General features: G+C 68.4%; 112 protein-coding genes and 1 pseudogene (1 of these 113 running past the window's edge). 69 read left to right on the top strand and 44 right to left on the bottom strand.

The window, feature by feature from the left end:
• The 3 genes from RHOOR92_RS0105860 to RHOOR92_RS0105850 form a co-directional block, all read left to right on the top strand.
• Window positions 1-2,172, top strand: partial view of an NAD-glutamate dehydrogenase domain-containing protein gene (locus RHOOR92_RS0105860; protein ID WP_027489845.1) — the end only. The gene continues 2,757 nt to the left of window position 1, outside the view; 2,172 of the gene's 4,929 nt are visible here — the last part of the coding sequence; the start codon falls outside the window, past its left edge; the stop codon is at window positions 2,170-2,172.
• 105 nt (window positions 2,173-2,277) lie between these two features.
• On the top strand, window positions 2,278-3,039 hold the full coding sequence (locus tag RHOOR92_RS0105855; RefSeq protein WP_007512824.1) for an NAD kinase: 762 nt from the start codon (window positions 2,278-2,280) through the stop codon (window positions 3,037-3,039).
• 95 nt (window positions 3,040-3,134) lie between these two features.
• A complete protein-coding gene (locus RHOOR92_RS0105850) occupies window positions 3,135-4,058 on the top strand; it encodes a 5'-nucleotidase (protein WP_007512826.1) in 924 nt (307 codons plus the stop codon).
• A gap of 140 nt (window positions 4,059-4,198) precedes the next feature.
• Here RHOOR92_RS0105850 and RHOOR92_RS0105845 read toward each other — a convergent pair whose 3' ends face one another.
• Window positions 4,199-5,074, bottom strand: a complete 876-nt coding sequence (locus tag RHOOR92_RS0105845; RefSeq protein ID WP_027489844.1) for a DMT family transporter — start codon at window positions 5,072-5,074, stop codon at window positions 4,199-4,201.
• Between the two features lie 150 nt (window positions 5,075-5,224).
• Between RHOOR92_RS0105845 and RHOOR92_RS0105840 the strand changes: the two genes are divergently transcribed.
• From RHOOR92_RS0105840 to RHOOR92_RS0105820, 5 genes are all read left to right on the top strand, one after another.
• A complete protein-coding gene (locus RHOOR92_RS0105840) occupies window positions 5,225-6,394 on the top strand; it encodes an acyl-CoA dehydrogenase family protein (RefSeq protein ID WP_027489843.1) in 1,170 nt (389 codons plus the stop codon).
• Between the two features lie 11 nt (window positions 6,395-6,405).
• On the top strand, window positions 6,406-6,948 hold the full coding sequence (locus tag RHOOR92_RS0105835) for a GNAT family N-acetyltransferase (RefSeq protein WP_007512833.1): 543 nt from the start codon (window positions 6,406-6,408) through the stop codon (window positions 6,946-6,948).
• Entirely contained in the window at window positions 6,945-7,427 is a 483-nt protein-coding gene (locus RHOOR92_RS0105830; protein ID WP_231378340.1) for a hypothetical protein, read from the top strand. The genes RHOOR92_RS0105835 and RHOOR92_RS0105830 overlap by 4 nt, the downstream gene beginning before the upstream one ends.
• Window positions 7,424-8,050: a glutathione S-transferase family protein gene (locus RHOOR92_RS0105825; RefSeq protein WP_007512837.1), complete on the top strand. Its 627-nt coding sequence runs from the start codon at window positions 7,424-7,426 to the stop codon at window positions 8,048-8,050. Before RHOOR92_RS0105830 ends, RHOOR92_RS0105825 begins: the two co-directional genes overlap by 4 nt.
• 88 nt (window positions 8,051-8,138) lie before the next feature.
• Window positions 8,139-10,409 (top strand): thiamine pyrophosphate-dependent enzyme, encoded by a 2,271-nt coding sequence (locus tag RHOOR92_RS0105820; RefSeq protein ID WP_027489841.1) that lies wholly within the window; start codon window positions 8,139-8,141, stop codon window positions 10,407-10,409.
• Window positions 10,410-10,422: 13 nt separating this feature from the next.
• On the opposite strand, the gene RHOOR92_RS0105815 is transcribed toward RHOOR92_RS0105820, so the two are convergent.
• From RHOOR92_RS0105815 to RHOOR92_RS20065, 3 genes are all read right to left on the bottom strand, one after another.
• Complete coding sequence (locus RHOOR92_RS0105815; protein ID WP_231378339.1) at window positions 10,423-12,108, bottom strand: diguanylate cyclase; 1,686 nt, start codon at window positions 12,106-12,108, stop codon at window positions 10,423-10,425.
• Window positions 12,109-12,584: 476 nt separating this feature from the next.
• Window positions 12,585-16,043: a transcription-repair coupling factor gene (gene mfd / locus RHOOR92_RS0105810; RefSeq protein WP_027489840.1), complete on the bottom strand. Its 3,459-nt coding sequence runs from the start codon at window positions 16,041-16,043 to the stop codon at window positions 12,585-12,587.
• Window positions 16,044-16,088: 45 nt separating this feature from the next.
• A complete protein-coding gene (locus RHOOR92_RS20065; RefSeq protein ID WP_027489839.1) occupies window positions 16,089-16,694 on the bottom strand; it encodes a GNAT family N-acetyltransferase in 606 nt (201 codons plus the stop codon).
• Between the two features lie 197 nt (window positions 16,695-16,891).
• On the opposite strand from RHOOR92_RS20065, the gene RHOOR92_RS0105800 reads away from it, so the two are divergent.
• Together RHOOR92_RS0105800 and RHOOR92_RS0105795 are read left to right on the top strand one after the other, a co-directional pair.
• Entirely contained in the window at window positions 16,892-17,290 is a 399-nt protein-coding gene (locus RHOOR92_RS0105800) for an MmcQ/YjbR family DNA-binding protein (protein ID WP_027489838.1), read from the top strand.
• Window positions 17,287-17,679 (top strand): VOC family protein, encoded by a 393-nt coding sequence (locus RHOOR92_RS0105795; RefSeq protein ID WP_007512854.1) that lies wholly within the window; start codon window positions 17,287-17,289, stop codon window positions 17,677-17,679. Before RHOOR92_RS0105800 ends, RHOOR92_RS0105795 begins: the two co-directional genes overlap by 4 nt.
• A 4-nt stretch (window positions 17,680-17,683) precedes the next feature.
• Here the strand turns inward: RHOOR92_RS0105795 and RHOOR92_RS0105790 are convergent, their stop codons facing one another.
• The 4 genes from RHOOR92_RS0105790 to rlmJ form a co-directional block, all read right to left on the bottom strand.
• Window positions 17,684-18,223, bottom strand: coding sequence for a DUF2058 domain-containing protein (locus RHOOR92_RS0105790; protein WP_027489837.1), 540 nt, complete (start codon window positions 18,221-18,223; stop codon window positions 17,684-17,686).
• 53 nt (window positions 18,224-18,276) lie between these two features.
• Window positions 18,277-19,179 carry a cation diffusion facilitator family transporter gene (locus RHOOR92_RS0105785; RefSeq protein ID WP_027489836.1) on the bottom strand — a complete coding sequence of 301 codons (903 nt, stop codon included), beginning with the start codon at window positions 19,177-19,179 and terminating at the stop codon, window positions 18,277-18,279.
• Window positions 19,180-19,344: 165 nt separating this feature from the next.
• Entirely contained in the window at window positions 19,345-19,860 is a 516-nt protein-coding gene (locus tag RHOOR92_RS0105780; protein ID WP_027489835.1) for a Slp family lipoprotein, read from the bottom strand.
• A gap of 39 nt (window positions 19,861-19,899) precedes the next feature.
• A complete protein-coding gene (gene rlmJ / locus RHOOR92_RS0105775) occupies window positions 19,900-20,814 on the bottom strand; it encodes a 23S rRNA (adenine(2030)-N(6))-methyltransferase RlmJ (protein WP_027489834.1) in 915 nt (304 codons plus the stop codon).
• Window positions 20,815-20,978: 164 nt separating this feature from the next.
• Between rlmJ and RHOOR92_RS0105770 the strand changes: the two genes are divergently transcribed.
• The 7 genes from RHOOR92_RS0105770 (at window position 20,979) to RHOOR92_RS0105740 (ending at window position 27,772) form a co-directional block, all read left to right on the top strand.
• Entirely contained in the window at window positions 20,979-21,314 is a 336-nt protein-coding gene (locus RHOOR92_RS0105770; protein WP_015447277.1) for a hypothetical protein, read from the top strand.
• 147 nt (window positions 21,315-21,461) lie between these two features.
• The gene (locus tag RHOOR92_RS0105765) at window positions 21,462-21,809 is read left to right on the top strand and encodes a hypothetical protein (protein WP_007512871.1); all 348 of its coding nucleotides are present in this window, start codon (window positions 21,462-21,464) and stop codon (window positions 21,807-21,809) included.
• 102 nt (window positions 21,810-21,911) lie between these two features.
• On the top strand, window positions 21,912-23,663 hold the full coding sequence (locus tag RHOOR92_RS0105760; protein WP_027489833.1) for a copper resistance system multicopper oxidase: 1,752 nt from the start codon (window positions 21,912-21,914) through the stop codon (window positions 23,661-23,663).
• Window positions 23,660-24,793: a copper resistance protein B gene (locus tag RHOOR92_RS0105755; RefSeq protein WP_027489832.1), complete on the top strand. Its 1,134-nt coding sequence runs from the start codon at window positions 23,660-23,662 to the stop codon at window positions 24,791-24,793. Before RHOOR92_RS0105760 ends, RHOOR92_RS0105755 begins: the two co-directional genes overlap by 4 nt.
• A gap of 9 nt (window positions 24,794-24,802) precedes the next feature.
• Entirely contained in the window at window positions 24,803-25,876 is a 1,074-nt protein-coding gene (locus RHOOR92_RS0105750; RefSeq protein ID WP_027489831.1) for a c-type cytochrome, read from the top strand.
• A gap of 14 nt (window positions 25,877-25,890) precedes the next feature.
• Entirely contained in the window at window positions 25,891-26,343 is a 453-nt protein-coding gene (locus tag RHOOR92_RS0105745; RefSeq protein ID WP_027485391.1) for a DUF411 domain-containing protein, read from the top strand.
• A gap of 121 nt (window positions 26,344-26,464) precedes the next feature.
• Complete coding sequence (locus tag RHOOR92_RS0105740) at window positions 26,465-27,772, top strand: hypothetical protein (RefSeq protein ID WP_196802005.1); 1,308 nt, start codon at window positions 26,465-26,467, stop codon at window positions 27,770-27,772.
• A gap of 87 nt (window positions 27,773-27,859) precedes the next feature.
• On the opposite strand, the gene RHOOR92_RS0105735 is transcribed toward RHOOR92_RS0105740, so the two are convergent.
• From RHOOR92_RS0105735 to RHOOR92_RS20085, 7 genes are all read right to left on the bottom strand, one after another.
• Window positions 27,860-28,303 (bottom strand): acetate/propionate family kinase, encoded by a 444-nt coding sequence (locus RHOOR92_RS0105735; RefSeq protein ID WP_027485392.1) that lies wholly within the window; start codon window positions 28,301-28,303, stop codon window positions 27,860-27,862.
• A gap of 132 nt (window positions 28,304-28,435) precedes the next feature.
• Window positions 28,436-29,347, bottom strand: a complete 912-nt coding sequence (locus RHOOR92_RS0105730; RefSeq protein WP_027485393.1) for a ribose-phosphate pyrophosphokinase — start codon at window positions 29,345-29,347, stop codon at window positions 28,436-28,438.
• The gene (locus RHOOR92_RS0105725; protein WP_027485394.1) at window positions 29,344-30,855 is read right to left on the bottom strand and encodes a thymidine phosphorylase family protein; all 1,512 of its coding nucleotides are present in this window, start codon (window positions 30,853-30,855) and stop codon (window positions 29,344-29,346) included. Before RHOOR92_RS0105725 ends, RHOOR92_RS0105730 begins: the two co-directional genes overlap by 4 nt.
• Window positions 30,852-32,237: an MBL fold metallo-hydrolase gene (locus RHOOR92_RS0105720; protein ID WP_027485395.1), complete on the bottom strand. Its 1,386-nt coding sequence runs from the start codon at window positions 32,235-32,237 to the stop codon at window positions 30,852-30,854. The genes RHOOR92_RS0105725 and RHOOR92_RS0105720 overlap by 4 nt, the downstream gene beginning before the upstream one ends.
• Window positions 32,238-32,277: 40 nt before the next feature.
• Window positions 32,278-34,692, bottom strand: coding sequence for a heavy metal translocating P-type ATPase (locus tag RHOOR92_RS18560; RefSeq protein ID WP_231378338.1), 2,415 nt, complete (start codon window positions 34,690-34,692; stop codon window positions 32,278-32,280).
• A complete protein-coding gene (locus RHOOR92_RS0105710; RefSeq protein WP_027485397.1) occupies window positions 34,689-35,351 on the bottom strand; it encodes an isoprenylcysteine carboxylmethyltransferase family protein in 663 nt (220 codons plus the stop codon). Before RHOOR92_RS0105710 ends, RHOOR92_RS18560 begins: the two co-directional genes overlap by 4 nt.
• The gene (locus RHOOR92_RS20085; RefSeq protein ID WP_081660221.1) at window positions 35,348-35,713 is read right to left on the bottom strand and encodes a DUF2933 domain-containing protein; all 366 of its coding nucleotides are present in this window, start codon (window positions 35,711-35,713) and stop codon (window positions 35,348-35,350) included. The genes RHOOR92_RS0105710 and RHOOR92_RS20085 overlap by 4 nt, the downstream gene beginning before the upstream one ends.
• A 620-nt stretch (window positions 35,714-36,333) precedes the next feature.
• Between RHOOR92_RS20085 and RHOOR92_RS0105705 the strand changes: the two genes are divergently transcribed.
• From RHOOR92_RS0105705 to RHOOR92_RS0105685, 5 genes are all read left to right on the top strand, one after another.
• Window positions 36,334-36,747 (top strand): hypothetical protein, encoded by a 414-nt coding sequence (locus RHOOR92_RS0105705; RefSeq protein WP_027485398.1) that lies wholly within the window; start codon window positions 36,334-36,336, stop codon window positions 36,745-36,747.
• Window positions 36,748-36,829: 82 nt separating this feature from the next.
• Window positions 36,830-38,089 carry a TolC family protein gene (locus RHOOR92_RS0105700; RefSeq protein WP_027489829.1) on the top strand — a complete coding sequence of 420 codons (1,260 nt, stop codon included), beginning with the start codon at window positions 36,830-36,832 and terminating at the stop codon, window positions 38,087-38,089.
• Window positions 38,086-39,387 carry an efflux RND transporter periplasmic adaptor subunit gene (locus tag RHOOR92_RS0105695; RefSeq protein WP_027485400.1) on the top strand — a complete coding sequence of 434 codons (1,302 nt, stop codon included), beginning with the start codon at window positions 38,086-38,088 and terminating at the stop codon, window positions 39,385-39,387. The genes RHOOR92_RS0105700 and RHOOR92_RS0105695 overlap by 4 nt, the downstream gene beginning before the upstream one ends.
• The gene (locus RHOOR92_RS0105690; protein ID WP_027489828.1) at window positions 39,384-42,557 is read left to right on the top strand and encodes a CusA/CzcA family heavy metal efflux RND transporter; all 3,174 of its coding nucleotides are present in this window, start codon (window positions 39,384-39,386) and stop codon (window positions 42,555-42,557) included. Before RHOOR92_RS0105695 ends, RHOOR92_RS0105690 begins: the two co-directional genes overlap by 4 nt.
• Window positions 42,558-42,563: 6 nt before the next feature.
• Window positions 42,564-42,779: a GDCCVxC domain-containing (seleno)protein gene (locus RHOOR92_RS0105685; RefSeq protein WP_007512887.1), complete on the top strand. Its 216-nt coding sequence runs from the start codon at window positions 42,564-42,566 to the stop codon at window positions 42,777-42,779.
• Window positions 42,780-42,840: 61 nt separating this feature from the next.
• On the opposite strand, the gene RHOOR92_RS0105680 is transcribed toward RHOOR92_RS0105685, so the two are convergent.
• The 8 genes from RHOOR92_RS0105680 to RHOOR92_RS0105645 all read right to left on the bottom strand — a co-directional run bounded on the left by RHOOR92_RS0105680 (window position 42,841) and on the right by RHOOR92_RS0105645 (window position 50,674).
• On the bottom strand, window positions 42,841-43,485 hold the full coding sequence (locus tag RHOOR92_RS0105680) for a class I SAM-dependent methyltransferase (RefSeq protein WP_027489827.1): 645 nt from the start codon (window positions 43,483-43,485) through the stop codon (window positions 42,841-42,843).
• 33 nt (window positions 43,486-43,518) lie between these two features.
• Entirely contained in the window at window positions 43,519-44,448 is a 930-nt protein-coding gene (locus RHOOR92_RS0105675; protein ID WP_007512891.1) for a DMT family transporter, read from the bottom strand.
• 65 nt (window positions 44,449-44,513) lie between these two features.
• A complete protein-coding gene (locus RHOOR92_RS0105670) occupies window positions 44,514-46,661 on the bottom strand; it encodes an AsmA family protein (RefSeq protein WP_027489826.1) in 2,148 nt (715 codons plus the stop codon).
• Window positions 46,662-46,814: 153 nt separating this feature from the next.
• Entirely contained in the window at window positions 46,815-47,408 is a 594-nt protein-coding gene (locus RHOOR92_RS0105665) for a hypothetical protein (RefSeq protein ID WP_007512896.1), read from the bottom strand.
• A gap of 78 nt (window positions 47,409-47,486) precedes the next feature.
• Complete coding sequence (locus tag RHOOR92_RS0105660) at window positions 47,487-48,425, bottom strand: peptidylprolyl isomerase (protein WP_015447296.1); 939 nt, start codon at window positions 48,423-48,425, stop codon at window positions 47,487-47,489.
• Between the two features lie 269 nt (window positions 48,426-48,694).
• A complete protein-coding gene (locus tag RHOOR92_RS0105655; protein ID WP_015447297.1) occupies window positions 48,695-49,186 on the bottom strand; it encodes a group 1 truncated hemoglobin in 492 nt (163 codons plus the stop codon).
• 32 nt (window positions 49,187-49,218) lie between these two features.
• Complete coding sequence (locus RHOOR92_RS0105650; RefSeq protein ID WP_015447298.1) at window positions 49,219-50,130, bottom strand: DUF3034 family protein; 912 nt, start codon at window positions 50,128-50,130, stop codon at window positions 49,219-49,221.
• An 85-nt stretch (window positions 50,131-50,215) separates the two neighbouring features.
• A complete protein-coding gene (locus RHOOR92_RS0105645) occupies window positions 50,216-50,674 on the bottom strand; it encodes a hypothetical protein (protein ID WP_231378337.1) in 459 nt (152 codons plus the stop codon).
• A gap of 279 nt (window positions 50,675-50,953) precedes the next feature.
• Here RHOOR92_RS0105645 and RHOOR92_RS0105635 point away from each other — a divergent pair, with 279 nt between their 5' ends.
• Genes RHOOR92_RS0105635 through RHOOR92_RS0105625 form a run of 3 tightly spaced genes read left to right on the top strand, consistent with a single transcriptional unit; the run spans window position 50,954 to window position 52,885 of the window.
• The gene (locus tag RHOOR92_RS0105635; RefSeq protein WP_027489825.1) at window positions 50,954-51,316 is read left to right on the top strand and encodes a PadR family transcriptional regulator; all 363 of its coding nucleotides are present in this window, start codon (window positions 50,954-50,956) and stop codon (window positions 51,314-51,316) included.
• Window positions 51,316-52,233, top strand: a complete 918-nt coding sequence (locus RHOOR92_RS0105630; protein ID WP_015447300.1) for a sensor domain-containing protein — start codon at window positions 51,316-51,318, stop codon at window positions 52,231-52,233. Before RHOOR92_RS0105635 ends, RHOOR92_RS0105630 begins: the two co-directional genes overlap by 1 nt.
• 43 nt (window positions 52,234-52,276) lie before the next feature.
• The gene (locus RHOOR92_RS0105625; RefSeq protein ID WP_015447301.1) at window positions 52,277-52,885 is read left to right on the top strand and encodes a class I SAM-dependent methyltransferase; all 609 of its coding nucleotides are present in this window, start codon (window positions 52,277-52,279) and stop codon (window positions 52,883-52,885) included.
• A 52-nt stretch (window positions 52,886-52,937) separates the two neighbouring features.
• Here RHOOR92_RS0105625 and nth read toward each other — a convergent pair whose 3' ends face one another.
• The 4 genes from nth to metG are packed head-to-tail and all read right to left on the bottom strand — an operon-like array spanning window position 52,938 to window position 56,749.
• Complete coding sequence (gene nth, locus RHOOR92_RS0105620; RefSeq protein WP_007512910.1) at window positions 52,938-53,573, bottom strand: endonuclease III; 636 nt, start codon at window positions 53,571-53,573, stop codon at window positions 52,938-52,940.
• Complete coding sequence (locus RHOOR92_RS0105615) at window positions 53,570-54,184, bottom strand: RnfABCDGE type electron transport complex subunit B (RefSeq protein WP_007512911.1); 615 nt, start codon at window positions 54,182-54,184, stop codon at window positions 53,570-53,572. Before RHOOR92_RS0105615 ends, nth begins: the two co-directional genes overlap by 4 nt.
• Complete coding sequence (locus RHOOR92_RS0105610; protein WP_015447303.1) at window positions 54,177-54,632, bottom strand: DUF2007 domain-containing protein; 456 nt, start codon at window positions 54,630-54,632, stop codon at window positions 54,177-54,179. The genes RHOOR92_RS0105615 and RHOOR92_RS0105610 overlap by 8 nt, the downstream gene beginning before the upstream one ends.
• A 14-nt stretch (window positions 54,633-54,646) precedes the next feature.
• The gene (gene metG / locus RHOOR92_RS0105605) at window positions 54,647-56,749 is read right to left on the bottom strand and encodes a methionine--tRNA ligase (protein WP_027489824.1); all 2,103 of its coding nucleotides are present in this window, start codon (window positions 56,747-56,749) and stop codon (window positions 54,647-54,649) included.
• Window positions 56,750-56,925: 176 nt separating this feature from the next.
• Here metG and RHOOR92_RS0105600 point away from each other — a divergent pair, with 176 nt between their 5' ends.
• Genes RHOOR92_RS0105600 through RHOOR92_RS0105590 form a run of 3 tightly spaced genes read left to right on the top strand, consistent with a single transcriptional unit; the run spans window position 56,926 to window position 59,505 of the window.
• Window positions 56,926-58,089 carry an MFS transporter gene (locus tag RHOOR92_RS0105600; protein WP_015447305.1) on the top strand — a complete coding sequence of 388 codons (1,164 nt, stop codon included), beginning with the start codon at window positions 56,926-56,928 and terminating at the stop codon, window positions 58,087-58,089.
• Window positions 58,086-58,715 carry an HAD family phosphatase gene (locus tag RHOOR92_RS0105595; protein ID WP_027489823.1) on the top strand — a complete coding sequence of 210 codons (630 nt, stop codon included), beginning with the start codon at window positions 58,086-58,088 and terminating at the stop codon, window positions 58,713-58,715. The genes RHOOR92_RS0105600 and RHOOR92_RS0105595 overlap by 4 nt, the downstream gene beginning before the upstream one ends.
• On the top strand, window positions 58,708-59,505 hold the full coding sequence (locus tag RHOOR92_RS0105590; protein WP_027489822.1) for a DeoR/GlpR family DNA-binding transcription regulator: 798 nt from the start codon (window positions 58,708-58,710) through the stop codon (window positions 59,503-59,505). Before RHOOR92_RS0105595 ends, RHOOR92_RS0105590 begins: the two co-directional genes overlap by 8 nt.
• Window positions 59,506-59,576: 71 nt before the next feature.
• On the opposite strand, the gene RHOOR92_RS0105585 is transcribed toward RHOOR92_RS0105590, so the two are convergent.
• Window positions 59,577-60,041 carry a DUF2147 domain-containing protein gene (locus RHOOR92_RS0105585; RefSeq protein WP_027489821.1) on the bottom strand — a complete coding sequence of 155 codons (465 nt, stop codon included), beginning with the start codon at window positions 60,039-60,041 and terminating at the stop codon, window positions 59,577-59,579.
• A 156-nt stretch (window positions 60,042-60,197) separates the two neighbouring features.
• On the opposite strand from RHOOR92_RS0105585, the gene apbC reads away from it, so the two are divergent.
• From apbC to RHOOR92_RS0105565, 4 genes are all read left to right on the top strand, one after another.
• The gene (apbC, locus tag RHOOR92_RS0105580) at window positions 60,198-61,292 is read left to right on the top strand and encodes an iron-sulfur cluster carrier protein ApbC (RefSeq protein ID WP_027489820.1); all 1,095 of its coding nucleotides are present in this window, start codon (window positions 60,198-60,200) and stop codon (window positions 61,290-61,292) included.
• Window positions 61,289-61,834: an NADPH-dependent FMN reductase gene (locus tag RHOOR92_RS0105575; protein ID WP_027489819.1), complete on the top strand. Its 546-nt coding sequence runs from the start codon at window positions 61,289-61,291 to the stop codon at window positions 61,832-61,834. The genes apbC and RHOOR92_RS0105575 overlap by 4 nt, the downstream gene beginning before the upstream one ends.
• 193 nt (window positions 61,835-62,027) lie before the next feature.
• Window positions 62,028-62,594: a dCTP deaminase gene (gene dcd, locus RHOOR92_RS0105570; protein ID WP_007512923.1), complete on the top strand. Its 567-nt coding sequence runs from the start codon at window positions 62,028-62,030 to the stop codon at window positions 62,592-62,594.
• 95 nt (window positions 62,595-62,689) lie between these two features.
• The gene (locus RHOOR92_RS0105565) at window positions 62,690-63,184 is read left to right on the top strand and encodes a hypothetical protein (RefSeq protein ID WP_007512925.1); all 495 of its coding nucleotides are present in this window, start codon (window positions 62,690-62,692) and stop codon (window positions 63,182-63,184) included.
• 68 nt (window positions 63,185-63,252) lie between these two features.
• Here RHOOR92_RS0105565 and RHOOR92_RS0105560 read toward each other — a convergent pair whose 3' ends face one another.
• Window positions 63,253-63,669, bottom strand: a complete 417-nt coding sequence (locus RHOOR92_RS0105560; RefSeq protein ID WP_027489818.1) for an HIT family protein — start codon at window positions 63,667-63,669, stop codon at window positions 63,253-63,255.
• Window positions 63,666-64,334 carry a dienelactone hydrolase family protein gene (locus RHOOR92_RS0105555; RefSeq protein WP_027489817.1) on the bottom strand — a complete coding sequence of 223 codons (669 nt, stop codon included), beginning with the start codon at window positions 64,332-64,334 and terminating at the stop codon, window positions 63,666-63,668. Before RHOOR92_RS0105555 ends, RHOOR92_RS0105560 begins: the two co-directional genes overlap by 4 nt.
• A 105-nt stretch (window positions 64,335-64,439) precedes the next feature.
• Between RHOOR92_RS0105555 and rimO the strand changes: the two genes are divergently transcribed.
• The 3 genes from rimO to phnD all read left to right on the top strand — a co-directional run bounded on the left by rimO (window position 64,440) and on the right by phnD (window position 67,715).
• The gene (rimO, locus tag RHOOR92_RS0105550; RefSeq protein ID WP_027489816.1) at window positions 64,440-65,777 is read left to right on the top strand and encodes a 30S ribosomal protein S12 methylthiotransferase RimO; all 1,338 of its coding nucleotides are present in this window, start codon (window positions 64,440-64,442) and stop codon (window positions 65,775-65,777) included.
• 6 nt (window positions 65,778-65,783) lie between these two features.
• Window positions 65,784-66,587, top strand: a complete 804-nt coding sequence (locus RHOOR92_RS0105545; protein ID WP_027489815.1) for a DUF3025 domain-containing protein — start codon at window positions 65,784-65,786, stop codon at window positions 66,585-66,587.
• Between the two features lie 78 nt (window positions 66,588-66,665).
• Window positions 66,666-67,715, top strand: coding sequence for a phosphate/phosphite/phosphonate ABC transporter substrate-binding protein (phnD, locus tag RHOOR92_RS0105540; RefSeq protein WP_027489814.1), 1,050 nt, complete (start codon window positions 66,666-66,668; stop codon window positions 67,713-67,715).
• 29 nt (window positions 67,716-67,744) lie between these two features.
• Here the strand turns inward: phnD and greB are convergent, their stop codons facing one another.
• The 3 genes from greB to RHOOR92_RS0105525 are packed head-to-tail and all read right to left on the bottom strand — an operon-like array spanning window position 67,745 to window position 70,996.
• Complete coding sequence (gene greB / locus RHOOR92_RS0105535) at window positions 67,745-68,245, bottom strand: transcription elongation factor GreB (protein WP_027485668.1); 501 nt, start codon at window positions 68,243-68,245, stop codon at window positions 67,745-67,747.
• Entirely contained in the window at window positions 68,242-69,492 is a 1,251-nt protein-coding gene (locus tag RHOOR92_RS0105530; RefSeq protein WP_027485667.1) for a hypothetical protein, read from the bottom strand. The genes greB and RHOOR92_RS0105530 overlap by 4 nt, the downstream gene beginning before the upstream one ends.
• Window positions 69,493-69,502: 10 nt before the next feature.
• Window positions 69,503-70,996: a helicase HerA-like domain-containing protein gene (locus RHOOR92_RS0105525; protein ID WP_015447315.1), complete on the bottom strand. Its 1,494-nt coding sequence runs from the start codon at window positions 70,994-70,996 to the stop codon at window positions 69,503-69,505.
• 118 nt (window positions 70,997-71,114) lie between these two features.
• Here RHOOR92_RS0105525 and RHOOR92_RS0105520 point away from each other — a divergent pair, with 118 nt between their 5' ends.
• Window positions 71,115-72,593: a transglycosylase SLT domain-containing protein gene (locus RHOOR92_RS0105520; RefSeq protein WP_027489813.1), complete on the top strand. Its 1,479-nt coding sequence runs from the start codon at window positions 71,115-71,117 to the stop codon at window positions 72,591-72,593.
• Between the two features lie 22 nt (window positions 72,594-72,615).
• Here the strand turns inward: RHOOR92_RS0105520 and RHOOR92_RS0105515 are convergent, their stop codons facing one another.
• Together RHOOR92_RS0105515 and asd are read right to left on the bottom strand one after the other, a co-directional pair.
• Entirely contained in the window at window positions 72,616-73,065 is a 450-nt protein-coding gene (locus RHOOR92_RS0105515) for a hypothetical protein (protein WP_027489812.1), read from the bottom strand.
• A 131-nt stretch (window positions 73,066-73,196) separates the two neighbouring features.
• A complete protein-coding gene (asd, locus tag RHOOR92_RS0105510) occupies window positions 73,197-74,048 on the bottom strand; it encodes an archaetidylserine decarboxylase (protein ID WP_007512948.1) in 852 nt (283 codons plus the stop codon).
• 40 nt (window positions 74,049-74,088) lie between these two features.
• Here asd and prmB point away from each other — a divergent pair, with 40 nt between their 5' ends.
• The 13 genes and pseudogenes from prmB to accD all read left to right on the top strand — a co-directional run bounded on the left by prmB (window position 74,089) and on the right by accD (window position 86,639).
• Window positions 74,089-75,048: a 50S ribosomal protein L3 N(5)-glutamine methyltransferase gene (gene prmB / locus RHOOR92_RS0105505; protein ID WP_196802004.1), complete on the top strand. Its 960-nt coding sequence runs from the start codon at window positions 74,089-74,091 to the stop codon at window positions 75,046-75,048.
• A gap of 3 nt (window positions 75,049-75,051) precedes the next feature.
• Entirely contained in the window at window positions 75,052-75,588 is a 537-nt protein-coding gene (locus RHOOR92_RS0105500; protein ID WP_027489810.1) for a GNAT family protein, read from the top strand.
• Window positions 75,589-75,716: 128 nt separating this feature from the next.
• Window positions 75,717-76,805, top strand: a complete 1,089-nt coding sequence (gene aroC, locus RHOOR92_RS0105495) for a chorismate synthase (protein WP_027489809.1) — start codon at window positions 75,717-75,719, stop codon at window positions 76,803-76,805.
• A 154-nt stretch (window positions 76,806-76,959) separates the two neighbouring features.
• Window positions 76,960-77,175, top strand: a pseudogene (locus tag RHOOR92_RS19945) (NAD(P)-dependent oxidoreductase); the annotation flags it as partial.
• Window positions 77,176-77,216: 41 nt separating this feature from the next.
• Window positions 77,217-78,248, top strand: a complete 1,032-nt coding sequence (locus tag RHOOR92_RS0105485) for an aspartate-semialdehyde dehydrogenase (protein ID WP_027489807.1) — start codon at window positions 77,217-77,219, stop codon at window positions 78,246-78,248.
• Window position 78,249: 1 nt separating this feature from the next.
• Complete coding sequence (locus tag RHOOR92_RS0105480; RefSeq protein WP_007512963.1) at window positions 78,250-78,546, top strand: hypothetical protein; 297 nt, start codon at window positions 78,250-78,252, stop codon at window positions 78,544-78,546.
• 175 nt (window positions 78,547-78,721) lie between these two features.
• Window positions 78,722-81,121 carry a FimV/HubP family polar landmark protein gene (locus tag RHOOR92_RS0105475; protein WP_027489806.1) on the top strand — a complete coding sequence of 800 codons (2,400 nt, stop codon included), beginning with the start codon at window positions 78,722-78,724 and terminating at the stop codon, window positions 81,119-81,121.
• A gap of 104 nt (window positions 81,122-81,225) precedes the next feature.
• Window positions 81,226-82,008, top strand: a complete 783-nt coding sequence (gene truA, locus RHOOR92_RS0105470; RefSeq protein WP_015447326.1) for a tRNA pseudouridine(38-40) synthase TruA — start codon at window positions 81,226-81,228, stop codon at window positions 82,006-82,008.
• The gene (locus RHOOR92_RS0105465; protein ID WP_015447327.1) at window positions 82,005-82,628 is read left to right on the top strand and encodes a phosphoribosylanthranilate isomerase; all 624 of its coding nucleotides are present in this window, start codon (window positions 82,005-82,007) and stop codon (window positions 82,626-82,628) included. Before truA ends, RHOOR92_RS0105465 begins: the two co-directional genes overlap by 4 nt.
• Entirely contained in the window at window positions 82,625-83,638 is a 1,014-nt protein-coding gene (locus tag RHOOR92_RS0105460; RefSeq protein WP_015447328.1) for a cupin-like domain-containing protein, read from the top strand. The genes RHOOR92_RS0105465 and RHOOR92_RS0105460 overlap by 4 nt, the downstream gene beginning before the upstream one ends.
• Window positions 83,639-83,709: 71 nt before the next feature.
• Complete coding sequence (gene trpB, locus RHOOR92_RS0105455; protein ID WP_027489805.1) at window positions 83,710-84,921, top strand: tryptophan synthase subunit beta; 1,212 nt, start codon at window positions 83,710-83,712, stop codon at window positions 84,919-84,921.
• Entirely contained in the window at window positions 84,918-85,718 is an 801-nt protein-coding gene (trpA, locus tag RHOOR92_RS0105450) for a tryptophan synthase subunit alpha (protein WP_027489804.1), read from the top strand. The genes trpB and trpA overlap by 4 nt, the downstream gene beginning before the upstream one ends.
• 51 nt (window positions 85,719-85,769) lie before the next feature.
• Window positions 85,770-86,639, top strand: a complete 870-nt coding sequence (gene accD, locus RHOOR92_RS0105445; RefSeq protein WP_027489803.1) for an acetyl-CoA carboxylase, carboxyltransferase subunit beta — start codon at window positions 85,770-85,772, stop codon at window positions 86,637-86,639.
• Between the two features lie 304 nt (window positions 86,640-86,943).
• Here accD and RHOOR92_RS0105440 read toward each other — a convergent pair whose 3' ends face one another.
• Together RHOOR92_RS0105440 and RHOOR92_RS0105435 are read right to left on the bottom strand one after the other, a co-directional pair.
• Complete coding sequence (locus tag RHOOR92_RS0105440; protein ID WP_027489802.1) at window positions 86,944-87,507, bottom strand: phosphatase PAP2 family protein; 564 nt, start codon at window positions 87,505-87,507, stop codon at window positions 86,944-86,946.
• On the bottom strand, window positions 87,476-88,636 hold the full coding sequence (locus RHOOR92_RS0105435) for a glycosyltransferase family 1 protein (RefSeq protein ID WP_037115037.1): 1,161 nt from the start codon (window positions 88,634-88,636) through the stop codon (window positions 87,476-87,478). Before RHOOR92_RS0105435 ends, RHOOR92_RS0105440 begins: the two co-directional genes overlap by 32 nt.
• 146 nt (window positions 88,637-88,782) lie before the next feature.
• Between RHOOR92_RS0105435 and RHOOR92_RS0105430 the strand changes: the two genes are divergently transcribed.
• Window positions 88,783-89,220, top strand: coding sequence for a DUF4399 domain-containing protein (locus RHOOR92_RS0105430; RefSeq protein ID WP_015447332.1), 438 nt, complete (start codon window positions 88,783-88,785; stop codon window positions 89,218-89,220).
• Window positions 89,221-89,251: 31 nt separating this feature from the next.
• Here the strand turns inward: RHOOR92_RS0105430 and RHOOR92_RS0105425 are convergent, their stop codons facing one another.
• Window positions 89,252-89,980, bottom strand: coding sequence for a transporter (locus tag RHOOR92_RS0105425; RefSeq protein WP_037114962.1), 729 nt, complete (start codon window positions 89,978-89,980; stop codon window positions 89,252-89,254).
• Window positions 89,981-90,095: 115 nt separating this feature from the next.
• Here RHOOR92_RS0105425 and gltX point away from each other — a divergent pair, with 115 nt between their 5' ends.
• From gltX to RHOOR92_RS19235, 6 genes are all read left to right on the top strand, one after another.
• A complete protein-coding gene (gltX, locus tag RHOOR92_RS0105420) occupies window positions 90,096-91,496 on the top strand; it encodes a glutamate--tRNA ligase (RefSeq protein WP_027489799.1) in 1,401 nt (466 codons plus the stop codon).
• A gap of 34 nt (window positions 91,497-91,530) precedes the next feature.
• Window positions 91,531-91,809, top strand: coding sequence for a hypothetical protein (locus RHOOR92_RS0105415; RefSeq protein WP_007512982.1), 279 nt, complete (start codon window positions 91,531-91,533; stop codon window positions 91,807-91,809).
• Window positions 91,810-91,840: 31 nt separating this feature from the next.
• Window positions 91,841-92,350, top strand: coding sequence for a transcriptional repressor (locus RHOOR92_RS0105410; protein WP_015447335.1), 510 nt, complete (start codon window positions 91,841-91,843; stop codon window positions 92,348-92,350).
• A 96-nt stretch (window positions 92,351-92,446) separates the two neighbouring features.
• Entirely contained in the window at window positions 92,447-92,881 is a 435-nt protein-coding gene (locus tag RHOOR92_RS0105405; RefSeq protein ID WP_007512987.1) for a MerC domain-containing protein, read from the top strand.
• A 45-nt stretch (window positions 92,882-92,926) separates the two neighbouring features.
• Entirely contained in the window at window positions 92,927-93,889 is a 963-nt protein-coding gene (locus RHOOR92_RS0105400; RefSeq protein WP_027489798.1) for a cation diffusion facilitator family transporter, read from the top strand.
• 68 nt (window positions 93,890-93,957) lie between these two features.
• Window positions 93,958-94,119, top strand: a complete 162-nt coding sequence (locus RHOOR92_RS19235) for a 30S ribosomal protein THX (RefSeq protein ID WP_015447337.1) — start codon at window positions 93,958-93,960, stop codon at window positions 94,117-94,119.
• 79 nt (window positions 94,120-94,198) lie between these two features.
• Here the strand turns inward: RHOOR92_RS19235 and RHOOR92_RS0105390 are convergent, their stop codons facing one another.
• Window positions 94,199-95,212 carry a hypothetical protein gene (locus tag RHOOR92_RS0105390; protein ID WP_027489797.1) on the bottom strand — a complete coding sequence of 338 codons (1,014 nt, stop codon included), beginning with the start codon at window positions 95,210-95,212 and terminating at the stop codon, window positions 94,199-94,201.
• A 315-nt stretch (window positions 95,213-95,527) separates the two neighbouring features.
• Here RHOOR92_RS0105390 and RHOOR92_RS0105385 point away from each other — a divergent pair, with 315 nt between their 5' ends.
• The 9 genes from RHOOR92_RS0105385 to hisIE all read left to right on the top strand — a co-directional run bounded on the left by RHOOR92_RS0105385 (window position 95,528) and on the right by hisIE (window position 103,234).
• Window positions 95,528-95,863, top strand: a complete 336-nt coding sequence (locus RHOOR92_RS0105385; protein ID WP_007512995.1) for a YerC/YecD family TrpR-related protein — start codon at window positions 95,528-95,530, stop codon at window positions 95,861-95,863.
• Window positions 95,860-96,753, top strand: a complete 894-nt coding sequence (gene hisG / locus RHOOR92_RS0105380) for an ATP phosphoribosyltransferase (protein WP_027489796.1) — start codon at window positions 95,860-95,862, stop codon at window positions 96,751-96,753. Before RHOOR92_RS0105385 ends, hisG begins: the two co-directional genes overlap by 4 nt.
• A gap of 28 nt (window positions 96,754-96,781) precedes the next feature.
• Complete coding sequence (hisD, locus tag RHOOR92_RS0105375) at window positions 96,782-98,080, top strand: histidinol dehydrogenase (protein ID WP_027489795.1); 1,299 nt, start codon at window positions 96,782-96,784, stop codon at window positions 98,078-98,080.
• Window positions 98,077-99,138 carry a histidinol-phosphate transaminase gene (gene hisC / locus RHOOR92_RS0105370; protein ID WP_027489794.1) on the top strand — a complete coding sequence of 354 codons (1,062 nt, stop codon included), beginning with the start codon at window positions 98,077-98,079 and terminating at the stop codon, window positions 99,136-99,138. The genes hisD and hisC overlap by 4 nt, the downstream gene beginning before the upstream one ends.
• A complete protein-coding gene (gene hisB / locus RHOOR92_RS0105365) occupies window positions 99,135-100,199 on the top strand; it encodes a bifunctional histidinol-phosphatase/imidazoleglycerol-phosphate dehydratase HisB (protein WP_027485647.1) in 1,065 nt (354 codons plus the stop codon). Before hisC ends, hisB begins: the two co-directional genes overlap by 4 nt.
• A gap of 109 nt (window positions 100,200-100,308) precedes the next feature.
• Window positions 100,309-100,899: an imidazole glycerol phosphate synthase subunit HisH gene (gene hisH, locus RHOOR92_RS0105360; RefSeq protein WP_027485646.1), complete on the top strand. Its 591-nt coding sequence runs from the start codon at window positions 100,309-100,311 to the stop codon at window positions 100,897-100,899.
• Window positions 100,896-101,624 carry a 1-(5-phosphoribosyl)-5-[(5-phosphoribosylamino)methylideneamino]imidazole-4-carboxamide isomerase gene (gene hisA, locus RHOOR92_RS0105355; RefSeq protein ID WP_007513006.1) on the top strand — a complete coding sequence of 243 codons (729 nt, stop codon included), beginning with the start codon at window positions 100,896-100,898 and terminating at the stop codon, window positions 101,622-101,624. The genes hisH and hisA overlap by 4 nt, the downstream gene beginning before the upstream one ends.
• Window positions 101,618-102,391, top strand: coding sequence for an imidazole glycerol phosphate synthase subunit HisF (gene hisF / locus RHOOR92_RS0105350; RefSeq protein ID WP_027489793.1), 774 nt, complete (start codon window positions 101,618-101,620; stop codon window positions 102,389-102,391). Before hisA ends, hisF begins: the two co-directional genes overlap by 7 nt.
• Window positions 102,392-102,604: 213 nt before the next feature.
• Window positions 102,605-103,234 (top strand): bifunctional phosphoribosyl-AMP cyclohydrolase/phosphoribosyl-ATP diphosphatase HisIE, encoded by a 630-nt coding sequence (hisIE, locus tag RHOOR92_RS0105345; protein ID WP_007513010.1) that lies wholly within the window; start codon window positions 102,605-102,607, stop codon window positions 103,232-103,234.
• Between the two features lie 24 nt (window positions 103,235-103,258).
• Here hisIE and RHOOR92_RS0105340 read toward each other — a convergent pair whose 3' ends face one another.
• On the bottom strand, window positions 103,259-104,110 hold the full coding sequence (locus RHOOR92_RS0105340) for a LysR family transcriptional regulator (protein ID WP_027489792.1): 852 nt from the start codon (window positions 104,108-104,110) through the stop codon (window positions 103,259-103,261).
• Between the two features lie 152 nt (window positions 104,111-104,262).
• Here RHOOR92_RS0105340 and RHOOR92_RS0105335 point away from each other — a divergent pair, with 152 nt between their 5' ends.
• Together RHOOR92_RS0105335 and RHOOR92_RS0105330 are read left to right on the top strand one after the other, a co-directional pair.
• Window positions 104,263-105,264, top strand: coding sequence for a zinc-dependent alcohol dehydrogenase family protein (locus tag RHOOR92_RS0105335; RefSeq protein WP_027489791.1), 1,002 nt, complete (start codon window positions 104,263-104,265; stop codon window positions 105,262-105,264).
• A 106-nt stretch (window positions 105,265-105,370) separates the two neighbouring features.
• A complete protein-coding gene (locus tag RHOOR92_RS0105330) occupies window positions 105,371-105,724 on the top strand; it encodes a carboxymuconolactone decarboxylase family protein (RefSeq protein ID WP_027489790.1) in 354 nt (117 codons plus the stop codon).
• 79 nt (window positions 105,725-105,803) lie between these two features.
• Here the strand turns inward: RHOOR92_RS0105330 and RHOOR92_RS0105325 are convergent, their stop codons facing one another.
• The 4 genes from RHOOR92_RS0105325 to RHOOR92_RS0105310 are packed head-to-tail and all read right to left on the bottom strand — an operon-like array spanning window position 105,804 to window position 108,757.
• Complete coding sequence (locus RHOOR92_RS0105325; protein ID WP_037115035.1) at window positions 105,804-106,802, bottom strand: C13 family peptidase; 999 nt, start codon at window positions 106,800-106,802, stop codon at window positions 105,804-105,806.
• A 20-nt stretch (window positions 106,803-106,822) separates the two neighbouring features.
• The gene (gene mtnC, locus RHOOR92_RS0105320; protein WP_027489788.1) at window positions 106,823-107,509 is read right to left on the bottom strand and encodes an acireductone synthase; all 687 of its coding nucleotides are present in this window, start codon (window positions 107,507-107,509) and stop codon (window positions 106,823-106,825) included.
• A gap of 49 nt (window positions 107,510-107,558) precedes the next feature.
• A complete protein-coding gene (locus RHOOR92_RS0105315; RefSeq protein ID WP_027489787.1) occupies window positions 107,559-108,110 on the bottom strand; it encodes an acireductone dioxygenase in 552 nt (183 codons plus the stop codon).
• Complete coding sequence (locus RHOOR92_RS0105310; protein WP_027489786.1) at window positions 108,107-108,757, bottom strand: methylthioribulose 1-phosphate dehydratase; 651 nt, start codon at window positions 108,755-108,757, stop codon at window positions 108,107-108,109. Before RHOOR92_RS0105310 ends, RHOOR92_RS0105315 begins: the two co-directional genes overlap by 4 nt.
• 165 nt (window positions 108,758-108,922) lie before the next feature.
• Here RHOOR92_RS0105310 and RHOOR92_RS0105305 point away from each other — a divergent pair, with 165 nt between their 5' ends.
• Window positions 108,923-109,255: a high-potential iron-sulfur protein gene (locus RHOOR92_RS0105305; protein WP_007513026.1), complete on the top strand. Its 333-nt coding sequence runs from the start codon at window positions 108,923-108,925 to the stop codon at window positions 109,253-109,255.
• A 95-nt stretch (window positions 109,256-109,350) separates the two neighbouring features.
• Window positions 109,351-109,589: transposase domain-containing protein (locus tag RHOOR92_RS18555; RefSeq protein ID WP_037114954.1), on the top strand; the 239-nt coding region annotated here is incomplete at its 3' end.

Below are 109,589 nucleotides of genomic sequence, written 5' to 3'. Positions count from 1 at the left end.
GGCAAGGTGGTGAACCCGCACGACGTGGTGCGCCACGACGCGGACGACCCCTACCTGGTGGTGGCCGCGGACAAGGGCACCGCCAAGTTCTCCGACATCGCCAACGCGATCTCGATCGAGCACAACTATTGGCTCGGCGACGCGTTCGCCTCCGGCGGCTCGCACGGCTACGACCACAAGGGCATGGGCATCACCGCCAAGGGTGCATGGGAGTCGGTCAAGCGCCACTTCCGCGCGCTCGGCCGCGATTGCCAGAGCGAGGACTTCACCTGCGTCGGCATCGGCGACATGTCCGGCGACGTGTTCGGCAACGGCATGCTGCTGTCCGAACACACCCTGCTGCTGGCCGCGTTCGACCATCGCCACGTGTTCCTCGATCCGAACCCGGACGCGGCCCGTTCGTTCGTCGAGCGCCAGCGCATGTTCGAGGTGCCGCGCTCAAGCTGGGACGACTACGACAAGTCGTTGATCTCCGCTGGCGGCGGCGTGTATCCGCGCAGCGCCAAGTCGATCCCGATCTCGCCGGAAGTGCGTGCAGTGCTGGGGCTCAAGCCCGACGTCGAGCATCTGGCGCCGAGCGACCTGCTCAGCGCGATCCTGAAGGCGCCGGTGGACCTGTTGTGGAACGGCGGCATCGGCACCTACATCAAGTCCTCCGGCGAAACGCATGCCGAGGTGAGCGACCGCGCCAACAACGCGCTGCGCATCAACGGCGCCGACGTGCGCGCGAAGATCATCGGCGAGGGCGGCAACCTGGGCATGACCCAGAAGGGCCGTATCGAGGCGGCGCAGAAGGGCGTGCTGCTGAATACCGACTTCATCGACAACTCCGCCGGCGTGGACACCTCCGACCACGAGGTGAACATCAAGATCCTGCTCAACGACGCCGTGCAGCGCGGCGAGCTGGGTTTCGATGCGCGCAACGCACAGCTCGCCGCGATGACCGACGAGGTGGGCCAGCTGGTGCTGTGGGACAACTACCGGCAGAACCAGGCGATCACCCTGATGGAGCACCAGTCGATCGGCCGCATCGGCTCGATGGCGCACTTCATCCGCACGCTGGAGGCCGAGGGCACGCTGGACCGCCAGGTCGAGAACCTGCCGTCGGAGGCCGAACTGACCGAGCGCAAGAGCCGCGGCCTGGGCCTGACCCGGCCGGAGCTGGCGGTGCTGCTGTCGTACGACAAGATCCGCCTGTTCCAGCAGCTGCTGGACTCGGACGTGCCGGAAGACCCGTACCTGTCGAAGGAACTGGTGCGCTACTTCCCGCTGCCGCTGCACGAGAAGTACGCCGCGCACATGCAGCGGCATCGGCTGAAGCGCGAGATCATCGCCACTGCGGTGACCAACTCGACGATCAACCGCATGGGCGCCACCTTCATGATGCGCATGCAGGAAGACACCGGGCAGGGCCCGGCGGCGATCGCCAAGGCGTATACCGCGGCGCGCGAGATCCTCGAGGCGCGCGAACTGTGGGCGCAGATCGAGGCGCTGGACGCCAAGGTGGCCGAGGACACCCAGATCGACGCGATCAAGCAGATCTGGTCGCTGCTGCGGCACATGACGCGGTGGCTGCTGAACCGTCCCGGCGGCTCGCTCGACATCGCCGCCAACGTCGTGCGCTACCAGGCCGGCGTGTCGACCCTGCGCAAGGCCCTACCAGACGTGCTGACGCCGACCGGCAAGGGTGATTTCTCCTCCAGCCAGGAGAAGTGGGAAGGCCTGGGCCTGCCGGCCGAGCTGGCGCTGCGGATGGCCCGCATGCCGGAGCTGCGCGCCGCGCTGGACATGGTCGAGGTGAGCCAGCTGAGCGGCCAGCCGATCGGGAAGGTGGCCGGCGTGTTCTACGAGCTGGGCGAGGCGCTGGACCTGGAGTGGCTGCGCGACCAGATCGAGGCGCTGCCGGTGGAAGGTCACTGGCACGCCCAGGCGCGCGGCTCGCTGCTGGACGAGCTCAACCACCAGCATCGGGCGTTGTCGCTGCAGGTGCTCAATCTCGGCGGCGGCAGCCAGCACGTCTCGCCGGTGCAGGCGTGGCTGCAGCGCGACGACGCCACGCTGCAGTACACCCGCGGCATGCTGGCCGAGATCCTCACCCAGAACGCGGACTACCCGATCGCCTCGGTCGCCGTCCGCCGCCTGGCGCAGCTGGCGCAGGTGCCGGTGGTCTGAGCCGGCCCGGGTTGAGCGAGTGACGAATGAAGGCGCAGGATCAGCCATGGTCTTGCGCCTTCATGCTGTGTAATCTCGGCTGACTTTCGCACCAGGTTTTTGCGCATGCGCCTAGCCTTCGTCGCCAGTGATACCAGCGTCGCCCAGCAGGCGTGGCGCAAGCTGGTGGAGCGCTACGGCACCGTGCCGCCGGAGCAGGCCGAGCTGATCGTGGCGCTGGGCGGCGACGGCTTCATGCTGCGCACCCTGCACGCGTACCACGCGCTGGAACTGCCGGTCTACGGCATGAAGCTGGGCCGGGTCGGTTTCCTGATGAACAAGCACCGGCTCGACAGCCTGCCGGAGCGGATCGCGCGCGCGCACGCGGCGTCGCTGTTCCCGCTGCAGATGGCGGTCACCGATGCGGCCGGCAACGAACACACCGCGCTGGCCTTCAACGAAGTCTCGCTGCTGCGCCAGAGCAACCAGGCCGCGCACCTGGAAGTGCAGCTCAACGATACGGTGAAGCTGGCGAGCCTGGTCTGCGACGGCATCATGGTCGCCACCCCGGCCGGTTCCACCGCCTACAACCTGTCCGCGCACGGGCCGATCCTGCCGCTGGATGCGAACGTGCTGGCGCTCACCCCGATCAGCCCGTTCCGCCCGCGCCGCTGGCGCGGCGCGATCCTGCCGCACCGCACCGAGGTGATCCTGCGCGTGCTCGACCCGGGCAAGCGCCCGGTCAGCGCCACCGCCGATTTCCACGAGGTGCGCGACGTGCGCACCGTGGCGATCCGTCAGTCCGGCGGGCAGGGCGTGCGGCTGCTGTTCGACCCCGAGCACAACCTGGAGCAGCGCATCCTGGACGAACAGTTCGCCGCGGAATGAGGAGTGAGTGGAGAGGAGCGAGCAGTGAGAGGGCCGACTCCGCTGTTGCTCGCTCCTCCCCACTCACTCCCCGCTCTTTGCGGTAGATTCGCGGCATGAGCCAGCCAACCGCCCACGATCCGACATCCACCACCGACAATCGCCTGGTGGTGGCGATTTCCTCGCGCGCGCTGTTCGACCTCGGCGACAGCCACGCGCTGTTCGAGCGCGAAGGCCTCGACGCCTACCGCGCGTTCCAGATCGACCACGAGAACGAGATCCTCAAGCCCGGCGTGGCGTTTCCGCTGGTGCAGAAACTGCTGGGGTTGAACAAGCTGGCCGGCGACGTGCCGCCGGTGGAGGTGATCCTGCTGTCGCGCAATTCCGGCGACACCGGGCTGCGCATCTTCAACGCGATCCAGCACTACGACCTGGAAATCAGCCGCGCCGCGTTCACCAGCGGCGCACCCACCTCCGACTACATCGCGCCGTTCCGGGCCGACCTGTTCCTCTCCGCCAACGCCGAGGACGTCGGCCGCGCGCTGGCCGCCGGCGTGGCGGCGGCCACCATCCTGCCCAGCGTCGCGCCACCGCGCATGAGCGAGCAGTTGCGCATCGCCTTCGACGGCGACGCCGTGATCTTCGGCGACGAGGGCGAGCGCGTCTCGCGCGAGGAAGGCCTGGAGGCCTTCCACCGCAACGAGCGCGAGCACGCCGCCGAGCCGCTGTCGGTGGGGCCGTTCCGCGGCTTCCTCGCCGCGTTGCACCGCCTGCAGACCGCGTTCCCGGCCGAGGACTCGCCGATCCGCACCGCGCTGGTCACTGCCCGTTCCGCCCCCGCGCACAAGCGCGTGATCCTCACCCTGCGCAAGTGGGGCGTGCGCATCGACGAGGCGCTGTTCCTCGGCGGCCGCGACAAGGGCCCGTTCCTCGACGCGTTCGGCGCCGACATCTTCTTCGACGACTCGCCGGCCAACGTGGAGTCCGCGCGCAAGCACGTGGCGACCGGGCACGTGCCGCACGGCGTGAGCAACCGTTAGCGAAGGCCTGGGCAAGCCGCCATCCTGGCGAAAGTCGAGAGCCTGGGCCTCGGCAACTGTCTGAAGGCACGGGGTTCCGGCTTTCGCTGGAACGACGAGTCGACGCCTGGCCCATCCCAAGGCGTTGCACGGCCGGGAAATCAGAGCATGCGGATCCGCTGCCACCAGCGCGTCACCTGTTCCTCGCGCACGAAGGTGAACAAGCCGGCGCCGAGGATGATCGCGATGCCGATCGCCATCGGCCAGTCCAGCCGGTCGTGGAACAGCACGTAGCCGAGCAGCACCGCCCACAGCATCTGGCTGTACTGGGTCGGCGCGACGTGGTTGGCCGGCGCCTTCTGCGTGGCCAGCATCAGCAACACCGAGGCCAGCGCGGCGAGCAGGCCGTAGCCGAGCAGCAGCCCCCACTGGACGAGGTCCGGCCAGCGGAAATCGGCCAGCATCAGCAAGCCGGCCACCAGCAACGAGCCGATCATGCCGGCGCTGTACAGGGTGATGCGCTTCTCGTGCGGGCCGGACAGGCGCAGCGCGATCATCGAGACGGCGCCGGAAAGCCCGCACACGATCGCCGCCAGGTGGCCGATGCCGAGCGCGCGGAAGCCCGGCCGCAGCACCACCAGCACGCCGACGAAGCCGGCCACCACCGCCGACCAGCGGCGCCAGCCCACGGCTTCCTTCAGCACCAGCACCGACAGCACGGTGACGAAGATCGGCAGCAGGAAGATCAGCGCGAACGCCTCGGCCATCGGCAGTGCGGTGAACGCCACCACCGCCGCGATGCTGCCGACCGCGCTGGCGAGCGCGCGCACCAGCCACAGGCCCGGGCGTTGCGCGCGCAGCGCCTCGTGCCAGCGGTCATCGGCGCCCTTGATGAACGGCAACGCGGTCAGGCCCAGCGCGGCGCCGAAGAACACCGCCTCGTACGCCGGCAGCGAGCCGCGCAACGATTTCACGAACGCGTCGCTGATGGCGTACGCGGCAAAGGCCATGAAGCCGAGCAAGACACCTTTGAACATGGGTTTCCGTGGGCGAGCGTGCAGTGGAGGGCGGGATCGGGCCAGGCGGGGCGGGCGTGCTCCATACGCATCCGTCGGGCGCGTCCGGCCTGTGCGGGCGCATAGGTCGCGCTACAATACCGGCTTTTACGCGCCCTCTCTGGAGCTTCCATGGCTGTCCGTCTGAATCCGCTCGATCTGTACGACGTCCGTTCGCTGCTCAGCGACGAGGAGCGCATGGTGCAGGACACCGTCGGCCGCTTCGTCGACGAACGCGTGCTGCCGATCATCGGCGACTGTTTCGACCAGGGCCGCTTCCCGAAGGAATTGATCCCGGAGATCGCCGGCCTCGGCCTGCTCGGCGCGACGATCCCGGAGAAGTACGGCTGCGCCGGCATGAACGGCGTGAGCTACGGCCTGATCTGCCAGGAGCTGGAGCGTGGCGACTCGGGCCTGCGCAGCTTCGCCTCGGTGCAGAGTTCGCTGGTGATGTACCCGATCTACGCCTACGGCAGCGAAGCGCAGAAGATGGAGTACCTGCCGAAGATGGCGGCGGGCGAGGTGATCGGCTGCTTCGGCCTGACCGAGCCGCACGGCGGCTCCGATCCGGCCAACATGAAGACCCACGCCAAGCAGGACGGCGGCGACTGGGTCATCAACGGCGCCAAGATGTGGATCACCAACGGCAACCTGGCGCATATCGCGATCGTCTGGGCGCAGACCGATGACGGCATCCAGGGCTTCGTGGTGCCGACCGACACGGCCGGCTTCAAGGCGCAGGAAATCCACAAGAAGATGAGCCTGCGCGCCTCGGTCACCAGCGCGCTGTTCTTCGACAACGTGCGCGTGCCGGACAGCGCGCGGCTGCCCAACGTGAAGGGCTTGAAGGGGCCGCTGGGCTGCCTGACCCAGGCGCGCTACGGCATCACCTGGGGGCCGATCGGCGCGGCACAGGCCTGCCTGAAGGAAGTGCTCGACTACACCGCCGAGCGCATGCTGTTCGGCAAGCCGCTCGCCTCCAACCAGGCGATCCAGCTGAAGCTGGCCGACATGGCCCGGCGCATCACCACCGCACAGTTGCTGTCGTTGCAGCTGGGGCGCCTGAAGGACGCCGGCAAGATGCAGCCGACCCAGGTCTCGCTGGCCAAGTGGAACAACTGCCGCATGGCGATCGACATCGCGCGCCAGTGCCGCGACATCCTCGGCGGCGCCGGCATCACCACCGAGCACTCGGCCATCCGCCATGCGCTGAACCTGGAATCGGTGATCACCTACGAGGGCACCGAGACCGTGCACGAGCTGGTGGTGGGTCGCGAGCTGACTGGCATCAACGCGTTCTGAAGCGGGGTCGCATGGACCTGGATTCGTTGCGCATCGAAACCGAGCGGCTGATCCTGCGCCCGCCGCGGATGCAGGATTTCGACGCCTACGCGGCGAACATGGCCGATGCCGAGGCTGCGCGCTTCATCGGCGGCCAGCAGGCGCGCGCCGCCGCGTGGCGCGGCTTCCTGTCGCTGGCCGGTGCGTGGATGATCCAGGGTTTTTCCATGTTCTCGGTGATCGAGAAGCGCAGCGGCCAATGGATCGGCCGGCTCGGCCCGTGGCATCCGGCCGACTGGCCCGGCACCGAAGTGGGCTGGGGCCTGGCGCGCAGCGCCTGGGGCAAGGGCTATGCACTGGAAGGCTGCGTCGCCGCGATCGACTGGACCTTCGACCAGCTGGGCTGGAGCGAGATGATCCATTCCATCCATCCCGACAACCGCGCCTCGCAGGCGCTGGCGCAGCGGCTGGGTTCGAGCTGCCGCGGCCCGGGCAAGCTGCCCGCGCCGTACGAGGATTCGCCCACCGAAATCTGGGTGCAGACGCGCGAGCAATGGCGCCGGCGCCGCGCATGAGCCACCTCTCGCCCGCGCTTTACGCCACCCTGGCCGAGATCGTGCCCGAGCTGCACGTGCATTGCGTCGATCCGTGGTGCCTGATCGGGAGCGCCGCGGCGCTGCTGCTCGGCGCGCAGACCGGCGCCGCGGATGTGGACGTGCTGACCTCGCGCGCCGACGCCGAGGCGTTGATGGCGCATTGGGCGTCGCGGCGCGAGCCCGCGTTCACGCCGCCGGAGGCCGACCGGTTCCGTTCGCACTTCGCCCGCTTCCGCTTTCCCGGCGCGCCGGTCGAGGTGATGGGCGCGCTCGAGCTTCATGCCGACGATCGCTGGCGGCCGGTGCTGCCGGGGAAGCTCGTGCTGGCCGGCGTGAACGGCTTGGCCGTGCCGGTGCCGTCGGTCGAAGACCAGATCCGGCTTTGCGAAAGCTTCGGCCGTCCCAAGGACCTGCAGCGCGCCGCGCTGCTGAAACAGCTGGGAGGGGAAAGGCCATGATCACCATCTACGGCATGCGCGCTTCCGGCAACTGCTACAAGCTGCAACTGCTGCTGGACCAGTTGGGCCGCGACTACCGCTGGGTCGACGTGGACAGCGCCGGTGGCGAGACGCGCACGCCGGCCTACCTGGCGAAGAACCCGAACGGCAAGGTGCCGCTGCTGGAACTGGAGGATGGGCGCCGGCTGGCCGAGTCCGACGCCATCCTGTGCTACCTCGCCGAAGGCACCGCCTATTGGCCGAATGGATCGGGGCCCGAGGATGCCTGGTTACGCGCGCAGACGCTGCAGTGGCTGTTCTTCGAGCAGTACAGCCATGAGCCGTGCATCGCGGTGGCGCGCTTCATCCGCGGCTGGCTGCCGCCCGACCACCCGCGCCAGGCCGAGCTGCCCGCGCTGCTGCACAAGGGCACGCAGGTGCTGGCGGTGATGGAACAGCACCTGGCCGGGCGCGACTGGTTCGTCGGCGAACGCTACGGCATCGCCGACATCGCGCTGTACGCGTACACCCATTGTGCCGGCGACGGCGGGTTCGAACTGTCCGCATTTCCGAACATTCGTGCGTGGCTCGGTCGCGTGCAGGCGCAGCCCGGCCACACCCCGATGCAACATCTACCGCTGTAGGAGCCCGCTTGCGGGCGATGCCCTTGAAGAGCATCGCCGCGCAAGCGGGCTTCTGCAGAACATTCCCCCACCTCACCGACGACACGCCATGCCCATTCCGTTCAACCTCAGCGCCCGCCACAAGGGCTTCAACCGCGCCGAAGTCGTCGACCAGAACTTCATCGAGTTCGTGCAGCTGTGGCAGGGCGAGGCGCGCGCCGCGCCGCACGACGGCGAGGCAGTGCTGCCGGGCAGCGCGCTGGACGCACGCGGCTTTCGCGAGCTGCTGGAATCCCAATTGATCTCGCGCCACCTCGACCTGATGGCGCGCGTGCTGCGCGTGCAGAACAAGGTGTTCTACACGATCGGTTCGTCCGGCCACGAAGGCAACGCGATGGTGGCGCGGCTGACCCGGCACACCGATCCGGCGTTCCTGCATTACCGCTCCGGCGGCTTCATGGCCGAGCGCTTCCGCAAGATCCCGGGCATGGACCCGGTGATGGATTCGGCGCTGTCCTTCGCCGCCAGCAAGGACGATCCGGCCTCCGGCGGCCGCCACAAGGTGTGGGGCAGCAAGCCGCTGTGGGTGCTGCCGCAGACCTCCACCATCGCCTCGCACCTGCCCAAGGCGCTCGGCACCGCGGTGGCGATCGAGCAGGCGCGCCGCATCGGCCACCAGCTGCCGATCCCCGACGACAGCATCGCGATCTGCTCGTTCGGCGACGCCTCCAGCAACCACGCCAGCGCGCAGACCTCGTTCAACGCCGCGGCATGGACGGCGTACCAGAAGCTGCCGGCGCCGGTGCTGTTCGTGTGCGAGGACAACGGCATCGGTATCTCGGTGAAGACGCCGACCGGCTGGGTCGCGGCCAACTACCAGCATCGCGCCAACCTCGATTATTTCTTCGCCGACGGCCTCGACCTGGCCGAGGGCTATGCCCAGGTGCAGCGTGCGGTGGAGCATTGCCGCACGACCCGCCGGCCGACCTTCCTGCATCTCAAGACCACCCGCGTGATGGGCCACGCCGGCACCGACTTCGAGATCGAGTGGCGCAGCATCGAGGAACTCTTTGCGGTCGAATGCTCCGACCCGCTGCTGCGTTCGGCCGACATCGCGCTGGCGTCCGGCCTGTATTCAAAGGACGCACTGCTGGATCTGTACGAAGCCACCCGCAAGCGCTGCTTCGCCGCTGCCGAGGATGCGGATTCGCGCCATCGACTGACCTCGCTGGAAGACGTGATGGCCCCGCTGGCGCCGTACACGCCGGCCGCGGTGAAAGCCGAGGCCACGCGCGCCGACTATGCGGAGAAGCGGCTGGCCGTGTTCGGCGGCGAGGCGAAGCTGCCGGAGAAGCTGCCGCCGCGGCACCTGGCGATCCAGATCGGCCAGGCGCTGCACGATCTCTTGGCGAAGTACCCGGAGGCGCTGCTGTTCGGCGAGGACGTGGCGCAGAAGGGCGGCGTGTACACCGTCACCAAGGGGCTGAACAAGACCTTCAAGGGCAGCCGCGTGTTCAACACGCTGCTCGATGAAACCATGATCCTGGGTCTGGCCCAGGGCTACGCCAACATGGGCATGCTGCCGATCCCGGAGATCCAGTACCTGGCGTACTTCCACAACGCCTGCGACCAGATCCGCGGCGAGGCGGCGTCGCTGCAGTTCTTCTCCAACGGCCAGTACCGCAACCCGATGGTGATGCGGGTGGCCTCGCTGGGCTACCAGAAGGGTTTCGGCGGCCACTTCCACAACGACAACTCGATCACCGCGCTGCGCGACATTCCCGGCCTGGTGGTGGGCTGCCCCAGCCGCGGCGACGACGCGGCATTGATGCTGCGCACGCTGATGGCGCTGGCGAAGGTGAACGGCCGCGTGTGCGCCTTCCTCGAGCCGATCGCGCTGTACATGACCAAGGACCTGTACGAAGCCGGCGACGGCCAGTGGCAGTTCGACTATCCGGCACCGGACCAGGCGATGACGCTGGGCGAGGGCCGCCTCTACCACGAGGCGGCGAACGACCTGGTGGTGTTCACCTTCGGCAACGGCGTGCCGATGGCGTTGCGTGCCGCGCGCACGATCGAAAAGGAACTGGGCTGGCAGGTGCGCGTGGTCGACCTGCGCTGGCTGGCGCCGCTCAACGACGCCTTCATCGCGGCACAGGCGAAGACGGCCAGGCGCATCATCGTGCTGGACGAGGGGCGCAAGAGCGCCGGCGTGGGCGAGGGCGTGATCACCGCGATCGTCGAGGGCGGCTGCGGTGCCACACCGATGAAGCGCGTGGTCGGCGCCGACACCTTCACCCCGCTGGCCGGTGCGGCGCTACTGGTGCTGCCGGGCGAGGCCGACGTGGTGGCGGCGGCACGCGGGCTGGCGGCAGGCTGACCGCGGCCGGCTTTCAGCGCTCGCGTTTCTCCACCACGTGCAGGTGGGGGCTGGTGCGGGGCGTCAGGCTGTCGGCGTGCAGGCAGACCCGGTTGCGGCCGCCGAGCTTGGCGTCATACATGGCCTGGTCGGCGCGATCGACCAGGGATTCCACGTCGTCGCCTTCCCGGCGTACGGCGATGCCGATGCTGACGCTGAGCAGCAACGAGTCCTCACTGACAGGTATCTCCAGCCGATGCACGCGCCGGCACAGGCGGGTTGCCACCTGCATGGCCTGCTGCGCCGGGATGCCGTCGAGCAGGGCGACGAACTCCTCGCCGCCGTAGCGCCCGAGCAGGTCGGTGGGGCGCAGCTCGGCGGCCAGTGCCTTGGCCACCGCGACCAGCGCACGGTCGCCGGCGTTGTGGCCGTGGCGATCGTTCAGCAGCTTGAAATGATCCAGGTCGAGGAACAGCAGCGCAATCGGCCGCGGCGGTCCGCCGGACAGCAGGGTGCTGGCGCGCTCGGTCCAGGCGCGGCGGTTGAGCACGTTGGTGAGCGCGTCGTGGTCGGCCAGCACCCGCACGATGTCGCGGTCGTGGCGCAGCCTGAGCGCACGGTCGGCCAGGCCGATCGACAGCACCACCGCCTCGAACGCGCCGCCGGCCAGGCTGGCGTCGTTGAGCCAGTCCAGTCGCGGCAGCGCGCCGCCGACCTGGGCGCTGGTCAGCGCGGTGAGCAGCAGCAGCGGCGTCCAGCCGGCCAGGAAGAACCACGCCTGGCGCGAACCGCGTGCCGCGGCGACGATGGCGGCCACCAGCAGCAGCACCGCACCGATCATCAGCAACGGGTTGAGCAGCAGTTGCGCCACGTCGACCAGCAGCGGGATCCGGCTGCTGCGCATCAGCACCAGCTGGATCATGCCGACGGCCAGCGCCGTGACCGGCACCCGCAGCAGCGGTGCGTAACGCTGCAGTTCGCAGAAGCGCATCATGAACAGCGAGGCGAACGCGACCGACAGCGCCACCGCGGCCGAACCGGCCAGCAAGGCCATGCCCGACAGCCACTGCCATTCCATCGGATGGAACACGAAGCCGGTCTGGATGCCCTGGATCAGCGCGTAGCAGAGCACGTAGCCGGCGTACCACGCATAGGTGACGTCACGCAGCATCAGCGCGAAGCTCAGCGCCATCAGCACCATCGTCAGCATCACCGCGAAGCAGGCGCTGGCCAGCACCAGCCAGCGCGCGTCGTTGCGCGCGTACTCGCCCGCGGTTTCCAGGTGGAAGCGGACCGGTGCGCTGAGCGTCTGCGATGGTTCGAACTTCAACAGGATCGGCGCCGACGCGGCCAGGCCGGCCGGCAGCTGCCAGGCCAGCCGGCCGTGGCCATGCAGCGATTCGCTGAAGTCGTCCAGCGCCAGCGTCTGTGGCTGGGCGCCGCCGAACACCGTGACCGTGCCCAGCGTGGCCGGGTAGATCGTCAGCACCCGCGCGCTGTCGTCCCAGGGCGGCTGCGCCGTGATCACCACCCAGTTGCCGGCATCGCCCTGCGGAAACCGTTGCAGCAGGGACGGGTCGAAACTTTTCAGCAGGCCGGCGTGGTACTCGCTCAGCACTGTCTGCGGGGTATCGCGGGGATGCGCCTCGCGCCAGGCGCCGTTCAGCGGGGTGGCGGCCTGGGCCGTGCCCAGCCCGAACCAGCAGAGCAGGCCGAGCACGAGGCCGCACCACGACCGCCTGCGGCGGGCCGTTGTCGGCGTTGTGGTCAGCCTCTCCATGTCTTCCCCCCGCTGTGCGAGCGTCTTGCAGGACTGCCGGTGGATGATGCGTTTGCCGGCCGTCCCATGGCCTCCACGTCCCGGCATCAGGTGGGGGCATTCCCCGCCATGCTGGCCCTTTCCGTGCCGGACGCGCGACGGCGCGAGCGACAACCGTTGAACGTGCATCATCCTTCGTTTTTGTATCAAGCACGGGCCGTGCCACGGCGCTGCGCCTGGCGAATCCCCCGGCCATGCCCCGGTGGCCGGTGCTCCGGGCGAGCGTGGCATGGCCGGCGGCAGCCGAGGTGGTTCAATCCGGACGCGGAGGGTCATCCGTGGCGGCATCGAGGCATTGTGCAAAGCGCGGGACTCGACGGCCAGTGACTATCGTCAGCCCCGGCGCCGGAAACCGCCGGCGCGGCGGTGGCTCGGACTCAGGCCGGCCGGCGCGCGCCCAGCATCACCAGCAGTTCCTGCGCGCTGCGGATGCGCTCGCTGGCGCCGGGGAGCTCCAGGATCACCTTCAGCTTGTCCTGGCCGTCCAGCTTGTACACGCGCGGCTGGCGCTGGATCAGCTGGATGATGGTCATCGGGTTCACCTCGGGCTTCTCGCGGAACACGATGCGACCGCCGTTGGCGCCGAAGTCGAGCTTGCGGATGCCGAGCGGGGTCGCCATCAGTTTCAGGCTGGCCACGGCGAACAGCTGCCGGGTCGGCTCCGGCAGCAGGCCGAAGCGGTCGATCATCTCCACCTGCAGGTCGCGCAGCTCGTCCTCGCTGCGTGCGCTGGCGATGCGCTTGTACAAGGTGAGGCGGTGGTGCACGTCGGGCAGGTAATCGTCGGGGATCAGCGCAGGCAGGTGCAGCTCGACCTCGGTTTCGTGTTCGCTGCTCAGGTCGAAATCCGGCACCTTGCCCGACTTCAGCGCGCGCACCGCGCGGTCCAGCAATTCGGTGTACAGGCCGAAGCCGATCTCCTGGATCTGGCCGGATTGCTCGTCGCCGAGCAGCTCGCCGGCGCCGCGGATCTCCAGGTCGTGGGTGGCCAGGGTGAAACCGGCACCGAGTTCTTCCAGCGAAGCCAGCGCCTCCAGCCGCTTCTGCGCATCGGCGGTGATCGAGCGGCGGTCGGGCACCACGAGATAGGCATACGCGCGGTGGTGCGAACGCCCGACGCGGCCGCGCAACTGATGCAGCTGGGCCAGGCCGAAGCGGTCGGCGCGGTCGATGATGATGGTGTTCGCGGTGGGGATGTCGATGCCGGTTTCGATGATGGTGGTGCACACCAGCACGTTGAAGCGCTGGCGGTGGAAATCCGCCATCACGCCTTCCAGTTCGCGCTCGGGCATCTGGCCGTGGGCGATGCGGATGCGCGCGTCGGGCACCAGTTCCTCCAGCTCGCGCACGGTGCGCTCGATGCTCTGCACCTCGTTGTGCAGGAAGTACACCTGGCCGCCGCGCGACAGCTCGCGCTGCAGCGCCTCGCGGATCGTCGCCGGGTCCCACGCCGAGATGAAGGTGCGCACGGCGGTGCGGTGCGCCGGCGGCGTGGCGATCAGCGACAGGTCGCGCAGGCCGGCCATCGCCATGTTCAGCGTGCGCGGGATCGGCGTGGCAGTCATCGTCAGCAGGTCGACCTCAGCGCGCAGCTTCTTCAGCTGTTCCTTCTGGCGCACGCCGAAGCGCTGTTCCTCGTCGACGATGACCAGGCCGAGATTCTTGAACTTGACGTCTGGCTGCAGCAGCTTGTGCGTGCCCACGATCACGTCGATCTGGCCGTCGGCCAGACGCTTCAGCGCCTCGTTCACTTCCTTGGCGGACTTGAAGCGCGACAGCACGTCGACGCGCACCGGCCAGTCGGCGAAGCGGTCGGCGAAGTTGCGGTAGTGCTGCTGGGCGAGCAGGGTGGTCGGCACCAGCACGGCGACCTGCCTGCCGGCGGTGGCGGTGGCGAACGCGGCGCGCAGCGCCACCTCGGTCTTGCCGAAACCGACGTCGCCGCAGATCACCCGGTCCATCGCACGCGGCGCGGCCAGGTCATCCAGCACCGCCTCGATGGCGCTTTCCTGGTCGGGAGTTTCCTCAAACGGAAAGCTGCTGCCGAACTCTTCCACCAGCTGGCGATCGATCGGCAGCGACTCGCCGCCGCGGGCCTGGCGCTGCGCGTAGATCGCCAGCAGCTCGGCGGCCACGTCGCGCACTTTCTCTGCCGCCTTCCTGCGTGCGCGTTCCCACGCATCGCCGCCCAGCGAGTGCAGCGGCGCCAGCTCCGGCGCGGTGCCGGAGTAGCGGCTGACCAGGCCGAGCTGCGCCACCGGCACGTACAGCTTGTCGCCCCTGGCGTACTCGATGGTGAGGAACTCGCCGTCCATGCCGCCCACGTCCATCGAGACCAGGCCCTGGTAGCGGCCCACGCCATGGTCGACGTGCACGATCGGTGCACCCGGAGTGAGCTCGGTGAGGTCGCGGATGATCGCTTCGGGGTCGCGTGCAGTGCCGCGGCGGCGCTTGCGCTCGCGCTCGCTGCGCACCCGCTCGCCGTACAGCTCGCGCTCGGTAAGTACGGTGATCGCGGGTTTGGTCAGCGCGAAGCCCTGTTCCAGGCTCGCGATGGTGATGGCAAAACGTTGTGCATCTTCAGCAAGGAAGGACGTCCAGCCGTCCACGTTGTCCGGTTTCATCCCGGCGCCGGCCAGCGTCTCGACCAGCGCCTCGCGCCGCCCCGCCGAATCCGCGGCGATCAGTACCCGGCCCGGATAGCTGGCCAGGAAATGCCGCAGCGACGTGCCCGGCTCCTCGCCCTTGCGATTCAGCGGCAGCTCCGGCGCCGGCTGGGTGCCGGTGTCGACGGCGTGCTCGTGGCCGGGCTCGACCACCTCCACGCGCAGGCGCTTGTTGAGTCGCTCGCGCAACTGTTCCGGCGGCAGGTAGAGTTCGGCCGGCGGCAGTACCGGGCGTTCGATGTCGTGCGCGCGCTGGTCGTAGCGTTCGGCGGTCTGCGCCCAGAACTGGTCGGCGGCTTCGCCGGCGCCTTCGCCGAGCACGAACAGCGCATCGTCGGCGAGGTAGTCGAACAGCGTGGCGGTTTGTTGGAAAAAAAGTGGCAGGTAATACTCGATGCCGCCGGGCGTGACGCCTTCCTTCATGTCCTGGTACAGCGGACAGCGGCGCACGTCGATCGGGAAGCGCTCGCGCAGGTTGCCGCGGAACTCCTTCGCCGCTTCCTCGGTGAGCGGAAACTCGCGCGCGGGCAGCAGCTCGACCCGGTCCACCGGCTGCTGCGAACGCTGGGTTTCCGGATCGAAGCTGCGGATCGACTCCACCTCGTCGTCGAACAGCTCGATGCGGTACGGCTCGGCGGTGCCCATCGGGAAGATGTCGAGCAGCGCGCCGCGCACCGCGAAGTCGCCCGGCTCGGCCACCTGCGGCACATGGCGGTAGCCGGACGCTTCCAGCCGGCGTTGCTCGCCGGCGAGATCCAGCTTCTGGCCCTTCGCCAGCACCAGCCCGGAGCCGGTGATGTGCGAGTGCGGCGCGATCCGCTGCATCAGCGTGGCCACCGGCACCACCAGCACGCCGCGCTTCACGCTCGGCAGTCGATACAGCGTGGCGACGCGTTGCGAGACGATCTCCGGGTGCGGGCTGAACACGTCGTACGGCAGCGTTTCCCAGTCCGGGAAGTGCAGCACCGGCAGCCCACCGGCGAAAATCTTCAGTTCCGCTTCCAGCGCCTGCGCGCGCTGGGTGTCGCGCGCCACCACCACCAGCAGGCCGTCGTGCGCGCGCGCCGCCTCGGCCAGCAGCAGTGCCCGCGCGGAGCCGTGCGGCGGCGTCCAGTGGCGGCACTGTTTCGGGCTGGTGGGCAGGGGCGGGTGCTTGATCGGGCTGGGCATAGCCGACAAGTGTAACGCGGCGGCCCGTGCAGGCCGGCTGCGTTTCTACAGCTTCAGCGTGATCTGTGCGGTGCCCGGCTCGTCCGGCAGCATCCGCTGGGCGAAGCCCAGCTCCTTGCACAGCTGCAGCATCGGCCGGTTCTCCAGCAGCACGTAACCCCACAGCTCGGCCAGGCCGCGGCGGCGGCAGTCTTCGACCAGGTGCCGCATCAGCAGGGCACCCAAGCCGCGGCGGCTCCAGTCGTGCTCCACCAGTACCGAGAACTCGGCGCTGTCGGTGGCCTCGTCCACGTAGATCCGGCCCACGCCGCGCATCTCGGCCGGCTTGATGGATTCGTCCATCAGCACGTAGGCGGTCTCGAGCTTGGAATCGATGCGGCACAGCCGCTGCGCCATCGGCGTCGGCAACTCGGACATCGCATGCAGGAAACGGCGGCGGATATCCTCCGGCGACAGCCGGGTGAAGCAGCGCTGCATTGCCGCCACGTCGCCCGGCTCGATCATGCGCAGCACCAGTTCGCGGCCGTCCTCGGTGCGCACCTGTTCGCCGCGCGGCGCGGGCCGCACGTGCGGACGCGCGAAGCGCTCGCTGGCGCGTGGCGGCAGCGAGGCGTAGCGGGTGGGAGCGGCGAAGTCGATGGCGGGGATCATGGCAGGTCCGTACTTTTGCGTATTGTGTGCAATGCAACATGAATTTGCAATGACGGGGCTCGTGGCGAACCGCCGTGGATGCATGGCAACGGCGCCCACGCCGGCGAACCGATGTTGCGGCACGGAAGGTGGCTACGCGGGCAGACAGGCGCCGCACCGCCCCGCACAATGCCGGCTGGATTTTCCCGGAGCACCGCATGACCCGCCAAGCGAAGCACGGTCTCAGCGCCGCCCAGCTGGATGCATTGTGCGGCCACTGGCCTGGCGTCAGCCGCGATACCAAGTGGGGCGTCGACAGGGTGTTCAGCGTGGGCGGCAAGATGTTCGCGGTGATGCCGTCGGACGGCAGCGAAGGCGGCCGGCTGTCATGCAAGGTGGCCGACCAGCGGTTCCTCGAACTCACCGACCAGCCTGGCATCATCCCCGCGCCGTACCTGGCGCGCGCGCACTGGATCTCGATGGTCGAACCGCAGCGCTTCGCCACGGCGGAGCTGGAGGCATTCGTGCTCGATGCCTATACGCTGGTGCGCGCGAAGCTGACGAAAAAACTGCAGGCGGCACTGGGGCCGCTGCCGACCGTCAAGGCAAGGAAATGAAACAGCATCTCGGCGCCCTGGCGCTGCTGGTCGCCGATTACGACGAGGCGATCGCCTGGTACACCCGCGCGCTCGGCTTCGAACTGGTCGAGGACACCGACCTGGGCGGCGGCAAACGCTGGGTGCTGCTGGCGCCGCCCGGTTCCAGCGAAACGCGTTTGCTGCTGGCCAAGGCGAATAGCGACGAGCAGGCCTCGCGCATCGGCAACCAGACCGGCGGCCGCGTGTTCCTGCTGCTGCACACCGACGACTTCCAGCGTGACTGGCAGCGCATGCGCGCCCAAGGCGTGCATTTCCGCGAGGAGCCGCGGCACGAAGCCTACGGCACGGTGGCGGTGTTCGAGGACCTGTACGGCAACGGCTGGGATCTGCTGGAAGCGAAGCGCTGAGGCGTCACCAGATCAGGTCGTCCGGCACTTCGAACTGCCGGTAATACTCGTCGTCCGCGCCGCTGCTGCTGCCGGCTTCGGTGCGGCCGTGGTCGAGCACGATCATCGTCGCATCGCGTTCGCGGATCTTGTCGGCCGCCACGCGCGGCAACAGCTCGTAACCTTCGCCGTGGCGCACGATCACCAGCGTGCCGGCGGCCAGCTGCGCGCGCAGCGGTTCGTTCACCAGCACGTTTTTGATCCTGTCGCCGTCAGTGAAGCGATAGGCAATCTCGCCCTCGCGCTTCACCTTGTGCGCCTCGACGATCTGGCGAACCTGCGCCCGCGCCTCGTTCGCGCGCGCCTGCGCATTGCGTTCGGCAGCAATCGCGCGATCGCGCTCGGCCTTCTCCGCCTGCAGCCGCCGCGCTTCCAGTTCCTCGGCACTCGGCGCCACCGGTGCCTTGCCCTGGTGCTTCTTCGCCTGCTCGCGCACGACCTGCGCCGCCTTGGCCTTGTTGACGAGACCGGCTTTGAGGAGTTGTTCCTGGAGAGGGTTGCGCATGGGACTTGCCGGGAATGCCTTGCGGGGGAACGGGAGAAGTATGCCGCGGCGGCTCAGTCCGCGTTGTCCGGCTCGAAGAAGCTCCAGCGCACATCGCCAAACTCGGCCTTCATCGCCGCCTCGACAGTGTTGATCGCGTCGATCAGGCTGGCGGTGGGCTGCATGCGCGCCTTCACTGCGACCATCACGTCGGCACCCATCTGCAGGGTGATCAGGTTCAGCACTTCGGCGACTTCCGCGCGCGCGTTGAGGAAGGCCAGCAATTCCTTGCGGCGGCGCGGTTCCACGCCCTGGCCGATCAGCAAGGCCTTGACCTCGATCGCCACCAGCACCGCGACCACGATCAGCAGCGCGCCGATGGCGATGGTGCCGGCGGCGTCGAACATCAGGTTGCCGGTGAGCATGGTGGCGCCCACCGCGAGCGCGGCCAGGCACAGGCCGACCAGGGCGGCCAGGTCTTCGCCGAAGATCACCAGCAGTTCGCTGGAGCGGGTTTCGCGGAACCAGGTCCACAGGTCCTGCGTGCCGCGGGCCTTGTTTACTTCCTGCAGGCAGCCGCGCATCGAGATGCCCTCCACCACGATGCCGAACATGAGCACGCCCAGCGCCAGCCACGGCCATTTCAGCGGCTCGGGATTGGTGAGCTTGTGCACGCCCTCGTAGATCGAGAACATGCCGCCCACGCTGAACAGCAGTATCGCCACCAGGAACGACCAGAAATACAGCGCGCGGCCCCAGCCCAGCGGAAACTCGTCCGACGGCGGCCGCTTCGCCTGGCGGATGCCGAGCAGCAGCAGGCCCTGGTTGCCGCAGTCGGCCAGCGAGTGCACCGCCTCGGCCATCATCGCGCCGGAGCCGGTCACGAAAGCGGCGACCAGCTTGGCCACGAAGATGGCGAAGTTGGCGCCAAGCGCGAGGAAGATGGCCTTGACCGGGTTGGCGGCGTGACCTGACATGTGCAGTTCCTTCGACGATGGCCGTGAAGTGTAAGCCACCCGATGCGATGAGGATTCGCCGTAGGAGCGCACCCTGTGCGCGATGCTCTTCGTCACGTGACGAAAGGCATCGCGCACAGGGTGCGCTCCTACGGGAGGCGAGGGCGTTCCGGGTTCGGGGGGAGGTCAGCGGATGCCGACGCCCAGGCCCACGCCGAAGTGCACGTTGTTGCGCCCCTTGTTCATTTCCTCGGCGGTCCAGACATGCGACTGCGCCACGCTGACCAGCGGGAACACGTAGTCGGCTTCGCCGACCTTGCCGGCACGGCTGCCGTTGAGCTTGCCGTTGACCGTCATCAGCGCGCCGGCGGGGTAGTCCAGCGGCTCCACGTAGCCGGGCATCACGGCGATGAAGCGGCCGTTGCCGCTGTCGTTCGCCTTCGGGCGTTGCGAGGCGTCCAACGGGTAGGCCAGCAGTTCGATCTCGCTGTGGTCGGCGAATACCTTGACCTGCACGATACGCCCGCCCCAGATCACCTCGCTGTTGCTGAATTTCTCCGGCGATTGCGCGACCTGGAACGGTGCGGCGGTCACCGTGGCTGCGCCGGCCTTGTAGATCGGTGCGGGAGCGCAGGCCGCCAGCATCAGCACGGCGGCCGGCACGGCGAGGCGGATCAGCAGGGAGGTGGGGCGGCTGCGCATGGTCGTGCTCCTGGAGGAACGCTGGCGGGTGCGTCGAGCTTAGCGGCGACCCGGCGACCGCGGTAGTCGCGAGGCGGGCAGCGGGCTGGGCGTGTTCAGCTGGCTGCCGGCTTCGTCCAGCAGCCAGTCCAGCTTCCATTCGGCCGGGCGATCCTGCGAGAGCAGGCCGGCCAGCACGCGCAGCGGTTCGCGCAGGGTGTCGTCGAGGTTCCATGGTGCGTTGAGGATGACCATGCCCGAGCCGTTGAGGCGCAGCGGCGAATCGTCCGGATGCACCAGCAGCTCGGCGCGCAGGATGCGTTTCACCCCGCTGTGCTGCAGCTTGCGCAGGAACGGCTGCACCTGGCTGCGCAGCTTGATCGGGTACCACACCGCGTAGACGCCGGTGGGCCAGCGCAGCAGGGCCGACTTCAATGCCTGCTCGATCAGCTTGTACTCGGCCTCCTGCGCCTCGTACGGCGGGTCGATCAGCACCAGGCCGCGCTTTTCCTTCGGCGGCAGCAGCGCCTTCAGCGCCTCGTAGCCGTCGCGCTGGTGCACGTGCACCTGTGGATTGCCGCGGAACAGCTCGTGCAATTTCGCCGCTTCCTCGACGTGCAGTTCGCACAGCTGGGCGCTGTCGCCGGGGCGCAACAGTCGGGCGACCTGCAGCGGCGAGCCGGGGTAGTGCTTCAGGCCCTGTTCGTTGCCCTCGCCGCCGAGGATGCCGTCGCGCCAGCGCCTGAGCAGCGGCGGCACCTTTTCGGCCGGGTGCAGGCGCGCGATGCCGTCCCTGTGCTCGCCGGTCTTCTTCGCCTCGAAGCCTTCCAGCGGATAGCTGCCGCTGCCGGCGTGGGTGTCGATGTAGCAGAACGGCGCGGGCTTGGCCTGCAGCGCCTCGACCAGCGCGAGCAGCACGACGTGCTTGAGGACATCGGCGAAGTTGCCGGCGTGATAGGCGTGGCGGTAATTCATGGCGGTCACGGCGGGCGGGGGAGCCCAGTATAGAGGCCGGCAGCGGGCTCCCCGTCGCAGCACGTAACCTTTCCTGCACATCGACCGGCGCAGGCTTTGCCTGTTGCAGTGTTGCAACCGGCCAGGCACGCCGCTTCGGCCGTCCATCTGCGCGGAGAATCATCATGACGTTCTCGCCGAAAATCATCGTTTCGACGGCCACCCTCGGCCTTTGCCTGGCGTTCGGCACAGCCAGTGCCCAGGACAGCGGAAGCATGGCGCCGGCGCCGGCGTCGAGCAGCATGGGCCAGATGGGAGGCATGCATCACAAGATGATGCGCCACAACAAGAACGGCAGCATGCACATGATGCCCGCCACGGTCAGCTCGGTCGACAGCAAGACCGGTATCGTCGAGGTGAGCTCGGCCGGCATGTCGCTGCGCGTGCACTTCCCGCCGGCGTCGGTGGCGAACCTGAAGGCCGGCGACAAGATCACCCTGCACATGGGCTATACCCAGTAGTTCGCCCGGTGGCGGACGAACCGCGGCGGGCTTCGGTCGTCTCGCGATGGAGCCACGTCCAGGGTTGAGGCCCATCGGCACGCCCCCTATGCTGTGCCGATGAGCCGCTCGCCACGTCACGCCGCATGCTTGCCGTCCTTCCGGGCGATGGCCTGGCTGGCGTGGCTGATCCTCGCGCTGGCGCCGGTGCACGGCATGCCGCGCGGGGCGGCTGGTGGCACGCTTCAAGCCGCGCCCGCGTCGACCGTCGCCCAGCTCGCCGGCCATGGCGACCACGCCATGGCCGATCAGTCCGGTTGTTGCGACGACCGGGGCCACGACGCGCATGGCTCGATGGGTTCGGCCTACTGTGCGGCGGCGTGCGGCAGCATCCTGCCGGCGTTCGCCTTGGCCGGGCTGGTGCCGGTGGCACCGGAACCCTGGCATGTTTCGCCATCCTTCGCGTCGGCGCCCAGCGTTGCGCAGGCGCCGCCGCTGCGGCCGCCCGCCGGCTGATTCCGCGCACTGCGACCACGCCTTCACGCTCGCCCGACGGTGAACGTGAAGGCGGCCCATGACCGGCGTCGACTGCCGATGCCTCCACCGAAGGATGCCCACGTGAATCCCTTTTCCCCACCGCCCGCGACCGATCTGTCGCGGCGGCGCTTCGTGCAGGGCCTGGCCCTGGGCGGCGCGGCGGCCGGCCTCGGCCTGCTGCGTCCGCCCAATGTCTGGGCGCTGACCAGCCCCGGCCAGCCCAGCGTGCTCGGCGGCACCGAGTTCGTACTCGACATCGTCGAGGCCACGGTCAACTTCACCGGTGCGGCGCGGCCGGCGGCCACCGTCAACGGCGGCGTGCCCGGTCCGCTGCTGCGCATGCGCGAGGGCACCACGGTGAACCTGCGCGTCAGCAACCGCTTGCGCGTGCCGACCTCGATCCACTGGCACGGCATCATCCTGCCGTTCCGGATGGATGGCGTGCCCGGCCTCAGTTTCGACGGCATCGCGCCGGGCGAAAGCTTTGTCTACCGTTTCCAGCTGCGCCAGAGCGGCACCTACTGGTACCACTCGCATTCGGGTTTCCAGGAGCAGAACGCGCTGTACGGCCCGCTGGTGATCGAGCCGGCCGGCCGCGAGCGCTACCCCGCGGACCGCGACTACGTGGTGATGCTCAACGACTGGACCGACGAGGATCCCGCGCGCATCTACGCCAGACTGAAAAAGCAGAGCGACTACTACAACTTCGCCCAGCCGACCGTGCCGGATTTCTTCCGCGATGTGCGCGAAAAGGGGCTGCGCCAGGCGCTGGCGATGCGCCGGATGTGGAACGCCATGCGCATGAACCCGACCGACCTGGGCGACGTCTCCGGCTACACCTACACCTACTTGATGAACGGCACGACGCCGGCCGGCAACTGGACCGGCATCTTCAGGCCCGGCGAGAAGATCCGGCTGCGCTTCATCAACGGTTCGTCGTCCAGCATCTTCGACGTGCGCATTCCCGGCCTGAAGATGACGGTGATCGCCGCCGACGGCCAGGACGTGCAGCCGGTGGCGGTCGACGAATTCCGCATCTCGGCAGCCGAAACCTACGACGTCATCGTCGAGCCGCAGGAGGAGCGCGCGTACACCCTGTTCGCGCAATCCATCGACCGCAGCGGCTACGCACGCGGCACCCTGGCGCCGCGTGCCGGCATGGAAGCCGAGGTGCCGGCGCTGGACCGGCGCCTGTGGCTGGGCATGCAGGACATGATGGGCGCGATGTCGCATGCGGACCACGGCGGCGGCCACGCCGCGATGCCCGGCATGGAGCATGGCGGCGTGGCGGGCATGGCGACCAGTCCCGCACCGGTGGTGCGTCATGCCCGCACCGAATACGGCCCCGGCGTGGACATGCGTGTCGACACGCCGCGCAGCAACCTCGACGACCCGGGCATCGGCCTGCGCGACAACGGCCGCCGCGCGCTGACCTACGCCGACCTGCACACCGTCGGCGGCCCGCTCGACGCGCGCGAACCCGGTCGCGAGATCGAGCTGCATCTGACCGGCAACATGGAGCGCTTCATGTGGTCGTTCGACGGCATCAAGTTCCCCGACGCCAAGCCCATCCATTTCAACACCGGCGAGCGCCTGCGCATCGTGCTGGTCAACGACACCATGATGAACCACCCGATCCACCTGCACGGCATGTGGAGCGAGCTGGAGAATCCGCACGGGCAGTTCCAGGTGCGCAAGCACACCATCAACGTGCAGCCGGTGCAGCGCATCACCTATGCGGTCACGGCCGATGCGCCGGGCCGCTGGGCCTACCACTGCCACCTGCTGTACCACATGGAGGCGGGCATGTTCCGCGAGGTGGTGGTGGCATGAAGACGCCTCGTCGCGACACCTCGATCGTTCCGCTCCGTTCGGCGCTGCTGGCCGCGCTGCTGCTGGCGTTGCCGCTGGCGGCAGCGGCGCAGAGCGCGCCGGCTTCGGCGGGCAGCACCGCACCGGTGGACATGGGCGCGATGCCAGGCATGGATCACGCCGGCATGCACGGCATGGCGATGCCGGCCAGCGCCGGCAGCAGTGCGCCACCGGCGGCGAAGACGCTGGTCAAGAAGGCGAGGAAGCGACACGTCCCCGCCCCGCCGGCTGCTGCGCCCGCCGGCGCGCACCCCATGCACGGCATGGACCATGGCGCGATGCCGCCGATGGACCACGGCTCGATGCAAGGGATGGACCATGGCGCGGCATACGACACGGGAGCGATGCCGGACAGGGCCATGGAGCCGATGCCGGGCGGCCGTGCGCCGGCGGACGCACGCAGCGGCGATTATTCCGACGGCATCGCCGCCAGTCCCGCGCACGCGCTGCACATGCACGGCAGCGCGCCGGCCGGCATGCTGCTGGTCGATCAGCTCGAAGCGTTTCACGGCCGCGACGGCAACGGCCAGTCGTGGGAAGGCGCAGGCTGGTACGGCAGCGACGCGGACAAGCTGTGGCTGCGCAGCGAGGGCGAGCGCACTGGCGGCAGGCTTGACGATGGCGAGGTCGAGGCGTTGTGGGACCACGCCGTCGCCGCGTTCTGGAGTACACAACTGGGTGTGCGCCACGACTTCGGCGCCGGCCCGCGGCGCAGCTGGGCCGCGTTCGGCGTGCAGGGCCTGGCGCCGTACTGGTTCGAAATCCAGGCCACCGCCTATGCCGGGCCTGCCGGCCGCAGCGCGGCGCGCCTGCGTGCCGACTACGAACTGCTGTTCACCCAGCGGCTGATCCTGCAGCCGGAGCTGGAGGTCAACCTGCACGGCAAGTCCGACCCGGCACGCGGCATCGGCAGCGGCATCTCGGACGCGAAGCTGGGCTTGCGCTTGCGCTACGAGATCCGGCGTGAATTCGCGCCATACATCGGCGTAGTCTGGACGCGCCGCTTCGGCGCCACGGCCGATTTCGCCCGTGCCGATCATCAAGCAGTTTTCGACCGCCAATGGGTCGCCGGCCTGCGCATCTGGTTCTGAGGAACGCCCATGAAACGAGCCATCATCACCGTCGTGATTCTCTGCGTCGTCGTCATCGCCGGCGTCGGTGCCTTCGTCGGGTCCGGCGTCTACAACATCGGTGCCGACGCCCACCACACGAAACCGGTCTACGCGCTGATGCAGGCGCTGCGCCAACGTTCGATCGCGCACCACGCGAAGGACATCGTCGTGCCCAAGCTTGACGACCCGCTGCTGATCCTCAAGGGCGCCGGCCAGTACGCGGCGATGTGCACCGGCTGCCACCTGGCGCCAGGCATGGCCGAAAACGAAATGCGCCCCGGCCTGTACCCGAAGCCGCCCGAGCTGGCGAAATTCCGGCCCGACCCGCGCGCGGCGTTCTGGGTGATCAAGCACGGCATCAAGATGAGCGCGATGCCGGCGTGGGGCGCCAGTCACGACGACGCCACCATCTGGAGCATGGTGGCGTTCCTGCAGAAGCTGCCCGGCATGACACCCGCACAGTACAAGGACATGGTGGCGAAGGCGCCGCCGGACGAGGACATGCACAGCCATGGCGACGCCGACGAGGACGCGCATGGCGGCGGCACCATGGCGGGCATGGACATGGGCGAGGATGGCGGCCACAGTCATGGGGCATCGGCGCAGGGCGACCACGGGCATGCGACGCCCGCCAGCTCCGCGGCGGCCGCGCCGTTGTCGCTTGCGGGAATGCAGCCCAAGGCGGCGCCGGCCGCCGAGGCCGCGGCGCAGGCCTTCCACGCGGCCCTGCAGCACGGCGACCGTGCGGCGGTGCTCGCCCTGCTGGCGCCCGACGCCAGCATCAGCGAGGGCGGCCGCACGGAGTCCCGCGATGAATACGCGGGCGGCCATCTGGGCGAGGACATCGCCTTCCTGAAAACGGCGCGGATCACGCCGGTCTCGCTGGGCTCGATGCCGATGGGCGACACCGCGATGGTCGGCAGCGAAAGCGACCTGCAGGCCACGATCAAGGGCAAGCCGGCCATGCTGCGCAGCCGCGAGATGCTCAACCTCAGGAAGGATGGCGCCGGCTGGAAGATCGTGTCCGTCCAGTGGGAAACCGCCCCCGTGCCAGCACAATGACCAGGAGAATGACGATGAAGCGTTGGCTTTCCCGCGCGGGCATCAGCCTGCTGTTTGCGATGTTGTTCGCGCCGGTGGCGCTGGCGGCGAACGCGTTCGATGTCTACAGTGACCCGTCCTGCGGCTGCTGCGGCGCATGGGTCGAGTACATGCGCGCGCACGGCTACACCGTCAGCGTGCACCAGGATCAGCCGATGGCGGCGGTGAAAGCGCGCTTCGGCGTGCCGGCCCGTGCCCTGTCCTGCCACACCGCGCTGATCGACGGCTACGTGGTCGAGGGGCATGTGCCGGTGGAGGACATCCGCCGCCTGCTGGCCGAGCGGCCGAACGCGCGCGGCCTGGCCGCGCCCGGCATGCCGATGGGTTCGCCCGGTATGGAAGTGGGCGCGCCCGAGCGCTATGACGTGGTGTTGATCGGTCGCGACGGCTCGACCCGGGTGTATGTGACCCACGGCCCAAAGGCGTGATCGCCGTGGCCGGTGTGCGAAGGCCAGGCCAGACCATGCCATCGCCTGGGCGCATCATCGGTGAGGCTTATACTCCATCAGGCGGGCGGCGAAAGATGCATGATCAAGGCGAGCCAGTCACGTGAACGAGCATCAATCATCTGTGGCGGCGAACGCGTGTGCCGGTATCTGCACGTCTGCCCCGTCGATCGAGGCGCTCAACAGCGAGTGTTTTTGCCTCGGTGTGGACGCCCAGGCACTTCATGCAAGCCTCGACGGCGTTCTTGGCGCGCATGGGTTGCCCGAGGCACTGGCAGTCTCTCACCCTCATTTGTTTTCCGTGCTGCCGATCTATGTTTCGCGTCGTCGCCTTGAACAAGCGGCAAAGGTGGTCGCCGCCATCGAGGAAGTGACCGCCTTGCCGACCTACCGGTTGGCAGTGATGGCATGGGCCCCCGACATAGCCCGCTTCGAGCCAGGATCACCGGGTGGATTGCTGGGGCTGGATTTCCATATGGGAAGGAACGGACCTCAACTCATAGAGATCAATACCAATCCGGGCGGCGTATTGCTCAATGCGGTTCTCGGGCAGGCACAGCGCGCGTGCATGTCCGAAGTGACCAAGCCGCCCACAGCAATCGATGGCGTGGACGTCGCCGTTCTGGAAGTCATGCTGACGGAGTGGCGTCTGCAACGCGGTTCCACGCCACTGGGGCTCGTGGTCATCGTCGACGAGTCGCCGCAACAGCAGTACCTCTATCCGGAGTTCGTGTTGTTTCGCGAACTCTTTCGGCGGCATGGCTATCGCGCCGAAATTTGCGGCCCCGAAGACCTGGTCCTGAAGCAGGATCGCCTTTGGCTGGGCGAAAACGCCGTCGACATGATCTACAACCGTCTGACCGACTTCGCGTTCGAGCAACCTGCCCACGCCGCCATACGGATCGCCTACCTGGCCGGCACCGTGGCCGTAAGCCCGCATCCGCGGGCGCACGCGCTGTACTCGGACAAACGCAACTTGAGCTTGCTGGGCAACCGCGACTTCCTGGAATCGATCGGTGCCAGCCAAGTCGCGGTGGACACCTTGTGCGCAGGAGTCCCGAAGACCGAATTGCTGACGCCGCAGAATCGCGACGCGATGTGGGCAGGACGGCGTCATCTTTTCTTCAAACCGTCCGCCGGATTCGGCAGCAAGGCCACATACCGCGGCGACAAGCTCACGCGTCGGGTATGGGACGAAATCGCCAGTGCCAGCTACATCGCCCAGGAAATCGTGGCGCCCAGCGAGCGCCTCGCTGACCTACATGCGGCTCCGTTCAAAGTCGATTTCCGTTGCTATGCCTATCGCGGCAAGGTGCTGCTCTACGCCGCCCGGATGTATCGGGGGCAAACCACCAACTTCCGGACTCCCGGTGGTGGATTTGCCCCCGTGTTGACGGGCATGGACCGTTGACGCCGCTGCCCATGCTTCTGAATGTCGGCGGGCGTAGTCAACTCGGATCATTGCAGGCGTTCCCAAGCTCCGAGTCTGGCAATTCCGTCAGCCATCTCCCTTTCCTCGTCTACGTGCGGTGCGAACGTACGGACTCGTGCGGCTTCGCGGGAAAAATTCTCCGAAAAAAAGCTCGTTCAAGTCGCTGTCGATCGCCAGGCCAATTCGCTCAGGAACATCCACTACGTTCGCACGGATGGCGGGCGCGTGCATGTCGGCGCCATCCGGGAAGGCAAGGATGTCGATGCCGCTGATAGAGGCGACCATGGCGGCGACGTCCTGAACGATGCCATCCACATAAACTGCAGTGGCGCGTTGCGCCTGTTCCGATGGGGACGTCAATGATTCGTGCATGTCGCCGGACTCGCCCGATGGCCCCTTCAGGCCGCTTTCCTTCCACAGCATCCGCTCCAGGTTCGCCGGCGAAATGCCGAGGTTGCGCTGAAGATGGAGTATGCCCGCAGGGGCGAGCGAACCAAACCGGGTGGACATTGCGGCCGCCGCGGCCGCTCACCCACTGTGCAAGCCCGAGGTCGTCCACGCGATGATCCGTGGCCGGCCGATAGGTCAGCTACCGCTCGTCTGAACTGAGTTCGATGGCCGTGCAGCAAGTCAGTGAAGGATTCATCGGGTCCCCCGTGGGCGAGTGCGCCCGAACAAGTCGTTGCAGGCTCCAGCCAGCAGTCCGGCGATCGACATGGCGTTGGAAGCGTGCGGAATGGAATCCGTGCTCACGACACGGGCTGCGCCGGCCTTGAGCAACTGGTCGTAGGCATCCTCGGCGAACACGGCGTGGATGGCGACGCACACCGCGGCAGGCAGGCCGATTCGGCGCAGGTGTCCAAGGGTTTCGATCACCGTGCACCCGGAGGAAACGATGTCGTCGACGATCACCGGTGTGCGTCCGCGAGCAGCCCCGGCATCGGGCAGGCTGACCTCGACATCGCGATCGCCGTGCCGCTGCTTCTGCAGTACTTGCCAGGGCAGGCCGACTTTCTGTGCGATGTCGGATACCCACTGTTCGCTTTCGCTGTCGGGTCCGATGAGCATGGCGTGGGGGACATTGTCACGGATCCACTCGGCCACGACCGGCGCCGCTGCCATGCGCGCCGCTGGAATGCGATACAGCCCGGAAAGCTCCGGGTTGCGGTGCAGGTGTGGATCGACCGTTACCAGCCAGTCGAAACTTTCCTCCAGAAATCGCGCGTACAACGGCGCGCTGATCGCCTCGCCGCGATGGAATCGCGTGTCCTGTCGCATGTAGGCGAGGTAGGGTGCCACCAGGCCGACCGAGCGGGCACCGAATTCGCGCGCGGTCGCCGCCGCGAAGCGCAGTGCGATCGACAGCTCGTCGGGGTGATGCAGGCTGGCAACGATCGCAACGTCCGCCCCTGACAATGCATCGTCGATGGCGACCAGCGACTCGCCGTCCGGGAATCGGCGCCAGTCCACGCAACCGACCCGCGCCTCCAGCGTGGGGGCCATGTTCTCAGCGATGCCGCGCTGCGATGGGAATGGAAGCAGAACCCGTGTCATGCGCCGGTCCCGATGGTGAAGACATCCCGCTGCGAAGCTGCATACTCGAGCGCGTAGGCCAGTTCACCCGGCGTCCGTGCGTGCACATGGAAAATCGGTTCCCCGGCACGCAGGGTATCGCCGATGCGTATGTGGCAATCAATGCCCGCGCTTTGACTGGCCGGTGCGCCGGCCAGTTTGGCGATCTTCGCGAGGCGGCGATTGTCGACGCCTTCGACAACACCGCTTCGCGACGCGAGGACCGGCCGCACGTGCGGTGCGAGAACAGGTTCGTGGAAGCCGCCTTGCGCCTCGCAAATCGCGAGGAACTTCCGCAGGGCTGCACCGTTTTGCAGCAGAGCCTCGGCCTGCGCGCGGCCCGTGTCTGACCTGGTGCCAGGCGCGATGTCGAGCAAGGCGCCGGCCAGATCGATGGCCCGTTCGCGCAAATCGCGGGGCGCATCCGGGATGCCACGCAGGACAGACAGGACGTCGCGCGCCTCCAGTACCGGCCCGATCCCGTAGCCCACGGGCTGACGGCCGTCGGTTCGCGCGATTGCCAGCGAAAGGCCCATGGCTCTCGCGGTGACTTTCAATCGCCCTTCCAGTGCATCGGCGGCGTCAGCGGTTCGCACCTTGGCGGTCGATCCGATCGGAATGTCGATCAGCACGTGCGAGGAGCCAGCGGCAACCTTCTTCGACAGCACGCTCGCCACAAGTTGCCCATCACTGTCGAAATCCAGTGGTCGTTCGATCCCGATCAGTACATCGTCGGCTGGACTCAGGCCCACGTTGCCGCCCCAGACGATGCAGCCGTTTTCGCGCTCGACCACGCGACGCATCGCGGCGAGATCCAGGGCCACTGCCGCCATGACTTCCATCGTATCGGCGGTCCCCGCCGGGGACGTGATCGCTCGCGAAGACGTCTTCGGGATCCGGTGCCCGGCCGCGGCGACGATGGCGACCACGAGGGGCGTCGTCCGGTTGCCGGGAAGGCCGCCCACGCAATGCTTGTCGAGTACCGTGTCGCTACCCCAGTCGATCCGTTGTCCTACCGAAACCATGGCACGCGTCAGGCCGATGGTCTCCTGGTGATCGAGCCGTTCGCCGGTACAAGCAGTCACGAATGCCGCCAATTCGATGTCGGACAGGCGGTTGTCCACGGTGTCACGCATCAGACCCAGGAAATCCTTTTCGTCCAGGCGCTGACCGAACACCTTGGCCCGCAGCGCCGGTGCCGAAGCCGGGGGAGACGGATGGCTGAACGTGGCCCAAGCGTCGGGACCCGGGTCGAGCGCTTTCCAGGCGGCCTCCGACAATGCGGCGACATCCAGGGCAAGCCGGTCATCCGTGACCACGTTGAGGGTGGCGACCACTTCGCGATGTCCGCTGCGGACAAGCACGCGGGTCAGTGCCGCGAACCCCTCCGCCCGGCACACGGTGCAATCGCGGTGCATGTAGACGACGGGCTGCCGATAGGTGTCGATGCCGGCCCGCTCCATTCGCAACCGGTTGTGGGTGCCATTCATTGGCGGGCATCCACTACAACGCGCTCCAGGTGTTCGGGTACGCGGGCGTCCCAGCCGAGCTCGCGCTGGATGCGCGCCCGCAGGGTGTCGGCTGCATCCGGATCGCCGTGGGTGACGTAGGTCATCCCGGGCACACGGGTTGCCCCGCCCATCCACGCCAGGAGCTCGTCGGCATCGGCGTGGCCCGAGAAGCTTTGCAGCGGGACGACCTCGGCACGAATCGGTACGTCCCGACCGAACATACGCAGACGGTCCGCACCACCGATCAGCGACGCCCCACGCGTGCCGCCCGCTTGGTAACCGGACAGCACGATTGCGTTGCGCGAGTCCGGAGCGAACGCCTCCAGATGGTGCAGTACGCGCCCGCCGGTGAGCATGCCGCTGGCGGAGATGATGATCATCGGGCCGCGGCGCTGGTTCAGCGCCTTCGACTCGTCCACGGTACGGACCATGGTCGCCAGCTCATACATGGCCTGGCATTCGGCATCCGTGACGTGGTGTTCGCCGTGATAGCGGTGGTAGATGTCCGTCGCATTGATCGCCATCGGACTATTGAGGAAAACCGGAATCCCGGGAATCTCGCCACGCTGGCGCAAGCGGGCGATATGCAGCATCAGGCCTTGTGCTCGGCCAACAGCGAAGGCGGGGATGACAATGACGCCGCCACGGGCCGCCACGCGGCGAATAACCGGAGCGAGCTCCGCTTCGGAGTCCATGCGAGCATGTTGACGATTGCCATAGGTCGATTCGCACACCAGCACGTCAGCCTGTTGCAGTGGCTGTGGCGGACGCATCATCGGGTCCTGGGTGCGACCGAGATCTCCGCTGAAATGCACAATCGTCCCGTTGATGTCGAGACTGATCTGCGCTGCCCCCAGCAAGTGGCCTGCAGGGTGGAAGCGGGCGCGCAGCCCGCGACCGATCTCCAACTCACGGTCGAAATCATGGGTGACGAAGCGCTCCAGCGCCGTGTCCGCATCCTCGGCCGTGTACAGCGGCGTGGGATGGGCATGTTTTGAGTAACCCTTCTTTCGCGCGTACTTGGCTTCCTCTTCCAGCAGGTGCCCGCTGTCGGATAGCAGCAGCGAACATAGGTCCCGGGTGGCCGGAGTGCAGATCACCTTGCCGCGAAAACCGTTGCGCACCAGCGCGGGAATGTAACCGGAATGATCCAGATGCGCGTGGGTCAGCAGTACGGTGTCGATGGTGTCTGGCGGTACCGGGAAATCGGCGCGGTTGCGATCGCGCAGCTGCTTGTAGCCTTGGAACAGACCGCAATCGACGAGAACCCGTTGTCCCGACGATTCGATCAGGTAGCGCGAACCGGTCACCGTGCCGGTGGCGCCCAGGAAATGCAGCAAGGTACGTGCGGGATCGCTCATGGGTTGGCCTGTTGTGGATGAGGAAGCGTCCGGCACATGCTCATGGCGTGGCCACGGTTGGCGCGGTCGAGGTGGGGTTGTACTCGGCGGCCCGGCCCAGTTTCATGCGGCGCAACAGCAATGCATTGGCCGCGACGATGACCGAGCTGCCGGACATCGACAGCGCGGCAATCTCGGGCGACAGCACGAACGGATAAAGTACGCCGGCAGCCAGCGGGAAAGCGATCACGTTGTAACCCACCGCCCACCACAAGTTCTGGTGCATCTTGCGCAGCGTGCCGCGGGCGATGGTAATTGCACGCACCACGTCGTACGGATCGCTGCGCATCAGCACAATGTCCGCGCTGTCGATGGCGACGTCGGTGCCTGCGCCGATGGCGAATCCGACGTCGGCCTGGGTCAGGGCCGGTGCGTCGTTGATGCCGTCACCGACCATGCCCACACGCCGGCCCTGGGCCTGGAGCTTCTTCACCTCGTCGGCCTTCTCGCCCGGAAGCACGTCCGCCAGCACGATGTCGATGTTGAGCTCGGCCGCGACGCGCTCTGCGGTCGGGCGGTTGTCGCCGGTGATCATGGCGACCTTGACCCCGCGGCGGTGGAGCTCGGCGATGGTGTCGCGCGACGTCGGGCGGACTGCATCGGCGATCGCGATCAATCCGATCAAGGCCCGTTCGCGGCCCACGTAGATCACGGTCCGGCCACCGCTTTGCAATCTTTCCGCCTGCGTCTGCAATGGCTCCAGTGCGACGCCCCCGTCGATCATCAGCAGGCGGTTTCCGAGCAACAGCTTCGCGCCCTCGACGGTGCCAGTGGTACCCCGGCCATCGACGTTGCTGAAGGCTGCTGCTTTCATGGAGACAGGCGCTGCGCGCTTGAGGATCGCTTGTGCCAGCGGATGTTCCGAGTGGGACTCCACTGATGCGGCCAGCGCCAGCATCCGTTCCTCCGTCCAGCCATCCGCCACGGCGACTTCGACCACTTCGGGCTGCCCCACGGTCAGGGTGCCGGTCTTGTCGAAAATCACCACATCCAGCCGAGCACTTTGTTCGATTGCCTCGGCATGCTTGAACAGGATGCCCTGTTTCGCCCCCAGTCCCGTGCCGATCATGATGGCCATCGGAGTGGCCAGACCCAACGCATCCGGACAGGCGATCACGAACACCGTGATAGTAAGCGTGAGCGCGAACAGCAACGACTGGCCGATCCACCAGAACCAGACGGAAAACGTGAGCAGGCCGATGATGATCGCGGCCAGCACCAGCCACTGCGAGGCCCTGTCGGCAAGCAGTTGGGCGGGTGCCTTGGAGTTCTGGGCTTCCTGCACCAGCGCGATGATCTGGGCGAGGGCGGTCTCCGAGCCAACCTTGGTGGCGCGGTAGGCAAAGGCACCGCTCTTGTTGATCGCGCCACCCACCACCAAGCTGCCCGGGTCCTTGCGTACAGGCATCGATTCGCCGGTCAGCATCGACTCGTCCACTTGCGAGCTGCCTTCGATGACCTCGCCGTCCACGGGAATCTTGGCGCCGGGACGAACCACCACGGTGTCGCCGATCACGACCTCGGCGGTGGGAACGTCGACTTCGGTGTGGCCCCGTCGCACCACCGCGCGTGGCGGCGAGAGCTTGAGCAGTGCCCGCATCGCGTCGGATGCGCCGGCCCGGGCGCGCATCTCCAGCCAGTGCCCCAGCAGGACGAAGGTCAGCAACACCGCGGAGGCCTCGTAGAAGTTCGGCCCTTCGAAGAAGAACGTGGTGCCGATGCTGAAGCCGTAGCCGGTACCGACGCTCAGCAGAACCAATACGGCCATGTCGAGTACGCCATGGCGCAGCGACCGGATGGCGGCAGTGAAGAATGGCCAGCCCGGGTAGATCACCGCGCCGGAGCCGAGCAGGAACAGCCAGAGATCCTTGTCCAGCCCGAACGGCACCGGTGGCGGCTGCATCAGCCCCATCGGTGACCACAGGAATACGGGAATGGCGAAGATCAGCGCGACAACAAAACGCCGTTGCATGTCCCGAGCGGCAGCGTGGAGGTCGCCTCCGTGATGCATGCCTTCATGGGCATCGTGCAGGGCTTCGGACTTTTTGCCGGCGGCGGCGGTGCCATGCCCGGCATGATGATCGGCATGGGCGGCCGCCGTACTGGGGGCGGCTGTCGGCGTCGGCACGTGCGCTGCGTGCGCGCCGTGGTCCGCATGCGCGTGGGATGTGGTCACGCCGGGAGTGCCCTGGTTGCAGGAGAATCCTGCGCCCCGGATCACGGCGGCAATCTGTCCGGGCGACAGCCGATCCGGGTCGTAATCGACTTTCAGCGTGCCGGACGGGAAATTCGCGTTCGCCGCCGATACACCCGGGATGGCTAAGACGCTGCGCTCCAACGTGGTGGCGCATCCGGCGGTGCACATCCGGCCGACGGGCCACACGTGGGTTCTCATCTTCGATGCGATTTTGTTCAAGGCGCAGCTCCGGAAGTACTGCCCATTCGCCGACGACGTGGAATGAAGCGAGGTACCTCGGTCATGTAGCTGGCATAGGCCTCGCCGAACCGCTTGAGGCTATCGCGCTCCTCGGCAATCGAGAGACGGGCGTAGACCCAGATCAGGACTGGATACATGGCTAGCGTCAGCAGTGTGGGCCATTGCAGCAGGAATCCGGTCATGATCATGAAGAACCCGACATATTGGGGATGTCGGATACGGGCATAGATTCCTTCGTGGGCGATCCGTCCATCGCGCTGGGCGCGGTAGAGCACCGGCCATGCTACCGACAGCAACCAGAAGCCCAAGCCGATGAGCACGAAGCTCGCGATATGGAACGGGCCAAGGTGAGGGTGCAGTCTCCAGCCAAACATCATTTCGAACACATGGCCGGCGTCGTGGCTCAGCCAGTGCACCCCCGGAAACTTCGACGACAGCCATCCCGACAGCAGGAACAACGACAGCGGGAAGCCGTACATTTCGGCGAACAGCGCTACAACAAAGGCGGAGAACAGGCCGAAACTGCGCCAGTCACGGGCGTTCAAGGGCATGTAGAAGCTCCAGGCGAAGAAGATGAAGAAGGCAGCATTGGCGGCGGCGAGTCCCCACATGCCGTAGCCGGGAATGGTCGTGTTCATGGCCGATCCTCTTCTCGCCGATGGGTGCCATTGGTCCTGTGTTCAGTGGCACCCGAACGGGCGTCACTCGACGGGGAAGGGCTGTCGCCGGACCGATGCTGCCGTGAGTGCCGATGGCCGTCGTACCCGCCATGGCCACCGTGGCCGAACATATGTAGCAGCGGACAGGCTGCCAACAATAGAAAGGGTAGATACGGCAAACCGAGTGCGAGGTGAGCCCGGTGCTCGGTAAACAAGTAGAACGCGGCAATCGCGAGCAGAAGCCAGAACGCGACGCGCCATTGCCACCGACGCTCAGGATAGTCGTTGGTGTGCCCTCGTAACTGTGGGCGTGGGTCGCCAAGGGATGGGTCATTCTTCATCGCTGGGTCCCCCTGGTGAAACCAAACGGGTGGTCGATAGCACTCATCCGTGAGCGCTTTGCTGTGGCTCAACTCTGCGCGTTCAGAAGAACGGGAACTTGGCCTCGGTCAAATGGATGGCATGGATTCAAGTCTGGAGTTTCGCAGGGACTGGAGCGAAGTATGGGCGGCTACAAAAAGGGGTGGATTGATCGTGGTCAAGAGGGTGCCGCGGGATTTGCAATCGCGGTCTTGTGAATGTGGCCTTCTGGGCGGCCAGACGGCCATATGACTGGATCTGCTGTGGATGAAAGGCAATGCTGCAGCACAACGTCGCGACTGGGCCTCAAGCCAGAGGCGCCCGCCCTCGATCGGTGTCTGCTGCCAAGGTGCCCCCATACAACATCAGATGCAGATGGGATGATGCCGTGTGCGCCCGTACGCCAGGATCATCATGAAAGTGTGGGGTATCCGCTGTCCTGAGTTGTCCTTAGTTGGGCGCTGCGCGTTTCCGCAAGGTCACGTTGCCCGCTCTGGATGACCGCGTGACTCGCGCATGCGAGCACATTGAACATGGCCGGTGAACTTGAAGTTGATTCAAGTCAAAGCAACCTTGTATTCATCGAGATATATAGCTATTCATGGTCCGTCCGTTCCACATGCATCCCGCCACACGCCGCCGCCTTGCCTGGCTGGTGACGGTGCTGCTGCTCTGGCAGCAGGTGGCGCTGGCTGCCTACGTCTGTCCAACGCTGCCGAAGGCAACGGGCCAGTCGACGGCGATGACCTCAATGCCGGCGGTGGACCAGACCTGCGCGCAGATGCAGGGGGCTCCTACCGACCCGCTCTGCGACAAGCATTGCTTGCCCGATCACGCCACCCAGGTCGATGTCCGCACCGCCTCGGTGCCACTCAACGTGCTGACTGCGCTGCCGCCGATGCTGTTGTCCGTGGCGGCCGTGACGTTGCCGTCGAACCGCACCCTGGCACGGCTCGACCGTTTGCGCGCGCCGCCACCCGCGCCCATGTTGTTGTACTGCACACTCCTGATTTGATCTGACCCGTCGCGGTATCCACCGACGTGGCGTCATGCCCGCTTTGGCAAGACGCAAATGCAGATCGACGGAGTGTTCACTCATGTTGTCCATTTATTTCGCCCGACACCTGATGGTGGCGGGCCTGGTTCTGCTCCCGTGGGCGGCGGCGCATGCCGCCGAACCGCCACTGACCCTGGAAACAGCTGTCCGGCAAGGCCTGGCGCGCGCGCCGCAACTTGAAGCGCGCGCCGCCGACATCGCGGCGACGCGCGAGGAGGCGGCGCGTGCCGGCCAACTGCCGGATCCCACGCTGACGTTCGGGCTTTCCAACTACCCGGTCACAAGCCCGGGCGCTTTCAGTCTGCGTTCGGACGAGATGACCGCGCGTACGGTCGGCGTGATGCAGGCCATTCCATCGCGCACAGCGCGTCGCGCGGAGCGTGCGCTGGCCAGCGCACGGGTCGATGCGGCGCAGGCCGACAGCGTGGTCGCCGCGCAGGGCGTGCGCGAGCGCATCGCCGATGCGTGGATCGACGTATGGGCGGCCGAGCAGCAGCACGCGCTGCTGCTCGGCCTGCATGACGAAGCGGCATTGGCCTGGCGGATCGCGCAGGCGCGCCTGCGCGGCGGCGAGGGCAGCGCGGTCGATGCACTGGCGGCGCGGGCCGAGATGGCCACGCTGGACAATCGGATCGAGGCGGCCGAGGTGGATCTGGCGGCCGCACAGGCGGGCCTGCAGCGCTGGCTGGGAACGTCGCCCGGCGCGCTTGCCGCGACGCAGGATTTCAGCCGGTTGCCGGTGGACGCCGACCGTCTGGTGTCCACCGTCGACCGGCAGGCACCGCTGCAGGCGTGGGCCGCGCGCGAGCAGGTGGCGCAGGCGGCGCTCGAGCAGGCGCGCGCGGCGCGCCACCCGGACTGGAGCGTGAGCGCCAGCTACGGCCGGCGCGCGCCGGGCCTGTCGGACATGGTGATGCTGGAGGTCGGCGTCAGCCTGCCGCTGTTCACCCGCAACCGGCAGGACCGCGGGATCAGCGCCCGGCAGGCGCAGTGGGACGCCGTGCAGGCCGATCGCGAGGACGCGCGCCGCGCCCAGCGCGAGGTGGTGACGCGGGCGCTGGCGGCGTGGCAGGGCTGGGGGCGGCAGATCGCACGCTACCAACAAACCCTGCTGCCGCTGGCGCGTGACCGCGCACAAACCGCGCTGGCCGGTTACCGCGGCAGCGGTTCGCTGCAGCCGTGGCTGGATGCCCGCCGCGCCGAGATCGAGCTGCGCCTGGGCTACGCCGATGCGCTGGCGGCACGCGCACGGCTGTGGGCGTCGCTTGCCTACCTGCTGCCTTCGGAGACAACGCCATGAAGCGCCTGTTGATCATTCTTGCCGCCATCGTCGCGGCTGCTGGCCTGCTCGTCGCCGGCTATCTCGGCGGTCGTCACCGGGCCCCCACCGCGCCCGCGCAGGTGCATCCGTCGCCGGCTGCGCCGGAGCCTGCTGGCAAGGTGCTGTACTGGTACGACCCGATGGCGCCGGAGCAGCATTTCGACCGCCCCGGCCTGTCGCCGATGGGCATGCAAATGGTGCCGCGGTATGCCGACGCCAATGCGGCCGGGGCGTTCGTGCGGATCGATCCGGCCACCGTGCAGAACCTGGGCGTGCGCACCGCACCGGTCGAGCGCCGCGTGCTGTCGACCACGCTGCGCGTGCCCGGCACGGTGGCGTGGAATCCGCGCGAGGCCACCACGGTCAGCGCCCGCGTCGATGCGGTGATCGCCAGGCTGCAGGTGCGTGCGCCGTACGCGCAGGTGGCGGCGGGCCAGCCGCTGGCCGAACTGCTGGCGCCGCAGTGGAGCAGCGCGCTGGCCGAGTACGACGCGCTGCAGGGCGCGCGGTCGGCCGACGCGAAGGCCTTGCGCGGCGCCGCGCGCGAGCGCCTGCAGGTACTCGGCCTGACCGCTGTGGACATCCGCGCTGTGCGCCGCGGCGCGGGTGCGGCGATCGCGCTGTATGCGCCGCAGGCCGGCGTAGTCACCACGCTGGAGGTGCGCGAAGGGCAGCGGGTCAGCGCCGGGCAGACCCTGCTGACCTTGAACGGCCTGGCCACGGTGTGGGTCGAGGCGGCGGTGCCGCAGGCGCTCGCCGGTGCGGTGCGCGGCGGTACGCCCGTCACCGTCACGGTCGATGCGCTGCCGGGCCAGGTGTTTCATGGCAGCGTGGAGGCGCTGTTGCCGGATATCGACAGCGCCACGCGCACCCGGCGCGCGCGCATCGTGCTGGCCAACCCGGGCGATCGGCTGAGCCCGGGCATGTTCGTCACCGTGCAACTGCATCCGGCCGATGGCGTGGCGGTGCCGGTGGTGCCGGACGACGCGCTGATCGCGACCGGCCAGCAGACGCGGGTAATCGTGGCCGAAGCGGGCGGCCGTTTCCGCCCGCTCGCCGTGCGCACCGGACGCTCGGCCGACGGCTACACGGAGATCCTGGCCGGTCTGCACGGCGGCGAGAAGATCGTCGTGTCCGGCCAGTTCCTGATCGATTCGGAGGCCAGCCTGTCCGGTGCGCTGGAGCGCTTGGGCGATGGCCGGGAGGCGCCCGCAGCGGCTACCAGCGCGGCGAACCATGCCATGTCCCACCCGATGCCGACGGGAGACAAGCGATGATTGCCGCGCTGATTCGGGCCGCGATCGCGAACCGCATGTTGGTCTTGCTGGCCGCGCTGGCGCTGGCCGCGGCCGGCGTGTTCTCGCTCATGCGTACGCCGCTGGACGCCTTGCCGGACCTCTCCGATACCCAGGTGATCATCCGCACCAGCTGGGCCGGGCAATCACCGCAGGTAGTCGAGGATCAGGTCACCTATCCGCTGGCCACCACCATGCTGTCGGTGCCTGGCACCCGCACGGTGCGTGCGTATTCGTTCTTCGGTGACTCCTACGTCTACGTGCTGTTCGACGACGGCACCGACCTGTACTGGGCCCGCTCGCGCGTGCTGGAGTACCTGAGCCAGGTGCGTGACCGGCTGCCGGCCGGGGTGAATCCGTCGCTGGGCCCCGACGCCACCGGCCTGGGCTGGGTCTACGAGTACGCGCTGGTCGACCGCAGCGGCAAGCACGACCTCGGCGAACTGCGCGCGCTGCAGGACTGGTTTTTGCGCTACCAGCTGAAGACCGTGCCGGACGTGGCCGAAGTGGCCAGCCTGGGCGGCATGGAACGCGCCTGGCAGATCGTGCCGGACCCGCCGGCGCTGGCCGCGCGCGGCATCACCGTGGCGCAGCTGACGGACGCGGTGCGCGCGGCCAACGGCGCCGGCGGCGGCTCGGTGATCGAGCAGGGCGAGGCGGAGTTGATGGTGCGCAGTGAAGGCTATCTGCGCAGCCGCGAGGATTTCGAGCGCGTGCCGGTCGACACCAACGCGGCTGGCGTGCCGGTGCTGCTTGGCGAGGTCGCCACGGTGCGGCGCGGGCCGAGCTTCCGGCGCGGCATCGCCGAGCTGGATGGCCAGGGTGAGGTGGCCGGCGGCATCATCGTGCTGCGTTCGGGCAAGAACGCGAAGGCCGCGATCGAGGCGGTCAAGGCCAAGCTCGCCGAGCTCCAGCACAGCCTGCCGGCCGGCGTCGAGATCGTGCCGACCTACGACCGCGCGCAGCTGATCGATGCGGCAGTGAGCAACCTGTGGGGCAAGCTGCTGGAGGAATTCCTGGTGGTCGCGCTGGTCTGCGCGCTGTTCCTCGGCCACCTGCGCTCGGCGCTGGTCGCGGTGGTCAGCCTGCCGCTGGGCGTGCTCGTCGCGTTCATCGCGCTGCACCTGCAAGGCGTGACGGCGAACCTGATGTCGCTCGGCGGCATCGCCATCGCGATCGGCGCGATGGTCGATGCGGCGGTGGTGATGATCGAGAACGCGCACAAGCACCTGGAACACTGGCGCGATGCGCACGACGGCAAGGAGCCGCAAGGCACGGCGCGCTGGTCGCTGATCGCCGACGCGGCGGCGGAAGTCGGCCCGGCGCTGTTCGTCAGCCTGCTGATCATCGCGCTGTCGTTCATCCCGGTGTTCGCGCTGCAGGGGCAGGAGGGCAAGCTGTTCAAGCCGCTGGCGTTCACCAAGACCTACGCGATGGCGGCGGCGGCCGGGCTGGCGGTGACGCTGGTGCCGGTGCTGATGGGTTACCTGATCCGCGGGCGCATCCGCCCGGAACACGCCAATCCGCTCAACCGCGGCCTGATCGCGCTGTACCGGCCGATCCTGGAAGCGGTGCTGCGCTCCCCGAAAACGACCCTGGCGCTGGCCGGGCTGTTGCTGCTCACCGCGCTACTGCCGCTCGGCCGGCTCGGCAGCGAATTCATGCCGGCGATGGACGAAGGCACGCTGCTGTACATGCCCACCGCGTTGCCCGGATTGTCCGCGGGCAAGGCGGCGCAGCTGCTGCAGCTCACCGACCGCATGATCAAGAGCGTGCCCGAGGTCGACCACGTATTCGGCAAGGCCGGCCGTGCCGACACCGCCACCGATCCGGCGCCGATGGAGATGTTCGAGACCACCATCACCTTCAAACCGAAGGCGCAGTGGCGCCCGGGCATGACGATGGACAAGATCAAGGCGGAGCTGGACCGGGCGGTGCGCGTGCCGGGCCTGACCAACCTGTTCGTGCCGCCGCTGCGCAACCGCATCGACATGCTGGCTACCGGCATCAAGAGCCCGATCGGCATCAAGGTGCTGGGCTCCGATCCATCGACATTGCAGGAGGTGGCCGATCGCATCGAGACAGTGGCTCGGCAGGTGCCTGGCGTCGGTTCGGCCATTGCCGAGCGGGCGGCCAGCGGTCGCTATGTCGACGTGCGCATCCGCCGGGTCGATGCCGCGCGCTATGGCCTGACCCAGCAGCAGCTGCAGCAGCTGATTGCCACCGTAGTCGGCGGCGAGCCGGTTGGCGAGGTCGTCGCCGGACGCGAGCGCTATCCGATCGTGCTGCGCTACCCGCGGGCCGAGCGCGATTCACTCGCAGCATTGAAGGCATTGCCGATCGTCGCGGCGAACGGCGTGCAGCTGACCCTGGGGCAGGTGGCCGAGATCGAGGTAGTCGCCGGGCCGCCGATGCTGAAAAGCGAGAACGGCCAACTGGCGACCTACGTCTACGTCGATACCGCCGGCCGCGACCTCGGCGCGGTGGTGGCGGATCTGCAACGTGTGGTGGCGCGCGAGGTGCGCCTGCCGCCGGGCATCACGCTGGCGTGGTCGGGCCAGTTCGAATACCTGGCGCAGGCGACGCAGCGGCTGACCCTGGTGGTGCCGGTGGTGCTGCTGATCGTGTTCGTGCTGATCTACGCCGTGTTCCGCCGGATCAGCGAGGCGACGCTGATCATGGCCAGCGTGCCGCTGGCGCTGGTCGGCGGGCTGTGGCTGGTCTGGCTGCTGGGGCATGCGGTGTCGGTGGCGACGATGATCGGCTTCATCGCGCTGGCCGGCGTCGCCGCCGAGTTCGGCGTGGTGATGATGCTGTACCTGCACCACGCGTGGGACCGCCAGCTGGCAGCCGATCCGCACTCGGGTGCGGCCGAGCTGGACGAGGCGATCCGCGAAGGCGCGGTGCAGCGCGTGCGGCCGAAGGCGATGACGGTGGCGGTGATCCTCGCCGGCCTGCTGCCGATCCTGCTCGGCCACGGTGCCGGCTCCGAAGTGATGCAGCGCATCGCCGCGCCGATGATCGGCGGCATGCTCACCGCGCCGTTGCTGTCCATGCTGGTCATCCCCGCCGCGTTCCGCCTGCTGGTGCTGCGCCGGCTGCGTCGGGCCGGTGATGACAGCGATCAAGCAGGTGCAAGCGGAGTAGGGTAAAGACCCATGACGAGCGAACCCATCCTGCGCAGCACGCTGACCTGTCCGCATTGCGGCCACCAGGCCACCGAGACCATGCCGACCGACGCCTGCCAGTTCTTCTACGACTGTCCGGGTTGCGGCGAACTGCTGCGGCCCAAACCGGGCGACTGCTGCGTGTTCTGTTTCTGGGGCAGCGTGCCGTGCCCGCCGATCCAGCAGCAGAAGGGCTGCTGCGGCTAGCGGCCCGACGATGGCTGCGGGTTGCGCGGCCGGGCGCCGCGTCGTGCATTGCCCTTCGCGTTCAGCGCATCGCAGCGGCGCTGCCGACGGGCGTCCGCCGGAACAGCGCATAAAGGAACTGCTGGGTGGTGCCGAACGGAGTCGCGTGGAACTCCAGCGTGCTGTCGAGCAGCGCGAAGCCGTCGCCGAGCGCGCGGGCAAGCCCCTCGGCATCGTAGCGGACCGTATCCAGACCGCTGCACTTCAGCGGGCCCTGCGGCCCGAAGGTGGCCAGTACCGCGTGGCCGCCCGGCTTCAGGGCACGGGCCAGCTGCTGCAGATAGCGCGCGCGTTGCTCCGCCTCGGTCAGGAAGTGGAACACGGCGCGGTCGTGCCACAGGTCGTAGCGGGCCTGCGGCAGCGGCGCGTCGAGCAGGTCGGCCGCCAGCCAGGTCACCGCGTCCGCCGACTTGCCCAGGCGTTCGCGGGCGACATTCAGGGCCTCGGCGGAAATGTCGAGCACGCTGAGGTCGCGGTAGCCGCGCGCAAGCAGGTCGTCGACCAGGGTCGATGCGCCGCCGCCTACGTCGAGCACGGCGGCGCCGTGGTCGGGCGCGGCGCGCTCGATCAGCGCCAGCGAGGTATCCAGATGTGGGCGGTACCAGCTGACCGCATCCGGTGCCTTGCTCCGGTACACCGTTTCCCAGTGCTGCTGCTTGTCGGTCATGGGCTGCTCCTCGGGAATGCCGCTGACGATGGATCAGTCGACCATGCCGTGGCTTTCGGCGGTGCCGAGCAGTTCGGGCTGCGTGGTGCCGCGTGCCCGCCGGTTCAGCAGCGGGTGCATGAACACCGCGGCCAGGATCACCGCCACGCCGGCGTAGAACCAGCCGTCCAGCTCATGCTGCTCGCCCAGCAGCACGATCGCCAGCACGATCGCGTAGACCGGCTCCAGGTTGGTGACCATCTGCGTGCCGAACGCGCTCATGTGGCGCAGCGCCACCAGCGCCAGCGTGAACGGCAGCAGGGTGCAGCCGAACGACAGCGCCAGCAGCAACAGCGCATCGTGCATGCCCGGCAGCATGAACGCCGGGCCGGCATGCGGAATGAACGGCGCGAGCAGGGTGAGGAAGACGGTGCCGGTGCCCAGCTCGATGAAGGTCACCGTGAGCGGGTCGCCGTGCTCGACCAGCCGCTTGTTGAGCGAGCCGAAGAACGCCACGAACAGCGCCGACAGCACGCCCACCGCGATCCCCGCGCGCATGTCGTGCGGCACGCCGCCCACTACCATGACTACACCCGGCACCACCGCCACGCCGATCAGCAGCTCGCGCGGGTCGAACTTGCGCTTGGCGATCCACGGTTCGATGAAAGCCAGGAACACCGGCCCCAGCGCGATGCAGGTGGCGCCGACCGAGGCGTTCGACAGCTTGATCGCGGCATAGAAGCTCAGCCAGTGCAGCGACACCAGCACGCCGATGCCGGCATACGCCCAGATCAGCCGCGCCGGCATCGCGCGCAAGCCGCGCCAGACCCGCGGCATCAGCAGCAGCGCCGCCACCACCAGCAGCATGCGCCACCACACCAGCGGCAACGCGGGCAGCGTGATCAACTTGCCGAGGATCGCGGTGAAGCCCCACAGCAACACGCAGAAATGAATCTGCAGACGGGCCTGGTTGACGGGTTGCATGGGGGTCGCACGAGGAGGAGTGCCGTCATTCTAGCGCCGGTCATCGTTGGCGACGTGCCTGATGCTTACTTCTTCGCCGCCGGTTTGCTCGCCGGTATCACCTTGCCGGAGCTGCGCAACTGCTGCAGCACGGCACGACAGGTGTTGTCGCCGTCGTCGCCGTGGCTGGGTGCGACCAGGGCGAGCAGGGCGGCCGGCGCGGCGACCGTACCGAGAGCGACGGCGCCGGCGCCGCGCGCCAGCAGCGGGCCGGCGTGCACGCCGACGTCCGGGTTCTTCAGCGTGCCGCGCACGTACAGCGGCGAGCGCAGCGAGAACACACGGAAGCCTTTGGTGTGCGGTTTCACGTCCAGGTCGAGCTTTTCGTTGGCGAAGTTCACCGTGCCGGTGACGTTGATCAGTGCGTCGTCGGTGTCGAACACGAACAGGCGCATGTCGAACAGGCCGTTGCTGGCGGCCATGTCGGCGGCCGCGCAGTTGATCTGCACGGTCTTGTCGCCGAACAGCTTGCCGATGACGATGTTGCCGACGTTGAGGCCGGCGGTTTCCAGCAGGGTCTTGCTGATCGCACCGTCGTTCATCAGCAGCTTCAGCTCGCCGTTCGCGCTGCCGAGCAGGGCGGCGATGGAATTGCCCTGCGCATCGAGCGCGGCGTCGCCGTTGATCTCGCCGAAGCTGGTGCGCATCGGTTCGAGGGTCGGGAACAGCTGCTTGAGCCTGAGATGGCGCGCATCGAGCTTGAGCAGGCCGCGCATCGGTGTGCGGCTGCCGTCGAGGGTGATGTTGCTGCGCACGGTGCCGCCGGCCAGCCCGAAGCTCAGCGGGTCCAGGTACAGGGCGCCGTTGTTCATGACCAGATGGGTGGCGAGCGAGTCGATCGGCAGCGCCGCGCCGCGCACGATGCGCGCGCCGCTGAAGCTCACATCCGCATCCATCGCCTGCCAGCGCTCGGTGCGGAACGGTTCGACCGGCAGCAGCTTGTCGGCCGGCTGCGGCGTGGCGTCGCCGCGCTGCATTTTTCCGGCGTTGGCATCGGCGCCGATCAGCGGTGCCAGGTCGGCGAATTGCAGCAGCTCCGAGTGTACGTCGCCGCTCAACTTGGGGCGCTTGCCGCCGGTGACGAAGACCAGGTTGCCGGCCAGGTCGCTGCCGCCGACGCGGCCGCGGAAGTCCTGGTAGCTGTAACGGCTGCCGCCGCGATGCAGTGCGGCCTTCAGATGGCCTTCGGTGGCGTAGGGTGGCGTGTCGGGCAGGGTGAGGCCGGTGAGCGGATACAGCTTGGCCATGCTGGAGCCGGAGAACCACAGGCGCACGTCCAGCGCGCCCAGGTGCAGCGGATCGGTCAGCGTGCCCACGAGGGCGATGCGGCTGTCGCCGATACGCAGGTCGGCCTGCAGCGGGAACGGCCTGGTCGTATCCTGCAGCGCCAGCACGGCGCCGGTGCGGCCCTTGCCGGTAAGCGGACTGCCCTGGTAGCTGCCTTCGGCGGTCCAGCTGAACTGGTAGGTCGTCGACGCGGTCGCCTGGCCGACCGGTTCCGGCGTGACGTTGCCGCCGGCCATGGCCTTCTTCGCCGCGGCACCGACCGTCTTGCCGGCCTGCTCGCGCGCATCGCTGGATTGCTGCGCCACGATCTGCTCATAGGGGATGGCTTCCTGCAGCGGCTCCACCACCAGCTTCAGCTTCACCCGGTTGGCGGCATCGTCGAGAGTGATCAGGCCCTGGTCGAAACCGATCGTGCCCAGCTGCAGCTTCCAGGCGGAGGGTGCGGTGTTTTCCGGCGGCGCGAAATCCCAGCTGGCGCGCCCCGACTTGTCGCGCTCCAGGTCGGCGGTGGGGCGCACCAGCTGCAACGTGGGCACGTCGATGCGGTGCGTCAGCAGCGCCGGCAGCGACAGCCGGAAGCGCAGCGCGTCGAGGTGGGCGAACTGCGGCCGCGCGGCCCAGCCCGGGTTGGCGATGCGGATGTCGCGCGCGGTGAACTCGGGCCGCGGCAGCAGCGAGGCGAACCAGCTGCCGTGGCGATCGCGCTGCCAGTCCACGGTGAGCTCGCCATCGATCGCGAACGGGCGCCCGATCGCCTGGCTGACCTTGTCGGCGATGAACGGCTTCATGCGGTTCCAGTCGAACGTGGCGACGGCGACCAGCAGCAGCGCAAGCAGCACCAGCAGCGTGCCCGCGATCGAGCTGAGTACTTTCCGGCGGCGTTGCATCCCTCACTCCCGCGGCGGTGGGCCCGCGCGTCGCCTGGACGCGTCGAAGCATCGCCGCCAGTGATAGCCGCAGCGATGCATAGGCAGTGTCGTGATGGTCGACGGCTTTCAGACCCCGTTCACGCGCACTGGCCGGGCAGTTCCCGCGGCGGCTCAGGCGGCGACCTGGCTCTCCGCCCGCCGGCTGATGCAGTACACCGCCGCCGGCGGCAGGTTGAGCAGCGCGCTGCCGACCCGGTGGGCCTGCAGTTCCAGTCGCGCGAGCAGGGCCGACGGCAGCGGGCAGCGCGGGCCGTAGGTGAACTGGTAGAACATGCCGCCGCTGCGCAGCTGGCGCTCGAACACGCCCTGCACGATCGCTGCGACCTGGGCCGGCGGCATCGACAGCAGCGGCAGGCCGCTGACCACGGCACAGGCGCGCTCGTCGCCGAACAGCGGTGCGGTATCGCCGAGCCGGGCCGCGTCCATGCGCAGGATGGTCGCCTGCGGATAGCGCCGGCTCAGTGCATCGGCGAAATGCGGGTCGGCCTCAATCAAGGCCAGCCGGTGCAGCGGCACGCCGCGCGCCAGCAGGGCACGGGTCAGCGCGCCGGTGCCGGGGCCCAGTTCGATCACCGGGCCGTCCAGCGCACCGACCCGGCTGGTCATCAGCCGCGCCAGCGCGGCGCCGGACGGCGTTACCGCGCCGATCCCGCGCGGGTCGCGCAGCCAGGCACGCAGGAAGGCCAGGGTATCGTTCAATGGCATGCAGTGGTTTCCGCGCTCGGCTGGAGATGCAAGGTAACCGACGCGGGTGAACAAAATGTTTGCGGCGACGCGGCGGCCTCAATGCGCCGGTTTCGCCTCGCGCACCGGCACGTCGATGCTGCACAGGTCGACCTTGCCGGCCGGCCGGGCATAGAACGCGTTGTGGCCGTTGCGTTTCGCCTCGACCAGTGCGGCAAAGCTGGCGCTGTCGGTGCGCAGCACCTCGATCGCCGGGCGATCCTTCGCCGGGAGGTCGGCGGCCAGGCGTACCGATTCGATGGTGATGCGTTGCGCCGGCTTCGCGTAGAAGCCCATCGGTTCCGGCCCGCGCGGCAGGCCGGACAAGAGCGGCATGCCTTCCAGCACCCGGCCGGCCACGGCGAGGTTGCGATCCAGCCGGCGCGGCGCCTGGCCGATCACCGCGTACAGCGAACTGCCGCTGCCGGTTTCCGGCGCCACGTCGCGCGCCACGCCGACCATGCCGTAGCAGTGCGCCAGCCACTGCTGCCCGGCGGCGGGGTCGCGCGCCACCGGGAAGCCCTCGCTGAAGCCGACCTCGGGCGCGTACACGTCGCCGTCCGGCAGCGGCGTCCACGCCAGCTTCGGGTCGATCGCACGGGTGAATTCCGGCAGCAGCGTCTTGCTGGCCTTGCCCAGCGAACGGAGCTTGCTCTTGTCGCCGTTGTCGTCGTCGTTCGGGTCGCCCCATTGGGTGACGAAATTGTCCTGCACGCGGATGATCGCCAGCCCGTCGAAATAATGCCCACGCACCAGGGTGCGGATGTTCGCCGCGTGCAGCGGGGTGAAGTCCGGCGCCAGCTCGATCACCACGCCTCCGGTCGGCAGTTGCATGATTATCAGGTTCTGCGGGTCCGGCGTGCGCCACTCGACTGGCGTCGACTTGGCCAGGATCTCTTTCGTGGTCGGCGTGGGCTTGGCCTGCCCATCGGCGAGGGCAGGCAGTGCCAGCAGGCTGCTGGTCAGCGCGAGTGCGGCGATGAGGTGGCGGCTAAGCATGGCATTCCCCTGGTCAACGAATGGACAAGGGCTGCAACTTAGCAGAGTGCGGCTGGGGCATGACGCCAAAGTGCATGCCGGCGCGAAGACCGAGGCCCGTGCGACGGGGAAATGCCCTGTGCCCACTTCGCCAGACCACGGACAGCAAAGCATTGTGTGTCGTGGCCGGATCAAATACTCGCCAACGCACAGCAAGTGCGGACCGTGGGGTGTTGGCGAGCGGTTTGGCGATCTGCGGCAACGCCGCAGATCGCATCGGGAACACCCGGTTACCTGGTGATGATCACGTGGTGCATCGGCGCCAGTTTTGCCAGCAGCTTGTTCTGCGCACGGAACGGGACCCCGTGCTTGTTCATCGCCGTCTGCAGGTCTTCTACCAGCGCGTTGAAATTCGTGCGGTTCACGCCCATGCCCTTGTGTACCGAGGCCATGTCGCGCCCGGTATAGGTGCATGGTCCGTCGAGGATCACGCAGAACTGGTCGACGAGCTCTTTCTTGATGTGCTCGCGGTCGGCGTTGGCGAAGAATGGTCGGGTGACCGGGTCGGCCATCAGGTTGTCCATGAAATCGTTCACCAGCGTGACGAGCCCGGGTTTGCCGCCGAACTCGTCGAAGACCGGTTTGAGCGCCGGGTCGCGTGGAGCCGAGGCGGCCTCCGTGGTGGACTGGTCCGACTTGGCGGGCGCATCCTGCGCGAGGGCGTGATGGCTGATCAGCAGGCCGGCGGTTAGCGCGGCGGCGGCAAGGGAATGCTTGAGCATGGGCTTGATCCTCGTATCGGATGATGGGGTCGTCAGAAGCCGACCTGCACGGACGCGTACAGGCCGCGCTGGTTGTCCTTGATCACGATGTTGCCGAGGTTGGCGTAGGCCAGCGTCAGCGAGACGTGCTTGGTCGGCGCCCACGCGACGAAGGCGTCGTACCAGTCGTTTTCCTTGGCGATGCCGAGGTTGTTCGGCTTCTGGCGGTATTCCGCGCCGATGGCCCAGTTGCGGCTGAGCAGGTAGGCGACCGAACCTTCGAATTCGGCCTGGTAGCTGTCGTGCTTGTCGCCTCCGAAGCCGAGGATGCCGATCTGGTTCGCCTTGGTGAAGCGCAGCGTGGCGTTCAGCAGCAGGCTCTGCGACAGGAACAGCTTGGTCGCGCTGACGTAGTAATCGGTGCCTTGCGAACGCTTGGCGCCGACGAACTTCACCACGGCGTCCTGGTTGTTCTTCTTGTACTGCATGCCGACGGACACCTGCGGCACCCAGCTGTCCTGGTCGAGCACGGCGTCGCCGAACAGCCGCACCTTTGCGCCGAGCACGTTCTGCCTGAAGGTGAAGCCGTTGCCAAGCCCCAGCAGGCCGCCCACCTTCTCGGTGTCGAAGCGTTGCTGCGCGAACGAAATTTCCACCCGGTCATACAGCCCGACCATCACGCCGGCGTCGTCGAGGTGGTAGTCCTGCGCGTTCACGCGGGTGTAGAACGCGTTGGCGCCGATCTGGTCATTGGTGCCGTAGCCGCCGATCAGCGCCCATGGCGTGAGGCCGCCGCCTGCGGCGCCGCCGATTTCCGAGACGCCGCCGGTGAGCAGCAGCTTGCCGCTGACACCGGCCGGCGTGCTCGAGCCGCCGTCGTCCGCGGCGGCCGTCAGCGAAACCAGTGCGCCGGCCAGCACGAGCCCACCGAGCGCGATTGCCCGGTTCATACGATGCTTGTACATGAATTTCTCCTCCCGTGTCGGCGCGACACTGCGCCGCACATGCAGGTACGGGGCATCGGGGCGGGCGGATGCAGCGCGACGATCATCAATGCATCAGGGCGATGTGCCAGGTGCCGTTGATGCCATCCCCGCGTTGGTCGCCAGGCTTCGCGTCACCCGCATAGCGGTACAGCGGATGGCCTTTGAACGCCCACTGCAGGCTGTGGTCGGGGCGTGCGGTCACGCTGAAGCCTTCGCTCGCCGTCACGTTGGCGTCGGCCGCATAGGGCGGCCACAGGCTGGCGCATGGACCGCTGCATTCGCTGCGCCCGCTGTCGCCGTCGGCATCGAAGACATACAGCGTCATGCCACGGGCGCCGACAAGCTGGTGCTGCGCATTGGCGGTCGGCGGCGGCTGGGCGGCCATTGCGAGCGCCATCATCATGGCGCCGACGACCAGCCAACCTGAGAGGAACAATGAACGTTTCATGGCGATACTCCGCGAGTGGATGGAAATGCCGGCTTCAGCGCAGATACGCAGCCCGTGTCTCCGCGGATGCGGCATCCGTGGCGTTTTTCATGGACTCGACCCGGCCGCTTGCCACTGTTGCGGCAGCTTGCGCAGCTTCGACACGTCGCAGTCGAGCGGCTCGACGCGCGCGACCATTGGGAAGGACGCCAAAGCTGGTGCGAGTCCGGGAAATCAGAGGGGCGTACGGAGTTCTGATGCGCGGGGTGTCGTGCCAAGTGGCCGGTTGGCCAAGGCATGACTTAAGGCCCATGCACTAGTGTCAAGTTCGTACTACAGTTCACTCAACGCCATGCGGCAGTACGGGTGAGCGACGTGGATGACAGCGCCAGCCAGTTGAAGAAGTTCCAGAAGGAGCTTTCCAGCGGCACCGTGTCGCTGGTGCTGCTGGCAGTGCTGGGGCAGTCGCGCCAGCCGATGTACGGCTACCAGATCGCCAAGCGGCTGGAAGAGGTGGGCGAAGGCGTGCTGGCCGGCAAGCAGAGCGCGCTGTATCCGGTGCTGCGCAACCTGGAGGCGGCCGGCCTGCTGGCCAGCGAGGTCGAGCCCTCCGTCAGCGGGCCGCCGCGCCGCTATTACCGCATCACCAAACCGGGGCGCGAGGTATTGCGCGAATGGGTCGCCGCGTGGAACGCCACCCGCGATTCCGTCGATAACGTCTTGCAAGGAGGGGTGTAATGAACGCGCCACGCACGATCGCCGAATACCTTGAACAACTGCGTGCCGCGCTGCGCGGCGCCGATCCGGCGCTGATCCAGGACGCGCTGTACGACGCCGAGGAACACCTGCGCGCCGAGCTGGCCGAGCAGCCCGGCCGCAGCGAAGCGGCGATGCTGGAACACGTCGTCGGCAGCTACGGCGCGCCGGACGAGGTGGCCGAGATCTACCGCGACCAGGAGATCAGGATCCAGCGCGCGCTGCGTCCGCCGCCGCCGCCGAAGCGGCGTTCGCTGGCCGGGCGCTTCTTCGGCGTGGCCGCCGATCCGCGCACCTACGGCGCGCTGTTCTACATGCTGCTGTCGCTGGCCACCGGCATCTTCTACTTCACCTGGGCGGTGACCGGCTTGTCGCTGTCGGTGGGCTTGTCGGTGCTGATCATCGGCCTGCCGTTCATCGTGCTGTTCTTCGGCAGCGTGCGCGTGCTGTCGCTGGTGGAGGGGCGCATCGTGGAGGCGATGCTTGGCATGCGCATGCCGCGCCGGCCGGTGTACCCGACCACCGGCATGACCCTGCTGCAGCGCATCGGCAGCATGTTCACCGACGTGCACACCTGGACCACGCTTTGCTACATGTGGCTGATGCTGCCGCTGGGCATCGTGTACTTCACGCTGGCCGTGACTTTGCTCAGCGTGTCGGTGGCCTTCATCGGCGCGCCGCTGGCGATGTTGTTCCGCGACGACAGCTGGGTGTCCTGGCCGCGCCAGGTCACCGTGGACTGGGGTTTCGGCGCACATGTGCCGGGCTGGGGCGATGCGATCGCGATGTGCGTGATCGGCATCGTGCTGCTGTTCGCCACCCTGCACCTGGCGCGCGGCCTCGGTCGGCTGCACGGGCATGTCGCCAAGCACATGCTGGTACCGCGCGCGGCGGATTGAGCGTCGCCCAGTTACCATGCGGGCTTTGCCGGACCGACCGCCGATGCCCAAGACCTACGACCGCGCCTATTTCGACAAGTGGTATCGCGACCCGCGGCACGCCGTCGCCTCGCCGGCGGAGCTGAAGCGCAAGGTGGCGATGGTGGTGGCGCAGGCGGAGTACTACCTCGGCCGGCCGATCCGCAACGTGCTCGACGTGGGTTGCGGCGAGGCGACCTGGCGCGCGCCGCTGCGTGCATTGCGCCCGGACATCGCGTATCGCGGGCTGGATGCCAGCGAATACGTGGTGGCACGTTACGGGCGTAGCCGCCACATCGGCCTGGCGCGCTTCGGCCAGCTGGAACAGCTGCGCTTCGACATCCGCTTCGACCTGATCGTGTGCACCGACGTACTGCATTACCTGAGGCCGGCCGAGATCCGCGCCGGGCTGCAGGGCATCGGCGAGATGCTGGAGGGCGTGGCGTTCCTGGAAGTGTTCACCAGCCGCGACGACGTGGCCGGTGACCACCACGGTTTCGTGGCGCGCGCGCCGGCCTGGTACCTGCGCGAGTTCGGCAAGGTGGGCTTGCTGCCGTGCGGCTCGCATTGTTATCTCGGGCCGCGGCTGGAGCGCCACGTCGCGGCGCTGGAACGGGCGCAACTGCCGGCCTGACGCCCGGATTGCGCTCCCGCCAGGGAATCCGGCCGCGGGGCGTTTTCGTCCGCTATTCCACCGTCTTGTGCTTGTAGCGGCACAGGTCGCGGATCGGGCAGTGCGGACAATCCGGCTTGCGCGCCTTGCACACGTAGCGGCCGTGCAGGATCAGCCAGTGATGGGCGTCGCGCTTGAACTCGGCCGGCACCACTTTTTCCAGCTTGTCCTCCACCGCGCGCACGTCCTTGCCCGGCGCCAGGCCGGTGCGGTTGGCGACGCGGAAGATGTGCGTGTCCACCGCGATGGTCGGCTCGCCGAAGGCGGTGTTGAGCATCACGTTGGCGGTCTTGCGGCCCACGCCGGGCAGCGCCTCCAGCGCCTCGCGCGTGCGCGGCACTTCGCCGTGGTGCTGTTCGACGAGGAGGCGGCACAACGCGATCACGTTTTTCGCCTTGGCGTTGAACAGGCCGATCGTGTTGATGTATTTCTTCAGTCCTTCCTCGCCCAGTTCGAGGATCGCCTGCGGCGTGTTCGCCACCGGATAGAGTTTCTTGGTGGCCTTGTTGACGCCCACGTCGGTGGCCTGCGCCGACAGCACCACGGCCACCAGCAGCTCGAACGGCGTGGTGTAGGCGAGTTCGGTGGTGGGGTGCGGGTTCAGCTCGCGCAGGCGGGTGAACAGTTCGACCACGTCGGCGCGCTTCACGGATTCGGCTCCTGTCGTTTTGCCTTGGCGCGCGCCAGCGCGGCCAGCACCGGGTTGGCCGCGGCGAGAGTGTCCACCGCCGCCTTGCGCGCGGCCAGCTCGGCCTCGCGCTCGGCGGCTTCGCGCGCCAGCCGTGCCTCGCGGCGCCGGAAATGTTCGCGCGCCGCGTCGGCATGCGCCTGGTCGATCTGCGCGGGCGGCATCGGTTCCAGCACGATGCAGTCGACCGGGCAGGCCGGCACGCACAGCTCGCAGCCGGTGCAGTCGTCGGCGAGCACCGTATGCATGAGTTTCGACGCGCCCACGATCGCGTCGACCGGGCAGGCCTGGATGCACTTGGTGCAGCCGATGCAGTCGGCCTCGACGATGCGCGCCAGCATGCGCGGTTTTTCCGTGCCGCATGCGAGGTCCAGCGGCAACACGGGGCGCTGCAGCAGCGCGGCGAGTTTCGCGATGCCGGCGTCGCCTCCGGGAGGGCAGCGGTTGATGTCCGCCTCGCCGCGCGCGATCGCTTCCGCATACGGCCGGCAGCCGTGGTAGCCGCATTGCTCGCACTGCGTCTGCGGCAGCACGGCGTCGATGCGGTCGGCGAGGGTCACGAGCTCAGTCATCGTGTGCAGGTGCTTCGGTTTTGGCCCCCAGCTTGCCCCATTCCGCATAGGTGTCCGGCGGAGTCGCTTTCCAGTGGTGACCGCACGACTTGCAGCGTTCTCTCCACTTGAGAGCGGGCCATATCGGCAAACCCAGGAAGCATCCGAAGAAAAAGGCCCAGCCGCGATAGTTGGGGTTCTCTTCGATATCGCTGCTGTGACAACGTGGGCATTGATCGTCGTCTTCGACGCGATAGTCGCCGCGCCTCCAGTGATCGAGCACGTCACTGGCCTGTTCGAGGCATGCATCGGGCACCATGACGACCGAGCCACCGAACGCGATGACCTGGTACCACTTGAGACGCGACAGACCGTTTTCAAACACGAAGGCGGTACAACCTTCCTCACGCAACAAACCGGCGACGATTTCTGCCTCGGTGTGGTCGAAGGATTGGTGGACGCATCGCATGTGCGATCTCTCAATCAGCGCACGGTGGCGCCTGGCTTGGCGCCCGGGTCGGCGTCGAGCAGGAACAGGTCGCTGCCGCCGTCGCCGGCCGAGAGGATCATGCCCTCGGACAGGCCGAAGCGCATCTTGCGCGGGGCCAGGTTGGCGATGAATACCACGTTGCGGCCCACCAGTTTCTCCGGCTCGGCGTAGGCGGCGCGGATGCCGGAGAAGATCTGCCGCGTGCCCAGCGCGCCGGCGTCCAGTTCGAAGCGCAGCAGCTTGTCGGAACCGTCCACGAACTCGCAGGCGGTGACCTTGCCGATGCGCAGGTCGAGCCGGGCGAAATCGTCGATGCCGATGGTGGCGGGCGTGGCCGGGGCCGGCTCGGCGATCGCGGCGGCGGGTTTGGCGCTGTCGTTCATGGCTTTCTTCTTTTTCGGGACGGCGGAGGCTTCGGTGGGACCGCCGAGCGAATCCTTCGAGGCCTCGACCATGGCCTCGATGCGCTTGGGATCGATGCGGCCGAGCAACGGCTCGAAGGCTTGGATGGCGTGATTGCGCAGCGCGGCGCGGGCGTCGTCGAAGTCGGTGATCGGCGCGGCCAGGAACTGCTCGGCGGCAGCCACGGTGATTGGCAGGATCGGCTTGAGCATGCCGGCCAGCAGGCGGAACGCGGTCAGCGCAAACGAGCACACCTGGTGCAGCTCGTCGCGGCGGCTTTCGTCCTTGGCCATCGCCCACGGCGCCTTGGCGGCGATGTGGCCGTTGACCAGGTCGGCCATCAGCACGAAGCGGCGGGTAACCTCGGCGAAGTCGCCGCTGTCGTACAGCGCGGCGATGCCGTCGTAGTGTTCCAGCAGGGTGTTCCACAGCGCGGTTTCCTCTGCGCTGAACTGCGGCGCCAGGCGGCCGCCGAAATGCTTGTGCACGAAGCCGGCGGTGCGGCTGGCGATGTTCACCCACTTGCCGACCAGGTGCGAGTTGACGCGTTCCTCGAACGCCTTCAGGTCCAGATCCACATCGACCGGCGCGTCGCTGAGCATGCTGGCGAAGTAATAGCGCAGGAATCCCGGATGCAGGCCGGCGTCCAGGTAGGTGCGCGCCTGGATGAAGGTGCCGCGCGACTTGGACATCTTCGCGCCGTTCACCGTGAGGTAGCCGTTGACGTGCAGCGCGGTCGGCGTGCGGAAGCCGGCGCCGTGCAGCATCGCCGGCCAGAACAGGCCGTGGAAGTTGATGATGTCCTTGCCGATGAAGTGATGCAGCTCGGCGCTGCTGTCGGCAGCGAGGAACTCGTCGAACTTCAGTCGCGTGCGGTCGCACAGTGCCTTGAAGCTGGCCAGGTAGCCGACCGGCGCGTCCAGCCACACGTAGAAGAACTTGCCCGGCGCGTCGGGGATCGGGAAGCCGAAGTAGGGTGCGTCGCGCGAGATGTCCCAGTCCTTCAGGCCGCCGTCCAGCCATTCGCGCAGCTTCGCCGCCACGCCGCTGTTCGCCACCGGCTTGCCGTGGGTGAATTTGCCGGCGAACCAGTCGCGCAACAGGCCCTCGAACTTGCCCAGTTCGAAGAAGTAGTGCTCCGAGTCGCGCAGCACCGGCGTGGCGCCGGACATCACCGAGGTCGGGTTGATCAGGTCGGTCGGCGCGTAGGTGGCGCCGCAGTGCTCGCAGTTGTCGCCGTACTGGTCCGGCGTGCCGCAGTTCGGGCAGGTGCCCTTGATGTAGCGGTCCGGCAGGAACATCTGCTTTTCCGGGTCGAACAACTGCTGGATCTCGCGCCTGGCGATGTAGCCGGCGTCGCGCAGGCGCGTGTAGATCAGCGTCGACAGCTCGCGGTTCTCTTCCGAATGGGTGGTGTGGTACTGGTCGAACGCCACGCCGAACGCGGCGAAATCCGCCTCGTGGCCCTCGCGGATGCCGGCGATGAACGCCTCCGGCGTCATGCCGGCCTTTTCCGCAGCCAGCATGATCGGCGTGCCGTGCGCGTCGTCGGCGCAGACGTAGGCCACCTTGTGGCCGCTCATCCGTTGTGCGCGCACCCAAATGTCGGCCTGGATGTAGCCCAGCAGATGGCCCATGTGCAGCGGGCCGTTGGCGTAGGGCAGGGCGTTGGTGACGAGCAGGCGGCGACTCATGGGGCGTATTCCGGTGATGACTGCGCATTATGCCATGGCCGCCCGGCCGCACCGGCCGTGGGCGGGGCTTCCGGCGCGATCCGGGCTTGTTTGGCGGTGCGCTGCGACGATCCGTTCGATTGCGTGTTTATACGCATTTGTGTACATTTATGCGTGTTTGTGGAAGTGGAGTAAGCGTGCAGACAAGCAGCATTCCCCTGACGGCAGACGTGCGGAACGGGCTGGCATCGGCCATCCGCGCCACCCGCCTGGTCTTCCTGGTCTCCGGCATCGGCATGGCCGCGTGGGCGCCGATGGTGCCGTACGCGAAGGCGCGGCTCGGCCTCGACGAGGCCGGTCTCGGCATGCTGCTGCTGGCTTTCGGCGGCGGCTCGATGCTGTCGATGCCGCTGGTCGGCTGGCTCACCCATCGCTTCGGCAGTCGCCGAGTGATCGGCGTCGGCGGCTTGCTGCTATGCCTGGCGCTACCGCTGCTGGCGCTCGCGCCGGGCGTGGCCACGCTGGCGCTCGCCCTGTTGTATTTCGGCGCGGCGCTGGGTGCGGTGGACGTGGCGATGAACGCGCATGCGGTGGAGGTGGAGCGGCGCGACGGTCGTCCGCTGATGTCGGGCTTCCACGGGCTGTTCAGCATCGGCGGCTTGAGCGGAGCGGCGGGCATGAGCCTGCTGCTGGCGCTGGGCATGCCGTTGACCGCTGCCGCCGTGGCGATGGCCGCGCTGCTGGCGGTCGTGCTGGTGACGCAGTGGCCGCGCCTGATCGAGCACGTCGACGCTGCCGGTGAACGCGCGGCGTTCGGCATGCCGCGCGGCATCGTGCTGGCGCTGGGCTTGCTGTGTTTCATCAGTTTCCTGGCCGAGGGTTCGATGCTGGACTGGAGCGCGGTGTTCCTGCGCGACTTCCGCGGCTTCTCGGTGGCTTCCGCCGGCATCGGCTATGCCGCCTTTTCGGTGGCGATGGCCATCGGGCGCCTTGGCGGCGACCGGATCGTGGCGCGCTTCGGCCCGGTGCTGACCGTGCGCCTGGGTGCCTGCACCGCGGCGGCAGGCTTCCTGCTGGCGTCGATGCTGGCGTGGCCGCCGGCGGCGCCGATCGGCTTCGTGCTGGTCGGGCTGGGCGCGGCCAATATCGTGCCGGTGATGTTCGGCGCGGCCGGTCGGCTGCCGGGCACCTCGCCCGGCATCGCCATCGCCACGGTGACCGCGCTGGGTTACGCCGGCCTGCTCAGCGGCCCGGCGCTGATCGGTTTCCTGGCCCAGGCCAGCAGCCTGCCGGTGGCGCTGGCGGCGGTGGCCGGGTTGCTGTTGCTGACCGCCGCCTCGGCAAGGCTGGTGCGGTCGTGAGTGCGCCGCGCTTCGACACCGTGGTGTTCGACCTCGGCGGCGTGCTGCTGGACTGGAACCCGCGTCATCTGTATCGCCGGCTGTTCGACGACGAGGCGGCGATGGAGCGTTTTCTGGCCGAGGTCTGCACCGCGCACTGGAACGAGCGGCAGGATGCGGGGCGACCCTGGCGCGAGGCCATTGCCGGGCTCAGCGCGCAGCACCCGCAGCATGCCGGGCTGATCGCCGCCTACCGCGAACGCTGGGACGAGATGCTGCGCGGGCCGATCGAGGGCAGCGTGGCCATCCTCGACGAACTGCGCGCACGCGGCGTGCCGCTGTACGCGCTGACCAACTGGTCGCAGGAAACTTTTCCGCTGGCGCGGCAACGCTACGGATTCATGGCGGCCTTTCGCGGCATCGTGGTGTCGGGCGAGGAGCGGCTGATCAAGCCCGATCCGGCGATCTTCCGCCTGTTGCTGTCGCGCCATGGCCTGGAGGCCGCGCGCACGGTGTACATCGACGACGCGCCGCGCAACGTCGAAGCCGCGGCACGGCTGGGCTTGCATGCGCTGCACTTCCGCGATCCCGCCACCCTGCGCGCCGAGCTGTGCCGTGCAGGCCTGCTGGAGGCGGCGCATGGCTAAGCCGCCCCTGCCCGGCGAGCTGCTGCCGCAGGAGCGCCAGCACGAGATCCTGCAGCGCTTGCGCAGTCGCGGGCGGGTGGTGGCGGCGGAGCTGGCGGCGGAGTTAGCGGCGTCGGAGGATTCGATCCGCCGCGACCTGCGCGAACTGGCCGCGCAGGGATTGTGCCGACGCGTCTACGGCGGCGCGCTGCCGCTGTCGGCGGCGGTCGCGCCGCTGCAGCAGCGGCGCAGCGAACAGGTCGGCCGCAAGCTGGCGCTGGCGCGCAAGGCGGTGAGCCTGGTGCGCGAAGGACAGGTGCTGCTGATCGACGCCGGCTCCACCAATGCCGCGATCGCTGCGGCGCTGCCCGAACGGATGAACCTCACCGTGATCACCAACGCGCCGGACATCGCGCTGGCGCTGATCGAGCGCGAGGGCTTCGAGATCCTGCTGCTGGGCGGCCGCATCGACCCGCGGATCGGCGGCGCGGTGGGTGCGCAGACCCTGCAGGAACTGCAGCGCGTGCGCGCCGACCTGTGTTTTCCCGGCGCCTGCGCGATCGACGCGGACAGCGGCCTGTGGGGTTTCGACAGCGAGGAGTCGCTGCAGAAGCGGGCGATGATCGAGGCCAGTGGCGAGACTGTGGTGGTGGCCACCAGCGACAAGCTGGGCACGGTGGCCACGCACCGGATCGCGCCGATCGCCGAGGTGCAGTACCTGGTGGTCGAGCATGCCGTCGGCCGGCCGGTGCGCGCCGCGTTCAGCGCCCGCGGCGTCAGCGTGCATCGGGCCGAAGCGGCGGCTGACTGATCGGCCGCACATGAAAACGCCCCGCACCGGCCGGCAGTGCGGGGCGTCGGTTCAGCTACCGCGATGCCGGGTCAGGGCTGTCGTTCCCAGATCTGCGAGCGGCCGAGCAGGGCAAAGCCGATGTAGCCGTGCACGTCGAGTTTCTGCCCGCCGTCCACCAGCTTGAGCTTCACCTTGTAGACCTTGCCGTTCTTCGGGTCGAGGATCCTGCCGCCGCTCCACTCGTCGCCGTCCTGGCTGACGCCCCACATGAAGGTCATGCCCACGATCGGCTGGTTCTTGCGTTCGCCGTCGCACTTGGTGCACAGCGGATGCTCGCCGTCGCGCGCCACGTCTTCCGGGGTGCGGTTCAGCAGCTGCACGATCTTCGCCTGGTACTCGCCGTTGTGTTCGGTGATCTCGACGATCGACTTCGGCTGGTGAGTCGTGTCGTCGATGGTCTTCCAGGTGCCGACCGGGGTGTTGTTGGCGGCCAGTGCGGCGCCGGCGGCCAGCAGCAGGCCGGCGGCGAAGGTGAGGCGGAAAGCAGGCTTCATGGATGGTCCTCCCGTACGAAAGCGTATGGAGGCGAGACTGGCGAGGTTCGGCGGGAGCGTCAAGCTGCATTGCGCCATGCCTGTCGCTGACCCAGGTCAGCGGGGCGGCGGCGACGGACTGGCATAATGGGCGTCTCCGCAAACACCCGAGCCGACATGACGCAGGCGAACGAAACCCTGGTCCGCCAGATCCTTGGCAGTCTCATCGACACCCATACCGGCGCGCCGCTGGGCGAGGCCGTGCGTGCGGTCGGCGTCGACGGGGCGAAGGTGTCGGTGGACCTGCAACTGGGCTACCCGGCCGCCGGCGCCATCGACAGCCTCGCCGCGCGCGTGCGCCAGGCGCTGGAAGCCGATCCGGCGATCGACTCGGCCACGGTTTCGATCACCAGCCGCATCCACGTGCACAAGGTGCAGGGCACGCTGGGGCCGTTGCCGAACGTGAAGAACATCATCGTGGTGGCGTCCGGCAAGGGCGGCGTGGGCAAGTCCACGGTGTCGGCGAACCTGGCGCTGGCGTTGCAGGCCGAAGGCGCGAAGGTCGGCGTGATGGACGCGGACATCTACGGTCCGAGCCAGCCGACCATGCTCGGCGTACACGGCAAGCCGGCCTCGCCGGACGGCAAGAGCATCATCCCGATGCAGGCGCACGGCATGCCGGTGATGTCGATCGGCTTCCTGGTGGAGGAAGACACGCCGATGATCTGGCGCGGCCCGATGGTCACCCAGGCGATGATGCAGCTGCTCACCGACACGCGCTGGGAGCAGCTCGACTACCTGATCGTGGATCTGCCGCCGGGCACCGGCGACATCCAGCTCACGCTGTCGCAGAAGGTGCCGGTGGCCGGCGCGGTGATCGTCACCACGCCGCAGGACATCGCCCTGCTGGACGCGCGCAAGGCGCTGAAGATGTTCGAGAAGGTCGAGGTGCCGGTGCTCGGCGTGGTGGAGAACATGGCCACCCATGTCTGCTCCCACTGCGGCCACGAGGAAAACATCTTCGGCGAAGGTGGCGGCGAGCGCATGGCCACGCAGTACGGCGCGGCCTATCTCGGCTCGCTGCCGCTGGACATCCGCATCCGCGAGCAGGCCGACGGCGGCAATCCCACGGTGGCGGCGATCCCCGATTCCGAGCTCGCCATGCGTTACCGCGAGATCGCCCGCAACGTGGCCGGCCGGCTGTCGCGGCAGCCGCGCAACAAGTCGCTGGGCCTGGGCAAGATCGTGGTGCAGGGCGTGCCGGCCGCATGACGGCGGCGGCGCAGCGCGTGCTGTGCCTGTGCGGCAGCCTGCGCCGGGTGTCGTCGAACCGGGCGGCGCTGGAGGCCGCGCGGCAACTGGTGCCGGCAACGCTGGAGCTGGTGCTGTACGACGGGCTCGGCCGCCTGCCGCTGTTCAATCCGGACGACGAAGCCGCTGCCGTGCCCGCGCCGGTGCGGTCGCTGCGCGAAGCGGTGGATCGCGCCGATGCCTTGTTGATCGCCTGCCCCGAATACGCCCACGGCGTGCCCGGCGCGTTCAAGAACCTGCTGGACTGGCTGGTCGGCAGCCTGGAGTTTCCGGGCAAGCCGGTGTTGCTGCTGAACACGGCCGCGCGCGGTTCGTACCATGCGCAGCAGGCGCTGGCCGAGATCCTGCGCACCATGTCCGCCCAGTTGCTGGCGGCGCAGCCCCTGCCGGTGGCGCTGCCGGGTGCCGGCTGCACGGCGGCGCAGGTGCTGGCCAGCGCGGAACGTCGTGCGGAATTGCGCGCGGCACTGGACATCCTGGCCGATATCCCGCGCCCACCGTAGGAGCCCGCTGGCGCGCGATGCTCTGCTTTTGTGAATCCCGAATCCCGAATCCAGGCTCCAAAAGCATCGCCCGCCAGCGGGCTCCTACGGGCGACGGCGACCCGTTCGGCTGGCGCGGCGGCACCCCGACCATGTATTTTTGCCGCTTTACGCCCGGCCCGACCGGGTGCTGCCGCTACCGACCGGAGACCGCGTGAGCATCAAATCCGACAAGTGGATCCGCCGCATGGCCGAGAGCCACGGCATGATCGAGCCGTTCGAGCCGGGCCAGGTCAAGCTGCGCGACGGCAACAAGCTGATCTCCTACGGCACTTCCAGCTACGGCTACGACGTGCGCTGCGCGCGCGAGTTCAAGATCTTCACCAATATCAACTCCACCATCGTGGATCCGAAGGCGTTCGATCCGTCGAGCTTCGTCGATGTCGAGGCGGACGTGTGCATCATCCCGCCGAACTCGTTCGCGCTGGCGCGCACGGTCGAGTACTTCCGCATACCGCGCAAGGTGCTCACCGTCTGCCTCGGCAAGAGCACCTACGCGCGCTGCGGCATCATCGTCAACGTGACGCCGCTGGAGCCGGAGTGGGAGGGCCACGTGACGCTGGAGTTCTCCAACACCACCCCGCTGCCCGCCAAGATCTACGCCAACGAAGGCGTGGCGCAGATGCTGTTCCTCGAATCCGACGAGGAATGCGAGACCAGCTACAAGGATCGCGGCGGCAAGTACCAGGGCCAGCAGGGCGTGACCTTGCCGCGCACCTGATCGCCTCCCTGAACGGGCGGCGTCCGGCGCTGCCCACGATCGCGGCCGGGCGCTACACTCCGCCGATGAACCGACACGTTTTCCAGGAGACACCGATGATCCGTTTTTCGCCCCTGCTTGCCCGTGCCGCCGCGGCCGCCATGCTGGGCAGCCTGCTGGTGCTGGCCGGCTGCCATCGCGGCAGCACCAAGGATGAGGTCAGTGCCGCCCAGGCCCAGGGCCAGTTCGACACCGTCATCAACGCCTACAAGGGCGGCCAATTCCTGCTGGATGGCGCGGTGCTGTCGGCGCTGGATGTCGGTAGCCATTTCGCCTACCTGAAAGAGCAGGGCAAGCTGCCGAAGACCGTGCTGCTGGAGCGCAGCGACGACTCGAAGGTGCGCAAGCAGCACCTCGAATACATGGCGCGCATGCAGCTCGATTACGGCTTCACCGTGTACTACGACGACGGCGGCACGCTGAAGAAGATCAACCCGGTGGATACCAAGGCACGCCGGCTGGAGGACTACCACGCGCCGGTGCAGATGAACGACGAGATGAAGGGCAAGTCCGCTGCCGGCAGCAGCTACGATCCCTCGCAGCAGCACTGACCTGCGGCGGTTGTTCTTCGCAAGCCCGCGGCCAGCGCCGCGGGCTTTTCATTGGCCGTTTTCGCCACTCAAGCGGTCAGCGCGTGCCGCAGCGCCGCGATCAGCACAGCGGCGCCTTCGTCGTCGCGGGCCACGCGGATGCCATGCCCCCACACCGGCCCCGGCCACGCCGCGTCACCTTCGACCCGCGCGATCACGTGCACGTGCAACTGGCGCACGATGTTGCCGAGCGCGCCCAGGTTGAGCTTGTCGCAGGGCGCCACGGCGCGCAGCGCGGCGGCTGCGCGGTTCGCTTCCTGCCACAGCACGGCCTGTTCGTCGCCGTGCAGGTCGGCGATCTCGACCAGGCCGGCGCGGCGCGGCACCAGGATCAGCCACGGCCAGCGCGCGTCGTCCATCAGCAACAGCTCGCACAGCGGCAACGAGGTGACTGCGCGGGTATCCGCCGCCAGCCGGGGATCGAGTGCGAAGCCGGCCCCGCTCATGCGCCGGCCAGGTGTTTTTCGAAAAACGCCAGCGTGCGCTCGAGCGCCAGTTTCGCGCTGGCCTCGTGGTAGGGCGCGCTGCCGTCGCGGTTGAAGGCGTGGTCGGCCGGGTAGGTGAAGACTTCCATCTGCGGCAGCGCCTCGCGGTGCTTGGCCACCATTTCCGGCGTGATGCTGCGGTCCTTCTCGCCGAAGTGGAACATCACCGGCGCCCGCGGCGTCTCGTGCAGGAACGGCAGGTTGCGCGCGCCGTAGTAGCTCACCGAGGGCAGGCCCAGGCGCAACGCGGCGAGCAGGGCCACGGTGCCGCCCCAGCAGTAGCCGACGGTGCCGATCCTGCCGGCCGAGGCGATCGACTCGGCGGCGCTGGCGACGTCTTCCAGCGCGCGCTCCAGACCCAGTTCGGCGATCAGCTGCTTGCCCTTGTTCGCGCCGACCTGGTCGTAGCCCAGTTCCACGCCGCTCTCCAGGTGGTCGAAGAATGCCGGCGCGATCGCGGTGTAGCCGTGCGCGGCGAAGCCGTCGGCGACGCGGCGGATATGCGCAGTGACGCCGAAGATTTCCTGGATCACCACGATGCCGCCCTTTGGCTTGCCCTGCGGCTGGGCGAGGTAGCCGCCGATGCACTGGGTGCGGGTGGTGGGGATGTTGATGTGCTGGCCCATGGCTGGCTCCTTGGCGGGGATCGCGTGAAGTCTAGCCTCGCCGGTGGCCGCGCCGCACTGCCGTATAATTCCCGGTTACTCCGCATGTTCCCGGTGACGCCCCGCATGTCCCAGACCGCCCACAAGATCGGCTTCGTCAGCCTCGGCTGCCCCAAGGCGCTGGTCGATTCCGAGCGCATCCTCACCCAGCTCAAGGTCGAGGGCTACCAGATCGTGCCCAGCTACGGCGAGGCCGACGCGGTAGTGGTGAACACCTGCGGCTTCATCGACGCGGCGGTGCAGGAGTCGCTGGACTCGATCGGCACCGCGCTCAACGAGAACGGCAAGGTGATCGTCACCGGCTGCCTGGGCAAGCGCGAGGCGCTGATCCGCGAGGCGTACCCCGACGTGCTGTCGATCAGCGGTCCGCAGGATTACGCCAGCGTGATGAGCGCGGTGCACGAGGCGCTGCCGCCCACGCACGACAAGTTCCTCGACATCGTGCCGGACACCGGTGTGAAGCTGACGCCGAAGCACTACGCGTACCTCAAGATTTCCGAAGGCTGCAACCACCGCTGCAGCTTCTGCATCATCCCCTCGATGCGCGGCAACCTGGTCTCGCGTCCGGTCGACGAGGTGCTCATTGAGGCGGAGAAGCTGGTCAAGGGCGGCGTCAAGGAACTGCTGGTGATCTCGCAGGACACCAGCGCCTACGGCGTGGACCTCAAGTACGCCGAGCGAGATTGGCGCGGCAAGGCGTACCGCACGCGCATGACCGAGCTGTGCGAAGGCTTGTCGGAACTCGGCGCGTGGACGCGGCTGCACTACGTCTACCCGTACCCGCACGTGGACGAGCTGATGCCGCTGATGGCGGCGGGGAAAATCCTGCCCTACCTCGACATCCCGTTCCAGCACGCCAGCCCGCGCATCCTGAAATTGATGAAGCGCCCCGGCAACATCGACAAGACGCTGGAGCGCATCCACAACTGGCGCAAGCTGGTGCCCGAGCTCACCATCCGCAGCACTTTCATTGTCGGCTTCCCCGGCGAGACCGAGGCCGAGTTCGAGGAACTGCTGGACTTCCTGCGCGAGGCCGAACTGGACCGCGTGGGCGCGTTCGCCTACTCGCCGGTGGATGGCGCCAAGGCCAACGAGCTGCCCGGCGCCGTTTCCGAGGAGCTGAAGGAAGACCGTCTCGAACAGTTCATGGCGGTGCAGGCGGACATCTCCGCCGCCAAGCTGCAGCGCAAGGTCGGCCGCACGCTCAGGGTGCTGGTGGACGAGGCGAACGCCGACGGCGCGGTGGCCCGTTCGGCTGCCGATGCGCCCGAGATCGACGGCAGCGTGCTGATCGCCGACGGCCAGTCGCTCAAGCCGGGCCAGTTCGTCGACGTGGTGGTCGAGGCGGCCAGCGAACACGACCTGCACGCGCGCCTGGCGCATCCGCGGCTCAAGGTGGTGTAGGCGTCCATGCGCTACGTCGCGCCGGCACGCGACGCGGTCGATCCGGCGGTGTTCGGGCGGCTGCCGCTGGCGGCGTGGCGCGAGCATGCCGGGCTGATCGAGGGCCGCGACTGGCCGGCGATCGACGCGCTCAACGCCTGCCGTCCGGCGGGCATGCCCGAGCGCTTCGTGGCGCAGACGCACGAACTGCTCGCCGACGGCCTGCACTACGAGCAGCGCGTCGCCGAGCGCGGCGCCATCGCCACCCGCGAGCGCAACTGGCACGACCTGTTCAACGCGCTGGTCTGGCTGCGCCATCCCGCGATCAAGCGTGCGCTCAATGCGCGGCAGGTGGGCGAGATCGCCCGCATGGGGCCGAAGCAGCGCTCGCGCGCGCAGTACGCGCTGACCCACTTCGACGAGGCCGGCGTGGTCGTTGCCGTGCGCGACCCCGCACTGCTGGCGCTGTGGGATGCGCACGACTGGCACGGGCTGTTCTGGCGCCGGCGGCAGGCCTGGCTGGACGGCACGATCCGGCTGGAGCTGTTCGGTCATGCGCTGCTGGAGCTGGCCTTGAGTCCGGGGCGCCTGTTGGTGGGCAAGGCACTGGTGTTCCAGTCGGACAGCGATGCCGGCCTGCCTGCGCCGTGTGCCACGGCGATCGGTTCAGGGCGCCTGCTGCTCGACCCGCTGGAGCTGCGGCCGCTGCCGCTGTCGGGTATTCCGGGCTGGCATCCGGACAATGCCGACGAAGCCTTCCACCGCCATGCCGCCTGCTATCAGCCGCGGCGCGCCGGGCGCGCGTACCCGCCGGCATCGCCGATCCCCTGAGCAGACGGCCCGCACCTTGCTCCGACCGGCGATCACGTCTATATACGTGGCATCGGCGTGGGTGAAGGGGGACGGACGGTGAACATCGCAGGGCTTCGATCGCGCCAGGGGTACCGCCATCGCTGCCTGGCGACGATCGTCGCGGGCTTGTCGATCGCGTGGACGTGTGCCGGCAGCGCGGTGGCAGCGGAGCATGGCGCCGGCCAGCCGCCGTCGATCCGCTTCGGCATCCTGCCGATCGGCAGCGCCGCCGAATCGCTGGAACAGTGGCGGCCGCTGCTGGACGACCTGCGCAAGCGGCTGCAACTTCCGGTGACCACCGTATCGGTGGGCAGCTACGCCAGCCTGTCCGATGCGATCGGCGCACAGCGGGTGGACATCGCCTTCCTCTCCGGCAAGCTGGCGGTCGAGGCGGTGACGCGCCAGCACATGCAGGTATTCGCCCAGTTCGTGCGCAGCGACGGCGCCAAGGGCAACGTCGCCACGCTGGTGGTGCGCGCCGACAGCCCGATCCGCAACCTCGACGAGCTGCTCTCCACGCCGGGCAGCGGCTGGCGCTACGCGCGCAGCGAACACCTGTCGGTGACCGGCTATGTCGCGCCGGAGGCCTACGTGTTCGCGCCGCGCGGCCTCAACTCGGACACCTTCTTCGGCAGCGTGCGGGTAGGCGATCACCAAAGCAACCTGCTCGCGGTGGTCAATCGCGAAGTGGACGTGGCCAGCAGCAACAATCCTGACATGGACCTGTTCCGGCGCAATTTCCCGGGCGAGGCAGGGCAGCTGCGGGTGATCTGGCACTCGCCGCTGATTCCTTCCGGGGTGCTGGTGGTCCGCGACGGCATACCCCGGTCGCTGCGGCAGAAATTGACCGCATTCCTGCTCGGCTACGGCAAGTCCGCTGGCGAAGCCGGCGTGCGCGAGCGCGCGAACCTGGCCCGCATTCCCGACCTGGGCGGCTTCGTACCGGAGGACAACCGCGTGCTGGAGCCGTTCGTGGACATGCAGTACACGCTGCTGCGACAGCAGGCCGAGCACGGCCAGTGGGTCACCCCGCAGGCCCGACAGGCCCGTCTGGCGCAGATCGAGGCCGACCACCGCCGTGCCGTGCGGCAGCTGCAGCCGCGCTAGGTGCCGGTCGGCCCCGCCAGGGGCAAGGCCTATTCGTAATCCACCGCCAGCACGGCGAACCGGGCGACCCCGCCCGGCAGCTCGGCGCTGAATTCGTCGTCGACGCGCTTCTTCAATACTGCCCGCGCCAGCGGCGAGTCGATACTGATCCAGCCGCGCCTGGCGTCGGTCTCGTCCGGGCCGACGATGCGGTAGCGGTGGAGCTCGCCGGTGGCGACGTTTTCCAGTTCGATGCAGGCGCCGAAGAACACCGCCTGGCGATCGCCCGGTGCGCCTTCGGCCACCTTCAGCGCGGGGATGCGCTTGCTGAGGTAGCGCGCGCGGCGGTCGATCTCGCCGAGCTGCTTCTTGCGGTAGGTGTATTCGGCGTTTTCCGAACGGTCGCCCTCGGCGGCGGCCGCGGCGAGCGCCTTCACCACTTCCGGGCGCAGCACGTGCCACAGCTGGTCGAGCTCGGCCTTCAGCCGCTCGAAACCCGTGCGGGTGACGATCGCGGTGGAGCCGGGCGAGGGCGGGCGCCAGCGGCTCATGCCGGGCTGGCCAGCTGGCGCCGTTGCGCGTCGATCTCGCTGCGCAACGGATGATCCGGCCAGGCGGCGGCGAGCCGTTCCAGCAGCGCCGCCGCCTCGGCGCGCTGGTCGGCGTGGGCGGCGAGCTGGCGTGCGGCCAGCAGGCCGTAGTGTGGGGCGTGGGGATCGCGCGGCCAGTGCGCGAGGTAGCCGCGGCACAGCTGGATGGCGAGCCGGTTCATGCCCAGCCGGGCGGCCAGTTCGGCCAGCTCGCCGCAGGTGCGCGGGTCGTCCGGCACGAACGCGGCGTCGATGCCGGTGCATTCCTGCAGCACGCCGAGTGCGCGGCGCGATTCCTTCTGGGCGATCAGCGCGGCGATCCAGATCTGCCCGTGCACCAGCAAGTCCTCGCGCAGGCCTTGCCGCCGCAGCAGCTCGCGGTAGAGCTGGTGCACCGACGCCGGCGCAGTGCGCTCCTGCAGGCGGGCGGCCAGTTGGCGCAGCGCCGCCAGCGGGTCGTCGGCGGCGAGCCGGCGCGCCTCGTCGAGCAGGCGGTCGTCGGCGTCCTGGTGGGAAGCGGCGACGAGTTTCTCGGCCTCCGGTTCGAGGCCGAAACGCTCGTGGCGCTGGTGGATCATCGCCCCCATCAGGTGGAAGGCCAGCACGATCAGGTAGGTGTAGGCGAAGGCGAACAACGGCAGCGCCAGCAGTCGCGGCAGCAGTGCGGTGGTGACCGAGGCCAGCACGATCAGCAGGCCGAGCAGCAGGTTGATCGCTACGGGAATCAGGTAGGCGATCCCGAAACCGCCGATGACTCGGACCCAGTTCAACGGATTGATCGCCAGCGCCAGGTTGCCGTCGAATGCCAGCGACATGTCGATCGCCGGCAACACCAGGGCGGACAGGATCAATACCGGCCACAGCAGGTGCGGGAAGAACACGATGGCGACCACGCACAGCGCGACCACCAGCAGGTGGATCGCGGTGAGGCCCCAGCCGCTCGTGCTGTTGCCGTCGAAGCCGACATCCGGCGGGTCGGCATAGCCGTTGGCGGTGTGCAGCAGGCAGTCGGCGGCGTAGCGCCAGGTGGCAGCCCAGACCAGCGCACCGGCCAGCGCGCCGGTCCAGGAAGGCAGCAGGCCGACGTAGTGGATCAGCGCCAGCACCACGCAGGTGGGCAGTGCGGCGCCGCGCAACGGGTAGCCGAAGCCGGCCGCGAGGCGCTCGCCGAACGGCGTATCGGCGGGAACCACTTCAACGCGCGGCATCGGCGGCGCCTCAGCGCTTGCCGCCGAAGATGCCGCCCAGCACGCCGCGCAGGATCTGCCGGCCGAGCTGGCTGCCCGCCGTGCGTACCATCTGCTTGCCCATCGTCTCGATCATGCCCTGGCGCCGCTTGGTGCCGAACAACGCGTCGTGTACGGCGCCGCCCCAACCTGCTTCCTCGGCCTTGCCCGGCGCGCCGGTCGCCGCGGCGTCGGCGCTCGCCTTGTCGTCGGCGCGTTTGGCCAGCATCTCGGCGGCCGACTCGCGGTTGAGCGGGTTGTCGTACTTGCCGCCCACCGGCGAGCGCTGGCGGATGGTGGCGCGCTCGGCCTCGCTGATCGCGCCGATGCGGCAGCATGGCGCCGTCACCAGCACCTGCTCCACCGGTGAGGGCACGCCGCCGTTGCCCAGGGTGGAGGCCAGCGCCTCGCCGACGGCAAGCCTGGTGATCGCCTCGCTGACGTCGAGCTTCGGGTTGGCGACGAAGGTCTCCGCCGCCGCCTTGACCGCCTTCTGGTCGCGCGGCGTGAACGCGCGCAGCGCATGCTGGATGCGGTTGCCGAGCTGGCCCAGGATCACGCCGGGCACGTCGTCGGGGTTCTGCGAACAGAAGTACACGCCCACGCCCTTGGAGCGGATCAGCCGCACCACCTGTTCCACGCGCTGCAGCAGCGCCGGCGAGGCGTCGTCGAACAGCAGGTGTGCTTCGTCGAAGAAGAACACCATCTTCGGCTGGTCGAGGTCGCCCACTTCGGGCAACTGCTCGAACAGCTCGGACAACAGCCACAGCAGGAAGGTGGAGTACAGCCGCGGCTTGAGGATCAGCTGGTCGGCGGCGAGCACGTTGATGATGCCGCGGCCGCTCATGTCCTGGCGCATCAGGTCGGCCAGCTCCAGCGCCGGCTCACCGAAGAACTGGTCGGCGCCGTCGCTCTCCAGCTTCAGCAGCGCGCGCTGGATCGCCGCGATGCTGGTGGTGCTGATCAGCCCGTACTTCGCCGAGAGCGTCTTGGCGTTGTCGGCGGCATAGGTGAGCAGGGCGCGCAGGTCGGCCAGGTCGAGCAGCAGCAGGCCCTGCTCGTCGGCGGCCTTGAACACCACCTCCAGCACGCCTTCCTGGGTGTCGTTCAGTTCCAGCACGCGGCCGAGCAGGGTCGGTCCCATCTCGCTGACGGTCGCGCGCACCGGGTGGCCGAGCTTGCCGTAGATGTCCCAGAACACCACTGGGTTTGCCTGCGCCTTCCAGTCGGCGAGCTTGAGCTTGTCCAGCCGCGCCTTGAGCTTGTCCCCCGGCTCGCCGGCAGCCATCGCCAGGCCCGCCAGGTCGCCCTTGGCGTCGGCCAGGAAGCACGGCACGCCCAGCCGCGAGAAACCTTCGGCCAGCACCATCAGCGAAACGGATTTGCCGGTGCCGGTGGCGCCGGCGATCATGCCGTGGCGGTTGCCGTAGTGCGGGTCGAGGCTGACGCTGGTGCTGTCGTTGCGGCCGATCAGGATCTCAGTCATGGCGTTCCATCCATTGCAGGTCAAGCGATTGTAACCAAGCCGGCGACGCTGTCGCGGCGCGTTGAGTCGAAGCCTTGCGCCCGCTATGGTGGGCGTTTTCCGCAGGTAGAAGTTCGTGATGCCGTCGTGTTCCGTTGTGCGTACCCTGCGTCTGGCTCCGCTGGCCGTCGCGATCAGTCTGCTGGCCGCCTGTGCCAGCACCGGCGGCGCCAGGCCGGCCACCCCGCTCGACGCGCTGTACGGCGAACTCGACCAGGCCAGCAAGGGCTACGAGACCGCCCTGCAGCAATCGCGCGAAGGCGACCTGCAGGCCTCGCGGCTGAGCCTGACCCACTCGCTGGATCGCCTGAAGGAGGCGTCGGCACGTTGCGGCAATACCGCCGGCTGCGATCCGCAGCGGTTCTTCTCCGCGTTCGACCACCTGCTGCGCCTGAAGGACGGCGATTTCGGCAGCGGCCAGGATCTGGACAGCGACGTCGATCCAGCGCAGGCCGCGCTGGCCACCGGCAGCACCGGTGCCGCCAGCCTGCCGCAGGCGCAGCGCAGCGTGACCCTGCTGCACGGGCAGAAGCTGTCGCAGCTGATCGCGATGAACGGGCCGGTGAAGGCGGCGCTGGAGATGTGGCTGACCCAGTGGCGCCCGCAGTTGATGGATGCCTGGGTCAACTACCAGTACCTGCGTTACCAGATGTGGCCGCAGTACCAGAAGGCGGACCTGCCCGAGGCGCTGCTGTTCGGCATCATGGCCAAGGAATCCGGCGGCAAGGTGCACGCCGTGTCGCGCTCGGGTGCGTCGGGGCCGCTGCAGTTCATGTACGCCACCGGCATGCGCTTCGGCCTGGGCAGCGACAGCGGCTTCGACTTGCGCTTCGATCCGGCCGCCTCGGCGCGGGCGAACGCGGAGTACATCAACGAGCAGTTGCGCGTCTTCAACGACAACCTCGAACTCGCGCTCGGCGCCTACAACGGCGGCGAAGGGCGCATGCGCCGCACGGTCGGCGACGATACCGCGGTGAGCTTCTACGACCCGCGCATCTATGACCAGCTGTCGCAGGAAACCCGCGACTACGTGCCGGCGGTGCTCGCCGCGGCGTGGCTGTTCCAGCATCCGGACAGCTACAACCTGCGCTTCCCGAAGGTCGACGGTGCGCCCGGTACGGTCACCCTGCAGCGGCCGGCCTCGTTGTCGGAGCTGACTGTCTGCCTGGGCTCGGCCGGCGGAATGAGGGATGGCTGGTTCCGCACCCTGCGCAACCTCAACCCGCGGCTGGACCCGCAGGTGACCCAGCCGGCCGGCACGCCGCTGCAGTTGCCGAAGCTGCTGGAGCGCGCCTACGCCACGCGCTGCGTCGATGGCCCATGGCCGATCCTCGCCGGCGACCTGCACCGCGCGGTGGTGCCGGTGGTGGCGGCCCCGGTGGCGCCGGTGCCGGTGCCGAGGGGCACCCGCCGCTACACCGTTCGCCGGGGCGACACGCTGATCAGCATCGTGCGCAAGCTGCATTGCTCCAGCGTGCAGGAAGTCGCCGAATCGAACGGGCTGAAGCATCACCGCATCAGCATCGGGCAGACCTTGAAGCTGCCGGTCTGCCGCTGATCCGCTGCCGCGCCGTACGCCTTCAGGCGACGGCGCTTTCCTGCACCCAGCTGTTGCCGTTGTGGTTGCCGGCGGTGCCGGCGCCGTGAACTTCCTTCAGTTCGCGCAGCAGTTGCATCAGCTGGCGGTGTTGCGGCTGCAGGCTGGCGTGCGGGGAGTTCTTGGTTTCGTGATAGGCCACGGCCAGCCACAGCGCGATGCCGCGCAGCGCCACTTCGGCGTTGTTCGAACACGCGCGCTCGTAACCTGCCTCGGTGCCCTGACCCCAGGGCAGGTAGCGCGCTTCCGGCGCGGTGCCGTACAGGTGGGGAAAGTCGCTGCGCGAGGCTTGCCCGATCTCGCGCAGGGTGAGCGTGCCCAGGCGCTCGCGGCTGCGCTTGGGCAGGGCGCGCACGCTGCGTTCGATGTCGCGGAACTGCCGGCCCAACTGGCGCGCGCGCATCATCACGAGGAACGGAGTGAGTATTTGCATGGGATCCCCTTCGGCGCTGGAGTTTCGCGGCGCGCAGTGCGGGCGGCGAAGCCAGGAGCGTAGCGAAGCGATCGCTGCAATAGCGCCTAGGACGTCACAAAATGACGCACGGCGTCAGTTTGGGGCGATGCTCAGCGGCGTTCCAGCCGTTGCCCCAGCCGTTGGCCCACCTGCACGGCCTGCTGCGGCTGCAGGGCGTCCAGCTCGGCCGCGCCCTCGGGCAGCAGCAGGATCACGGTGGAACCCATGTTGAAGCGCGCCATCTCGGCGAAGCGTTCCAGCGTGACGTGCTGGCCGGCGAACGACTTGCGCCGGATCGACGACGCGTACGGCGGGATCACCAGGCCGTCCCACACTGTGGCCACCGAGGAGACCAGGATCGCGCCCACCATCACCACCACGAACGGGCCGTGTTCGCCCTCGAAGTGGCAGACCAGCCGCTCGTTGCGGGCGAACAGCCGCGGGATCGCCGCGACCGCGAACGGCGCCACGCTGAAGATGCGCCCGGGCACGTGCACGGTTTCCTTCAGCGTGCCTTTCAGCGGCATGTGCACGCGGTGGTAGTCGCGCGGCGACAGGTAGACGGTGACGAAGCGGCCGTTGCGGTACGGCGCGGCGGCGGTCTCGTCGCCGCCGAGCAGTTCGGCGGCGGTGTATTCCTGCCCCTTCGCCTGGAAGATGCGCCCGTCGACGATCGTGCCGGCCTGGCTGATGCGGCCGTCGGCCGGCGAGAGCAGGGCGGTCGGGTCGGCATCGGCCTGGCGTGCGCCGGGCTTGAGCTTGCGCGTGAAGAACGCATTGAAATGCTGGTAGGCCAGCGGGTCGGGCTGCGCCGCCTCGGCCATGTTCACGTCGTAGTTGCGCACGATGGTGGCGATCAGCCAGTTCTTCCACGGCGCGAAGGTCCAGCGCGTGGCCCAGTAGACCACTCGCGACAGCGCGCGGTGCGGCAGGATGTACTGCAGGAATACGTTGAAAGTCATCCGCCCAGTATACGGGGTGGACACCGCTGCAGGCCTTATAATGACCGGCCAATCCACCGCACCCTGGATCGCCGTGACCGCCGAGCTCGCCACCATCATCGACTTCATCCGCTACGGTGCCAGCCGCTTTTCGGCCGCCGGGCTCACCTTCGGCCACAGCCACGACAACCCGATCGACGAGGCCACCCATCTGGTGCTGGCCAGCTTGCACCTGCCGCCGGACATCCCGCCGGCGTACGGCGCCGGCCGGCTCACCGCGGCCGAGCGCGCGAACGTGCTGGCGCTGATCGAGCGCCGCGTCAGCGAGCGCCTGCCGGTGGCCTACCTGGTCGGCGAAACCTGGTTCGCCGGGCTGAAGTTCAAGAGCGACCGCCGCGCGCTGGTGCCGCGTTCGCCGATCGCCGAGCTGATCGAGTCGGGCTTCGCGCCGTGGCTGGACGAGCGCCACATCGAGCGCGCGCTGGACCTGTGCACCGGCTCGGGCTGCATCGGCATCGCGATGGCCGAGTACAACCCCGAGTGGCGGGTCGACATCGTCGACATCAGCGACGAGGCGCTGTCGCTGGCGCGCGAGAACATCGCCTTCCAGCACGTCGAGGGCTGCGTCGAGGCGATCCGCTCCGACCTGTTCGCCGGCGTGGCCGGACGCAAGTACGACCTGATCGTTTCCAATCCGCCGTACGTCACCGAAGACGAATACGCCGCGCTGCCCGGCGAGTACGCGCACGAACCGAAGCTCGGCCTGACCTCCGGCGTGGACGGCCTGGACCTGTGCCTGCGCATGCTGGACGAGGCGGCCGACCATCTCACCGACGACGGCCTGTTGATCGTCGAGGTGGGCGAGAGCGAGCACGCGCTGGCCGCGTTGCTGCCGGAAGTGCCGTTCATCTGGATCGAGTTCAAGGTCGGCCCGATGGGCGTGTTCGCGCTGGAGCGGCGCGACCTGGTCGAGCACGCGGCGGCGATCCGCGCGGCGGCGGCCGCGCGTCGCCCGGGCTGAGCGATGGAGCTGGTCACGGCGCGATTGCGGATCGACGCGTTGCGTCCTGACGATGCCGCGGCGCTGTTCGCCTGTCGTGGCGACCCCGCGGTGGCCCGCTACCAGGGCTGGTGTCCGGCCGACGTCGCCGCCGCTCGCACGTTCATTGATGCCCAACCGCTGCAGCCCGCGCATGGCTGGTTCCAGCGGGCCATCCGGCTGCGCGAGGACGGCACGCTGATCGGCGACCTCGGCGTGAACCTGCCCGAAGCGACCGGGGATTCGGTCGAGTTCGGCATCAGCATCGTGCCGGCACGGCAGGGCCACGGCTATGCGGGCGAGGCCGTGCGTGCGCTGTTCGATCATGTATTCGGCCAGCTCGGCCGGCATCGCGTCCACGCTTCGGTCGACCCGCGCAACCTGGCCTGCATGGCGCTGCTGCGCGCGCTGGGCATGCGCCAGGAGGCCCATCACCGCGAGAGCCTGTGGTTGCGCGGCGAATGGGTCGACGACGTGGTGTTCGCCCTGTTGGCCCGCGAGTGGCTGGCGCCCCCACCGTAGGAGCCCGCTGGCGGGCGATGCTTTTGTTCTGAATCTCCACCAGGCATCAAGACAAGAGCATCGCCCGCCAGCGGGCTCCTACCGGAGGCCACTGCCGGTATGCTTCGATCTTTAGTCCCGGATGTCCCGTGTCCAGCAATTCCTTCGGCAAACTGTTCACCGTCACCACCTTCGGCGAAAGCCACGGGCCGGCGATCGGCTGCGTGATCGACGGCTGCCCGCCGGGGCTGGCGATCAGTGCCGAGGAATTCCGCAGCGATCTCGATCGTCGTGCCACCGGCCGCAGCCGCTACACCTCGCAGCGGCACGAGGCGGACGAGGTGGAGATCCTCTCTGGCGTATACGAAGGCAGGACCACCGGCACGCCGATCGCGCTGTTGATCCGCAACACCGACCAGCGCAGCAAGGACTACGGCGACATCGCGTCGAGCTTCCGTCCCGGCCACGCCGACTACACCTACTGGCAGAAGTACGGCATTCGCGATCCGCGCGGCGGCGGGCGTTCCTCGGCGCGCGAGACCACCATGCGCGTGGCTGCGGCGGTGGTCGCCAAGAAGTGGCTGGCCGAGCACCACGGTGTGCGCGTGCGCGGCTACCTGGCGCAGATCGGCGAGGTCGTGCCGGATGCGTTCGACTGGGACGCGGTGGAGCAGAACCCGTTCTTCTGGCCCGATGCGGACCAGGTGCCGGCGCTGGAGACCTACATCAACGCGCTGCGCAAGTCCGGCGACTCGGTCGGTGCGCGCGTCGACGTGGTCGCCGACGGCGTGCCGCCGGGTTGGGGCGAACCGATCTACGGCAAGCTGGACGGCGACCTGGCCAGTGCGCTGATGTCGATCAACGCGGTCAAGGGCGTGGAGATCGGCGACGGCTTCGCTGCGGTCGCGCAGCGCGGCAGCGAGCATCGCGACGAGATGAACATGGACGGCTTTGCGTCCAATCACGCCGGCGGCATCCTCGGCGGCATCAGCAGCGGCCAGCCGGTGGTCGCCTCGATCGCGCTGAAGCCGACTTCCAGCATCCTGATCCCCGGCCGCAGCGTGAACCTGGCCGGGGAACCTGTGGAAGTGGTGACCAAGGGTCGCCACGATCCCTGCGTCGGCATCCGCGCCACCCCGATCGCCGAGGCGATGGTGGCGCTGGTGCTGATCGACCATGCGCTGCGCCACCGTGCCCAGTGCGGCGACGTGGGGGCGGTGGCGCCGCGCATTCCGTGATGAATCGACTATCGCAACCGGACCCGTGCCGATGACCGACAAGCCCCGCGTCTGGGTTTCGCGCCCCACCTTCCCGGGCATCGTCGCGCGGCTCGAACCGCACTTCGAGGTGACGGTCGAGCCGGAGGAACGCAAGTTCAGTCCCTCCGAGCTGGCGGCCGGGCTGGACGTGTTCGAAGGCGAGCCGGCGCTGCATCCGGGCCTGCTCGAACTGGACAACGTGGTGCTCAGCCCGCATATCGCCAGCGCCAGCACCGAAACACGCCGTGCGATGACCGCCCTGGCCGTGGACAATGTGCTGGCGCTGTTCGGCCATGGTCCGCAGGCCGGGCGGCCACCCACGATCCTCAATCCCAACGTGCTGGCCTGACCGCCGGCACGGCTTTCCACCCTGAGCGAAGAACACCACCCATGAGTCAGAAGAGCAGTTACAAGGTCGCCATGGTCGGCGCCACCGGCGCGGTCGGCGAGACCGTGCTGGCGATCCTCGCCGAGCGCGAGTTCCCGGTCAGCGAGCTGGTGCCGCTGGCGAGCGAGCGTTCGGCCGGCGGCAAGGTCAAGTTCGGCGGCAAGGACGTCACCGTGCAACTGCTGGACACCTACGACTTCGCCGGCGTCGACATCGCGTTCTTCTCGGCCGGCGGTTCGGTCAGCCGCGAGCACGCGCCGCGCGCGGCGGCGGCCGGTGCGGTGGTGATCGACAACACCTCGGAATTCCGCTACCAGGACGACATTCCGCTGGTGATCAGCGAAGTCAATCCGCACGCGATCGCCCAGTACACCAACCGCGGCATCATCGCCAACCCGAACTGCTCGACCATGCAGATGCTGGTGGCGCTGGCGCCGATCCACCGCGCGGTGCAGATCGAGCGGATCAACGTGGCCACCTACCAGTCGGTATCCGGCGCCGGCCGCAGCGGGATGGAGGAACTGGGCCGGGAGACCGCGGCGCTGCTGAACTTCCAAAGCGTGGAACCGGGCAAGAAATTCCCGGCCCAGATCGCGTTCAATGTGATCCCGCAGATCGACGATTTCCAGCCGAACGGCTACACCAAGGAGGAAATGAAGCTGGTGTGGGAGACCCGCAAGATCCTGGAGGACGAGTCGATCCAGGTGAACCCGACCGCAGTGCGCGTGCCGGTGTTCTATGGCCATTCCGAGGCAGTGCACATCGAGACCAGCGACAAGATCACCGCCGACGAGGCCCGCGAACTGCTGCGGCAGGCGCCGGGCGTGGTGCTGGTGGACGAGCGCAAGCCGGGCGGCTATCCGACCCCGGTGGGCGAGGCGGCCGGCACCGATGCGGTGTACGTCGGGCGCATCCGCGAGGACATCTCGCACGAGCGCGGGCTGGATCTGTGGATCGTCTCGGACAATATCCGCAAGGGCGCGGCGCTGAATGCGGTGCAGATCGCCGAATTGCTGATCGAGGATTATCTCTGACATGCGTTGGATGCCACTCATGGCGGCCGTAGGGTTTGTCACCGTGTCGGCGGCCTGGGCCGGCGACCGGGCGACATCGTTGCCGACCGCGCCCGCACCGGCAAAGTCGCTGTCGACGGTCCAGCGGCATCTGGCCGGCAGCCAGGCCGAAGTGAAACGGCTGAAGCAGGATCTGGACCGGCAGGAGTTGGACAGCCGGCGGGCCAGCGAACGGCTGAAGCAGCAGGACCAGGCCATCGCCGAGCTGCAGCGACGGCTGCACGAGTTGCAGGCCGGACCGGCCCCGGGCTCGCGTTGAAAAAGGCCGCTTCGGTGAGAACATGCCGCAGCAATGCATTGCAAGTATTCGCTGCAGCTATTGTTGATTGGCCTGCATGTAACTAAAGTGGCACCTCATTTGGGGCGGGCCGCCATGGCGGCAACGCCATGAACGAATTAGAGAGTCGCGCCAGGATCGTTCGGGGGAACATGCAATGAATCGTTCGTTGAAGTTGTCGATGCTGATCGTGCTGGCGCTGGGCAGCAGCCAGGCCATGGCGGTAGATCTCGGCCAGATCCAGGTCAAATCGGCACTGGGACAGCCGCTGCTGGCCGAGATCCCGCTGCATCCCGACAGCCCGGCGGAACTGCAGGGGCTCACCGTCCAGCTGGCGTCCAGCGAGGAATTCGCCCGCGCCGGCATCGCCGGCGGGCGTACCGCGATTCCCTTGCACTTCAGTGTGGCGAACGCCGGCGCCGGCCACTCGGTGATCCGCATCACCAGCAGTGCGCCGGTGGACGACCCCTTCCTCGACTTGCTGATCGAGGTAAACGGCAAGGCCGGCAAGAGCGTGCGCGAGTACGCCATCCTGCTCGATCCGCCGGGTGCGTCGGCGGCCGCGGCCGCGCCGACCGCACCAGCCGCGCCAGCCACCCCGGCGCCGAGCCAGCCGGCACCGCACACCCGGGCGCCGGTCACCGCGCCGGTGGCTGCCCAGCCCAAGCCGGCGGCACCCGCGCCGGCACCCGCACCGATCCAGAAACCGAAACCGGCGGCACCGGCGCTCAACAACGGCCAGTACGGCCCGGTCGAGCACGGCCAGACGCTGTCCAGCATCGCGCGCAGCGTGGCGCCGGCCGGCGTGGACGCACAGCAGATGATGCTGGCCCTGCAACAGGCCAACCCCGATGCGTTCTACCGCAACAACATCAATGCGCTGAAGAGCGGTTCGGTGCTGCGCGTGCCGACCTCGGCCGAAGCGCAGGCCATGACGATCGCCGCTGCAGTCGCCGAGGTACGTCGGCAAAACAGCGACTGGCGTGCCGGCGTGCCGGGCAAGCCGACGGTGGTGGCCGATGCCGCCACCCGCGCCAGCAGCACCGCCACGCCCGCCCGCGCGCCGGATGCCGGCGACCGGCTGGCGCTGGTGCCGGCGAAGGAAGGCAGCAGCGCGGGAACCCGTGGCGGCGGCGCGGGCGACAAGTCCAGCGTCGGCCTCCGCCAGGATCTCCTGCGCACCCAGGAAAGCCTGGCCAGCCTGCAGCAGCAGAGCGCCGACCTGAAAGGCCGCCTGAAGGATCTGGCGGATATCAACAGCAAGAACGAGCGCCTGCTGTCGCTTAAAGACAACGAGATCGCCGAGCTGCAGGCCAAGCTGGCCACCGCGCGCAAGGCTGCCGGCATGCCGCCGGCCGCGACGCCGGTGGCCGCCGCCAGCAGCGCGAAGACTACGCCCGTCGCGGCCGCCGCGCCCACGGAAAAACTGGAAACCGCCACAGCCATGGCCAGCACCGCCGCCGGCGTGAGCGCGGCGCCGGTGGCGGCCGGTTCGACCGCGGCAAGCACGCCGGTGGCTGCCTCCAGCCTGGCCGGCGCACCGGCCCACGGCGCGTCCGTGGTGACCACGCCGATCGCGACACCGGCGCCGGCCAAGCCGGTTGAGAAGCCGGCAGCGATGCATCCGGCCAGCGTGCCGGCGACGCTCGAGCAACCGTGGTACATGCAGACCTGGGCCTGGGCGGCCGCGGCCGGCGCCGTCGTGCTGCTGATCCTGCTGGCCATGCTGGGACGTCGGCGCAAGCCGGCAGCCGACGCGCCGAAGGCCGCGTCGTCGTTGGCCGATCGCTTCGGTTCGGCGCCTGCCGCCGGTCAGGACTTGCCGGGCGACGATGTCGACCAGGACGAGCTGCTCGACCAGTTGGCCGAACACCCCGACGACATCGGCCTGCACCTGGAACTGGTCACCCTGTATTACTCGCGCCGCGACGTCGAGCATTTCGAAGCGGCGGCCGAGGCGATGCACGCCCACATCACCGATCCGCAGCAGGACGAGTGGCAGGACGTGCTGCACATGGGCGAGGACCTGGTGCCGGGCCACCCGCTGTTCGACCATCACGCCGAATCGGCAGTGCCTGACGACGCCGAGGCGCGCGGCGGGTTCAACATCGACGACTATGCCGACAAGGCCGACGCGCCAACGGTGGTTTCCTCGATGCCGCCGCCGCTGCCGCCGGGCGCGTCCAAGCCCGTCAGCGAGTACAACTTCAATTTCGATCTGACCCGGGCTGTCGTCGAACCGCCGGCCCGCCCGGCGCCGGCCGCGGACGACGCCACCGTGGCCGCCCCGCTGGCGGCGAGCCGGCCGTCGGCGCCCGCCGAGCCCGTGTCGAGCTGGCACTTCGACGAAGAAGACAGCACGCCGCTCGCGGCCGATGGCGGCCACGACCTGGGCGAGTTCAACGATGACCCGGTGGACACCAAGCTCGACCTGGCCCGTGCCTACATCGACATGGGCGACGCCGAAGGCGCCCGCGCCATGCTCGGCGAGGTGGTCAAGGAAGGCAGCCAGATGCAGAAGGACACCGCCAAGCGCCTGCTCGACAGCCTGCACTGAGTCACGGCGCGCTTCCCGCGGGATAAATCGGGCCGGCCCTTGCCGGCCCGATGCCGTTGCGGCCTGCTAATCTTTCTGCTTTCCGCGGACCCCTGCACGACTCCATGCGCATTGCCCTGGGCATCGAATACGACGGCACCAATTTCAGCGGCTGGCAGCGCCTGAAGGCTGACGTCAGCGTGCAGGGCGTGCTGGAGGAAGCGCTGTCGAAGGTCGCCGATCATTCGGTCGAGGTCAGCTGCGCGGGACGCACCGATGCCGGTGTGCATGGGCGCTGCCAGGTCGTGCACTTCGACACCGAGGCGCGCCGCGACATGCGCGGCTGGGTGCTGGGCAGCTGTTCCAACCTGCCGGCCAGCGTGGCGGTGCTGTGGGCGCAGCCGGTGCCGGACAGTTTCCACGCGCGTTACGCGGCACGCAGCCGGCGTTATCGCTATCGCCTGCTGAACCGGCCGGTGCGCGCGGCGCTGGATGCGCGCTATGTCACCTGGGAGCGCCTGCCGCTGGATGCCGAGCGCATGCACGCCGCCGCCCAGGCCTTGCTCGGCGAGCACGACTTCAGCGCGTTCCGCGCCTTGTCCTGCCAAGCCGCGCACCCGCGCCGCAGCGTGCTCGCGGTGGGCGTGCGGCGCGAGGGTGAGCAGCTGTTCGTCGACATCGAGGCGAATGCATTCCTGCACCACATGGTGCGCAACATCGTCGGCTCGCTGCTGCCGATTGGCCGCGGCGAGCAACCGGTCGAATGGATGGCCGAACTGCTGGCTGGCTGCGACCGCCAGGTGGCCGGGCCGACCGCACCGTCTTCCGGGCTGACCTTCATCGGCCCGCGCTACGAGGCGCACTGGGGCCTGCCGCCGGACGTCTGCCTGCCGGGAGCCGGCCGGTGACCCGCATCAAGTGCTGCGGCATGACCCGGGTGGGCGACGCGCTGCTCGCCGCGCGGCTCGGTGCGGACGCGATCGGGCTGGTGTTCACCGCGCGCAGTCGGAGGCAGGTGACGCTGGCGCGGGCACGCGAGATCGTGGCGGCGCTGCCGCCGTTTGTGGCCAGCGTGGCCTTGTTCATGGACGACGAGCCCGGCCTGGTGCGGCAGGTGCTCGATGAAGTGCGACCCACGCTGCTGCAGTTCCACGGCAACGAGAGCGATGCCTGGTGCGCGCAATTTGGCCGTCCGTTCCTGAAGGCCATCGCAATGGGCGAGGGCGTGGCGGCGTTGCCGTGGCTGCGGGAGTACCCGCAGGCCGCAGGTGTGTTGCTGGACGGCCATGCGGCCGGCGAGGCCGGCGGCAGCGGCAGGACGTTCGACTGGTCGCTGCTGCCGCGCGATCCGGCGCAGCCGCTGGTCCTCGCCGGCGGCCTGCATGCCGGCAACGTGGGCGAGGCCGTGCGCACGGCGCGCCCATGGGCGGTGGACGTGGCCAGCGGGGTGGAGTCGGCACCTGGGATCAAGGACCCGGCCCGGCTGGCAGCCTTCATCCGCGCGGTGCGCGCGGCAGACGCGGCGTGAGCGGCGCGCCGGCCGCCATCGAGGAATGCCGCGATGGCGACGGTGCGCCCGCGCTTGCCGACCTGGTCGGCCATGCGCGCCCGCTGGTGATCCGCGGCCTGTGCCGCGACTGGCCGATGGTGGCCTGGGCGCGGCAGTCGGACGACGCATTCGCGCGGGAGCTGGCGCGGCGGGACAACGGCAGCGAGGTCGATGCGCTGCTGCTGCCTGCGGGCGAGGGCGGGGTGATCGGCTACAACGCGGCGTTCGACGGCTTCAACTACACGCATCACCGCGTCTCGATCGGCCAGGGCCTGCAACGGCTGGCGCAGTACAGCCGTCAGCCGGAGGCGCCGGGGCTGGCCATGCAGAGCGCGTTGATCGGCGCCTGCCTGCCGGGGTTGCTGGACGACCACGCGCTGCCGTTCCTTGATCCCAGCATCCAGCCGCGCATCTGGATCGGCAACCGGGTCACCACGCCGGCGCATTTCGACGAGTACCACAACGTCGCCTGCGTGGTGTGCGGCGTGCGGCGCTTCACCCTGTTCGCGCCGGAGCAGGCGCGCAACCTGTACGTGGGGCCGCTGGATTTCGCACCCACCGGCGCGGCGATTGGCATTGCCCGGCTCGACCGTCCCGACGACCCGCGCTATCCCGGCCTGAAGCTGGCGCTGGCTGCGGCGCAGGTGGCGGAGCTGCATCCCGGCGACGCGATCTACATTCCGCCGCTGTGGTGGCATCACGTGGAATCGCTGCAGCGGATCAACGCGCTGGTGAACTACTGGTGGAAGCCGGTGCTTGCCGATGGCCATGCGCCGGACACGGCGCTGGGCTGTCTGATGCACTGCATCCTCGCCTTCCGCTCGCTGCCGCCGGCGGAACGGGCGGCGTGGAGGGAGCTGCTGGGCTACTACGTGTTTGGCGACGAGGATCCCGCCGCACACTTGCCCGCCGACCGGCGCGGCATCCTCGGCCCGCTCACGCCCGGCCAACTGGCCGAGATCAGGGCCTCCATCCGCCGCTATCTGTGACCCCGTTCGGTCGGGCTTGCCGCTAAGATGGCTGCTTGCCGCAGTGCGGCATGCCCTTCCTGAGTGACGATATGAGCCAGATCGTGGACTACAACGCTTACCCCGACGCGCACGGCCGCTTCGGCAACTACGGCGGCAGCTACGTTGCCGAGACCCTGATGGCGCCGCTGGCCGAGCTGACCGAAGCCTACCTGCGCCTGCGCGAGGATCCGGCCTTCATCGCCGAGCTCGACCGCGACCTCAAGCACTACGTCGGCCGGCCCAGTCCGATCTACCACGCCGAGCGGCTGTCGCAGCACGTCGGCGGCGCGCGCATCCTGTTCAAGCGCGAGGACCTCAACCATACCGGCGCACACAAGATCAACAACACGGTCGGCCAGGCGCTGGTCGCGCGCAACATGGGCAAGACCCGCATCATCGCCGAGACCGGCGCCGGCCAGCACGGCGTGGCCAGTGCCACGGTGGCGGCGCGGCTGGGCCTGAAGTGCGTGGTCTACATGGGCGCGGTGGATATCGAGCGGCAGAAGATCAACGTCTATCGGATGAAGCTGCTCGGTGCCGAGGTGGTGCCGGTGACCTCCGGCTCGAAGACGCTGAAGGACGCGCTGAACGAGGCGATGCGCGACTGGGTCACCAACGTCGCCGACACCTTCTACATCATCGGCACCGTGGCCGGCCCGCACCCGTATCCGCTGATGGTGCGCGACTTCAACGCGATCGTCGGGCGCGAGGCGCGCGCGCAGATGCTCGAAGAATACGGTCGCCTGCCCGACGTGCTGACCGCCTGCGTCGGCGGCGGCTCGAACGCGATCGGCCTGTTCCATGCCTTCCTCAACGACGCCGGCGTGCGCATCGTCGGCGCCGAGGCGGCGGGCGAGGGCATCGCCACCGGCCATCACGCCGCGTCGCTGGCGGCCGGCCGGCCCGGCGTGCTGCACGGCAACCGCACCTATGTGCTGTGCGACGACAACGGCCAGATCACCGAGACGCACTCGATCTCGGCCGGCCTGGATTATCCCGGCGTCGGCCCCGAGCACGCGTTCCTGAAGGATACCGGTCGCGCCGAGTACGTCGGCATCACCGACGACGAGGCGCTGGCCGCGTTCCACCTGCTGGCGCGCACCGAAGGCATCCTGGCCGCGCTGGAATCCAGCCACGCGGTGGCGCAGGCGATCAAGCTGGCGCGCGAGTTGCCGAAGGACGGCATCGTGCTGTGCAACCTGTCCGGCCGCGGCGACAAAGACGTGCACACCATCGCGGCGCGCGAAGGAGTCGAGGTATGAGCCGCATCGACCGCCGCTTCGCCGCACTGAAAGCCGCCAACCGCACCGGCCTGATTCCGTTCGTCACCGCCGGCGATCCCTCCCCGCAGCACATGGTGGCGCTAATGCATGCGCTGGTCGACGCTGGCGCCGACCTGATCGAGCTGGGCGTGCCGTTCTCCGACCCGATGGCCGACGGCCCGGTGATCCAGCACGCGAGCGAGCGGGCGATCGCGAAAGGCGTGGGCCTGGCCGACGTGCTGGGCTGGGTCGCCGCATTCCGCCAGCACGATGCGGACACGCCGATCGTGTTGATGGGTTACCTCAATCCCATCGAGACGCACGGCTACGCGCGCTTCGCCGGAGAGGCCGTGCAGGCCGGCGTCGACGGCGTGCTGCTGGTCGATTGCCCGCTGGAGGAGTCCGCCGTGCTGCAGCCGCTGCGCGACGCTGGGCTGCAACGGATCCTGCTTGCCGCACCGACCACCGAACCCTCGCGTATGGCGCAGCTGTGCGGTTCGGCCGAGGGTTTCCTGTACTATGTCTCGTTCGCCGGCATCACCGGTGCGGCACACTTGAGCACCGGTGACATCGCCGCCCGCGTGGCCGATGTCCGTGCCCGGGCGAAGGCGCCGGTGGCGGTCGGTTTCGGCATCCGCGATGCGGCGAGCGCGAAGGCGATCGCCGGTTTTGCCGATGCGGTGGTGATCGGCAGCGCACTGGTGGATCGGCTGGCCGGGGCGACGGACGCCGGGGAAATCACCCGGCGCACGCAGGCGTTCCTGGCACCGATCCGCGCCGCGCTGGATGCCCATTGAGGGCACGCACCGCCGGATGGTGGCGCACTCACGAATAGTCAGGGTGATGCAATGAATTGGCTGCAGAAAATCATGAACCCGCGCACCCGCCCGCACGCCACCAACGGCGGCAAGGGCTCGGTGCCCGAGGGCGTGTGGGAGAAGTGCGGCGGCTGCGGCACGGTGCTGTACAAGCCGGAGCTGGAGCGCAACCTGATGGTCTGCCCCAAGTGCGGCCATCACCATTACATCAGTGCGCGCGCGCGGCTCGATGCGCTGCTCGACGAAAGTTCGGCGCAGGAACTGTGGGCCGGCCTGGAGCCGACCGACCCGCTGAAGTTCCGCGACTCGAAGAAGTACCGCGACCGCATCGTCGCCACCCAGAAGAAGATCGGCGAGAAGGATGCGATGGTCGTGATGAGCGGCCGGCTCAAGGGCCGCCCGCTGGTGGCGGCGGCGTTCGAGTTCGCCTACATGGGCGGCTCGATGGGTTCGGTGGTCGGCGAGAAGTTCGCTCGCGCCGCCGAGCGCGCGCTGGCCGACCGCAGCGCGCTGGTGTGCTTCTCCGCCACCGGCGGCGCGCGCATGCAGGAGGCGCTGTTCTCGCTGATGCAGATGGCCAAGACCTCGGCCACGCTGGCGCGCCTGCGCGACGCCGGCGTGCCGTACATCAGCGTGCTGACCAACCCGACCACCGGCGGCGTCTCCGCCAGCCTGGCGATGCTGGGCGACATCAACATCGGCGAGCCGAAGGCGCTGATCGGCTTCGCCGGCCCGCGCGTGATCGAGCAGACTGTGCGCGAGACTTTGCCGGAGGGTTTCCAGCGTTCGGAGTTCCTGCTCGAACACGGCGCCATCGACCTGATCGTCGACCGCCGCGAGATGCGCGACAAGCTGGCCGACCTGCTCGGCATCCTGATGAAGGCGCCGCGCGCGGCCTGAGCGGGTGCTCTGCCGGCGATGATGCGATGCCGCCTGCGGGCGGCATCGTCGTTAGCGCTGGCGGGTTTTCCACAGCGGCTGTGGAAGCGTTCGGGCAAAGCCTGTGGACAAGCCGCTTTCGCCGTTGATCCATCAAGCACTTGCTACGCGCTGGTCACGAGTTGCGCATGACGGCGCCGCGTGTGGCACCGGTTTTCCACAGCGATTGTGGAGCGCGGGCGGCAAAGCCTGTGGACAAGTGTGCTATCTGCTTGAGCGCAAAGGCGGGGCCGACGGCGTGCGCAGGTTCTGCGCAGTGCCGTACTCAGCCGAGCAACGATGCCAGCCATAGCGACGCGCTGCCGAGGCCACCGCCGATGACGATGGCGGCCAGCACGTCGCTGGGGTAGTGCAAGCCGAGGATCACCCGCGAGACGGCGACCAGTGCGGTGAAGCCCAGCAGCAGCGGTGCCAGCGGCGGATACCAGGCCAGCGCCACGGTGCTGAAACCCACCGCCTGCAAGGTATGCCCGGACGGAAAACTGAACTCGTCCAGCGGCGGCACGTGTGCGATCACGCCGGGGCAGGCGCGATACGGGCGCGGGCGGCGCGTCCAGCGCTTGAGCAGGCGATACAGCAGCAGCGCGGCGAGCCCGGTGGCTGCCATGTGCGTTGCTGCGGCGATGCCGCGCGGGCCGCCGAGCATGGCCAGCGCGGCCATCAGTGCGTACCAGAACACGCCGTCACCGAGCCGGCTGACCGCGCCGAAGAAGGCTCCCACCACGCGGCGGGCGCCCCAGTGGTTGGCGATCACGCAGACGCGGCGGTCCAGCGCGAAACGCGGTCCGGGTAGAAGCTCAGAGGCGGGCAGCGATGGAGGCGTGTTCATGCAGGTTCTCCTCGGCCATGTCGCGCAGCAGGGATTCGAAATCGCGGATCACCGCTTCCGGCGAGAGTCCCGCCACGCCGGCGTGCGCCGCGCGCCCCATGTGCCGGATCAGTGCAGGGTTGCTCGCCAGTCTCACCGAGGCATCGATGAAGGCCGCCTCGTCGCCCGAGGCGATGCGGCAGCCGTTGACGCCGTCGACGAGGTGCTCGCGCGCGGCACCCTCGGCATACGCCACCACCGGCAGGCCGGCGGCCAGGGCCTCGATGATCACGTTGCCGAAGGTCTCGCTGAGGCTGGGGAACGGGAACAGGTCCGCGCTGGCATAGTGCCGCGCCAGCGCTTCGCCGCCTTGCACGCCGGCGAAGATGAAGTCCGGATGGGCGGCCTGCAGTGCGCCGCGGGCCGGACCGTCGCCGACCCACACGTAGCGCGCCTGCGGCACCTGCCGCTGGATCGCGCGAAAAGCCCGCACCGCCAGCTCGAGATTCTTTTCCGGCGCGATGCGCCCGACGTACAGCACCACCGGCGTGGCGGCGTCCACGCCCCAGTCGGCGCGCAAAGCCATGTCGCGCCGGTTCGGGTGGAACAGCTGCGTATCCACGGCGCGGCGCAGCAAGCGTGCGTTGGTGATGCCCATGGCGTGCAATTCCTGTGCGAGCGCATCGGTCGGCACCAGCGTGGCGATGGCGCGCTGGTGGAAACGACGCAGGTAGCCGCGTACCAGCGGCGTGAGCAGGCCCACGCCGTAATGGCTGGCGTAGCTGTCGAAGCGGGTGTGGAAACCGCTGCTGAGCGGAATGCCCAACTGCCTGGCGGCACGCATGGCCGACCAGCCGAGCGGCCCTTCGGTGGCCACGTACACCGCATCGGGGCGCTGTCGCGACCAGTGCCGGCGCAGGGTGTGGCCGGCGGGCAGACCGAAGCGCAGGCCGGGGTAACGCGGCAGCGCGCCGCCGCGCAATTCGAGCACGTCGATGCCGACTTCGTCGCCGTGCGGCTGCGGCTGGCGCGGACGGATCAGGTCGATGCTGTGGCCACGGGCGGCGAGCCCGGCGGCGAGACTGTGCACGGTCAGCGCGACGCCGTTGATTTCCGGTGGATAGGTTTCGCTGACGATGCCGATGCGCATGACGATGTCCGTGCTGGCTGGACGCAGCTTCACCGGTTCGCGTTGCGGCGGCGTGGCGGGCGCATGACGTGGCAGTGACGCATCGGTGCCTTGCGGGCGCCGCAGCGCTTACACTGGGGGGCATCCTTCACCGCTGGAGACCGACGATGAAACGCATCCTGCTCGCCCTGGCCCTGGCCGGACTGACCGGCGCCGCGCTGGCCGCCGATGCCCCCGCCGGCCTGCCGGTCACACCGGCTCCCGCCGGCGCCGAGGTCTACCTCATCTCGCCGAAGGACGGCGCCACCGTGGGCCAGGACGTCACCGTGCGCTTCGGCCTCAAGGGCATGGGCGTGGCGCCGGCCGGCGTGGCCAAGGAGCACACCGGCCACCATCACCTGCTGGTCGACGTGAAGGAGCTGCCCGCCGCCGGCCAGCCGATTCCGAAGGACGAGCAGCACATCCATTTCGGCGGCGGCCAGACCGAGACCACGTTGAAGCTGAAGCCCGGTACCCACACCCTGCAGCTGGAACTGGGCGACCAGAACCATGTGCCGTTCGAGCCGGCCGTGGTGTCGAGGAAGATCACCATCCACGTCAAGTGAGTTTCGGGCGGCGCCGGCTTGCTTCCCGCGCTCAGTGTCCGAAGTAGACCGCGACGCCTAGATTGGTCTGCCAGTCGGGCGCCGCACCGTCCAGCCGATGGTCGAAGCCGGCGTCGAGCTGCACGCGTGGGGTGATCATCCATGCCAGTCCGGCACCGGCAACCGTGCCGCTGCCCTGATCCGGCGTGTACAGCCGCGCGGCTTCGATATACAGCATCAGCGTGCTGTCCAGCGTGTAGTTGTCGCTGGCTGCCACGGTGGTGCTGTCAGCGCCGCCACTGCGCACATCCTGCAGATACAGACCCAGCGAGTTGCTCCCGCTTGCCTGCAGGTTGAACTGTGCGCCGAGCAGGTATTGGCGCCGGTCGCTGCGGAATGCCTTCGCGCCATCGGTGAATTCCACGTTGCCCAGCAGGCCCCAGCCGAAGGCCGGGTTCGAGGACGGCAGTGCCAGTTTCAGCCCGAGTGTCGTGTCGCCATGTCCATGACTGCGATCACCGCTGCCGGCACCGTCCTGCCGCAACGAGTTCCATGGCGAGCTGCCCAGTTGCAGTTCCAGCGGGCCGCCGATGCCGATGCGCAGCAGGCTGTCGGCGCTGTACTGCGAGATGGAGATGCCGTCCTGTCGATCACGGCTCCAGTCCGGCAATCCCTGTTCGATGGTGATGTCGCCCATGCCGAGCGCGACGGGCGTGAAGCCGTAGCCAGGGCGGTCGTAGCCCGGATTGCCGGCCATGGCGGACAGGGCGAGGCCCGACATGAGCGTGGCGAGTATGGTCGGGGCAATGCGCCGACGTCGCTGTGGGCTGCGGCAGCGGCGAGTATCCCGGTATCGGCTAAAATCCATCACTTCGCTCCGCATCCGTTGAGTTCCCATGACCGTCCGCACCCGCTTCGCCCCCAGCCCCACCGGTTTCCTGCACATCGGCGGGGCGCGCACCGCGCTGTATTGCTGGCTGGAGGCGCGTCGCCGCGGCGGCGAGTTCATCCTGCGCATCGAGGACACCGACCGCGAGCGTTCCACCGAGGAAGCCGTGCAGGCGATCCTCGACGCGATGCACTGGCTCGACCTCGACGCCGACGAAGGCCCGTTTTACCAGACCCAGCGGCTGGCGCGGTACAGGCAGGTCGCCGACGAACTGGTCGCCGCCGGCAAGGCGTACTACGCCTACGAGAGCAAGGAAGAGATCGAGGCGATGCGCGAGGCGGCGATGAAGGTGGGCGAAAAACCGCGCTACAACGGCTACTACCGCGACCGCAACGAACCTTTCCGCGACGACCCGAATCGGGTGATCCGCTTCCGCAACCCCACCGAGGGCTCGGTAGTGTTCGAGGACAAGGTGAAGGGTCGCATCGAGATCGCCAACAGCGAGTTGGACGACCTGGTGATCTTCCGCTCCGACGGCTGGCCCACCTACAACTTCGCGGTGGTGGTCGACGATATCGACATGGGCATCACCGAGGTGATCCGCGGCGACGACCACGTCAACAACACGCCGCGCCAGATCAACATCTACCAGGCGCTGGGTGCCGCGGTGCCGGAGTTCGCGCACCTGCCGATGATCCTGGACAAGGAAGGCAAGAAGCTGTCCAAGCGCACCAACTCGGTCAGCGTGATGGAGTACCGCGCCGCGGGCTTCCTGCCGCACGCGATCCTGAACTACCTGGTGCGCCTGGGCTGGTCGCACGGCGACCAGGAGATCTTCTCGCGCGGGGAAATGATCGCGCTGTTCGACATCGCCGACGTCAACAAGGCCGCTTCGCGCTTCGACACCGAGAAGCTGGCCTGGCTCAACCAGCACTACCTGAAAACCGACGAACCGCAGTCGCTGGCCGCCGAGTTCGCGTGGCACCTGCAGCGCGCCGGGATCGACGCGTCGCGCGGCCCGGCGCCGGTCGACGTGGTCGTGGCGCTACGCGACCGCGTGCACACGCTGAAGGAAATGGCCGAGCGCGCGAAGATCTGGTACGGCCCGATCGTCGAATGGGACGACAAGGCGGTCGCCAAGCACCTGAAGAACGACAGTGCGGTCGCCGTGCTGGAGGTGGCGAAGGCGCTGCTCGCCGAGGTCGAGTGGCAACCCGCTCCGATCCACCAGGTGATCGAACAGGTCGCCGCGCAGCTGGCACTCGGTATGGGCAAGGTCGCCCAGCCGCTGCGCGTGGCGATGACCGGCACCCAGGTCTCGCCCTCGATCGAGCACACTATCTACCTGGCCGGCCGCGACGAGGCGCTCACGCGCATCGACGCTGCGATCGCCATGGCGCGGGAATGAGCTTCCCGCCATGCCGATGACGCACTGACCCGGCATGGACGAGCTGCTGGCCAAGGCCACCCATGGTGTCGATCCCGACGCGCCGGGTGCGTTCTGGCAGGTCTTCTTCAACCTGTTGAACATGCTGCCGTGGGCAGCCATGTTCTGGTGGAGCCTGCTGTTCGTCGCGGTGGGCGCGCTGCTCGGCTGGTGGCGCGGCCGCCTGTTCGAAGGGATCGTGTGGGCATGGCTGCTGGGGCCGATCGGCTGGATCGTGCTGCTGCTGCGAACCCGCCGCAAACCGCCGCGTCGGCCGCCGCCGTTGCCGCGCTGAAGCCTTGCTGCCGCTGCGACGGGCGCAGTGTATGATCCAGCACGAGGTGAAACGCTTGAGCCACGACGCCGCCCGCAACCCGCACCCGAGCCACCCGCACCATCACGACGCGAAAGGTTTCGTGCGCGCCGTGGAACATGCCAGCGAGGAGCGCGGCTTGCGCCTGACTCCGCTGCGCAAGGAAGTGCTGGAGCTGATCGCGGCCGCGCACAAGCCGGTCAAGGCCTACGACCTGCTCGACCAGTTGCGCGAGAAGCACGGCAACGCGGCGCCGCCGACCGTCTATCGCGCACTCGACTTTCTGCTCGAGAACGGTTTCATCCACAAGCTGGAATCGATCAACGCGTTCGTCTCCTGCCACCACCCGGCCGAGGCGCACCAGGTGCCGTTCCTGATCTGCGATACCTGCTCCAATGCGCAGGAGGTCTGCGACGAGCGGGTTGCCGAGCTGATCGAGGCGCAGGCGAAGGCGTTCGGCTTCCGCCCGCAGGCGCAGACGCTGGAAGTCCATGGCACCTGCCGGCATTGCCGCAAGAGCTGACCCGCGTTGCCGGGTATGGCGTTCGGCAGTGTTATAATGTAACATACAGCCCGACTGGATACTGAGCCGCCACGTCTGGCGGCGCCGGGCACGACGATGGATTCCGAGCAGGCGAACAAAACCCGCTGGTGGCACGCTGCCGATCGCGTCGGCGCGATGGCTTCCTTCCTGTGCGCGATCCATTGCGCGCTGCTGCCCTTCGTGCTTGCGCTGCTGCCGCTGGTAGGGCTGGAATTCCTGGCCGATCATCGCTTCGAGCGGGCTTTCGTGCTGGGTGCCTGCGTGCTGGCCTCGCTTGTACTGATTCGGGGGTATCGCCGGCACCAGCGCTCGCTGCCGTTGCGGCTGGCCGTGCCGGGTCTGGCCCTGCTGCTGCTCGGCGTCACCTACATCGACGGTCCTGCGCCGATTCTGCACAGCGTGCTGGTGACCTGCGGCGGTCTGCTGCTGGCCGGCGCGCATTTCGCCAACCTGCGGCTGGACAGCCGCAACCATGCTCTCCATGTGCACGGCCCGCAGTGCGCGCACTGAACGCAGTGATTGTGTAACGGCGCCAGCCGTTCCTAGCATGCACGCATGAATACCGCCCACGCCGATCGGCACGCGCACGCTCACGACGGTGACCACGGCCACGCGCACGACCCGACCGCCGTATCCGGCAGCCGCGGTCGCAAGCTGCTGTTGGCGTTCGGCCTGACCGCCGCGATGATGGCGGTCGAGGTGGCCGGCGGCGCGTGGTCCGGTTCGCTGGCCTTGCTGGCCGATGCCGGACACATGGTGGTCGACGCGTTGGCCCTGCTGCTGGCGATCGTCGGTGCGCGGGTGGCCATCCGGCCGGCCGATGCGCGGCGCAGTTACGGCTATGGCCGGATGGAGGTGCTGGCGGGATTCGTCAATGCGCTGGGCCAGTTCGTGCTGGTCGGCTGGATCGTCTACGAGGCCGGCGTACGGCTGCTGCATCCCGGCGAGATCCTCTCGGGAATCATGTTGGTGGTGGCGATTGCGGGCCTGCTGGTGAATGCGCTGGTGCTGCGTACCCTGCACGGGCATGCGCATGACGACGTCAACCTGGCCGGCGCCAGCCTGCACGTGCTGGGCGACCTGCTCGGTTCGCTGGCGGCGGTGCTGGCGGCGCTGGCGATCCGCTGGTTCGGCTGGCTGTGGGCCGACCCGGTGCTGTCGCTGCTGATCTCGCTGCTGATCCTGGGCAGCGCGTGGCGGCTGCTGCGGGTGTCGGCGCACATCCTGCTGGAGGGCGTGCCCGACGGCATGGACAGCGCGCTGGTGGAGGCGTCGCTGCGCACCGCCGATCCCGGTATCCGCGACATCCACCACCTGCACGTGTGGCAGCTGGCCTCGGGCTCGCGCATGGCCACCGTGCATGCCGAGTTGGCCGAGTGTGCCGATGGAGCGCAGGCTTTGCAGGCGATCAAGCGGATGCTGCTGGAGCGTTTCGGCATCCAGCACGTGACCGTGCAGATCGACCCCGGCAGTTGTCTGGACGCGAGCGAAGACTGCGCCGGACACGGTCATCGCTGACTATCCCGTGCGGCTCCGAACACTGCTATGATGGCAGGCCGTTCATCCAATAAATCAAGGAGTTCCCCATGGGCAAGGGCGATCGCAAGACTCGTCGCGGCAAGACCTATCGCGGCAGCTACGGCAATACCCGGGCGCACGGCGTGCTGCCGGCCGTGGTGGGCGCCAAGCCGACCGTGACCAAGCCGGCTGCCGCCAAGAAGGCCGCGCCGAAGAAGAAGTCGGCCTGAGCCGCTTCGCCACGCACAAAAAAACCCGCTGCGGCGGGTTTTTTTGTGCGTGGATCGCTGCGCCGCGGGCGGCTGCGGGTCAGAAGCGATACTGCACGCCCAGCGACCAGAGTCGGCGCGGCTCCAGCTGCAGGCCGTTGACGCGTTGCCACACCGGCAACTGGACGAACGCGAATGCATCCAGCCGCGGACTGAGCTTCACGCTGATGCCCGGGCTGAGATAGGCAAAGGTGGCGCCGCTGTTGGGGCGGTCGGATTGCCGGCCGTTTTCGCGCCGCTCGCCGTGGATGTTCAGCTGCAGCTGCGGCGTGATGCGTCCGGCGTCGAGATAGCGCACGCCGAAATCGATGTTGAGCGAATTGCCGGGGCGGAAGCCGTCCCGCGCGTCCAGCGGAACCTGCGCCATGGCTTGGCCGAAGTAGGCCAGCGAGTCAGTGAGCAGGCCGAACTTGTAGACGCCGAACAACGCGTCGGTGGTGCCGGTGCCCAGTTGCAGGCCGCGGTCGAGCGGCTGGCCGGCCTGCGGCCCGGCTGCGAAGCGCTGGGTGAAGCGGCCGGTGGGCAGCTTCACGCCGAATTGCATACCGAGGCCGGCGTCGTCGCTGAACCCCTGGTAGCGCACGAGCAGGCGCAGGTCGCCAATGCCGCGCGTGTCGGAGGTGGAAATGTCGGTGTCGCCGCCGGCAATGGTCTGGTGGTGACGGTCGGTATACGGCAACTGTGCCGAGATACCCCAGTAGCGCGAGAAGTTGTAGCTCGCGCCGAGCAGGGTGGTGCGGTTGATGGTCTTGCGCTGAACCTCTTCGTCAGCGGGGTACTGGAACGCACTGCGGCTGACGGTGTCGGTGCCGTGCATCAGTCGCGACTGGTCGAAATAATCCTCGCGTACGCTGAGGTGCAGGCCGCGGCTGGTGGCATAGTCCTGGCTTGACCAGTCCGAATTGAGCGAGCAGCCGCAGGTGGAGCAGGCACCGGCCAAGGCCGGGGCCAGCGTGCCTGCGAGCAGCACCGTGGCGGCGAGGCGCCGGTGACGTGTGCGCGGGTACGACGACCGGGAGCCGCCATGCGGCAGGTGCTGGTTCGGATGTTTCACGCATACTCCCGATGGGTTTGCTTCGACTTCGCCATTGTCCCACCGCGATGACGCTGCCGGTTGCGGCGTGACGTCACAACCAGCCGATTCGCGGTCGGACGCGGGTTGGATGAGGCGTCGTGCGGACAGGTTCCCACGAGGCCGCACCGCGCAGGATGGCTCGCCCTCCAGTGGGCCTGGGCCGTCACATGCGGCGGTGGCGGCGTGCGTGCGGACCAACCTGAATGGTGGCCCGGCATGCACTGATCGCCCGGTTTGCCGCAGCGCCACATGCCATGTATGATGCGCACCATTGTGTTAATGCGTTAGTACATTATGAAGCGTCGATCACGCGATCCCGAAACCCCCGTCGAGTCGGCCGAGCAGAGCCTGTACGAGGCGCTGCTGTCGCTGAAGAACGTCGAGGAGATGGCGGCCTTTCTGGGCGACCTGTGCACCCCGGCGGAACTGGAGGTGCTGGTGGACCGCTGGCGGGTGGTGCCGTTCCTGCTCGATGGCGTGCCGTACCGCGAGATTCACGAGCGCACCGCGGTCAGCATTACCACGATCGGGCGGGTGGCGCGCTATCTCAACCAGGGCAACGGCGGCTACCTGGCGGCCGCCGCCCGCGCGGCGCGGCGGCAGGCACAGACCACGAGGAAGAAGGCATGAAGCCGCGCGACCGTTTGCGCATCGCGATGCAGAAATCCGGACGGCTCACCGAGCCGGCGCTGGATCTGCTGGCCCGCTGCGGGCTTACCTTCCGGCAGAGCCGCGACAAGCTGTTCTGCTTCGGCGAGGGCGAGCCGGTGGACCTGCTGCTGGTGCGCGACGACGACATCCCCGGCCTGATCGCGCAGGGCGTGTGCGATCTCGGCATCGTCGGGCGCAACGTGCTCAGCGAATTCCAGCTGACCGGCGGACGCGAGGCCGAGCCGCTGGCCGAGCTGCGCCCGCTCGGCTTCGGCCGTTGCCGGCTGTCGATCGCGGTGCCGCAGGAGCTGGATTACCGCGAGCCGCGGCAGTTGCACGGGCGGCGCATCGCCACCTCGTATCCCGGCCTGCTCGGCGAGTGGCTGCGCGCGCAGGGCGTCGATGCCGGCGTGGTGACCCTCGCCGGTTCGGTCGAGATCGCGCCGAAGCTGGGCACCGCCGATGCGATCTGCGACCTGGTGCAGAGCGGCGGCACGCTGGTGGCGAACCAGTTGCGCGAAGCCGACGTGCTGTTGCACAGCGAGGCGGTGCTGGCCGGCCCGCTGGCGCTGCCGGCGGACGAACGCGGCGACCTGCTGGAGCTGCTGCTGAAGCGGCTGGACGGGGTGATCCAGGTGCGCGAGTCGCGCCTGCTGCTGCTGCAGACCTCGCGCCACACGCTGGAGGCGGTGACCCGGCTGCTGCCGGGCGGCCCGCAGCCGACCCTGCTGCCGGTGGCCGGCCAGCCGGATCAATTGATGTTGCAGGCGCTGTGTGCCGGCGAGGTGAGCTGGCGGCAGCTGGAAGAGATCAAGAAGGCCGGGGCGCGCGAGATGTTCGTGCTGCCGGTGGAGAAGATGCTGGCATGAATCAGGTTGGCAAGAAGGGCAGGTTCGCATGAAACGTCTGGACTGGAACGCCCTGGATGAAGCGGCGCGCCGCGAGGCGCTGGCGCGCCCCGCGCAGTCGCGTGCCGATGAACTGCGCCGCGGCGTCGAGCGGATCGTCGCCGTCGTGCGCGAACGCGGCGACGCGGCGCTGCGCGAACTCAGCGCGAAATACGACCACTGCGCGCTGGAGGCGATCGCGGTGGTCGAGGCCGAATTCGCTGCGGCCGAGGCTTCCCTCGATCCGGCCCTGAAGGCGGCGATCCGCGAAGCGGCGGCGCGCATCGAGGCGTTCCATCGCGCGGCGGCGCTGCAGCCGGTGGCGGTGGATACCGCACCCGGCGTGCGGGTGGAACGCATGCTGCGGCCGATCGGCCGGGTCGGCCTGTACGTGCCTGCCGGCAGCGCGCCGTTGCCGTCCACCGCCCTGATGCTGGGCGTGCCGGCGCATATCGCCGGTTGCCGCGAGGTGGTGCTGTGTTCGCCGGCGCGCGCCGACGGCCGTTGCGACGAGGCGGTGCTGTATGCCGCACGCCTCACCGGCGTGCACCGGGTGTTCAAGCTGGGCGGCGCGCAGGCGATCGCGGCGATGGCCTACGGTACCGCCAGCGTGCCGAAGTGCGACAAGCTGTTCGGCCCCGGCAATGTCTGGGTGACCGAGGCGAAGCTGCAGGTGTCGTCCGATCCGGATGGCGCCGCGATCGACATGCCGGCCGGCCCGTCCGAAGTGCTGGTGATCGCCGATGCCGGGGCGAATCCGGTGTTCGTCGCCGCCGACCTGCTGTCGCAGGCTGAGCACGGGCCGGATTCGCAGGTGATCCTGCTGAGCCCGTCCGCCGACCTGCTGGACCAGGCAGCCGCCGAGGTCGAACGCCAGTGCGCCGAATTGCCGCGTGGTGCGATCGTCCGCCAGGCGCTGGCGCAGAGCCGGCTGATCGCGGTCGATTCGCTGGCGCAGGCGGTGGAAGTGAGCAATCGCTACGCGCCCGAACACCTGATCCTGCAGGTGGCCGCGCCACGCGCGCTGCTCGATGGCATCGAGAGCGCCGGCTCGGTCTTCCTCGGCCAGTGGGCGCCCGAATCGGTGGGCGACTACTGCAGCGGCAGCAACCACGTGCTGCCGACCTACGGTTACGCGCGCAGCTACAGCGGCGTGTCGGTGGCCAGTTACCAGAAGCAGATCAGCGTGCAGGAAGTCAGCGCCGACGGCCTGCGCAATATCGGCCCGTGCACCGCCACGCTGGCGGCGGCCGAGCAACTGGAAGCCCATCGCCGCGCGGTGACCCTGCGCCTGGAGGCGCTGGCATGAGCGTGCTCGATCTGGCACGGCCGGAGATCCGCGCGATGCAGCCGTACTCCTCGGCGCGGATGGAGGCCAGCGGCGGCGAGGTCCTGCTCAACGCGAACGAATCGGCGTGGGCGCCGGTCGGCGACGACGGCCTCGGCTGCAACCGCTACCCCGAGCCGCAGCCGGCAGCACTGGTCGAGGCGCTGGCCACGCTCTACGGCGTGCGGCGCGAGCAGTTGCTGGTCGGCCGCGGCAGCGACGAGGCGATCGACCTGCTGGTGCGCGCGTTCTGCCGCGCCGGCCGCGACGCGGTCCTGATCCAGCCACCGACCTTCGGCATGTACGCGGTATGCGCGCGGGTGCAGGACGCGGGCATCGTCGAGGTGCCGCTGGCGGCGGATGCCACGCTGGACGTGGACGCGGTGCTGGCCGCGCTGACCCCGGCGGTGAAGCTGGTCTTCGTCTGCACGCCGAACAATCCCACCGGCCAGCCGGTGCCGCGCACCGAGCTCGAGCGGCTGGTGCAGGCGCTGGCCGGCCGTGCGCTGCTGGTGGTGGATGAGGCCTATGTGGAGTTCGCCGACGAAGGCAGCGTGGCCGACCTGATCGACCGCTACGACAACCTCGCCGTGCTGCGCACCCTGTCCAAGGCCTGGGCGCTGGCCGGCGTGCGTATCGGCAGCCTGCTGGCGAGCGCCGACGTGATCGCCCTGCTGCGCCGGATCATGGCGCCGTACCCGCTGCCGCTGCCGAGCGTGGACGCGGCGCTGCTGGCGCTGTCCGGCTGGGGGCAGGCGAACGCGCGCGAACACCTCGCCGTGGTGCGTGCGGAGCGCACGCGCATGTGCGAGGCCTTGCGCTGGTTGCACAACGTGCGTGAGGTGTTGCCGTCGCAGGCGAATTTCCTCGCCGTGCGCTTCGACGATGCCGCCGGTGCCTACCAGCGCCTGCTCGCCGCCGGCATCGTGGTGCGCGACGTGCGCCGCTACCCGAACCTCGGCGACGCGCTGCGCATCACCATCGGCACGCCCGCGGAGAACGAACGGGTGCTGGCCGTCCTGCAGGAAACCAGCCCGTGAGCCGCAAGATCCTCTTTGTCGATCGCGACGGCTGCCTGATCGAGGAGCCGGCCGACGAGCAGATCGACAGCTATGAGAAGCTGGCCCTGCTGCCCGGCGTGATCGCCGCGCTGCAACGCTTCGTCGCCGCCGGCTACGAGCTGGTGATGGTGAGCAACCAGGACGGCCTGGGTACCGACGGTTTTCCGGAGCCGCATTTCAGCGGGCCGCACGAACTGCTGCTGCGCATCCTCGCCTCGCAGGGCATCGCCTTCCGCGAGGTGCTGATCGACCGCAGCCTCCCGCACGAGGGCCTGGACACGCGCAAGCCCGGCGTCGGCATGCTGCGCCACTACCTGGCCGACGACGGTTGGAGCCGCGTGGCGTCGGCGATGGTGGGCGACCGCGAGACCGACCTGCAGTTCGCCGCGAACATGGGCGTGCGCGGCCTCCGCGTCGGCCCGCAGGGCGTGGGTTGGGAGGAACTGGCGCACCAGTTGCTGGATGCGCCGCGCGTCGCCACGGTGGTGCGCAACACCCGGGAAACCCGCATCACGGTCAGCGTGGACCTGGACCAGGTGGCCGAACCGCAGGCGCATACCGGACTGGGCTTCTTCGACCACATGCTGGAGCAGATCGGCAAGCACGGCGGCTTCGCGCTGCAGCTCGACTGCGACGGCGACACCCACATCGATGAACACCACACCATCGAGGACTGCGCGCTGGCGCTGGGCCAGGCGTTGAAACAGGCGCTGGGCGACAAGCGCGGCATCGGCCGCTACGGCTTCACCCTGCCGATGGACGAGGCGCAGGCCAGCGCCGCGCTGGACCTGTCCGGCCGGCCGTACTTCGTGTTCGAGGGCAGCTTCCCGCGCGAGCGGGTGGGCGAGGTGCCGACCGAACTGGTGCCGCATTTCTTCCGCTCGCTGTGCGAGACGCTGGGCGCGAACCTGCACCTCGCCGTGCGCGGCGACAACGCGCACCACATGGTCGAGGCCTGCTTCAAGGTGGTGGCGCGCACGCTGCGCCAGGCGATCGCCCGCTCCGGCAGCGAACTGCCCAGTACCAAGGGAAGCTTGTAATGTGGCGATCAATGCACATCGGCGCAGGAGCGCACCCTGTGCGCGATAGCTCTTCGCCACGCGATGGAAAGCATCGCGCACAGAGTGCGCTCCTGCGTGCGAGGTACGTGTGATGGTGGTCCTTGTCGACGCCGGCGGCACCAATATCGGCTCGGTACGCTATGCGCTGCAGCGCCTCGGCGCGGATGCCGCGCTTACTGCGGACGCGGCGGCGATCCGCGCCGCCGACAAGGTGATCCTGCCCGGCGTGGGCGCCGCCGGCCCCGGCATGGCGCGGTTGCGCGAGCTGGGCCTGGTCGACGTGCTGCGTTCGCTGGAACAGCCCGTGCTCGGCGTGTGCCTGGGCATGCAATTGCTGTGCGCGCATTCGGAAGAGGGCGATACCGGGTGCCTGGGGCTGATTCCCGCACCGGTACGCCGCTTCGTCGAAACGCCGGGCCTGCGCGTGCCGCACATGGGCTGGAATGGCTTGTCGGTCCAGCGGGAACATCCGTTGCTGGCCGGCCTGGACGACGGCGAGCAGGCCTACTTCGTGCACAGCTATGCGGCGCCGGTCGGCGACTGGACCCTGGCCACGGCCGACTATGGCGGCGCGTTCTCGGCGGTGATCGCGCATGGCAACTTCCATGGCATGCAATTCCACCCCGAGCGCTCCGCCGCCGTCGGCGCGAGGCTGCTGAAGAACTTCCTCGAACTATGAACTTCGACGTGATTCCCGCGATCGACCTGCGTGGCGGCCAAGTGGTGCGCCTGAAGCAGGGCGACTACGCGCAGCAGACCACCTATGCCGCCGATCCGCGTGCGCTGGCGCGGCGCTATGCCGAGGCAGGTGCGCGCTGGCTGCACATGGTCGACCTGGATGGCGCGCGCTCGGGCAGCCTCGCCAATCTCGCCGTGATCCAGGCGATCACGGCCGATGGCATGCAGATCCAGGCCGGCGGCGGCGTACGCGGCGAAGACGACCTGCGCCGGCTGTTCGACGCCGGCGTGCAGCGCGTGGTGCTGGGCAGCGTGGCGATCCGCGATCCCGAACTCGTGGCCGGCTGGCTGGGCAGGTACGGCGCCGAACGGCTGACCCTCGCGCTCGATACGCGCCGCCTCGGTGGCCGCTGGAGCCTGCCCAGCGCCGGCTGGACCGAAATCGAGGCGCGCACGCTGGACGAATTGGCGCCGTGGTACGCCGCGCGCGGTGCGCGCCACCTGCTGTGCACCGACATCGACCGCGACGGCATGCTGGCCGGCTTCAACCTCGATCTCTATCGCCACCTCGTCGCCACGGTGCCGTCGCTGGCCGTGCAGGCTTCCGGCGGCGTGCGCTCGCTGGACGACATCCGCGCCGCGCGCGAAGCCGGCGCGTGGGGCGTGATCCTCGGCCGCGCGCTGCTGGAAGGGCGCTTCACCGTCGAGGAGGCCCTCGCATGCTGAGCCGCCGCATCATTCCCTGCCTCGACGTGCGCGACGGCCAGGTGGTCAAGGGCGTGCGCTTTCGCGACCACGTGGTGATGGGTGGCATCGTCGATCTCGCGCTGCGCTACCGCGACGAAGGCGCCGACGAGCTGGTGTTCTACGACATCACCGCCAGCCCGGAAGGGCGCAGCGTGGATCGCGGCTGGGTGGAGAAGGTCGCGCGGGTGATCGACATCCCGTTTTGCGTGGCCGGCGGCATCCGCTCGGTCGACGAGGCGCGCGCGGTGCTGCATGCGGGCGCCGACAAGATCTCGGTGAACTCGCCGGCGCTGGCGCGTCCCGCGCTGGTCGACGAACTGGCCGCCGCGTTCGGCGTGCAGTGCGTGGTGGTCGGCATCGACTCGCTGCGCGATGCCGACGGCGAGTGGCGCGTGCGCCAGTACAGCGGCGATCCTGCGAAGACGCGGGCATTGCCGCGCCGCACGCTGGACTGGATAACCGAGGCGCAGCAACGCGGCGCCGGCGAGATCGTGCTCAACTGCATGGACAGCGACGGCGTGCGCCGCGGCTACGATCTGGAGCAGCTCTCCGCCGCCCGCGCGATCTGCCACGTGCCGCTGGTCGCCTCCGGCGGCGCCGGCGAACCACCGCATTTCCGCGATGCCTTCGTCGAGGCCGACGTGGACGGCGCGCTGGCGGCCAGCGTGTTCCACTCCGGCGCGATCGCGATACCCGAGCTCAAGCGTTACTTGCGTGCGCAGGGCGTGATGGTGAGAAGCGAGTGAAGAGGAGTGAGGAGTGAGAGGATGCGTTTGCTGGGACCGTTCGTGCCGAGCGTGGCTTGCATCAGCAAGCGGAATCGAAGCATCCAGGCGGCGCCCTTCGACTTCGGCGCCGCGTGCCTGCGCTCAGGGTGAACGGCGTGGTGAATCGAACTTCAACACCGCTCAGCATGTTTTCTCTTCACTCCTCACTCCTCAATTTCCCCGGAGTAATCGATGAGCGATGCCAACACTGATCTTTCTCGCCTCGACTGGACCAAGGGCGGCGGCCTGCTGCCGGCGATCGTGCAGCACTGGCTGAGCGGCGAAGTGCTGATGCTCGGCTACATGAACGCCGACGCGCTGGCACGGACGCAGGCCAGCGGGCAGGTGACGTTCCACAGCCGCAGCAAACAGCGGCTGTGGACCAAAGGCGAAAGCTCCGGCCGCGTGCTCGCGCTGAAGTCGATCCGCCTCGACTGCGATGCCGACACCTTGCTGGTCCGGGCCGAGCCGCATGGACCGACCTGCCACACCGGCACCTCCAGCTGCTTCGGCGACAGCGCCGAGGTGCGTCCGCCGCTGGGCTTCCTTGCCGAACTCGACACGCTGGTCGCGCAGCGTCATGCCGAGCGGCCGGAGGGCAGCTACACCACGAAACTGTTCAACGGCGGCATCCGCCGCATGGCGCAGAAAGTGGGCGAGGAGGGCGTCGAGACGGCGCTGGCGGCGGTTGCGCAGGGCGACGAGGAATTGCTCGGCGAGGCGGCGGATCTGCTGTTTCATCTCACCGTGGCGCTGCGTGCGCGTGGTCTGTCGCTGACGGACGTGGTGGGCGTGTTGGCCGCTCGGCACCGTGCTGGATAGCGCCGGCGAACGCCCCCGCCGCGTTCAATCCGCCAGCCGCGCAACCACCAGGTCCAGCAGCGCCCGCAGGCGTGCCAGCCGCCGCATGTCGCGGTGATAGCCGAGCCACGTTTCCCGCGGCGGTGGCGGTTCGCCCAGCTCGATGCGTCGCAGGCCGGCCATCGCGTCACCCAGCGGGCGCGGCAACACCGCGACACCTGAACCCTGGACGCACATCTGCGCCTGCACCGCACGCGCGTTGCTGCGGAAGGCCACACGCGCGTTCGGCAGCATGCGTTGCAGCCACGCGACGTCGGGCATGCCGCTGAACGCGCTGTCCATGGTGATCAGCGCCGCGCCTTCGCCATCGCCCGCGCGCGGCGGCGGATAGTCGGCGGCGGCATAGACGCCGTAGGGCATGTGCAGCAGCTCGCGCGAGACGATGTCCGGTTCGTCGAACGGCTTGATGCGGAATGCCAGGTCGGCTTCGCGGCGCGAAAGGCTGAGGAAGCGCGTGTCGGTCAGCAGCTCGATGGTGACGCGGGGATATGCCCTGGCGAATTCGGCGATGACCGGCGCCAGTACCTGTTCGGCGAACCAGTCGGAAGCGGTGATCCGCAGCATGCCGTCGAGGTGCCGCTCCTGGCCGGCGAGCTGGCGCTGGAACGCAAGCGCTTCGTCCTCGATGCGCTCGGCGTGACTGAGTACCGCCGCACCTTCGTCGGTGAGCACGAAGCCTGCCGGGGTGCGCTGGAACAGCTTGTGCCCCACGGCATGTTCCAGTGCCTGCAGCCGTCGCCCCATGGTCGGCTGGGTTTGCCCCAGCTTGCGCGCGGCGGCGCCGAGCGTGCCTTCGCGTGCGACAGCGAGGAAGACACGTAGATCGCTCCATTCCATCGCGACACCTCGTTGCGCCGGTCGAACCGCCAGCATGGAAACGCCGGCGTGGCTCCATGCAATTATGCATGAAGTTCGTACGTTTATTTTGATTTTCAAACGAAATTGACGAGCGTAGCTTGGCGACCACTTCCTCCGACGCCGAGTACGACATGACTACTGCTGCCTCCATGCAAGCCGCCGTTCTTGAAAATCACGGTGCCCCGTTTCGCCTGGCCTCGATTGCCCGGCCGGTGCCGCAGGCGGGCCAGGTGCTGGTGCGGATCCTGGCCAGCGGCGTCAACCCGCTGGATCTGAAGATCCGCAGCGGCGCCGCCGAGCATGCCCGGCATCCGCTGCCGGCGATCCTCGGCATCGACATGGCCGGGGTGGTCGCTGCGTTGGGTGCGGGCGTTACCGGGTTCCGGCCGGGCGACGAGGTTTATGGCATGACCGGCGGTGTCGGTGGCGTGCAAGGCTCGCTGGCCGAATATGCCGCGGTGGACGCCAGCCTGCTGGCGCGCAAGCCCGCGCACTTCAGCATGCGCGAGGCCGCCTCGCTGCCGCTGGTTTTCATCACCGCGTGGGAAGGGCTGGTGGATCGTGCCCGGGTGGGCGTGGGGCAGACCGTGCTGGTGCAGGGCGGTGCCGGCGGCGTCGGCAGCATGGCGATCCAGATTGCGCGCGCTTGCGGCGCGACGGTTTTCGCGACCGATGCCGCTGCGCGCGCCGCCATCAGCCGGCAACTGGGCGCCACGCCGATCGACCATGAGCGGATGCCGGTCGAGGACTATGTGGCCGCGCATACCGCCGGTCGCGGTTTCGACGTGGTGTACGACACCGCCGGCGGCGCGAGCCTGGATGCATCGTTCAAGGCGGTGTCGCGCTTCGGCCACGTGGTCAGCTCGCTGGGATGGGGCAGCCACGCGCTGGCGCCGCTGTCGTTTCGTGCCGCGAGCTATTCCGGCGTGTTCACCTTGCTGCCGTTGCTGACCGGCGAAGGCAAGCCGCATCACGGCGAGATCCTGCGCGAAGCCACGCGTCTGGCCGAAGCCGGGATGATCAAGCCGCTGCTGGACGCGCGCCAGTTCGCGCTGGGCGCGGTCGACGATGCCTACGCACTGATCGAGCAGCGGCAGGCGCAGGGCAAGGTCGTTATCAGCATCGGCAACTGAAGCCCTTGCGGGTCGCCGATGGCCAAGCCATCAAGTTGCACATCCCGATGGCCGGCGCACTCATGCGATCGGCCATCCCGTTTCGAACTTGCGCAGGAGAAATACCATGATGAACTGGCTGGAATACCGCACGGAACTGATGGGCCGCATCGGCGAGCTCGGCAGGCTGAGCCCCGACACGCTGGCCGGTTACCAGACGCTTTCCCGGGCGGGCCAGAAGACCGGGCATCTGGATGCCAGGTCTCGCGAGCTGATTGCCCTGGCCGTCGCGGTGAGCATTCGTTGCGATGGTTGCATCACCGTGCACACGGGCGAGGCGCTGAAGCACGGCGCGAGGCGCGAGGAAATCGCCGAAGCGCTGGATGTGGCCGTGGTGCTCAACGCGGGTGCCGCCATGGTCTATTCCGCCCGGGTGATGGACGCCGTGAGCGCCCATGGTGTCCCGGCGTTGGCGCCATGAACGCCACGCTGGCGCAGCCCCGTAGGGCATTTCCCCTGTCGGCGACCGTCTTGCCTTGGCGTCCCCGGCATCGACCGGGTCAGTGCGCCGATGCCGAGCCGGCCGGTGCGGGCGCCGCCGGCCTGAACGGGAGCGCCGGCCCGGGCGAGACGCCCTTGCGCCACAGGGCGAGTTGCCCGGCGATGCCGCTGCCGATGTCGATCTGCGGCTCGGAAGGCGTGAGTTTGTCCTGCCGCTCCCACCGGCTGATCTCGCCGCTGGCCCGCTTGAACGCATCCGCGAAATTGTCGGTGCGGTTCAGCGCGTCGACCAGCCAGGCCTTGCCGAAGTAGGTGATGTCCGAGTCGCTGCCGCAGCCGAACGAGCTGCGGTCGGCGCGGGCGGCGGTGAGCACCAGCGTGCCGGGGCCGCGCAGCGGCGGCACGAAGCCGCCGGAGTAGCAGGCGTTGATCACCACCACCTTCCACTTGAACGGGTGCATCGCCAGGATGCCGGCCAGGTCGCTGGCGCCGAGCTGGTCCAGCGGCAGCGGGTCCATGTCGAGCAGCAGGTCGTGGTCTTCGCTGCCATGGCTGGTGAGGTACAGCAGGAGGATGTCCTGGTCCGGCTGCATCACCTTGCCCAGGCCGTCGAGCGCGGTTTCCAGGTTGCTCCAGCTGGCCAGTGGTCGGGTGCTCAGGCTGGCCGGGTTGTTTTCCAGCACCAGGCTGTGCGCGCTGGCGCCGAAGCGTTGCGCGAACAGACGGGCGGCGTACTCGGCCTCGTTGCGGAACACGTCCTCGCTGCCGTCGCCGGCGAACGCCAGCAGGTACAGGTTCGGCTTGCCGGGTATGCGCGGGCCGAGTTCGGACAGCGCTTCGCGCATCATCCGCGGCTGCGCGTACAGCACCTGTTCCGGGGTGGGAGCCTGCTCGGGCCACGCGTCGACAGCGGCATCGCCATCCGGCGCGGGGTCCGCGGCCATGCGGTTGGCTACGGCGGTGGAGGGCGATGGTGCCGCCTCCTGGCGGCCGGGCCACCAGGTCGCCAGCAGCACCCCGGCAGCGAACGCGAGCAGGATAGTCAGGATGCTGCGCATGGCGGGCTCGCGCGGCGGGTTCATGGCGTGATCGCCTCGAAATCGCGATAGACCGGATGGCGTGGCGAATCGGGCAGCGCCTGCGCCGCGCGCACCAGCCAGCCGGTGTGGAAGCCGGCGGCCTGCGCGGCGTCGAGTTCCTCGGCAATGTCGGAGAGGAACAGCAGGTGGCGGGGCTGCTCGCCGATCGCCTCGGCGATGCGCCGGTAGGATTCGGCTTCGCGCTTCGGCCCGGTCTCGGTGTCGAAATAGCCGGCGAACAGCGCGCTGAGGTCGCCCGCCTCGCTGTGCCGGAAGAACAGTTTCTGCGCCGACACCGAGCCGGACGAGTAGACATACAGCCGCAGCCCGTCGGCGCGCCAGTCGCGCAGCCGCGCGGCCACTTCCGGGTAGACGTGGGCGCGATAGTCGCCGGCCTCGTAGCCGTCCTTCCAGATCATGCCCTGCAGCGCCTTCAGCGCGGTGGACTTGCGATCCTGGTCGATCCACTTGAGCAGCAGTTCGATGATGTCCTGGCGACTGGCTTCCACCAGGCCGGCTTCCCGGGCCGCCTCGTGCAGCCAGTGCTGGACTTCGGGCTTGTCGCCATGGGTCGCGACGAACGCCGGCAGCCGCTTGCGCGCGTACGGGAAAAGCACGTCGCGGACGAAATCGATCGAGCTGGTGGTGCCCTCGATGTCGGTGACGATGGCGCGGATTTCGATCATGGATGCGGGATCCGGTGGGCGAGTAAAGACGTTGCCCGCGAACGGGCGCCTACGCGGCAGGAGTCATGCGCGGGAAGCGCGAGGCGATGTCGTCGCCGGTGAAGTTGGCGACCCAGCCTTCCTTGTTGGTGAACAGCCGGATCGCCACGAAGTATGGCGCCTCGCTCATGTCGAACCAATGGCGGGTGCCGTCGGGTACGCCGATCAGGTCGCCCTGTTCGCACAGGATGTCGTAGACCCTGCCGCCGAGATGCAGGGTGAATTGGCCGGCGCCGGCCACGAAGAAGCGCACCTCGTCTTCGCTGTGGGTGTGCTCGCTGAGGAACTTCTGGCGCAGCGCGGCGCGGTCGGGATGATCCGGCGTGAGGCTGATCACGTCCACGGCCTGGTAGCCTTCCTCACCCATCAGTCGGTCGATGTCGCCGCGATAGGCGGCGATCACTTCGTCCTGCCTGGCGCCCGGCACGATCGGTTGGCTCGCCTGCCATTGTTCAAAGCGCACGCCGACCTTGCCCAGCTCGGCGGCGATCGCGGCGTGCTCGTCGATCTCCGCCAGCGGCGATTGCGGTCGGGTTTCGTCGAAGATGCGCAGTCGGCTCATGATGCCCTCAGCTTTTTCAGGTCAAGTTCGCAGCCGAGCAGGAACTCCAGCGCCTCCAGGTGGCGCCGGGTCTCGGCCATGTCGCGGCCCCAGGTGTAGATGCCGTGGCCGTCGATCAGGTAGGCGTGCAGCGGCTTGCCCGCGTCCAGCCAGGCAGCGACCCGGGCCACCAGTTCGGGCATGTGCTGGGTGTTCGGGAACACCGGGATTTCCAGCGTGCTTTCATGGGTGTGGCAGCCGCTGATCGCCTTCTGCAGTTCCCAGCCCTGCAGGCGAACCATGCCGTCGGCGGCGAACAGTCGTGACGCCACGCTTTGCGTGCGCGAGTGGGTGTGCAGCACCACGTTCATCTCCGGCCAGCGCCGGTAGACCTGGGTGTGCAGCGCCGTTTCGGCACTCGGCCGGGCGTCGGTGCCGACCGGCTCGCCGTCCAGGTCGATCAACATGATGTCGTCGCGCCCGAGCTTGCCCTTGTGCCGGCCCGAGATGGTGATCGCCGCGTGACTGGCGTCGACCCGCATCGAGAAGTTGCTGCTGGTCGCCGGTGTCCAGCCCATTGCCGACAGCTCGCGTGCGGCCTCGGCAATGGCGTCAGCGCGCTGTTCGAACACACTGGCGAGGATCGCGGCTGGCAGGGTCTGGCTCATGCGGTTTGGACGTCCAAATGGGCATGGACTATACCATGTGCCGGCCCGCGACCATGCTGGAATGAGAGCCATTCTCGCTAGTCAGGAAAAGTTTGGATCGCGGGCGTAACATCGGTGCGGATCCGGTGCAGGGTGTGCCGGACAGATTCCGACGGAGGCTTGCCCATGTCGAAAGAACAAGATCTCGAATCGCGTCGCCGGTTCCTCAAAGTGGCCGCCGGCACCACGGCGGCAGCTGTGGTCATCGGCAGCCTGCCGCGCTTTGCACGGGCGGCGGATCTGCCGCCGGTGAGCGAGTCGGATCCGACCGCGAAGGCGCTGGGTTACGTGGAAGATGCCACGAAGACCGCCAATGCAAAGCACAAGGCCGGTGACGATTGCACCAACTGCCAGTTCTACAGCGGTGGCCCGAGCGGTCGTGGACCGTGTCAGCTGTTCCCGGGCAAGTCGGTGAATGCGAAGGGCTGGTGCGTGTCGCATACGCCGAAGAAAGCCTGATCGCACCAGGCAAGCGGGTTGCATCGAAAGGCCGGCTCATCGCCTAATGCCAGTCAGTTAAGGTATTGACGAAGCCGGAACGACCCAAGAGGCTCATGGTTTTCCATGAGCCTCTTGCTTTGATCTCAGCCCTGCAAGCCAACTTTGATGCGGTAGGCGATCTGTCTCCCGACGCGTTTGATCGTTTCAGCCAGCTCATTCCGGCCGCCTGGATCGAGCAAGCATTGCAAGCGACTGGCACGACGTCACTGCGCCGTCGACGTCTGCCGGCCGAGCGATTGATCTGGCTGGTCATCGGCTTAGCGCTGTTTCGCAACGAACCGATCTGGCACAT

The sequence above is a fragment of the Rhodanobacter sp. OR92 genome, from assembly GCF_000427545.1.
GTDB classification, from domain to species: Bacteria; Pseudomonadota; Gammaproteobacteria; order Xanthomonadales; family Rhodanobacteraceae; genus Rhodanobacter; species Rhodanobacter denitrificans.
This window is presented reverse-complemented; position numbering and strand designations above follow the sequence as displayed.

Excerpts from the sequence above, each read along its gene's own strand:
- RHOOR92_RS0105855 (WP_007512824.1), top strand. The coding sequence starts at position 2,278 with ATGCGCCTAGCCTTCGTCGCCAGTGATACCAGCGTCGCCCAGCAGGCG.
- RHOOR92_RS0105850 (WP_007512826.1), top strand. The coding sequence starts at position 3,135 with ATGAGCCAGCCAACCGCCCACGATCCGACATCCACCACCGACAATCGC.
- RHOOR92_RS0105845 (WP_027489844.1), bottom strand. The coding sequence starts at position 5,074 with ATGTTCAAAGGTGTCTTGCTCGGCTTCATGGCCTTTGCCGCGTACGCC.
- RHOOR92_RS0105840 (WP_027489843.1), top strand. The coding sequence starts at position 5,225 with ATGGCTGTCCGTCTGAATCCGCTCGATCTGTACGACGTCCGTTCGCTG.
- RHOOR92_RS0105835 (WP_007512833.1), top strand. The coding sequence starts at position 6,406 with ATGGACCTGGATTCGTTGCGCATCGAAACCGAGCGGCTGATCCTGCGC.
- RHOOR92_RS0105830 (WP_231378340.1), top strand. The coding sequence starts at position 6,945 with ATGAGCCACCTCTCGCCCGCGCTTTACGCCACCCTGGCCGAGATCGTG.
- RHOOR92_RS0105825 (WP_007512837.1), top strand. The coding sequence starts at position 7,424 with ATGATCACCATCTACGGCATGCGCGCTTCCGGCAACTGCTACAAGCTG.
- RHOOR92_RS0105820 (WP_027489841.1), top strand. The coding sequence starts at position 8,139 with ATGCCCATTCCGTTCAACCTCAGCGCCCGCCACAAGGGCTTCAACCGC.
- mfd (WP_027489840.1), bottom strand. The coding sequence starts at position 16,043 with ATGCCCAGCCCGATCAAGCACCCGCCCCTGCCCACCAGCCCGAAACAG.
- RHOOR92_RS20065 (WP_027489839.1), bottom strand. The coding sequence starts at position 16,694 with ATGATCCCCGCCATCGACTTCGCCGCTCCCACCCGCTACGCCTCGCTG.
- RHOOR92_RS0105800 (WP_027489838.1), top strand. The coding sequence starts at position 16,892 with ATGACCCGCCAAGCGAAGCACGGTCTCAGCGCCGCCCAGCTGGATGCA.
- RHOOR92_RS0105795 (WP_007512854.1), top strand. The coding sequence starts at position 17,287 with ATGAAACAGCATCTCGGCGCCCTGGCGCTGCTGGTCGCCGATTACGAC.
- RHOOR92_RS0105790 (WP_027489837.1), bottom strand. The coding sequence starts at position 18,223 with ATGCGCAACCCTCTCCAGGAACAACTCCTCAAAGCCGGTCTCGTCAAC.
- RHOOR92_RS0105785 (WP_027489836.1), bottom strand. The coding sequence starts at position 19,179 with ATGTCAGGTCACGCCGCCAACCCGGTCAAGGCCATCTTCCTCGCGCTT.
- RHOOR92_RS0105780 (WP_027489835.1), bottom strand. The coding sequence starts at position 19,860 with ATGCGCAGCCGCCCCACCTCCCTGCTGATCCGCCTCGCCGTGCCGGCC.
- rlmJ (WP_027489834.1), bottom strand. The coding sequence starts at position 20,814 with ATGAATTACCGCCACGCCTATCACGCCGGCAACTTCGCCGATGTCCTC.
- RHOOR92_RS0105770 (WP_015447277.1), top strand. The coding sequence starts at position 20,979 with ATGACGTTCTCGCCGAAAATCATCGTTTCGACGGCCACCCTCGGCCTT.
- RHOOR92_RS0105765 (WP_007512871.1), top strand. The coding sequence starts at position 21,462 with ATGGCCTGGCTGGCGTGGCTGATCCTCGCGCTGGCGCCGGTGCACGGC.
- RHOOR92_RS0105755 (WP_027489832.1), top strand. The coding sequence starts at position 23,660 with ATGAAGACGCCTCGTCGCGACACCTCGATCGTTCCGCTCCGTTCGGCG.
- RHOOR92_RS0105750 (WP_027489831.1), top strand. The coding sequence starts at position 24,803 with ATGAAACGAGCCATCATCACCGTCGTGATTCTCTGCGTCGTCGTCATC.
- RHOOR92_RS0105745 (WP_027485391.1), top strand. The coding sequence starts at position 25,891 with ATGAAGCGTTGGCTTTCCCGCGCGGGCATCAGCCTGCTGTTTGCGATG.
- RHOOR92_RS0105735 (WP_027485392.1), bottom strand. The coding sequence starts at position 28,303 with ATGTCCACCCGGTTTGGTTCGCTCGCCCCTGCGGGCATACTCCATCTT.
- RHOOR92_RS0105730 (WP_027485393.1), bottom strand. The coding sequence starts at position 29,347 with ATGACACGGGTTCTGCTTCCATTCCCATCGCAGCGCGGCATCGCTGAG.
- RHOOR92_RS0105725 (WP_027485394.1), bottom strand. The coding sequence starts at position 30,855 with ATGAATGGCACCCACAACCGGTTGCGAATGGAGCGGGCCGGCATCGAC.
- RHOOR92_RS0105720 (WP_027485395.1), bottom strand. The coding sequence starts at position 32,237 with ATGAGCGATCCCGCACGTACCTTGCTGCATTTCCTGGGCGCCACCGGC.
- RHOOR92_RS0105710 (WP_027485397.1), bottom strand. The coding sequence starts at position 35,351 with ATGAACACGACCATTCCCGGCTACGGCATGTGGGGACTCGCCGCCGCC.
- RHOOR92_RS20085 (WP_081660221.1), bottom strand. The coding sequence starts at position 35,713 with ATGAAGAATGACCCATCCCTTGGCGACCCACGCCCACAGTTACGAGGG.
- RHOOR92_RS0105705 (WP_027485398.1), top strand. The coding sequence starts at position 36,334 with ATGGTCCGTCCGTTCCACATGCATCCCGCCACACGCCGCCGCCTTGCC.
- RHOOR92_RS0105700 (WP_027489829.1), top strand. The coding sequence starts at position 36,830 with ATGTTGTCCATTTATTTCGCCCGACACCTGATGGTGGCGGGCCTGGTT.
- RHOOR92_RS0105695 (WP_027485400.1), top strand. The coding sequence starts at position 38,086 with ATGAAGCGCCTGTTGATCATTCTTGCCGCCATCGTCGCGGCTGCTGGC.
- RHOOR92_RS0105690 (WP_027489828.1), top strand. The coding sequence starts at position 39,384 with ATGATTGCCGCGCTGATTCGGGCCGCGATCGCGAACCGCATGTTGGTC.
- RHOOR92_RS0105685 (WP_007512887.1), top strand. The coding sequence starts at position 42,564 with ATGACGAGCGAACCCATCCTGCGCAGCACGCTGACCTGTCCGCATTGC.
- RHOOR92_RS0105680 (WP_027489827.1), bottom strand. The coding sequence starts at position 43,485 with ATGACCGACAAGCAGCAGCACTGGGAAACGGTGTACCGGAGCAAGGCA.
- RHOOR92_RS0105675 (WP_007512891.1), bottom strand. The coding sequence starts at position 44,448 with ATGCAACCCGTCAACCAGGCCCGTCTGCAGATTCATTTCTGCGTGTTG.
- RHOOR92_RS0105670 (WP_027489826.1), bottom strand. The coding sequence starts at position 46,661 with ATGCAACGCCGCCGGAAAGTACTCAGCTCGATCGCGGGCACGCTGCTG.
- RHOOR92_RS0105665 (WP_007512896.1), bottom strand. The coding sequence starts at position 47,408 with ATGCCATTGAACGATACCCTGGCCTTCCTGCGTGCCTGGCTGCGCGAC.
- RHOOR92_RS0105660 (WP_015447296.1), bottom strand. The coding sequence starts at position 48,425 with ATGCTTAGCCGCCACCTCATCGCCGCACTCGCGCTGACCAGCAGCCTG.
- RHOOR92_RS0105655 (WP_015447297.1), bottom strand. The coding sequence starts at position 49,186 with ATGCTCAAGCATTCCCTTGCCGCCGCCGCGCTAACCGCCGGCCTGCTG.
- RHOOR92_RS0105650 (WP_015447298.1), bottom strand. The coding sequence starts at position 50,130 with ATGTACAAGCATCGTATGAACCGGGCAATCGCGCTCGGTGGGCTCGTG.
- RHOOR92_RS0105645 (WP_231378337.1), bottom strand. The coding sequence starts at position 50,674 with ATGCCGCATCCGCGGAGACACGGGCTGCGTATCTGCGCTGAAGCCGGC.
- RHOOR92_RS0105630 (WP_015447300.1), top strand. The coding sequence starts at position 51,316 with ATGAACGCGCCACGCACGATCGCCGAATACCTTGAACAACTGCGTGCC.
- RHOOR92_RS0105625 (WP_015447301.1), top strand. The coding sequence starts at position 52,277 with ATGCCCAAGACCTACGACCGCGCCTATTTCGACAAGTGGTATCGCGAC.
- RHOOR92_RS0105615 (WP_007512911.1), bottom strand. The coding sequence starts at position 54,184 with ATGACTGAGCTCGTGACCCTCGCCGACCGCATCGACGCCGTGCTGCCG.
- RHOOR92_RS0105610 (WP_015447303.1), bottom strand. The coding sequence starts at position 54,632 with ATGCGATGCGTCCACCAATCCTTCGACCACACCGAGGCAGAAATCGTC.
- metG (WP_027489824.1), bottom strand. The coding sequence starts at position 56,749 with ATGAGTCGCCGCCTGCTCGTCACCAACGCCCTGCCCTACGCCAACGGC.
- RHOOR92_RS0105590 (WP_027489822.1), top strand. The coding sequence starts at position 58,708 with ATGGCTAAGCCGCCCCTGCCCGGCGAGCTGCTGCCGCAGGAGCGCCAG.
- RHOOR92_RS0105585 (WP_027489821.1), bottom strand. The coding sequence starts at position 60,041 with ATGAAGCCTGCTTTCCGCCTCACCTTCGCCGCCGGCCTGCTGCTGGCC.
- apbC (WP_027489820.1), top strand. The coding sequence starts at position 60,198 with ATGACGCAGGCGAACGAAACCCTGGTCCGCCAGATCCTTGGCAGTCTC.
- RHOOR92_RS0105575 (WP_027489819.1), top strand. The coding sequence starts at position 61,289 with ATGACGGCGGCGGCGCAGCGCGTGCTGTGCCTGTGCGGCAGCCTGCGC.
- RHOOR92_RS0105565 (WP_007512925.1), top strand. The coding sequence starts at position 62,690 with ATGATCCGTTTTTCGCCCCTGCTTGCCCGTGCCGCCGCGGCCGCCATG.
- RHOOR92_RS0105560 (WP_027489818.1), bottom strand. The coding sequence starts at position 63,669 with ATGAGCGGGGCCGGCTTCGCACTCGATCCCCGGCTGGCGGCGGATACC.
- RHOOR92_RS0105555 (WP_027489817.1), bottom strand. The coding sequence starts at position 64,334 with ATGGGCCAGCACATCAACATCCCCACCACCCGCACCCAGTGCATCGGC.
- rimO (WP_027489816.1), top strand. The coding sequence starts at position 64,440 with ATGTCCCAGACCGCCCACAAGATCGGCTTCGTCAGCCTCGGCTGCCCC.
- RHOOR92_RS0105545 (WP_027489815.1), top strand. The coding sequence starts at position 65,784 with ATGCGCTACGTCGCGCCGGCACGCGACGCGGTCGATCCGGCGGTGTTC.
- greB (WP_027485668.1), bottom strand. The coding sequence starts at position 68,245 with ATGAGCCGCTGGCGCCCGCCCTCGCCCGGCTCCACCGCGATCGTCACC.
- RHOOR92_RS0105530 (WP_027485667.1), bottom strand. The coding sequence starts at position 69,492 with ATGCCGCGCGTTGAAGTGGTTCCCGCCGATACGCCGTTCGGCGAGCGC.
- RHOOR92_RS0105525 (WP_015447315.1), bottom strand. The coding sequence starts at position 70,996 with ATGACTGAGATCCTGATCGGCCGCAACGACAGCACCAGCGTCAGCCTC.
- RHOOR92_RS0105520 (WP_027489813.1), top strand. The coding sequence starts at position 71,115 with ATGCCGTCGTGTTCCGTTGTGCGTACCCTGCGTCTGGCTCCGCTGGCC.
- RHOOR92_RS0105515 (WP_027489812.1), bottom strand. The coding sequence starts at position 73,065 with ATGCAAATACTCACTCCGTTCCTCGTGATGATGCGCGCGCGCCAGTTG.
- asd (WP_007512948.1), bottom strand. The coding sequence starts at position 74,048 with ATGACTTTCAACGTATTCCTGCAGTACATCCTGCCGCACCGCGCGCTG.
- prmB (WP_196802004.1), top strand. The coding sequence starts at position 74,089 with ATGACCGGCCAATCCACCGCACCCTGGATCGCCGTGACCGCCGAGCTC.
- RHOOR92_RS0105500 (WP_027489810.1), top strand. The coding sequence starts at position 75,052 with ATGGAGCTGGTCACGGCGCGATTGCGGATCGACGCGTTGCGTCCTGAC.
- RHOOR92_RS0105485 (WP_027489807.1), top strand. The coding sequence starts at position 77,217 with ATGAGTCAGAAGAGCAGTTACAAGGTCGCCATGGTCGGCGCCACCGGC.
- RHOOR92_RS0105480 (WP_007512963.1), top strand. The coding sequence starts at position 78,250 with ATGCGTTGGATGCCACTCATGGCGGCCGTAGGGTTTGTCACCGTGTCG.
- RHOOR92_RS0105475 (WP_027489806.1), top strand. The coding sequence starts at position 78,722 with ATGAATCGTTCGTTGAAGTTGTCGATGCTGATCGTGCTGGCGCTGGGC.
- truA (WP_015447326.1), top strand. The coding sequence starts at position 81,226 with ATGCGCATTGCCCTGGGCATCGAATACGACGGCACCAATTTCAGCGGC.
- trpB (WP_027489805.1), top strand. The coding sequence starts at position 83,710 with ATGAGCCAGATCGTGGACTACAACGCTTACCCCGACGCGCACGGCCGC.
- trpA (WP_027489804.1), top strand. The coding sequence starts at position 84,918 with ATGAGCCGCATCGACCGCCGCTTCGCCGCACTGAAAGCCGCCAACCGC.
- accD (WP_027489803.1), top strand. The coding sequence starts at position 85,770 with ATGAATTGGCTGCAGAAAATCATGAACCCGCGCACCCGCCCGCACGCC.
- RHOOR92_RS0105440 (WP_027489802.1), bottom strand. The coding sequence starts at position 87,507 with ATGAACACGCCTCCATCGCTGCCCGCCTCTGAGCTTCTACCCGGACCG.
- RHOOR92_RS0105435 (WP_037115037.1), bottom strand. The coding sequence starts at position 88,636 with ATGCGCATCGGCATCGTCAGCGAAACCTATCCACCGGAAATCAACGGC.
- RHOOR92_RS0105430 (WP_015447332.1), top strand. The coding sequence starts at position 88,783 with ATGAAACGCATCCTGCTCGCCCTGGCCCTGGCCGGACTGACCGGCGCC.
- RHOOR92_RS0105425 (WP_037114962.1), bottom strand. The coding sequence starts at position 89,980 with ATGTCGGGCCTCGCCCTGTCCGCCATGGCCGGCAATCCGGGCTACGAC.
- gltX (WP_027489799.1), top strand. The coding sequence starts at position 90,096 with ATGACCGTCCGCACCCGCTTCGCCCCCAGCCCCACCGGTTTCCTGCAC.
- RHOOR92_RS0105415 (WP_007512982.1), top strand. The coding sequence starts at position 91,531 with ATGGACGAGCTGCTGGCCAAGGCCACCCATGGTGTCGATCCCGACGCG.
- RHOOR92_RS0105410 (WP_015447335.1), top strand. The coding sequence starts at position 91,841 with ATGATCCAGCACGAGGTGAAACGCTTGAGCCACGACGCCGCCCGCAAC.
- RHOOR92_RS0105405 (WP_007512987.1), top strand. The coding sequence starts at position 92,447 with ATGGATTCCGAGCAGGCGAACAAAACCCGCTGGTGGCACGCTGCCGAT.
- RHOOR92_RS0105400 (WP_027489798.1), top strand. The coding sequence starts at position 92,927 with ATGAATACCGCCCACGCCGATCGGCACGCGCACGCTCACGACGGTGAC.
- RHOOR92_RS19235 (WP_015447337.1), top strand. The coding sequence starts at position 93,958 with ATGGGCAAGGGCGATCGCAAGACTCGTCGCGGCAAGACCTATCGCGGC.
- RHOOR92_RS0105385 (WP_007512995.1), top strand. The coding sequence starts at position 95,528 with ATGAAGCGTCGATCACGCGATCCCGAAACCCCCGTCGAGTCGGCCGAG.
- hisG (WP_027489796.1), top strand. The coding sequence starts at position 95,860 with ATGAAGCCGCGCGACCGTTTGCGCATCGCGATGCAGAAATCCGGACGG.
- hisD (WP_027489795.1), top strand. The coding sequence starts at position 96,782 with ATGAAACGTCTGGACTGGAACGCCCTGGATGAAGCGGCGCGCCGCGAG.
- hisC (WP_027489794.1), top strand. The coding sequence starts at position 98,077 with ATGAGCGTGCTCGATCTGGCACGGCCGGAGATCCGCGCGATGCAGCCG.
- hisA (WP_007513006.1), top strand. The coding sequence starts at position 100,896 with ATGAACTTCGACGTGATTCCCGCGATCGACCTGCGTGGCGGCCAAGTG.
- hisF (WP_027489793.1), top strand. The coding sequence starts at position 101,618 with ATGCTGAGCCGCCGCATCATTCCCTGCCTCGACGTGCGCGACGGCCAG.
- hisIE (WP_007513010.1), top strand. The coding sequence starts at position 102,605 with ATGAGCGATGCCAACACTGATCTTTCTCGCCTCGACTGGACCAAGGGC.
- RHOOR92_RS0105340 (WP_027489792.1), bottom strand. The coding sequence starts at position 104,110 with ATGGAATGGAGCGATCTACGTGTCTTCCTCGCTGTCGCACGCGAAGGC.
- RHOOR92_RS0105335 (WP_027489791.1), top strand. The coding sequence starts at position 104,263 with ATGACTACTGCTGCCTCCATGCAAGCCGCCGTTCTTGAAAATCACGGT.
- RHOOR92_RS0105330 (WP_027489790.1), top strand. The coding sequence starts at position 105,371 with ATGATGAACTGGCTGGAATACCGCACGGAACTGATGGGCCGCATCGGC.
- RHOOR92_RS0105325 (WP_037115035.1), bottom strand. The coding sequence starts at position 106,802 with ATGCGCAGCATCCTGACTATCCTGCTCGCGTTCGCTGCCGGGGTGCTG.
- mtnC (WP_027489788.1), bottom strand. The coding sequence starts at position 107,509 with ATGATCGAAATCCGCGCCATCGTCACCGACATCGAGGGCACCACCAGC.
- RHOOR92_RS0105315 (WP_027489787.1), bottom strand. The coding sequence starts at position 108,110 with ATGAGCCGACTGCGCATCTTCGACGAAACCCGACCGCAATCGCCGCTG.
- RHOOR92_RS0105310 (WP_027489786.1), bottom strand. The coding sequence starts at position 108,757 with ATGAGCCAGACCCTGCCAGCCGCGATCCTCGCCAGTGTGTTCGAACAG.
- RHOOR92_RS0105305 (WP_007513026.1), top strand. The coding sequence starts at position 108,923 with ATGTCGAAAGAACAAGATCTCGAATCGCGTCGCCGGTTCCTCAAAGTG.